General features: G+C 61.0%; 104 protein-coding genes (2 of these 104 only partly in view). 69 read left to right on the top strand and 35 right to left on the bottom strand.

Going from position 1 to position 115,343, the window contains the following annotated elements; all coding sequences use genetic code 11:
• The 3 genes from CLU93_RS18115 to CLU93_RS18125 form a co-directional block, all read left to right on the top strand.
• A protein-coding gene (locus CLU93_RS18115) for an error-prone DNA polymerase (protein WP_099762750.1) crosses the window boundary here: on the top strand, positions 1-510 show its 3' portion. Its footprint begins 2,622 nt before the window's first position; 510 of the gene's 3,132 nt are visible here — the last part of the coding sequence; its start codon lies off the left edge, out of view; it ends in the stop codon at positions 508-510.
• Between the two features lie 112 nt (positions 511-622).
• Positions 623-1,789, top strand: coding sequence for a hypothetical protein (locus CLU93_RS18120; protein ID WP_143451759.1), 1,167 nt, complete (start codon positions 623-625; stop codon positions 1,787-1,789).
• A gap of 58 nt (positions 1,790-1,847) precedes the next feature.
• The gene (locus tag CLU93_RS18125) at positions 1,848-2,330 is read left to right on the top strand and encodes a GNAT family N-acetyltransferase (protein WP_257225001.1); all 483 of its coding nucleotides are present in this window, start codon (positions 1,848-1,850) and stop codon (positions 2,328-2,330) included.
• Positions 2,331-2,401: 71 nt separating this feature from the next.
• Here the strand turns inward: CLU93_RS18125 and CLU93_RS18130 are convergent, their stop codons facing one another.
• The 3 genes from CLU93_RS18130 to CLU93_RS18140 all read right to left on the bottom strand — a co-directional run bounded on the left by CLU93_RS18130 (position 2,402) and on the right by CLU93_RS18140 (position 5,931).
• Positions 2,402-3,043 carry a GTPase domain-containing protein gene (locus CLU93_RS18130; RefSeq protein ID WP_099762752.1) on the bottom strand — a complete coding sequence of 214 codons (642 nt, stop codon included), beginning with the start codon at positions 3,041-3,043 and terminating at the stop codon, positions 2,402-2,404.
• A gap of 4 nt (positions 3,044-3,047) precedes the next feature.
• Positions 3,048-4,091 (bottom strand): GTPase family protein, encoded by a 1,044-nt coding sequence (locus CLU93_RS18135; RefSeq protein ID WP_099762753.1) that lies wholly within the window; start codon positions 4,089-4,091, stop codon positions 3,048-3,050.
• A 430-nt stretch (positions 4,092-4,521) separates the two neighbouring features.
• On the bottom strand, positions 4,522-5,931 hold the full coding sequence (locus tag CLU93_RS18140) for an FAD-binding oxidoreductase (protein ID WP_373629853.1): 1,410 nt from the start codon (positions 5,929-5,931) through the stop codon (positions 4,522-4,524).
• A 189-nt stretch (positions 5,932-6,120) separates the two neighbouring features.
• On the opposite strand from CLU93_RS18140, the gene CLU93_RS18145 reads away from it, so the two are divergent.
• The 5 genes from CLU93_RS18145 to CLU93_RS18165 all read left to right on the top strand — a co-directional run bounded on the left by CLU93_RS18145 (position 6,121) and on the right by CLU93_RS18165 (position 11,389).
• A complete protein-coding gene (locus tag CLU93_RS18145; RefSeq protein WP_099762754.1) occupies positions 6,121-7,038 on the top strand; it encodes a ChaN family lipoprotein in 918 nt (305 codons plus the stop codon).
• Between the two features lie 105 nt (positions 7,039-7,143).
• On the top strand, positions 7,144-7,890 hold the full coding sequence (gene exbB / locus CLU93_RS18150) for a tonB-system energizer ExbB (RefSeq protein WP_099762755.1): 747 nt from the start codon (positions 7,144-7,146) through the stop codon (positions 7,888-7,890).
• Between the two features lie 3 nt (positions 7,891-7,893).
• Entirely contained in the window at positions 7,894-8,322 is a 429-nt protein-coding gene (gene exbD, locus CLU93_RS18155; protein ID WP_099762756.1) for a TonB system transport protein ExbD, read from the top strand.
• Positions 8,319-9,098: an energy transducer TonB family protein gene (locus tag CLU93_RS18160; RefSeq protein WP_099762757.1), complete on the top strand. Its 780-nt coding sequence runs from the start codon at positions 8,319-8,321 to the stop codon at positions 9,096-9,098. Before exbD ends, CLU93_RS18160 begins: the two co-directional genes overlap by 4 nt.
• A 32-nt stretch (positions 9,099-9,130) precedes the next feature.
• Positions 9,131-11,389 (top strand): TonB-dependent receptor domain-containing protein, encoded by a 2,259-nt coding sequence (locus CLU93_RS18165; RefSeq protein WP_099762758.1) that lies wholly within the window; start codon positions 9,131-9,133, stop codon positions 11,387-11,389.
• 30 nt (positions 11,390-11,419) lie between these two features.
• Here the strand turns inward: CLU93_RS18165 and CLU93_RS18170 are convergent, their stop codons facing one another.
• Positions 11,420-11,827: a PRC-barrel domain-containing protein gene (locus CLU93_RS18170; protein WP_099420585.1), complete on the bottom strand. Its 408-nt coding sequence runs from the start codon at positions 11,825-11,827 to the stop codon at positions 11,420-11,422.
• A 246-nt stretch (positions 11,828-12,073) separates the two neighbouring features.
• Here CLU93_RS18170 and CLU93_RS18175 point away from each other — a divergent pair, with 246 nt between their 5' ends.
• The 3 genes from CLU93_RS18175 to ftsB all read left to right on the top strand — a co-directional run bounded on the left by CLU93_RS18175 (position 12,074) and on the right by ftsB (position 15,536).
• Positions 12,074-13,726 carry a CTP synthase gene (locus tag CLU93_RS18175; protein WP_099762759.1) on the top strand — a complete coding sequence of 551 codons (1,653 nt, stop codon included), beginning with the start codon at positions 12,074-12,076 and terminating at the stop codon, positions 13,724-13,726.
• Positions 13,727-13,867: 141 nt separating this feature from the next.
• Entirely contained in the window at positions 13,868-15,151 is a 1,284-nt protein-coding gene (gene eno / locus CLU93_RS18180) for a phosphopyruvate hydratase (RefSeq protein WP_010400536.1), read from the top strand.
• 61 nt (positions 15,152-15,212) lie between these two features.
• Positions 15,213-15,536, top strand: coding sequence for a cell division protein FtsB (ftsB, locus tag CLU93_RS18185; protein WP_099762760.1), 324 nt, complete (start codon positions 15,213-15,215; stop codon positions 15,534-15,536).
• Positions 15,537-15,877: 341 nt separating this feature from the next.
• Here ftsB and CLU93_RS18190 read toward each other — a convergent pair whose 3' ends face one another.
• From CLU93_RS18190 to CLU93_RS18210, 5 genes are all read right to left on the bottom strand, one after another.
• On the bottom strand, positions 15,878-16,159 hold the full coding sequence (locus CLU93_RS18190; RefSeq protein ID WP_099762761.1) for a hypothetical protein: 282 nt from the start codon (positions 16,157-16,159) through the stop codon (positions 15,878-15,880).
• Between the two features lie 152 nt (positions 16,160-16,311).
• On the bottom strand, positions 16,312-17,442 hold the full coding sequence (locus CLU93_RS18195) for a glycerophosphodiester phosphodiesterase (protein WP_099762762.1): 1,131 nt from the start codon (positions 17,440-17,442) through the stop codon (positions 16,312-16,314).
• Positions 17,442-19,844, bottom strand: coding sequence for a TonB-dependent receptor (locus CLU93_RS18200; RefSeq protein ID WP_257225002.1), 2,403 nt, complete (start codon positions 19,842-19,844; stop codon positions 17,442-17,444). The genes CLU93_RS18195 and CLU93_RS18200 overlap by 1 nt, the downstream gene beginning before the upstream one ends.
• A 151-nt stretch (positions 19,845-19,995) precedes the next feature.
• The gene (hslO, locus tag CLU93_RS18205; protein ID WP_099762763.1) at positions 19,996-20,976 is read right to left on the bottom strand and encodes an Hsp33 family molecular chaperone HslO; all 981 of its coding nucleotides are present in this window, start codon (positions 20,974-20,976) and stop codon (positions 19,996-19,998) included.
• Between the two features lie 4 nt (positions 20,977-20,980).
• On the bottom strand, positions 20,981-21,505 hold the full coding sequence (locus CLU93_RS18210; RefSeq protein WP_099762764.1) for a gamma carbonic anhydrase family protein: 525 nt from the start codon (positions 21,503-21,505) through the stop codon (positions 20,981-20,983).
• Positions 21,506-21,724: 219 nt separating this feature from the next.
• On the opposite strand from CLU93_RS18210, the gene CLU93_RS18215 reads away from it, so the two are divergent.
• The 8 genes from CLU93_RS18215 to bamC all read left to right on the top strand — a co-directional run bounded on the left by CLU93_RS18215 (position 21,725) and on the right by bamC (position 28,902).
• Positions 21,725-22,600 (top strand): alpha/beta fold hydrolase, encoded by an 876-nt coding sequence (locus CLU93_RS18215; protein ID WP_099762765.1) that lies wholly within the window; start codon positions 21,725-21,727, stop codon positions 22,598-22,600.
• A gap of 90 nt (positions 22,601-22,690) precedes the next feature.
• The gene (locus CLU93_RS18220) at positions 22,691-23,524 is read left to right on the top strand and encodes a 3',5'-nucleoside bisphosphate phosphatase (protein WP_099762766.1); all 834 of its coding nucleotides are present in this window, start codon (positions 22,691-22,693) and stop codon (positions 23,522-23,524) included.
• A 219-nt stretch (positions 23,525-23,743) separates the two neighbouring features.
• Positions 23,744-24,628: a protease HtpX gene (htpX, locus tag CLU93_RS18225; protein WP_099762767.1), complete on the top strand. Its 885-nt coding sequence runs from the start codon at positions 23,744-23,746 to the stop codon at positions 24,626-24,628.
• Positions 24,629-24,664: 36 nt separating this feature from the next.
• Entirely contained in the window at positions 24,665-25,288 is a 624-nt protein-coding gene (locus CLU93_RS18230; RefSeq protein ID WP_096237305.1) for an L-threonylcarbamoyladenylate synthase, read from the top strand.
• An 83-nt stretch (positions 25,289-25,371) separates the two neighbouring features.
• Entirely contained in the window at positions 25,372-26,049 is a 678-nt protein-coding gene (locus CLU93_RS18235; RefSeq protein WP_099762768.1) for a site-2 protease family protein, read from the top strand.
• A gap of 43 nt (positions 26,050-26,092) precedes the next feature.
• A complete protein-coding gene (locus CLU93_RS18240; RefSeq protein WP_099762769.1) occupies positions 26,093-26,665 on the top strand; it encodes a class I SAM-dependent methyltransferase in 573 nt (190 codons plus the stop codon).
• Between the two features lie 84 nt (positions 26,666-26,749).
• Positions 26,750-27,628, top strand: a complete 879-nt coding sequence (gene dapA, locus CLU93_RS18245) for a 4-hydroxy-tetrahydrodipicolinate synthase (RefSeq protein WP_099762770.1) — start codon at positions 26,750-26,752, stop codon at positions 27,626-27,628.
• Positions 27,629-27,708: 80 nt separating this feature from the next.
• Positions 27,709-28,902, top strand: coding sequence for an outer membrane protein assembly factor BamC (bamC, locus tag CLU93_RS18250; RefSeq protein WP_099762771.1), 1,194 nt, complete (start codon positions 27,709-27,711; stop codon positions 28,900-28,902).
• Positions 28,903-29,074: 172 nt separating this feature from the next.
• On the opposite strand, the gene CLU93_RS18255 is transcribed toward bamC, so the two are convergent.
• Together CLU93_RS18255 and CLU93_RS18260 are read right to left on the bottom strand one after the other, a co-directional pair.
• Positions 29,075-29,329 (bottom strand): hypothetical protein, encoded by a 255-nt coding sequence (locus CLU93_RS18255; protein ID WP_096237298.1) that lies wholly within the window; start codon positions 29,327-29,329, stop codon positions 29,075-29,077.
• A 353-nt stretch (positions 29,330-29,682) separates the two neighbouring features.
• Complete coding sequence (locus CLU93_RS18260; protein ID WP_099762772.1) at positions 29,683-30,804, bottom strand: cupin domain-containing protein; 1,122 nt, start codon at positions 30,802-30,804, stop codon at positions 29,683-29,685.
• 93 nt (positions 30,805-30,897) lie between these two features.
• On the opposite strand from CLU93_RS18260, the gene CLU93_RS18265 reads away from it, so the two are divergent.
• Positions 30,898-31,443: an FKBP-type peptidyl-prolyl cis-trans isomerase gene (locus tag CLU93_RS18265; RefSeq protein ID WP_099762773.1), complete on the top strand. Its 546-nt coding sequence runs from the start codon at positions 30,898-30,900 to the stop codon at positions 31,441-31,443.
• Between the two features lie 54 nt (positions 31,444-31,497).
• Here CLU93_RS18265 and CLU93_RS18270 read toward each other — a convergent pair whose 3' ends face one another.
• Positions 31,498-32,538 carry a hypothetical protein gene (locus CLU93_RS18270; RefSeq protein WP_257225003.1) on the bottom strand — a complete coding sequence of 347 codons (1,041 nt, stop codon included), beginning with the start codon at positions 32,536-32,538 and terminating at the stop codon, positions 31,498-31,500.
• Between the two features lie 14 nt (positions 32,539-32,552).
• Positions 32,553-35,183, bottom strand: coding sequence for a DNA mismatch repair protein MutS (gene mutS, locus CLU93_RS18275; protein WP_257225004.1), 2,631 nt, complete (start codon positions 35,181-35,183; stop codon positions 32,553-32,555).
• 256 nt (positions 35,184-35,439) lie between these two features.
• Here mutS and CLU93_RS18280 point away from each other — a divergent pair, with 256 nt between their 5' ends.
• The 4 genes from CLU93_RS18280 (at position 35,440) to CLU93_RS18290 (ending at position 38,521) form a co-directional block, all read left to right on the top strand.
• Positions 35,440-36,723 carry a tyrosine-type recombinase/integrase gene (locus CLU93_RS18280; protein WP_099762775.1) on the top strand — a complete coding sequence of 428 codons (1,284 nt, stop codon included), beginning with the start codon at positions 35,440-35,442 and terminating at the stop codon, positions 36,721-36,723.
• A gap of 102 nt (positions 36,724-36,825) precedes the next feature.
• Positions 36,826-37,482 (top strand): hypothetical protein, encoded by a 657-nt coding sequence (locus CLU93_RS18285; protein WP_143451760.1) that lies wholly within the window; start codon positions 36,826-36,828, stop codon positions 37,480-37,482.
• On the top strand, positions 37,482-37,886 hold the full coding sequence (locus CLU93_RS27890; RefSeq protein WP_143451761.1) for a hypothetical protein: 405 nt from the start codon (positions 37,482-37,484) through the stop codon (positions 37,884-37,886). Before CLU93_RS18285 ends, CLU93_RS27890 begins: the two co-directional genes overlap by 1 nt.
• Positions 37,887-37,900: 14 nt before the next feature.
• The gene (locus tag CLU93_RS18290) at positions 37,901-38,521 is read left to right on the top strand and encodes a Fic family protein (protein WP_099762777.1); all 621 of its coding nucleotides are present in this window, start codon (positions 37,901-37,903) and stop codon (positions 38,519-38,521) included.
• Here CLU93_RS18290 and CLU93_RS18295 read toward each other — a convergent pair.
• The 8 genes from CLU93_RS18295 to CLU93_RS18330 form a co-directional block, all read right to left on the bottom strand.
• Positions 38,511-38,750 (bottom strand): helix-turn-helix transcriptional regulator, encoded by a 240-nt coding sequence (locus CLU93_RS18295; protein WP_257225005.1) that lies wholly within the window; start codon positions 38,748-38,750, stop codon positions 38,511-38,513. The genes CLU93_RS18290 and CLU93_RS18295 overlap by 11 nt on opposite strands.
• 5 nt (positions 38,751-38,755) lie before the next feature.
• Positions 38,756-39,007 carry a hypothetical protein gene (locus CLU93_RS18300; RefSeq protein WP_143451762.1) on the bottom strand — a complete coding sequence of 84 codons (252 nt, stop codon included), beginning with the start codon at positions 39,005-39,007 and terminating at the stop codon, positions 38,756-38,758.
• Positions 39,004-41,199: a ParB/RepB/Spo0J family partition protein gene (locus CLU93_RS18305; RefSeq protein ID WP_180287877.1), complete on the bottom strand. Its 2,196-nt coding sequence runs from the start codon at positions 41,197-41,199 to the stop codon at positions 39,004-39,006. Before CLU93_RS18305 ends, CLU93_RS18300 begins: the two co-directional genes overlap by 4 nt.
• 34 nt (positions 41,200-41,233) lie before the next feature.
• Positions 41,234-41,437 (bottom strand): hypothetical protein, encoded by a 204-nt coding sequence (locus tag CLU93_RS18310; RefSeq protein ID WP_099762780.1) that lies wholly within the window; start codon positions 41,435-41,437, stop codon positions 41,234-41,236.
• A complete protein-coding gene (locus CLU93_RS18315; protein ID WP_099762781.1) occupies positions 41,434-41,766 on the bottom strand; it encodes a hypothetical protein in 333 nt (110 codons plus the stop codon). The genes CLU93_RS18310 and CLU93_RS18315 overlap by 4 nt, the downstream gene beginning before the upstream one ends.
• 152 nt (positions 41,767-41,918) lie before the next feature.
• A complete protein-coding gene (locus CLU93_RS18320) occupies positions 41,919-42,113 on the bottom strand; it encodes a hypothetical protein (RefSeq protein WP_099762782.1) in 195 nt (64 codons plus the stop codon).
• Positions 42,110-42,358, bottom strand: a complete 249-nt coding sequence (locus tag CLU93_RS18325; RefSeq protein WP_099762783.1) for a hypothetical protein — start codon at positions 42,356-42,358, stop codon at positions 42,110-42,112. Before CLU93_RS18325 ends, CLU93_RS18320 begins: the two co-directional genes overlap by 4 nt.
• A 174-nt stretch (positions 42,359-42,532) precedes the next feature.
• Positions 42,533-43,225 (bottom strand): XRE family transcriptional regulator, encoded by a 693-nt coding sequence (locus CLU93_RS18330; protein WP_099762784.1) that lies wholly within the window; start codon positions 43,223-43,225, stop codon positions 42,533-42,535.
• Positions 43,226-43,304: 79 nt separating this feature from the next.
• On the opposite strand from CLU93_RS18330, the gene CLU93_RS28625 reads away from it, so the two are divergent.
• From CLU93_RS28625 to CLU93_RS27895, 30 genes are all read left to right on the top strand, one after another.
• Entirely contained in the window at positions 43,305-43,595 is a 291-nt protein-coding gene (locus CLU93_RS28625; RefSeq protein WP_099762785.1) for a hypothetical protein, read from the top strand.
• Between the two features lie 74 nt (positions 43,596-43,669).
• Entirely contained in the window at positions 43,670-44,137 is a 468-nt protein-coding gene (locus CLU93_RS18340; protein WP_099762786.1) for a YmfL family putative regulatory protein, read from the top strand.
• Positions 44,134-44,559 carry a hypothetical protein gene (locus CLU93_RS18345; protein WP_099762787.1) on the top strand — a complete coding sequence of 142 codons (426 nt, stop codon included), beginning with the start codon at positions 44,134-44,136 and terminating at the stop codon, positions 44,557-44,559. The genes CLU93_RS18340 and CLU93_RS18345 overlap by 4 nt, the downstream gene beginning before the upstream one ends.
• Positions 44,556-47,090 (top strand): VapE domain-containing protein, encoded by a 2,535-nt coding sequence (locus CLU93_RS18350; RefSeq protein WP_099762788.1) that lies wholly within the window; start codon positions 44,556-44,558, stop codon positions 47,088-47,090. Before CLU93_RS18345 ends, CLU93_RS18350 begins: the two co-directional genes overlap by 4 nt.
• Positions 47,091-47,798: 708 nt before the next feature.
• Complete coding sequence (locus CLU93_RS18360) at positions 47,799-48,446, top strand: hypothetical protein (protein WP_099762790.1); 648 nt, start codon at positions 47,799-47,801, stop codon at positions 48,444-48,446.
• A gap of 457 nt (positions 48,447-48,903) precedes the next feature.
• Positions 48,904-49,143: an HNH endonuclease gene (locus CLU93_RS28630; protein ID WP_257225138.1), complete on the top strand. Its 240-nt coding sequence runs from the start codon at positions 48,904-48,906 to the stop codon at positions 49,141-49,143.
• Between the two features lie 121 nt (positions 49,144-49,264).
• On the top strand, positions 49,265-49,747 hold the full coding sequence (locus CLU93_RS28635) for a hypothetical protein (protein WP_099762791.1): 483 nt from the start codon (positions 49,265-49,267) through the stop codon (positions 49,745-49,747).
• A 44-nt stretch (positions 49,748-49,791) separates the two neighbouring features.
• Positions 49,792-51,456: a terminase large subunit gene (locus CLU93_RS18375; RefSeq protein ID WP_099762792.1), complete on the top strand. Its 1,665-nt coding sequence runs from the start codon at positions 49,792-49,794 to the stop codon at positions 51,454-51,456.
• Between the two features lie 4 nt (positions 51,457-51,460).
• Complete coding sequence (locus tag CLU93_RS18380) at positions 51,461-52,741, top strand: phage portal protein (RefSeq protein WP_180287879.1); 1,281 nt, start codon at positions 51,461-51,463, stop codon at positions 52,739-52,741.
• Positions 52,731-53,417: an HK97 family phage prohead protease gene (locus tag CLU93_RS18385; protein ID WP_099764460.1), complete on the top strand. Its 687-nt coding sequence runs from the start codon at positions 52,731-52,733 to the stop codon at positions 53,415-53,417. The genes CLU93_RS18380 and CLU93_RS18385 overlap by 11 nt, the downstream gene beginning before the upstream one ends.
• Before the next feature lie 7 nt (positions 53,418-53,424).
• Positions 53,425-54,693 (top strand): phage major capsid protein, encoded by a 1,269-nt coding sequence (locus CLU93_RS18390; RefSeq protein WP_099762794.1) that lies wholly within the window; start codon positions 53,425-53,427, stop codon positions 54,691-54,693.
• 60 nt (positions 54,694-54,753) lie between these two features.
• The gene (locus CLU93_RS18395) at positions 54,754-55,167 is read left to right on the top strand and encodes a hypothetical protein (protein WP_143451763.1); all 414 of its coding nucleotides are present in this window, start codon (positions 54,754-54,756) and stop codon (positions 55,165-55,167) included.
• 25 nt (positions 55,168-55,192) lie between these two features.
• On the top strand, positions 55,193-55,750 hold the full coding sequence (locus CLU93_RS18400; RefSeq protein ID WP_099762796.1) for a head-tail connector protein: 558 nt from the start codon (positions 55,193-55,195) through the stop codon (positions 55,748-55,750).
• Positions 55,747-56,088, top strand: a complete 342-nt coding sequence (locus CLU93_RS18405; protein WP_099762797.1) for a head-tail adaptor protein — start codon at positions 55,747-55,749, stop codon at positions 56,086-56,088. Before CLU93_RS18400 ends, CLU93_RS18405 begins: the two co-directional genes overlap by 4 nt.
• On the top strand, positions 56,085-56,576 hold the full coding sequence (locus tag CLU93_RS18410) for an HK97-gp10 family putative phage morphogenesis protein (protein ID WP_099762798.1): 492 nt from the start codon (positions 56,085-56,087) through the stop codon (positions 56,574-56,576). Before CLU93_RS18405 ends, CLU93_RS18410 begins: the two co-directional genes overlap by 4 nt.
• Positions 56,573-56,980, top strand: coding sequence for a hypothetical protein (locus tag CLU93_RS18415; protein ID WP_143451764.1), 408 nt, complete (start codon positions 56,573-56,575; stop codon positions 56,978-56,980). The genes CLU93_RS18410 and CLU93_RS18415 overlap by 4 nt, the downstream gene beginning before the upstream one ends.
• Positions 56,981-57,047: 67 nt before the next feature.
• Positions 57,048-57,524, top strand: coding sequence for a hypothetical protein (locus tag CLU93_RS18420; RefSeq protein ID WP_099762800.1), 477 nt, complete (start codon positions 57,048-57,050; stop codon positions 57,522-57,524).
• Between the two features lie 95 nt (positions 57,525-57,619).
• Positions 57,620-58,072, top strand: coding sequence for a hypothetical protein (locus CLU93_RS18425; protein ID WP_099762801.1), 453 nt, complete (start codon positions 57,620-57,622; stop codon positions 58,070-58,072).
• A gap of 107 nt (positions 58,073-58,179) precedes the next feature.
• Positions 58,180-58,482, top strand: a complete 303-nt coding sequence (locus CLU93_RS18430; protein WP_143451765.1) for a phage tail assembly chaperone — start codon at positions 58,180-58,182, stop codon at positions 58,480-58,482.
• A 78-nt stretch (positions 58,483-58,560) separates the two neighbouring features.
• A complete protein-coding gene (locus CLU93_RS18435) occupies positions 58,561-58,830 on the top strand; it encodes a hypothetical protein (protein ID WP_143451766.1) in 270 nt (89 codons plus the stop codon).
• A 77-nt stretch (positions 58,831-58,907) separates the two neighbouring features.
• Entirely contained in the window at positions 58,908-63,491 is a 4,584-nt protein-coding gene (locus CLU93_RS18440) for a hypothetical protein (protein ID WP_099762804.1), read from the top strand.
• Positions 63,488-64,957, top strand: a complete 1,470-nt coding sequence (locus CLU93_RS18445) for a hypothetical protein (protein ID WP_099762805.1) — start codon at positions 63,488-63,490, stop codon at positions 64,955-64,957. Before CLU93_RS18440 ends, CLU93_RS18445 begins: the two co-directional genes overlap by 4 nt.
• On the top strand, positions 64,954-67,974 hold the full coding sequence (locus tag CLU93_RS18450; RefSeq protein ID WP_099762806.1) for a hypothetical protein: 3,021 nt from the start codon (positions 64,954-64,956) through the stop codon (positions 67,972-67,974). Before CLU93_RS18445 ends, CLU93_RS18450 begins: the two co-directional genes overlap by 4 nt.
• Positions 67,971-68,546, top strand: a complete 576-nt coding sequence (locus CLU93_RS18455; RefSeq protein WP_099762807.1) for a DUF4376 domain-containing protein — start codon at positions 67,971-67,973, stop codon at positions 68,544-68,546. Before CLU93_RS18450 ends, CLU93_RS18455 begins: the two co-directional genes overlap by 4 nt.
• Positions 68,543-70,558 carry a phage head spike fiber domain-containing protein gene (locus CLU93_RS18460; protein ID WP_099762808.1) on the top strand — a complete coding sequence of 672 codons (2,016 nt, stop codon included), beginning with the start codon at positions 68,543-68,545 and terminating at the stop codon, positions 70,556-70,558. The genes CLU93_RS18455 and CLU93_RS18460 overlap by 4 nt, the downstream gene beginning before the upstream one ends.
• 171 nt (positions 70,559-70,729) lie before the next feature.
• Complete coding sequence (locus tag CLU93_RS18465) at positions 70,730-71,059, top strand: hypothetical protein (protein WP_227742029.1); 330 nt, start codon at positions 70,730-70,732, stop codon at positions 71,057-71,059.
• Positions 71,056-71,580 carry a glycoside hydrolase family 19 protein gene (locus CLU93_RS18470; protein ID WP_306594865.1) on the top strand — a complete coding sequence of 175 codons (525 nt, stop codon included), beginning with the start codon at positions 71,056-71,058 and terminating at the stop codon, positions 71,578-71,580. Before CLU93_RS18465 ends, CLU93_RS18470 begins: the two co-directional genes overlap by 4 nt.
• Positions 71,577-72,101, top strand: coding sequence for a hypothetical protein (locus CLU93_RS18475; RefSeq protein WP_099762809.1), 525 nt, complete (start codon positions 71,577-71,579; stop codon positions 72,099-72,101). Before CLU93_RS18470 ends, CLU93_RS18475 begins: the two co-directional genes overlap by 4 nt.
• A gap of 112 nt (positions 72,102-72,213) precedes the next feature.
• A complete protein-coding gene (locus CLU93_RS18480; protein ID WP_099762810.1) occupies positions 72,214-73,002 on the top strand; it encodes a DNA adenine methylase in 789 nt (262 codons plus the stop codon).
• A gap of 177 nt (positions 73,003-73,179) precedes the next feature.
• Positions 73,180-73,545: a hypothetical protein gene (locus tag CLU93_RS27895; RefSeq protein WP_143451767.1), complete on the top strand. Its 366-nt coding sequence runs from the start codon at positions 73,180-73,182 to the stop codon at positions 73,543-73,545.
• Between the two features lie 167 nt (positions 73,546-73,712).
• On the opposite strand, the gene CLU93_RS27900 is transcribed toward CLU93_RS27895, so the two are convergent.
• The 5 genes from CLU93_RS27900 to CLU93_RS18500 all read right to left on the bottom strand — a co-directional run bounded on the left by CLU93_RS27900 (position 73,713) and on the right by CLU93_RS18500 (position 79,412).
• On the bottom strand, positions 73,713-73,931 hold the full coding sequence (locus tag CLU93_RS27900; protein ID WP_143451768.1) for a hypothetical protein: 219 nt from the start codon (positions 73,929-73,931) through the stop codon (positions 73,713-73,715).
• Between the two features lie 244 nt (positions 73,932-74,175).
• Positions 74,176-74,457, bottom strand: coding sequence for a hypothetical protein (locus CLU93_RS18485; RefSeq protein ID WP_099762811.1), 282 nt, complete (start codon positions 74,455-74,457; stop codon positions 74,176-74,178).
• Between the two features lie 681 nt (positions 74,458-75,138).
• Positions 75,139-76,470, bottom strand: coding sequence for an IS4 family transposase (locus tag CLU93_RS18490; protein ID WP_099764462.1), 1,332 nt, complete (start codon positions 76,468-76,470; stop codon positions 75,139-75,141).
• Positions 76,471-76,617: 147 nt separating this feature from the next.
• On the bottom strand, positions 76,618-77,178 hold the full coding sequence (locus tag CLU93_RS18495; RefSeq protein ID WP_099762812.1) for a hypothetical protein: 561 nt from the start codon (positions 77,176-77,178) through the stop codon (positions 76,618-76,620).
• Positions 77,175-79,412 (bottom strand): serine/threonine-protein kinase, encoded by a 2,238-nt coding sequence (locus CLU93_RS18500; protein ID WP_099762813.1) that lies wholly within the window; start codon positions 79,410-79,412, stop codon positions 77,175-77,177. The genes CLU93_RS18495 and CLU93_RS18500 overlap by 4 nt, the downstream gene beginning before the upstream one ends.
• A gap of 292 nt (positions 79,413-79,704) precedes the next feature.
• Between CLU93_RS18500 and tssF the strand changes: the two genes are divergently transcribed.
• The 7 genes from tssF to CLU93_RS18535 all read left to right on the top strand — a co-directional run bounded on the left by tssF (position 79,705) and on the right by CLU93_RS18535 (position 90,594).
• Positions 79,705-81,567: a type VI secretion system baseplate subunit TssF gene (gene tssF, locus CLU93_RS18505; RefSeq protein WP_099764463.1), complete on the top strand. Its 1,863-nt coding sequence runs from the start codon at positions 79,705-79,707 to the stop codon at positions 81,565-81,567.
• Positions 81,528-82,556, top strand: a complete 1,029-nt coding sequence (gene tssG, locus CLU93_RS18510; RefSeq protein ID WP_180287880.1) for a type VI secretion system baseplate subunit TssG — start codon at positions 81,528-81,530, stop codon at positions 82,554-82,556. The genes tssF and tssG overlap by 40 nt, the downstream gene beginning before the upstream one ends.
• A gap of 47 nt (positions 82,557-82,603) precedes the next feature.
• Positions 82,604-85,348 (top strand): type VI secretion system Vgr family protein, encoded by a 2,745-nt coding sequence (locus tag CLU93_RS18515; protein ID WP_099762815.1) that lies wholly within the window; start codon positions 82,604-82,606, stop codon positions 85,346-85,348.
• Between the two features lie 24 nt (positions 85,349-85,372).
• The gene (locus CLU93_RS18520; RefSeq protein ID WP_099762816.1) at positions 85,373-87,619 is read left to right on the top strand and encodes a T6SS effector phospholipase Tle3 domain-containing protein; all 2,247 of its coding nucleotides are present in this window, start codon (positions 85,373-85,375) and stop codon (positions 87,617-87,619) included.
• A gap of 665 nt (positions 87,620-88,284) precedes the next feature.
• Positions 88,285-89,007, top strand: a complete 723-nt coding sequence (locus tag CLU93_RS18525) for a hypothetical protein (RefSeq protein WP_257225006.1) — start codon at positions 88,285-88,287, stop codon at positions 89,005-89,007.
• Complete coding sequence (locus CLU93_RS18530) at positions 89,004-90,302, top strand: hypothetical protein (protein ID WP_257225007.1); 1,299 nt, start codon at positions 89,004-89,006, stop codon at positions 90,300-90,302. Before CLU93_RS18525 ends, CLU93_RS18530 begins: the two co-directional genes overlap by 4 nt.
• Before the next feature lie 28 nt (positions 90,303-90,330).
• Entirely contained in the window at positions 90,331-90,594 is a 264-nt protein-coding gene (locus tag CLU93_RS18535; RefSeq protein WP_099379104.1) for a PAAR domain-containing protein, read from the top strand.
• Here CLU93_RS18535 and CLU93_RS18540 read toward each other — a convergent pair.
• From CLU93_RS18540 to CLU93_RS18570, 7 genes are all read right to left on the bottom strand, one after another.
• Complete coding sequence (locus CLU93_RS18540; protein WP_099762818.1) at positions 90,591-91,913, bottom strand: aspartate aminotransferase family protein; 1,323 nt, start codon at positions 91,911-91,913, stop codon at positions 90,591-90,593. The two genes, CLU93_RS18535 and CLU93_RS18540, sit on opposite strands and share 4 nt — an antisense overlap.
• An 81-nt stretch (positions 91,914-91,994) precedes the next feature.
• A complete protein-coding gene (locus CLU93_RS18545; RefSeq protein ID WP_099762819.1) occupies positions 91,995-92,882 on the bottom strand; it encodes a MurR/RpiR family transcriptional regulator in 888 nt (295 codons plus the stop codon).
• Between the two features lie 44 nt (positions 92,883-92,926).
• Positions 92,927-93,211 (bottom strand): hypothetical protein, encoded by a 285-nt coding sequence (locus CLU93_RS18550; protein WP_133250812.1) that lies wholly within the window; start codon positions 93,209-93,211, stop codon positions 92,927-92,929.
• Positions 93,212-93,517: 306 nt separating this feature from the next.
• Positions 93,518-96,193, bottom strand: coding sequence for a TonB-dependent receptor (locus CLU93_RS18555; protein ID WP_099762821.1), 2,676 nt, complete (start codon positions 96,191-96,193; stop codon positions 93,518-93,520).
• A 214-nt stretch (positions 96,194-96,407) separates the two neighbouring features.
• On the bottom strand, positions 96,408-99,551 hold the full coding sequence (locus tag CLU93_RS18560) for an EAL domain-containing protein (RefSeq protein WP_257225008.1): 3,144 nt from the start codon (positions 99,549-99,551) through the stop codon (positions 96,408-96,410).
• Positions 99,552-99,744: 193 nt separating this feature from the next.
• On the bottom strand, positions 99,745-102,315 hold the full coding sequence (cphA, locus tag CLU93_RS18565) for a cyanophycin synthetase (protein ID WP_099762823.1): 2,571 nt from the start codon (positions 102,313-102,315) through the stop codon (positions 99,745-99,747).
• A 79-nt stretch (positions 102,316-102,394) separates the two neighbouring features.
• Positions 102,395-104,572, bottom strand: a complete 2,178-nt coding sequence (locus CLU93_RS18570; protein ID WP_099762824.1) for a cyanophycin synthetase — start codon at positions 104,570-104,572, stop codon at positions 102,395-102,397.
• A 467-nt stretch (positions 104,573-105,039) separates the two neighbouring features.
• Between CLU93_RS18570 and CLU93_RS18575 the strand changes: the two genes are divergently transcribed.
• From CLU93_RS18575 to CLU93_RS18590, 4 genes are all read left to right on the top strand, one after another.
• The gene (locus CLU93_RS18575; RefSeq protein WP_257225009.1) at positions 105,040-107,322 is read left to right on the top strand and encodes a cyanophycin metabolism-associated ABC transporter; all 2,283 of its coding nucleotides are present in this window, start codon (positions 105,040-105,042) and stop codon (positions 107,320-107,322) included.
• A 2-nt stretch (positions 107,323-107,324) separates the two neighbouring features.
• Positions 107,325-107,795, top strand: a complete 471-nt coding sequence (locus tag CLU93_RS18580) for a cyanophycin metabolism-associated DUF1854 family protein (RefSeq protein WP_099762825.1) — start codon at positions 107,325-107,327, stop codon at positions 107,793-107,795.
• A 133-nt stretch (positions 107,796-107,928) separates the two neighbouring features.
• Entirely contained in the window at positions 107,929-108,405 is a 477-nt protein-coding gene (locus CLU93_RS18585; protein ID WP_257225010.1) for an MbcA/ParS/Xre antitoxin family protein, read from the top strand.
• Positions 108,402-108,872 (top strand): RES family NAD+ phosphorylase, encoded by a 471-nt coding sequence (locus CLU93_RS18590; protein WP_099762826.1) that lies wholly within the window; start codon positions 108,402-108,404, stop codon positions 108,870-108,872. Before CLU93_RS18585 ends, CLU93_RS18590 begins: the two co-directional genes overlap by 4 nt.
• A 7-nt stretch (positions 108,873-108,879) precedes the next feature.
• On the opposite strand, the gene CLU93_RS18595 is transcribed toward CLU93_RS18590, so the two are convergent.
• On the bottom strand, positions 108,880-110,394 hold the full coding sequence (locus CLU93_RS18595; protein WP_099762827.1) for an AMP nucleosidase: 1,515 nt from the start codon (positions 110,392-110,394) through the stop codon (positions 108,880-108,882).
• 123 nt (positions 110,395-110,517) lie between these two features.
• Between CLU93_RS18595 and CLU93_RS18600 the strand changes: the two genes are divergently transcribed.
• Genes CLU93_RS18600 through CLU93_RS18615 form a run of 4 tightly spaced genes read left to right on the top strand, consistent with a single transcriptional unit; the run spans position 110,518 to position 113,040 of the window.
• On the top strand, positions 110,518-111,117 hold the full coding sequence (locus CLU93_RS18600) for a TetR/AcrR family transcriptional regulator (RefSeq protein WP_099762828.1): 600 nt from the start codon (positions 110,518-110,520) through the stop codon (positions 111,115-111,117).
• A 14-nt stretch (positions 111,118-111,131) separates the two neighbouring features.
• Positions 111,132-111,935 (top strand): type I methionyl aminopeptidase, encoded by an 804-nt coding sequence (map, locus tag CLU93_RS18605; protein ID WP_071076071.1) that lies wholly within the window; start codon positions 111,132-111,134, stop codon positions 111,933-111,935.
• A 2-nt stretch (positions 111,936-111,937) separates the two neighbouring features.
• Positions 111,938-112,336, top strand: coding sequence for a hypothetical protein (locus tag CLU93_RS18610; protein WP_099762829.1), 399 nt, complete (start codon positions 111,938-111,940; stop codon positions 112,334-112,336).
• Between the two features lie 56 nt (positions 112,337-112,392).
• The gene (locus CLU93_RS18615) at positions 112,393-113,040 is read left to right on the top strand and encodes an FABP family protein (protein ID WP_099762830.1); all 648 of its coding nucleotides are present in this window, start codon (positions 112,393-112,395) and stop codon (positions 113,038-113,040) included.
• Here CLU93_RS18615 and CLU93_RS18620 read toward each other — a convergent pair.
• A protein-coding gene (locus CLU93_RS18620; protein WP_099762831.1) for a tetratricopeptide repeat protein crosses the window boundary here: on the bottom strand, positions 113,037-115,343 show its 3' portion. It continues 156 nt past the right edge of the window; the window shows 2,307 of its 2,463 coding nt (coding positions 157-2,463); the start codon falls outside the window, past its right edge — the gene reads right to left on this strand; the stop codon is at positions 113,037-113,039. The genes CLU93_RS18615 and CLU93_RS18620 overlap by 4 nt on opposite strands.

Here is a 115,343-nt window from a genome sequence, read left to right on the forward strand (position 1 = left end):
GCGCTATGGCAGGCGGCCGGCGCCGTGCCCGACAAGGATCTATTGCGCATCACCACGCAAGAGGAAGACTTGCCCGTGCTGGCCGCACCCACGGAAGGCGAGGGCATCGTCAGCGATTACCGTTCGCAAGGCCTGACCCTGGGCCGCCACCCGCTGGCGCTGCTGCGGGCACAGTTGCTGGAGGAGCGCTTTCTGCCCGCATCCGCGCTGGACAGCTACACGCATGGCCAGCTGGCGCGCGCCTGCGGCATCGTCACCGTGCGCCAGCGGCCGGGCACGGCCAAGGGCGTGATCTTCATGACACTGGAAGACGAGACGGGCACGGTCAACGTCATCGTCTGGCCGGACCTGGTGGAAAGCCAGCGGCGCGAAGTGCTGAGCGCGCCGCTGCTGGGCGTGTACGGCGTGTGGCAAAGGGAGGGTATCGTGCGCAACCTGGTGGCCAAGCGCCTGGTCGATATGTCGCATTTGCTGGGGCGCTTGCGGACCAGCAGCCGCGATTTTTGTTGAAACCTTGATGCTCGTGGAGTGTGAATAGATACAAGCTTGCATTTTGTTAAGGCTCGCTGCAAGCCGGTGATTAAGCTGGAGTCACCCATTCATCCACTTCCAGGAGCCGTGCATGCACGCCATTTCCCGCTACTGCCACCTTGTCCTGATCTGCCTTTCTTGCAATATGGCGCTTGCCGCCGCGCCCGATTTCACCAGCGCGGCAGGCATGGCGCGCAGCTGCGCCGGCAACTTGCAGGCGCAGCCGGCCGCCACGCCACAGGCGCAGCAAGCCTGGGTACTCTGCCGCGACATTGCCACCGCTAAACGATTGCTGCGCCTGGCCGACCATTATCGGCCGCAGCAGCAAGGACAATTATCGCTGCAGCAGCTGGATCAGGAAGGCTTGCGCGTCGCCTTTGCCGCCTTGCGCGATGAAGTGCGCACGACGCGGCGCGTGCTGGAGAAAATCGTGTTGCGTAGCAAGGACGACGGCTTGCTGCTGGTGCCCGCCACCTGGGGCAGCGACTTGAATGGCGACGGTACGCTGACGCCGGAAGAGCAGTATCTGTTTGCCATTCCCAAGCGGCCGGTGGCCGGCACGCCGGACGGGGAAGACAGCGGTGCGGACAGGCGAACGCAGCAATATTACCAGCGGCATTACCAGCTGGAAGCGCGCTTTCGCGTCGACCAGAGCGATGTGCAGTGGCTGCTCGGCTATCATTATTTTCTGGAAGCCTCCGCCGAGCTGAGTGCGGCATTCGACAACGGGCCCGGCACGCTGGCGTTGCGCGTGCGCGATCCAGCCGCATTGCGGCGCGCCCATGGTTTGCTGCTGGCGGGTGTGAACAGCAGCGAAAAACTGCGCCAACTGGTGCTGGCGGAAACGGATGACGAGGAAGAGTGGATTGCCCATCCGGGCCAACGCAGCAGTGTTTTCCCCGAAACCTTGAGCGAACGGGACTTCGATGCCTGGAAAACGCTGCTCGGGCATATTCTGCCGGTGCTGGAAGGCAAACAGCTGCTGGCCGCGCCTGCCAATGCCAGCCTGTTCGAATCGCTCTTCAGCAGCATTTGCGCGGACAAGCAAGGCTTGAATGTCGCCAGCCTGTTTCGCCGTCAGCGCAACGAAGTGCTGGTGCCGGAAAGCGGGCCGGTCAGGCTGGCCGGCTGTCAGCCCATCACGGCACGCCACCCCGTGTCGCCTTTGCTGCGCTACCTTTCAGGACCAGTGCAGAGAGGCATGGAGCATGCGCCCACAGGCATGGCCATGCTGCGTAAATTGTTTTGGGTAAATTGATCTGCTGAATGGAAGCGCTGAATTGCCGGGCAACGGCGGGATATGGCAAAATTACTGGATGAATCAACCCTTGCCCACCATCACCCTGCGTCCCGCCCTGGTCGCCGACGCGTCCGCCATCGTTGCGCTGATTGACGACCTGATGCCCTTTCTGACCCTGCACCCCGATGGCGCGGGGGCGGAAAAGTTCATCGAACATTGCCGCCAGCCGTCCATCGAAAACTATCTGTCGCTGCCCAATTACGCCTACCAGCTCGCGCATATCGACGGCGAACTGGCCGGCGTGGTGGCCATGCGCGACAACACGCATCTGTTCCATATGTTCGTGCCGCGCGCGCTGCACCGGCGCGGCATGGCGCGCCGTTTGTGGCAGGCAGCCCGCGATGCGTCGCTGGCCAGGGGCGGCGTGACGGCATTTACCGTCAACTCCTCGGCCTACGCCTTGCCCCTGTATGAAAGCCTGGGCTTTGTCGCCACGGGGCCGAAGGTGGAGACGGGCGGCATCGCGTTTGTGCCGATGCGCATGGAGTTGATGCCGTGATTACTATCTGAAAATTATCCTCGAATTTAAGATATTCTCTACAATTTTGAATGCTGGTTTGTTGTTATTTTCTAAATCATATTTCTCAGTGTTTTAATACCTTCTTCAGTTCGGCTACTGACAAAAATTAGTGATGTATTGGTCAACCCAGAAAAATGTTTGCACAAGTCATCTTGTACGAGTTGACGCTCTGCTAAATTGAGTGATTCAGCATAACTGCGGACGACCAATACGGAAGTTTTCGCAGCGATAATTTCATTGTAAATTTGGATGTCGGCGGCCCGAACTTTTCCGCGTAAAATTAGAAAGATTTTCTCGAAATTCGCAAACGGGAATGTATCGAGAAATGCCGACGTAGGATGGTGCAATGTGTCGTAGCCCGGCACATCGACCACGATGTGGCGACCCCACTTGCTGAGTAGATCTACGTCGGTACTTTCTGCCCAGTTTGTGGCATCGGTGTTTGTACCGATAACCGGCGCAGGTTTGGCAAATCCTTTTGAAAGTTTTTTTAGAATTGTCGATTTCCCTGCTCCAGGCTGACCCAACAGTGCAATCCGTCTTGGATTCGTCTCTGCGGTGCACTTTCGTAAGGCATGTAAATTTTTGACTAAAATACTTTCGGGTTTTTGAGGCGATGATGGCGTCTTTGATGTCGCGACATGTATAATTTTGCCAACACCTAGTAGTATCGGGACAGCAAGCCACCACATCGCCTTAGCTCTCCAGTTTCTTCTTTAAAATTGTTTCCGCAAGCGAATAACAATCATCCAAGTAGCTTTTGCCAACCGAATAAGTGATTGCGAAGCCGGCGCTGGCAGCAACTGCCTGCCCAATGAAAGGAACATACTTGGCAACACTCTTCAAGACTTGCCTTCCTAAGAACTGTTTCAGAAGAAGCATGACGCCTTCCTTGGCCGCATATCGGATAACATTATTCGCGAGTGTACTTACTGCAGGGATTGTTGATTCTTTCAAATTTCCGAGAAGTGAGTCATTTAGCCCGAAGCTCTCACGCAACTCTTTGAACAGTTTTACTAGTACTGAAAGATCCACAGCAATGTCAGCGCCAGGGATGGGATTGAGTCCATTGATGGCAGACGCTGCAGACGCAATAGCTACATACTTTTCGGCGACTTGCCGTTTTTCCTTTAGAAAATCCAAGCTGTATGCTTGAGCACCCCGGAGCCAACGTTCGCGTTTTGCATCATTCAGGTTTGCGATGATGTTGTCGTTCAACTCGGCAAGTCCATAGCCATTTCTGCAACTGGTAAAGACGACGTGAACCTTTTTTCCTATCTGTTTAAAGATATCTGCTTTCTTGCGAAGTACGAGTTCCTCTAGCGGCACATCGTCTTCCCAAAGTTCGTCATGTTTGTTTACTACGAAAATGCAGACTTTGCCCATTTCATCGAGCTCTCGGAACAACTCTGTATCTGCTTGGTGAAATTTCCCACTAGTAACACACAAGAATAGATCAAAAGTTTCGAGATGAAATTTCTCTTTGTACTCATCTTTTGGGAACTTTTTTGTGCCATATCCAGGCAAATCCACCAAGCGCAATCCGTTGTGTATATAGCTAGCTTCTTCTGTCGTTTTGTCGGTCTCCACACCAGCTTCGGCAACCTTTTTTCCGATAATCTTATTAATGAGAGAGGATTTTCCTGCACCTGGTTGTCCAAAAAGGGCAACAGATACGATTTCATTCTCTTCTTCTTTTAGTTTTTCTCGAATTGTGTCGGCGTCACTATTGATACGCATGGGTAAAGTATCCTTCTACGGTAGGGGGGCGCGATGCCTGTTAGTGATTTTCGTCTATAAATAATAACACTTGATGATCGAATGTGAAAGATTCAAAATTATTTCATTTGCAAGCCAATATTGATCTTGGCAGTTAAATTTTCGTCTCACGCCAAGGGGGGGGGATGTCACGATGTGTGGGCGCAGCATGTCAATCAATGGAGAATATGGATATGAGCCAACGAAAAAGTTAAAAAATCACCGCATACGCCGATTGCCGAGCGATCCGTTGGGCGGTACGGTTGTCGCTTTTTGTGCGGTAAGTAATGGTGGAATTCCAAGAATGGCTCGAAGACGTATTAACAATCCGTGAGAAGATGTAGGAAACATCAGTTGGTAGCAGTAATTGGGACGGGATCCTCGTACTGCAAGCGTATGATTTTTCTTGTCTTTACCACCTGACAATCTTCCCCGGATTCATGATGTTCTTCGGATCGAGCGCATGTTTCAGGGCGCGCATGGTGTCGATGGCGCCCTCGCCATGTTCTTCCACCAGGAAAGCCATCTTGTGCATGCCCACGCCATGTTCGCCCGTACAGGTGCCGTCCATGCCGATGGCGCGCGTGACCATGTCGCTGTTGACCTTTTCGGCGCGCGCGATGTCGGCGGGATCATCGGGATCGACCAGCATCTGCACGTGGAAGTTGCCGTCGCCCACGTGGCCGATGATGGCGTAGATCAGACCCTGCGCCTCGCAATCGGCCTTGGTGGCGAGGATGCATTCGGCCAGGCGCGAAATGGGCACGCAGCAGTCGGTGGAAATGGCGCGGCTGCCGGGGCGCATCTGCAGCAGGGCGAAATACGCGTTGTGGCGCGCGGCCCACAGGCGCGAGCGCTCTTCGGGGCGGCTGGCCCATTCGAAATCGCTGGCACCGTGCTCCGCCGTGATGGCTTGCACCAGCTGCGCCTGCTCGGCCACGCTGGCCGGCGTGCCGTGGAATTCAAACAGCAACAGCGGCTTTTGCGGCAGCGCCATCTTGTCATAGGCGTTGATGGCCTTGACGCCGTTTTCATCGAGAAACTCGACCCGTGCCACAGGAATACCCATCTGGATGGTCTGGATCACGGCACTGACGGCTTCGCCCGTGCCGGGGAACGAGCACACGGCGGCCGAGATCGCTTCCGGCAGCGGGTACAGTTTCACCGTCACTTCCGTGATGATGCCCAGGGTGCCCTCGCTACCGACAAATAAACGTGTCAGGTCGTAGCCGGCCGAGGATTTTTTCGCCCTGGTTCCCGTCTTGATGATGCGGCCATCGGCCGTTACCACCGTCAGGGCCAGCACGTTTTCGCGCATGGTGCCGTAGCGCACGGCATTCGTGCCCGAGGCGCGCGTGGCCGCCATGCCGCCCAGCGACGCATTGGCGCCCGGGTCGATGGGGAAGAACAGGCCCGTGTCGCGGATTTCCTCGTTCAGTTGCTTGCGCGTCACGCCCGCCTGCACGGTGGCCGTCAAGTCTTCAGCATGCACTGCTACCATCTGGTGCATTTGCGACAGATCAATCGTCACGCCACCATGCAGGGCCAGCACATGGCCTTCGAGCGACGTGCCGCTGCCATAAGCGATGACGGGCACATCGTGTGCGCTGCACAGCTTGACGGCGGCCGCCACTTCCTCGGTGGAATGGGCGAAGATGACGGCATCGGGCAGCATGGGCGGATAGCTCGACTCGTCGCGGCCATGGTGTGCGCGCATGGCTTGCGTCATGGAAAAGCGGTCGGCAAAGATCAGGGAAAGTACGGCAGCAAGAGAGTCTGGCAGCGGTTTTTTCAGTACCGCCAACTGGTCAGTTTGATTCACGCGAGTCCTCCGTTTTTTTTATTCTACTCCGCGCCCGGGGATTTCACTGAAGCAGCATATTGATTTCTTGCCAGTTGTAAAAAAATTCGCAGGGTTTGCCGCGCACTGGTTGTAAATGAGAATCATTTCTATTAGAATGCCCGCCAGTAGTTATTTTGCAATGCGCGCTCAGACCCGAAAGGCCCTGCCATGAAATTCCCCCTGTCCCTCGCCACCGTCCTGCCCGCCTGCGTGCTGGCGCTGAGCGCCTGCAGCAGCGTCGCACCAGTGACCGGCGCCACCGCCGTGACGCCTGCTTCCGCGCAAGACGTGCGCCAGCTGGGCGAGATCGTCGACCTGCGCAGCGGCCAGCGCCTGAGCGCCGAGCAATTGCTGGCCCAGCTGGCCGCCGCCCCGCGCGTGATCGTCGGCGAACAGCATGACCAGCTCAGCCATCACCAGATCGAGCAATGGCTGCTGCAGCAATTGCAGGGCCAGCGTCCGCAAGGCAGCGTGCTGCTGGAAATGCTGAATCCGGACCAGCAAGCCAAGGTGGACAAGGTCAAGCCGTGGCTGCAGACGGACCCCGTCGTGCGTCCCGAACACGTGGCCGAACTGCTGGCCTGGCAACCGAGCTGGAAGTGGGCGCAATATGGCGACCTGGTCATGACCGTGATGCGCGCGCCGTATCCCGTCTGGTCGGCCAATCTGGACCGCAGCGAAATCAAGCAACTGTTTATCGACAAGCCGGCCGTGCAGGGCAAGCATTCGAACCTGGCCAACGATGGCAAGGTGCATGACAAACTGAAAGACATCATCCGCGTCATGCACGACAACCAGATCGACGCGCCGCGTCTGGCCGCCATGCTGTCAGTGCAGCAGCAGCGCGACCGCCGCATGGCCGAGCGTCTGCTGGCCGCGCCCGCGCCGGCCGTGCTGATCGCCGGCGCTTACCATGCGTACAAGGACCTGGGCGTGCCGCTGCACGTGCAGGACTTGACGGGCGGCCCGGCGCCGCTGGTGCTGGTGCTGGCCCAGCAGGGCGCCACGGTGCTGGCGCCGCAGGCCGATTTCGTCTGGTTCACGCCGGCAGTAACAGCCGCAGCCGCCGTCGCCAGCGCCAAGTAATTCCTTGTACTGCCGCCGGGCGTTCAGCCCGGCACTCCCCCCCAGCAAGCTCCTCCATAGCAGCCAGGTAGTCCGTCCGATTTTTTCTTACCTGTTGAAGCTTCCATGCGTATTTCCTGTATCAAAGCCGCTGCCGGCGGCGTGTTTCTTTTCATCTTTCATTCCGGCGCACAAGCGTCCGCCTTGCCGCACGACATGTCGCCGCTGGGCATGTTTTTCGCCGCCGACCAGGTGGTGAAAAGCGTGCTCATCGGTTTGTTGGTCGCCGCGCTGGCCACCTGGGTGGTCTTGCTGGTGAAAGGCGCCAGCTTGCTGCAAGCGCGGCGCGCAGCGGCGCTGGCCGTCGCCATGCTGAAGACGGCGACCTCCTTGCCGGATGCGGCAGTCAAGAGCGGGGCATCGTTTCTGGCGCAACGGTTGCTCGATGATGTGCAGCAGGAACTGAGCTTGTCGCACGCGCATGCGACCGCGGCGGCGTTGAAAGAGCGGGCCGGTTTCCGTCAGGAACAGTTCATCGCACACCAGGTGCGCGCCATGACGCAAGGCATCGGTCTGCTGGCCAGCATCGGCGCCGTGGCGCCCTTCGTCGGCCTGTTCGGCACCGTGTGGGGCATCATGAACAGCTTTATCGGCATCGCCGTCAGCCAGAGCACGAACCTGGCCACCGTGGCGCCGGGCATCGCGGAAGCCTTGCTGGCCACCGCCCTGGGCCTGGTGGCGGCGATTCCCGCCGTCGTCATCTATAACGTCTTGAGTCGTGGCATCAACCAGTACAAGGCGCAGCTGCGCGCCGCTTCCGCGCAAGTGCTGCTGATGCTGAGCCGCGACCTCGACACGCGCCAGCAGGCCTGAGCCATGGCCAGCCTCTTTCCTTCCCCGGACGACGATACGGCCGACATGCCGGAACTCTGCGAGATCAATGTCACGCCCTTCATCGACGTGATGCTGGTGCTGTTGATCATTTTCATGGTGGTCTCGCCGCTGGCCACCGTCGACCTGAAAATCGACTTGCCGGCCGCCACGGCCAAGCCAGAGCCGCGTCCCGACAAGCCCCTGTTCGTTTCCCTGAAAGCCGATCACAGCCTGTATCTGGGCGAGGCGCCCGTCGCGCGCGCGCAACTGGGCCGCCTGCTCGATGCCGAAACGGGCGGCGACCGCCAGCGCACGCTGTTTTTCCAGGCCGACAAGCAAGCCGCGTATGAAGACGTGCTGGGCGTGATGGATGCACTGCGCCAGGCCGGCTACCTGAAAGTGGGCCTGGTAGGCCGGGAGGGGGGCGGGTGAATCCGCGTCCGATATTCAGTTGGGGCATCGCCACGTCGCTGGTGGTGACCGCCGCGCTGGCCCTGCTGTTGTGGGCGGCCTGGCGGCCCGTCAGCGTCGCGCCCGCCAATCCGGCCGCCAGCGTGATGCTGGTGTTTGCCGCGCAAGCGATGTCGCCGGAGACACAACAGGCGGCAGCAGCAGGGGCGCGCCAGTCGGCCGCCTCCAGCGCCGCCCGGCCACCGAAGAGCACGACCCGGCACGAGGCGCTGCCCGTGCTGGCGCGCGCCGCCGCGCCGCAGATCGTCGCGGCGGAAAAAGAGGCGAAGGCAGAAACCGCTCCGTCGCCAGATCCCGGCAAGGATGCCGCCAAGGAAGCGTCCTTGCCCGCGCAGGCCAGCAGCAGCGCCACGCCGGCGCCAAGCCCCGTACGCGGTCCGCAGGCGGCGCCGTTCGACAGCGACACGCCGCCCGCCAGCGCGGCGCCGGCCAGCTGGCAAAGCCGCGTGCTTGGTCATCTGGCCCATTTCAAGCGCTATCCCGGTGATGCGCGCCAGCGCAAGCGGGCCGGCGCCGCCTGGGTGCGCTTCCAGGTGGACAGCGACGGCAAGCTGCTGGCCAGCGAATTGATCACTTCATCGGGCACGGTGCTGCTCGACCGCGAAGCGCTGCAAGTGCTTGAGCGCGCGCAACCGTTGCCAGCGCCACCGGCCAGCGTATTGCGCCAGGGCACGGTGACGGTGACCTTGCCCGTGTCGTTCAAGCTCGATGCCGAGAGCGGCCACGGTGCCAGCTGAATTTTTTCAATCACATAACAAATCGAGGGTGTATGCATATCAAGACAATGACGCAGGCCGTGGGCGTTTGCCTGGCCTTGCTGGCGCAGCAGGGATGGGCGCAACAGGCACAAGACAGTGGCAAGGTGGAATTTTCGCCACTGAACGTATCGGGCGAGGCTGTTTCGGCCGAACAGCAGGCGCTGGAAAAACCGGGCGCCGTCAGCGCGCGCGGCGCGGACACGCGCTTGCAGCCGGTCGACCAGATCGTGCGCAGCATGCCGGGCACGTTTACCCAGATCGACCCGGCGCAGGGTGCCGTCAGCGTCAATATTCGCGGCTTGTCGGGTCTGGGGCGCGTGAACATGATGGTCGATGGCGTAAGCCAGAATTACTATGGCAGCGCGCCCTCGTCCGTGTCGCACGGCGGCGTGCCCAGCAGCCAGTTCGGCGCCCTGATCGACCCGAATTTCATCATCGGCGTGGATGTGTCGCGCGGCAATGTCGTCGGCGGTGACGGAGTCAATGCGCTGGCCGGCAGCAGCAACTTTCGCACCATCGGCGTCGATGATGTCGTCTTCGCCGGTGAAAAAACCGGGGCGCGCACGAAGATGTCGACAGGAAATAATGGCGTGGGGCGCAGCGCCATGCTGGCCGTGGCCATGAAAAACCCGGCCTTCGATGGCGGCAGCGTGGGCTTCATGGCCGCCACCAGCGCGAGTGTGATCGGCAACAACTACAAGAATGCCAAGGGCGTCAACAGCGAGGAATTCGGTTTCGGCTACAACCGCTATTACAAGCAAAAGCCCAAGTCGCAACTGCTCAAGCTGGACCTCAAATTGAGCGACTTCCACGCGCTGGAACTGTCGGCGCGCGACTACCGCAGCACCTTTACGCGCCGCGACATCCACAGCGATGACTACTACGTCAAATATCACTACACGCCGTTTTCGGAGTTAATCGACCTCAATGTGGTGGCCAGCAGCAGCCGTGGCAACCAGAAATACATGCCCGAGGCGCTGACCAATTTTATCAACACGAATGCGGCCAACCGCGCCGACGCTGTCGATATCAATAACACCAGCAGCTTCAAGCTGGCCGGTGGCGATGCGCTGGTGACCGTTGGCGGCAAGCTGATGCACAATAAGTACAGCAAGCACGTGGAAAGCCTGGTCGATGACCCGGACAACCCGGACGCGAACCAGCAATCGATTGAAAACAATACGTTCGGGCCCGAGGGCGTGCAAAAGATCAGCAGCCTGTATGCGGGCTTGCAGTACAACCGTGGCATTGTGCAGGTCAATGCAGGCCTCAACACCACGCACTTTGATTTGACCGGCTACAAGCCCGCTTGCGACGAGCGGGTGAAATGCTTCCCGCAAGGGGCGAGCAATATCGCTCTCAAGGAGCATGGCGTCAATCCATCGCTGCTCGTGTCCGCGCAAGTGACGCCATGGTTCCAGCCGTTTGCCAGCGCCGAGCGCACCATGCGCGGGCCGAATCCGCAGGAAGTATTCTTTTCCAACGATGGCGGCGCTTCGATGAACCCCTTCCTGAAAGGGGAGAAGGCGACGACTTACCAGTTGGGCTTCAATTCCAGCCTGCATGGCTTGCTGAGCAAGAATGATGTGCTGAACTTCAAGGCCCTGTATTTCAAGAGCAAGATCGACGGCTATATCACCAGCCAGTCCTTCCTTGTGTGCGACAGCGGCCGCAAGTGCAATATCGCGGAAGTGCTGGCCAATGACTGGCAGAATGTGGATGAATACGTGACCAACATGTATATCTACATCAACTCGGCCACGCCCGTGTATTCGCGCGGCTGGGAACTGGAAGCGCAATATCAGCTGGGGCCGGCGTATGCGCGCCTGTCGTACACGCGCGAAACGACGCGCCAGCCCACCTCGATCGCCAGCGCCTGGTTCGGCGCGGCCGACATCAGCGAGCTGCCCAGCGTGTACTACAACCTCGACGTGGGCACGCGCCTGCTGGACAATAAACTGGAAGTGGGCGCCATCCTCAAGCACACGGGCTCGAACCGCCGCCTGTCGCCCGACAATGAAGCCGATGAAGCGACGGGCGAAGTGCTCAAGGCCGACAATCCGAAGATTCCGGCCGTGATCGACCTGTATGCGAGTTACCAGGTGTCGAAAAACCTGTTCCTGCGCCTGTCGGTGCAGAACGCCATGAACAAGGATTTCTCGGAAGCGCTGAACCGGCTGAACTCGATGCCGTCGCAGTCGCAGGACAACACGCCGCTGAGCACGGCGCGGGGCAGGACGTATGTGGCGGGGCTGGAGTACCGGTTTTAAGGTAGTCCCCAGCCCTGCGCTATGGCTTGATTAATACTCGCGTGGTGTCGTTCCATAATAGCTGTGAATGGAATTTGCCCACGTGGTATCGGCCATGTTCGGCCAGTTGTCCGTATCGAAGCCGGGTGCGTTTTCGATGCGTTCCTTGTCGACGTTGAGCGTGAAGCGCTTGTTGACGGTGTCGAGCAGCAGCGCTTCCCAGGGCACGGCGAACAGCTTTTCGCCGATGGTGAAGACACCGCCGTGCGACATGACGGCGTAGGCGATCTTGCCGCTACGCATGTCGATCATGATTTCCTTGATTTCGCCCAGGTGTTCATCCTTGGCGTTGTGCACATGGTCGCCGATCAGGGTGTCGGCACCCATCAGTTCAGGGCCGGGACCTTTGTGGCCGCGGTTGACATACATGCCGTAGGCGTCGCGTTCTTCGTAGCTCATGATGGACCTCCGTTGAAAAATCCCAGTCTGCCGCCAGGGCGCGGCAGGGTCTGTTCGCTCGCCCACACAAAGTATGGAATTGAAAATATATTAATTATTACTATTGAGTAATTTTGTTGTGCGTAGACCGCAGGAGCGGGGGTGATCGTCGACATTTGGCGCAAATTTCCACGTGTGGAGAGCGCCGCAGGCGGGCTTTAGTGTATAATTTCAATTTCCCGCACGTGCCGTTCGGCACCATCTGCAATGACCAAATTTGTCTTCGTCACTGGTGGCGTTGTGTCTTCCCTTGGAAAAGGGATTGCCGCCGCCTCCCTCGCCGCGATCCTCGAATCGCGCGGCCTTAAAGTCACCATGCTCAAGCTCGACCCGTATATCAACGTCGATCCTGGCACGATGAGCCCTATGCAACACGGTGAAGTATTCGTCACCGATGACGGGGCCGAAACCGACCTCGACCTCGGTCACTACGAGCGCTTCATCTCCACCCGCATGAAAAAGGTGAATAACTTCACCACTGGCCAGATCTATGAATCGGTGATCCGCAAGGAACGCCGGGGCGAATATCTGGGCAAGACCGTGCAGGTGATTCCGCATATCACCAATGAAATCCAGGATTACATCCGCCGTGGCGCCGAAGGCTACGACGTGGCCCTGTGCGAAATCGGCGGCACCGTCGGCGATATCGAATCGTTGCCCTTCCTGGAAGCGGCACGCCAGCTGAGCCTGCGCGCCGGCCGCAAGAACACGGCCTTCGTCCACCTGACCCTGGTGCCTTACATCGCCTCGGCCGGTGAACTGAAGACCAAGCCGACGCAGCACTCGGTGCAAAAACTGCGCGAAATCGGCATCATGCCGAACGCGCTGCTGTGCCGCGCCGACCGCGCCATCCCGGAAGACGAGCGCGCGAAAATCTCGCTGTTCTCGAATATCGAAGAGCATGCCGTCATTTCCGTGTGGGACGTCGACACCATCTACAAAGTGCCGCAAATGCTGCACGACCAGGGCCTCGACAAGATCATCTGCGAAGCGCTGGACCTCGATCCGGCACCGGCCGACCTGTCGATCTGGAGCAAGCTGATCTACACGATGGAGCACCCGAAGGCGGAAGTGACCGTCGGCATGGTCGGCAAGTATGTCGAGCTGACCGAGTCGTACAAGTCGCTGATCGAAGCGTTGCGCCACGCCGGCATCCACACGGAAAGCCGCGTCAACATCGAGTACATCGATTCGGAAGAAATCGAAACGACCGGTTGCGAGAACCTGGCCAAGTACGATGCCATCCTGGTGCCGGGCGGCTTCGGCAAGCGCGGCGTGGAAGGCAAGATCAAGGCGGCCCAGTTCGCCCGTGAACACAAGATCCCTTACCTGGGCATCTGCCTGGGCATGCAAGTGGCCCTGATCGAATACGCGCGCAACAAGGCAGGCATGCCGAACGCGAATTCGACCGAGTTCGACCTTGATACGGATCAACCTGTCGTAGCACTGATCAATGAGTGGCAAAACCACGATGGTAAAGTCGAGTTGCGCGATGAAAACTCGGACCTGGGCGGTACCATGCGCCTGGGCGCGCAGACCTGCGCCGTCAATCCGGGCACCCTGGCTGCCGAGATCTACGGCAGCGTGGTGACCGAGCGTCACCGTCATCGCTACGAAGCCAACAATCATTACCTGGCCCGTGTCGAAGCGGCTGGCATGATCGTCTCGGCCCGCACGCCGAGCGAAGATTTGTGCGAAATCATGGAATTGCCACGCACGGGTGAAAATTCCCACCCATGGTATATGGGCGTGCAATACCATCCCGAGTTCAAGTCGACGCCACGCACTGGCCATCCGTTGTTTACCTCGTTCATCAAGGCAGCGCTGGCGCACAAAGAAGCCAACGCCGCTGCGCAATAACGCGGTCGATTGCGACAGTATTACCCGTAAGACAGCTCCCGGCCAGATGGTTCCCGCCGGGAGTTTCTTTGCCCCCTTTGTGCAATTGCGCATCAGAACGCAGTGTGCAGCCCCCTGTTACGCTTAACTTTGGAGAATGACATGAGTGCTATTGTTGATATTATCGGTCGCGAAATCCTGGACTCGCGCGGTAACCCGACCGTCGAATGCGATGTGTTGCTGGAATCGGGCGTGATGGGCCGTGCGGCCGTACCGTCGGGTGCCTCGACCGGTTCGCGCGAAGCCGTGGAATTGCGCGATGGCGACGCCAAGCGCTACTTCGGCAAGGGCGTGCTGCAAGCATGCGAAAACATTAACACCGAAATCTCCGAAGCCATCATGGGCCTGGACGCCAATGAACAGGCTTTCCTGGACCGTACCCTGATCGACCTGGACGGCACGGAAAACAAATCGCGCCTGGGCGCCAACGCCATCCTGGCCGTTTCCATGGCCGTGGCCAAGGCTGCCGCCGAAGAAGCGGGCTTGCCGCTGTACCGCTATTTCGGCGGTTCGGGCGCCATGCAGATGCCGGTGCCGATGATGAACGTCATCAACGGCGGCGCGCACGCCGACAACAACCTGGACATCCAGGAATTCATGATCATTCCCGTGGGCGCCCCGTCGTTCAAGGAAGCCGTCCGCTACGGCGCGGAAGTGTTCCACACGCTGAAAAAGATCCTGCACAAGAAGGGTCTGAACACCAACGTGGGCGACGAAGGCGGTTTCGCGCCATCGCTGGCCAACCATGAAGAAGCCATCAAGCTGATCATCCAGGCCATCGAAGAAGCGGGCTACGAGCCAGGCACGCAGATCGCCATCGGCCTCGATTGCGCCGCGTCCGAGTTCTACAAGAACGGCAAGTACGAAATGGCAGGCGAAGGCCTGAGCCTGACGGCCACCGAGTTCACCAACCTGCTGGCAACCTGGTGCGACAAGTACCCGATCATCTCGATCGAAGACGCGATGCACGAAGGCGACTGGGACGGCTGGGCGATCCTGACGGCGGAACTGGGCAAGAAAGTGCAACTGGTCGGCGACGATCTGTATGTCACCAACACCAAGATCCTGAAAGAAGGCATCTCGAAAGGCATCGCCAACTCGATCCTGATCAAGATCAACCAGATCGGCACCCTGACGGAAACCTTCGCCGCCATCGAAATGGCCAAGCGCGCCGGCTACACGGCCGTCATTTCGCACCGCTCGGGCGAAACGGAAGACTCGACCATCGCCGATATCGCCGTTGCTACCAACGCCCTGCAGATCAAGACCGGCTCGATGTCGCGTTCGGACCGCATGGCCAAGTACAACCAGCTGCTGCGTATCGAGGAAGACCTGGGCGACATCGCCAGCTACCCTGGCCGCGATGCGTTCTATAATCTGAAGTAAGCTGATGTAAAACCCACTGGCCGGCCGGAGAGATCCGGCCGGTTTGTTAACTGAATGCCCCATGCGCCTGATTACGCTCGCCCTGGCAGCCCTGCTGCTGCTGATCCAATTTCCCCTCTGGCTGGGTAAAGGCGGCTGGCTGCGTGTTGCCGACATGGAAGCCCAAGTGGCGCTGGCCAACAAGAAGAACATGGAATTGAAGGCGAGAAACGCCAAGCTCGAATCCGAAGTGCGCGACCTGAAAGATGGTACTGGCGCCGTCGAGGAGCGTGCCCGCTATGAGCTGGGCATGGTCAAACAGAATGAGATTTTCGTGCAGATCGTGCGCAAGGGACAAACCCCGCCACTGCTGGAAACACCGGTGGACGCTACTGCGCCACATTAAGATAGTACGACTTCCCGCTTGCCAGCCTGGACCGATTGCCAGGCTGACCTGTCACATTGCTACCCTGTATTTGCTACCCTGTACTTGCTACTCTGCACTGCTGCACACGATTGCCTTGCTGCTTGCTGCTTGCTGATCAGAAACGGGCTTTGCCGGTCGAGATCAGGTAAAAATGGATGCTGGTAACCACGATGGCCACGCTCACCAGTACGGTTTCGAGAAATATCATATAAAAATCCTTTCAGTGTTTGGTTGGCTTAAAAAACGTCCAGGGCCAGGCGCCAAGCCGAAGACAGTACGAACGTACGGCGAGGCGCAGGCAACGCCGCCCTGGGCGTTTTTTATCCGCGCGACGCCAGGAAGCGCAGTTCCGAGGCCAGATTCGGCATCAGGTGCTCGTAACGGGCCGCTTCCGAGTTCAGCAGGGCGATATCGCGCTTGCTTGGGCGCACATAGCGCTGTTCTTCGGCGCTGCTGGTGCTGGTGGCGATGACTTCCTTCTGTGCCAGTTCGCTGTACGGCTTGGAAGCGAGCAGGGCGCCCAGGAAGGCGCGCGTGGCGCGGCCCAGGTTGCTGAAGTAGTTGTCGTTGTCGTTGCTGTAGGTGTTGGTAAAAGTGGACATATGCCCTCCATGAATGGTCTGTTGTTGCATTGCACAATAATGGAGTTTGCGATATGCGTCCAATTTCAAATTCCAATTTCAGAAATTCAAGAAACGCATAATAAGGGCGTAGCTGCCGGCCACGCCCTGAAATTAAAATTGTTACGAAATGTTTATCCGGCGGCGATGCGTCCCAGGCCCGGATCGTCGCTGAAAAAACCGTCCAGTCCCGTTGCGATGTAGCGCCGCATTTCCGCCACGGATCCCGCTTCGTTGCGCGCGTTCTCACCATTGCCATCACGGAAGTCGGCCGCCAGGAAACGGTTTTCCGGGCGGAAGGTCCACGTGTGCAACAGCAAGCCCGCCTGGTGCGCATCGTCGACAATGGAGGTGGGCTTGGCCAGGCGCTGATCGGCGCCCAGCGCGATGATTGCTCGCGTGGGCGGCGCCACCACGTCCGCGTAGGCGGCGATGTCGCGCAAGCCGGCCGGTGTGGTCATTTGTCCAAACGTTAACTTTCCACCCGCCTTGACGACATCCATGGGGCGCACCTCGCCGCCCACCACCAGCTGCATCAGGCGCACGTTGGCGCGCCGTCCCAGCTTCTCGCGCAAGTACTTCAGATTGGCCACTTCGAAGGACTGGATTTCGATCGGCGCGCGGCGCGTGTATTCGTGCGCCAGCATGGTCGACAGGAAACGGTCTTCCAGCGCCAGGCCCGCATCGCGGAAATACGTCGAGCTTTTCAGCTCGGGCACTAGGCCGATGATGCGCCCGCTGGCGGCTGATTGCGCTGCAACAAAATCGATGATTTCTTCCCAGGTGGGGATCTGGAATTGGCCATCGTACAAGGTGTTGCCGGTGCGCACTTTCGGCAGCCGTTCGATGGCGCGCAGGGTTTTCAATTCCGCCAGGGTGAAGTCGTCGACGAACCAGCCTTCGTGCCATTCGCCGTCGACCAGCTTCTTGCCGCGCCGGCTGGCAAATTCAGGCCGGCGGGCCACGTCGGTGGTGTCGATCAGATTGCTTTCATGGCGCGCCACGAGGATGCCGTCGCGCGTGGCGACCAGGTCCGGCTCGACGTAATCGGCGCCGTCAAGGATGGCCTTGGCATACGACGCCAGCGTATGCTCGGGGCGCAGGGCGCTGGCGCCCCGGTGGGCGAACACCAGCGGACGCGCCGGTTTTGCTTCCAGCAGGCCGGCGGCAAAGCCGGGCGCGGCGACCAGGGCCAGGCCGCCGACGGCCGCCTGCACGAAGCTACGGCGCGAAAAGTGCCGTTGCGGGAGGATAGGCGTGCGCATCAGAAGTCCGCCGTCAGGGTCAAAAAGCCCTGGCGCGGGGCGATCGGGAAGGTGTTGTACGTCTTGTCGGCCGCGCCCACCACCACGTTCAGCGAACCTTCGCGGTTGGCCAGGTTGCTGACGTTCACGCGCCAGCGCGGGTTTTTCAGCCAGCTGGCCATGGCTGGCAGCTTGCCCGACACGCCCAGACCCATCAGGAAATAGCTGGGCACGGACAAATCGTTGGTGTACGTCGCGTAGCGCTTGCCCACATAGTCACCCGTCAGTTGCACTTCGATATCGCCAAACGTAGCCGAAGCCACGAACTTGTTCAGCCATTCCGGCGAGCCCGGCACGTTCTTGCCGGCTGTCAATACCAGCGCGGCGCCATTGTTGTAGTTGTCCGCGTATTGCGAGCGGTTGTACGACAGGGCATTGTAGAACGAGAAATTGTTGCCAAAGTGCACGGTGCCGGCGATGTCGATGCCGTCCGTGCGCACGCTGCCCACGTTGGCCAGCACGGGGTTGCCGCCAATGATGGAGGAAATCACGGGCGTGGGGCTGATCTGCAGCAAACGGTTGCTGAAATCGACGTGGTACACATTGACCTGGCCATCGATGGACGTGATGGCGCCCAGGTTCAGGGCATGGCTGCCGCGCACGCCTACTTCATAGGTGAGGGCCGTTTCCGGCTTGGCGTCGCGCTTGAACAGGTCGAACGCGGCCTGGCTCGACAAGCTCCATGGCGAGGCGCCTCCGCCGCCATAGGTGACGAACTGACGCATGTTTTTCTGGATATTGAAGTACAGCTGGTCTTGCGGCGTGAAGTCCCAGCGCGCGCCCACTTGCGGCAGGAACCATTTTTTCGTGTTGATGGTGCCGACCGGCAAGGCCGTCGAACCGCCCGAGATGGCGCCCAGGGCCGGTTGCACGGGGAATTGGCCGTCGGCAAACTGCAGGCTGGACTTGAAGCCCGCCTGCAGGGCGATATCGGGGCGGATGCGCCATTCATCCTGCAAGTGCAGCTGCACCACCTTGTTGTCGATCTCGCTGCCGTACTGCGTGATCAGAGGATTGCTGGGGCGGTCATACGGCGAGGTCGGGTTGTTGACGTCCAGCGCATACCAGCGGCGGTAGGCGGACGAGCGGTTCTGTTCCAGCCACAGGCCCGCTTCCAGCTGATGATTGCCGATTTCCTTGCGCAGGGTGGAAAGGAAGCCACCGCGCTTGATGTCGTATTCCGTGGTGCGCACGGCGTAGCCCGAGTTGCCGAACACCTGTTTCAGGTTCTGTTTCGGGTAGTACACGCTGAACAGGCCCGGCAAGCCGGCCACGCCGATGGGACCGGCGACCACGCCCGCGCCGTCATCCTTGTGGTAATACACCTGGTTAGACCACGTCATGCCTTCGGACAAGTTGGCGTCGAACTTGGCGTAGGCCAGGTAATCGGTGCGCTGCGCATCGCTGTAGTAATTGCGGTAATTGTTGCCGTCAGCAGCCGGCGTGGCGCCCGTCGGCGACAGGTAATTCAGGGCCGCCTTGAAGTCCGGGTACAGGAAGGGGCGCGTGTACGGCGCGCTCGTCTCGCCTTTCACGTGCACGGTGCTGTCTTCGTTCGGCTCGATCTTGTCCGAGTAATTGAAGAACAGGGTCAGCTTGCCCGCCTCGCTGCGGTTGACGTATTTGGCATTGAACTGGTCGCCGCCCTGGCGCGCATCGAAGTCCCAGGCGCGCGCTTCGTGGTGCAGGATGGAAAAGTAGGCGCTGCTGCCGTCGCCGAAGGCGCCCGTGTCGTAGCGGGCAAACGTGCGGGAGGTGCGGTGGCTGCCCACCGTTTGCTGCACGCTGGCGCCTTGCGTGGCCAGCGGGTCGCTGGAATAGGTTTCGATGGTGCCGCCCAGGTTGCTGGTCGAGGCCGTCGCCAGGTCGCCCGCCCCCGACGACAGCACGACGCTGCGCACGTTTTCGCTGATCACGGCGCGCTGCGGCGACAGGCCGTTGTAGTTGCCGTACTGCTGGTCACCCAGCGGCACGCCATCCATGGTGTAGCCGAGTTGCTGGCCGGAAAAGCCATGTACGAACAGCGACAGGTTTTGCTCGTTGTTGCCCCATGGATCGGCCGTCTGGAAGCTGACGCCAGGCAAGGTTTGCAAGGCTTTCAGGGGATTCGTGCCGGGCAGGATTTTCTGGATTTCATTCTTGCTCAGGGCGACCGAAGAACGCGTCTTGCGCGAGGAAATCTCCACCGTGGTCATCGGTGCGTTGTCATCAACGGGCGCTGCCATCTCGGTGGTGGCGGACGCCACGGCGGCGGCGACGGCCGTTTGCGCCAGCGCCGGCAGGGAGAGGCCCGCAGCGCAAGCGCCCAGCAAAACATGGAAGGAATGACGGCGCAGGGCCAGCGTCAAGTGGGTGGTCATCATCAGCCTGTGGAAAGTGGGAAGTAATACAAGCTGCGCAGCGTAACGGCGGCGCGTGACGGGCTGATGACGGACTGATGACGGAACGATGACAGTGGAAACAATTGCGCCGCCTGAGGGGCGGCGCGGCAGATTCATTGCGACACTGTAATGCTTAGTTGATGCTGGCGGCTGGCGGAATCAAGACTTCGGCTGGCGCATCCGTGATGAACAGCTGCGCGCAATCGACTTTGTCGAATTCATAGTGCTGGCCGCAGAAATCGCAGTTCACGCCCACTTTCCCCACTTCGTCCAGAGTGCCGTTGACTTCTTCCTCGCCCAGCATCTTGAGCATATTGCCCACTTTTTCGCGCGTGCAGCTGCAATGGAAGCTTGGGTGCAGCGGGTCGAAGACGCGGATGGTTTCTTCCCAGAACAAGCGCTGCATCAGGGTCTCGATGTCGGTGGCGAGGATTTCTTCCTCTTTCAGGGTCGACGCCAGCATCACGGCGCGGTGCCATGTGTCCAGTGCAACTTCTTCCGAGACGGGTGTCGCTTCGGCCTTGCCGCCATGGTGGGGCAGCTTTTGCAGCAGCAGGCCGCGCGAGACGCTGTCGTCCGTGGCCAGCCACAGACGCGTATCGAGCTGTTCCGAGCGCAACATGTAGTTTTCGATCACGGTCGCCATGTCGTCGCCGTCCAGCGGCACGATGCCCTGGTACGGTTGCTGGCCCGGCACCTTGTCGGCCGGGTCCAGGGTGATGATGAAGCGGCCCTTGCCCGTGGCGTTGAGCAATTGCGGTACGCTGGCGACGTCGGGGATGGTGGCGTCCGGGTCCAGCTTGGCCGTGGCGCGCAAGCGCAGGTCGGAATCGCACTCGACGACCATCAGGCGCACGGGACCGTCACCGTGGATTTGCATGATGATGGAGCCGTTGAATTTCAGGTTGGCCGACAGCAGGGCGGCGGCAGCCACCATTTCGCCCAGCACTTTTTTCACGGCCGTCGGATAGGCGTGGCGCGATACCACTTCCTGCCAGGTGTGGGAAACGTCGATGAACTGGCCGCGCACGGCAGCATTGTCGAAAATAAATTTTTGCAGGGTATCCTGGCCGCTAACGGCTGCGCTGACTGCGCCGGTGGTTTCAGTCGTCATTCTCTTATCCAATCTTCTTGAGTTGCGTATTAAATAGCTGGCCGCGTTGCACATAGTTCACGGCGTTGCCTTGTAGCTTGGTGATATCGTCTGCCGTCAAGGGCCGCACGGCTTTTGCCGGCGAGCCGATGATCAGCATATTGTCGGGAAATTCCTTGCCTTCCGTGACCAGGGCGCCCGCGCCGACCAGGCACCCTTTGCCGATCTTCGCGCCGTTCAGGATCACGGCCTGGATGCCGATCAGGGCGCCATCGCCAATCGTGCACCCATGCAACATGGCCTGGTGGCCGATGGTCACGTTCTGGCCGATGTCCAGCGGGTAGCCCGGGTCCGTGTGCAGTACGGCGCCTTCCTGCACATTGCTGTTGGCGCCCACGGTGATGCGTTCATTGTCGCCGCGAATCGTCGCGCCGAACCATACGGACGTGTTCGCTTCCAGGGTCACCTTGCCGATCACGTTGGCCGTGTCGGCAACAAAAGCGGAAGCGTCAATCTGTGGCGCATCGGCGCCCAATTGGTAGAGTGTCATCGTTAGCCTGTGGCGGTGGTGGAAGCGCCGGGCTGGGCCGGACGCTGAAGTTTTACTGTGTTGTGTACGCTATTTTACGCTGTTGCAGGACAAGTCCTGGCGCCCGGCGCTAATCCGGTATAATAATCGAACGGTCGTACTTTTATGCGCACCCTATCTACAGACACAGCATGTGGCGCCATCCGCGCCACTTTCAAGGCAGGCAATCAGATGAAACCCATGAAACTTTCCCGTTCCGAATTCATCAACATCCGCGGCGCCCGCACCCATGTGCGCCACTGGGGCCGCGAAGGCGCGCCCATCCTGTTCATGGTGCACGGCTGGATGGACGTGGCCGCCTCGTTCCAGTTCGTCGTTGACGAATTGCAAGGCGACTGGCACGTGATCGCACCCGACTGGCGCGGCTTTGGCCTGAGCGATTACACGCAATCGGACACTTACTGGTTCCCCGACTACCTGGCCGACCTGGACGCCATGCTGCTGCACTATGCGCCGGATGCCCCCGTCAATCTGCTCGGCCACAGCATGGGCGCCAACGTGGCCGGCCTGTACGCGGGCGTGCGGCCCGAGCGCATCAGCCGTTTCATCAACCTGGAAGGCTTCGGCATGATGGCGAGCAAGCCGGAGCAGGCGCCGGGCCGCTACGCCAAGTGGCTAGCTGAATTGCGCGAGCCGCCCGCGATGCGCAGCTATCCGAGCCAGCAGGCCGTGGCCGAGCGCCTGCAAAAGACCAATCCGCGCCTGCCCGACGCGCGCGCCGCCTTCCTGGCCGAGCACTGGTCGGCGCAGAACGAGGCGGGCGAGTGGGACATCCTGGGCGACCCGCAGCACAAGCGTGTCAATCCCATCCTGTACCAGGTGGAAGAAGTGATGGCGTGCTGGCGCCGCATCACGGCACCCGTGCTGTGGGTGGAAGCCGATGATACGAATATGTGGCAATGGATGGGGCCGAAGGAAGAGGCGCGCATTGAAATCGACCGGCGTTTGGCCTGCATCAAGGATGTGCGCTGCGAGATGATGGCCGACGCGGGCCACATGCTGCACCATGACCAGCCGGCGGAGCTGGCGCGCCTGGTGGAAGCCTTTTTGGCCTGATGTGTGTCGGGAACGCCGCAGCACGATTTGGCAAGCAGCGTACAATGAAAACTTCTTCCATGCTGAGCCCGTGCAGGGTATTGTTTTCACATGCTTAAAGTCGACCTGCATTGTCATTCGAATATCTCCGACGGCGTGCTGTCTCCCGCCGCCGTGGCTGCGTACGCGCGCAACGCCGGCGTCGATGTATGGGCGCTGACGGACCACGATGAAGTGTCCGGCGTCGCCGCCGCGCGCACGGCCGCGCTGGACCTGGGCATGCGTTTCGTGGCCGGCGTGGAAATTTCCATCACCTGGGCCGGCCAGACCGTGCACATCGTGGGCTTGCAAGTCGATGAAAACAATCCGGGCCTGGTGCAGGGCTTGCACCAGACACGCTCCGGGCGCGACGCGCGCGGCCGCGAAATCGCCCGCCAGCTGGACCTGGCCGGCATTCCCGACGCCTATGAAGGGGCTTTGAAATTTGTCGGCAACCCGGATCTGATGTCGCGCACGCACTTTGCCCGCTACATCGTGGAAACGGGGAAATGCGCGAACATCCCTGACGTGTTCAAGAAATACCTGTCGGAAGGCAAGCCGGGCTACGTCGAGCACCGCTGGGCCACCCTGGCCGAGGCCGTGGGCTGGATACGCGGCGCGGGCGGCGTGGCCGTCATCGCCCATCCGGGCCGCTACCGCTTCAGCGACATGGCGCAAGGCGTGCTGTTCGATGAATTCAAGCAACTCGGCGGCGTGGCCATCGAAGTCGTCACGGGCAGCCACAGTCCGGACCAGTATCCGGAATACGCGCAGCTGGCCAACGCCTACGGCTTCCTCGCCTCGCGCGGCACGGATTTCCATGCGCCGGGCGAGTCGCGCGTGGATTTTGCCAAGCTGCCGCCGCTGCCCACCAACGTCACGCCCATCTGGCACGACTGGTTTTAGCTGACAGCCAGGCAAATCTGCTGCGCGGCGCGCTTTGCGGCCGGCGATGCTCACCGTACTTCAGTACGGTTGCGCTTCTCGGCCACAAATCACTGCCGCTCGCGACGATTTTCCTGGCTGCCGATGCGCCGCCGTGTTGCCAGAGCTGCTTGAAATCTGCGTTAGCGTACATATCTTTTTGTTATTCTTGTTATACATAGTCATCTGGAGCCATCGCCCATGAAACGTATTGTCCTTTTTATTGCCACCAACCTGGCCGTGATGCTGGTGCTGTCGCTCGTCCTCAGCTTGTTGGGCGTGGGCAATCCGGCGCGGGGCAGCACCCTGAACCTGGGCAGCCTGCTGGTGTTTTCGCTGGTGGTGGGTTTTACAGGGTCGATCTTTTCCCTGTTGATCAGCAAACCGATGGCCAAGTGGAGCACGGGCGCGCGCGTCATCGACAACCCCACCTCGTCGACCGAGTTGTGGCTGGTCAATACCGTGCGCGCCTTGTCCGAGCGGGCCGGCATCGGCATGCCGGAGGTGGCCGTGTACGAAGGCGACGCGAATGCGTTTGCCACGGGCGCCTTCAAAAATTCGGCGCTGGTGGCCGTCTCGACCGGCTTGCTGCAGAGCATGAACCGCGATGAAGTCGAAGCCGTGCTGGGCCACGAGATCGCCCACGTCGCCAATGGCGACATGGTGACCTTGACCCTGATCCAGGGCGTGGTGAATACCTTTGTCGTCTTCATGGCCCGCGTGGTGGGTTTCTTTGTCGACAATGTGCTGCTGAAAAATAACAACCGCGAAGGCGGCGGACGCGGCATCGGTTACTTTGTGACCGTGATGGTGTGCGAAGTCATCTTCGGCTTGCTCGCTTCCATCATCGTGGCCTGGTTCTCGCGCCAGCGCGAATTTCGCGCCGATGCCGGTTCGGCCAAGCTGCTGGGCAGCCCCACGCCGATGATGCATGCGCTGGCCCGCCTGGGCGGCGTGCCGCCGGGCGAACTGCCCCAATCGATGCAGGCGCTGGGCGTCAGCGGCGGCAATGGCGGCTGGGGCGCGCTGTTCGCCACCCATCCACCGATCGAGCAACGCATCGCTGCCCTGCGCGGCGTGCAATAATGATAACTAATGCCAATAACTAAGAATACGTAGACCATGAGTCAATTTTTCCAGATTCACCCCGAGAATCCGCAATTGCGCCTGATCAAGCAGGCGGCGCAGATCATCCAGTCCGGCGGCGTGGTGGCCTTGCCCACCGATTCCTGCTACGCGCTGGTGTGCCAGCTCGACGACAAGGGCGCCGTCGAGCGCCTGCGCCGCATCCGTGGCGTGGATGAAAAGCATCATCTGACCCTGCTGTGCCGCGACTTGAGCGAACTGGGCTTGTATGCCCGCGTGGACAACCGCCAGTTCCGCCTGCTCAAGGCGGGCACGCCGGGCGCCTATACCTTCATCCTGGAGGCGACCAAGGAAGTGCCGCGCCGCCTCAGCCATCCTTCGCGCAAGACCATCGGCCTGCGCGTGCCGCAGCACCGCATCGTGCAAAGCCTGCTGGAAGAACTGGGCCAGCCCCTGCTGGGTGCGACCCTGACCCTGCCTGGCGACGAAGACAGCCTGACGGATGCCGACACGATCCGCGAACGGCTGGAAAAGCTGGTCGACCTGATCATCGATGGCGGCGTTTGCGCACATGGCCCCAGCACCGTGATCGACCTGACGGGAGCGGAGCCGGAAGTGGTGCGCGTGGGACGCGGCGACCCGGCCGTGCTGGGTTTGTAGTCGCTGGCGCAGGGCGCGGGATTTACCTATCTTTAATGGCAACATAAGAAAGTGCCTGGGACGCCTCTGGTAGAATCGCGGTCATGAGCGATTTCAATACGATAGTCCAGACCATTGCGGTGTACCTGGTGCCGGTGCTGTTTGCCATTTCCCTGCACGAGGCGGCGCACGGCTACGCCGCCCGCTATTTCGGCGACCCCACGGCCTCGAACGAGGGCAGGCTGAGCCTCAATCCCATTCGGCATATCGATCCTTTCGGCACGATATTGCTGCCCTTGATACTGTATTTCACGATCCAGGTACCGTTTGGCTATGCCAAGCCGGTACCCGTCGATTTCAGCCGCCTGCGCAATCCGAAGAAGCAGATGGCGTGGGTGGCGTTTGCCGGTCCTGGCGCCAATTTCGTCATGGGCTTTGGCTGGATGATCGCCTTTGTCGTCCTGAGTGTCCTGCCGCCGACGGAAATGGGCATGTTTTTCCGCAAGATGGCCGGCGCCGGCGTCAGCGTGAATGCGGCCATGTTTGTCTTTAACCTGATTCCCGTGCCACCGCTCGATGGCGGGCGCATCATGACGGGTTTGTTGCCGATGCAACTGGCACGCCCTTACGCCAGCATCGAGCGCTACAGCCTGTATGTCTTCGGCGCCCTGGTGCTGCTGATGTACACGGGTATCTTGAACCGCGCCCTGCTGGCGGCGATCGAATTTGTCATTGGCATTTTTGTCACCCTGGTCACGCCCCTGACGGCTGTCTTGACTTGATGCCGCGCAAGCTGATGCACGCAATTAACTGATGGAAGTACCGATGCAAGTAACTGAACCAACAATAGAAACTGAAGCGATTTCGGGCTGGCTGCGCCGCTGGGCGCCCCTGATCCCGGGCGGCGAAGTGCTGGACCTGGCCTGTGGTGCCGGCCGCCATGCGCGCCACCTGGTCAGCCTGGGCCACCCCGTGATCGCGCTCGACCACGACCCGGAAATGCTGGAAAAGGCGGCCGGCACGGGCATCACCACCTCGCTGGTGGACCTGGAGGCGCCCGGTGCCGTATGGCCGTTCGCGCCCGGCCGCTTTGCCGGCATCGTCGTCACCAATTATCTGCACCGGCCCTTGCTCGAAGCAATGGTGGCCAGCCTGGCGCCCGATGGCGTGTTGCTGTATGAAACCTTTGCCGAGGGTAACGAGCAGTTCGGCAAGCCGTCGAATCCGAAATTCCTGCTGAAGGAAGGCGAACTGCTGACCTGGGCGGTGCAGCACGGCTTGCGTGTGGTAGCGTACGAGGATGGGCGCGTGGAACAGCCAAAAGCTGCTCTAGTGCAACGAATTTGTGCCGTCCGGCCGGATTTTCCACGGTTGGCAGCCTTGCTGCCGACGTTTTGAGCGGCCATACTATGTCAGAATGCACCACAGGCGCGGGCTATCCGCTACAATCGTTGTTTTATTTATCGGCGCTATAAACTTACTATGATCAAGGGCAGCATTGTAGCAATCGTCACCCCGATGCACGCTGACGGCAGTCTGGACTTTCCAGGTCTGCGCAAGCTGATCGACTGGCATATCGCCGAGGGTACGGACAGCATCGTCATCGTTGGCACCACGGGCGAATCGGCAACAGTGAGCGTGGAAGAACACTGCGAACTGATCAAGTTGACCGTCGAGCACACCAAGGGACGCATTCCTATCATCGCCGGCGCCGGTGGCAACTCCACGGCCGAGGCCATCAAACTGACGCGCTATGCGAAAGAAGCGGGCGCCGATGCTGTCTTGCAAGTGGTGCCGTACTACAACCGTCCTACCCAGGAAGGCATGTACCAGCACTTCAAGGCCATCGCCGAAGCCGTCGACATTCCCGTAATCCTGTACAACGTGCCTGGCCGCACCGTTGCCGACATGAGCAACGAAACCATCGTGCGCCTGTCCGCCATCCCGAATATTGTCGGTGTGAAAGATGCGACTGGCAATATCGGCCGTGGCATCGACCTGCTGCGCCTGGTGCCAGCCGACTTCGCCGTGTACTCGGGCGATGATCCGACGGCCATGGCGCTGATGTTCTGCGGTGGCCACGGCAACATCTCCGTGACGGCCAACGTGGCGCCGCGCGCCATGCACGAACTGTGCGTCGCAGCCATGGCGGGCGAGCGTGCCACGGCGATCGCCATCAATAACAAAGTTTTCCCCCTGCACCAGAAATTGTTTGTCGAGCCCAACCCGGTGCCCGTCAAATGGGCGCTGGCCGAAATGGGCATGATGCCAGCCGGCATACGCTTGCCACTGGTGCCGCTGGCTGAAAATTGCCATGCCACCGTGCGCGATGCCTTGCGCGACGCTGGCATCCTGTCTTAAGCCGAACTTCAAGCCCGGGCTTGACCAGTCCGGACCTTCCCTGATTCCAGCTGCTACTTAGCTTCTTATCCAGTTACGACATGACTAATTGCAAGAAAACCAAACCGGCGCCTGCCACCATCGCCGTCCGCGGCATCGTCATCGGCGCCGTCGCAGCCAGCCTCGCGGGCTGTGGCATGATCAGTTCGGTAGTCGGCGGCGACAAGGTCGACTACAAGTCGGTCAAGAAAGCCAGCACCCTGGACGTGCCGCCTGACCTGACGCAATTGCAGCAGGATAACCGCTACTCCCTGCCGGACGCGAAGAATGGCGTGGCCACGGCTTCCGGCTACAACGCGCAGCGCAACGCCACGGCCGGTACGCCCGTCATCGTGGGCGCCGATGGCGTGGTGGGCGTCGTGCCTGTCACGGCCGGTGGCGTGAAGGTCGAGCGCGCGGGCAACCAGCGCTGGCTGGTCGTCAAGCAGTCGCCTGAAGTGCTGTGGCCGCAGCTCAAGCAATTCTGGGAAGATTCGGGCTTTACCGTCGCCATCGACCAGCCGACGGCTGGCATCATGGAAACCGAATGGAACGAAAACCGCGCCAAGCTGCCGCAGGACTTTATCCGCAACACCATCGGCAAGGCCTTCGATTCGATGTACTCGACGGGCGAGAAAGACAAGTTCCGCACCCGCGTGGAACGCCTGGCCGACGGTTCGACGGAGATCTACATCAGCCACCGTGGCGTGGAAGAGGTCGTTACGGGCCGCGACAAGGAAACCACTACCTGGACCGCGCGTCCCAACGATCCGGGCCTGGAAGCGCAATTCCTGGCCAAGCTGATGACGCGCCTGGGCGCGGCCAGCGACGATGCGCAGGCGAAGACGGCCGTCGACGCCGCCATCGTGCAGCCGCTGCACGCCAAGCTGGTGGGCCAAGCCGCCACGCCGGCGCGCGCCATCGAAGTCGATGAAGGTTTCGACCGCGCCTGGCGCCGTGTCGGCCTGGCCCTGGACCGCGTCGGCTTCACGGTCGAAGACCGCGACCGCACGCAAGGCACGTATTTCGTGCGTTACGTCGATCCGGATGTCGTCAAGAAAGATGGTTTCTTCTCGAAACTGTTCAGCTGGGGCTCGTCGTCCGACAAGGACAAGGAAGCGCAGCGCTACCGCGTCCTGGTCAAGGCCGGCAATGGCGCGACCAGCCTGGTCAGCATCCTCAGCAACGAAGGCCAGCCAGATACCTCGCCAGTGGCAGAGAAGATCCTGGGCCTGTTGAACGAGCAGTTGAAATAAGTGGTGTGGCAGCGGCAGGTTTGAAAACCTGCTGCGCATAAAAAAGGCTGGCCCGGTGCAAATCGGGTCAGCCTTTTTTATTGCCTGCGTCCCGCGTTATATCTTGCGGACAAAACGCCGGACGCAAAAAAGCCGGCCCGAAGGCCGGCTTTCTCTAGTGCAAGGTGCTAAATTACTTAGCAGCCGATGCAGCAGCCGAAGCAGCCGAAGCAGCGTCGGTAGCGGCCGAAGCGGCAGCCGAAGCAGCAGCAGCAGCGTCGGTAGCGGCCGAAGCAGCAGCGTCAGCAGCAGCAGCTGGAGCAGCTTCAACTACTGGTGCTGCTGCTGGGGTTTCAACTACTGGTGCTGGTGCAGGAGCTTCTTCTTTTTTGCTGCAAGCAGCCAGAGCAACAACCATCAGGGAGGCGATCAGCAGGGATTTTTTCATTTGTTTTCCTTAATTATTTCAAAAAATAAATCAATATTGTTGCGATGAATAATTACCGGTAATTATCGCTCGTTAGGTCGTCTTCGAAGGCTTTTCGTACCAGGTGGTGCCTGCCAGACAACGGAAACTTCCTAACCGAATATTATAGCGATTTTTGGTGCGTCGCAATAGGAGCAAGAGGCAAATTCGCAACTATTTTGTGATATCGCAATATTTGCCGAAGCAAATTGCAAGCAAGTGTAAGCGATTTGCGAAAGCACGACAAAACGATATAAAAATAATATGTTTCATTGCGCTGGCGCAGAGGCTGTCTTTTCACCTGCTGTCATACCACTTTGCTACGCCGCACCCATTCAAGCCAGTTCGATCCAGCCATCCTGATACCAGGTATATAAGGCATCCATCACGTCATCGGAAGCCTGGGCCACGGCAGCGCCATCGAGCGCGCGTTCGTTGGCCAGGGTTTCCAGGGCCGTTTTATCGGCCTTGCCAATGGCAAACGATTCGCCATTGATGAAGACATTCTTGCCACGATACAGCATCAGCGTCTTGCGCGACAACACGACGCCCTTTTTCTGTGCGGCGTCCGCGAAGCGGCCCACCGTCAGCGGCTTGGACAGCGGCGTGAAAAACACATTGTGTTTCGGTTCCGACAGGTGTTCGCCCAGGAAAATGGTCACGTCTTCTTCCGTGAAGCGCACCTTGTTGATTTCTTCCGTGATGGTGCTGAGCATTTCACGGGGGATTTCCGCCGGCTTGCCCGAGGCTTTCAAGTCGGGATCGCTGTAGATGCCCGGCAAGTCAATCGAGTCGGCCATGAATTGCAGGAAAGCTTCGCCCAGTTCCTGGAACGTGGGTGAGCGGAAGCCGATCGAATACGTCTGGCAATCGCCGATGGCCACGCCGTCGTGCGCGTAGTGGGGTGGCAGGTACAGCATGTCGCCCGGTTCCAGCGTGAATTCTTCGTTGGGCGTGAAGTTGCTGAGGATTTTCAGCGGCAAGCCGTCGATCAGGCTCAGGTCCTTCTGCGCGCCGATGCGCCAGTGGCGCTTGCCCTGGCCTTGCAGCAGGAACACGTCGTAGGAATCGAAATGCGGGCCCACGCCGCCGCCATCGGTGGCGAAGCTGACCATCAGGTCGTCCAGACGCGCGTCCGGCAGGAAACGGAACTGGCGCAGCAGGGCGTCGGCCTTGGCGCTGTGCAGATTGGCGCCCTGCACCAGCAGGGTCCATTCCTTCTGTTTCAGCGAGGGCAGGCTGGTCAACGGACCTTGCTGCATGTTCCAGTGGCCATCCACATGGCTGACCAGGCGCGATTCGACGTGGTCGAGGGTGGCCAGCTCGGCCAGGGCCTTGATATCGAACAGGGCCTTGAAGCCAGGCACGGCTTGACGGATCAACAAGGGCTTTTTATGCCAGTAGTCGCGCAGGAATTGCGCCGGCGTGATATCGCCGAGGAGAGTTAATTTTTTCATGCGCCCATTATAACAACCGGAAATGCAGGAATGCGCCTGTCGTTGGCGGCGTGAAGGTATAATTTGCCAGCTTATACAATGAAAGGAAGCATAATGAAGATTGCCAAAAATACGGTCGTGACTGTCAACTACAAACTGTCAGACGCGCAAGACAATCTGATCGAAGACGGCCGTCAGCCGATGGTCTACCTGCACGGTGATTATGAAAACACCCTGCCGAAGATCGAAGAAGAGCTCGATGGCAAGGAAGTTGGCTATTCCAACACGATCCAGATCGAACCGGATGATGCTTTCGGTGAATACGATCCAGCCCTGGTGAAGGTCGAGCCGCGCAATCGCCTGCCTGAGCCGCTGGAAGTGGGCATGCAGTTCGAAGGCATGCCGGAAAGCGATTCGCCGGACGAAGAAGCGATGATCTTCACGGTGACCGATATCGCTGACGACAAAGTCGTGCTGGACGGCAACCATCCACTGGCCGGCATCGCGCTGCGCTTCTCGCTGACCGTCGCTGACGTGCGCGAAGCCACCGACGAAGAAATCGCCCATGGCCACGTGCATGGCGCACACGGCCATGACCATGGCGATGAAGATGATGAAGGCGACGAGGGCGATCACTTCCGCACTCATCCAATTCATTAATACTGCTTGTTCCAGGCCGGCGCTATGCCGGCCTGTTCGTTTGTGCCTCTGTTATTAACGCCGTAGCGTTGACGCCTTGGCCCGTGCCTGCGCCGATGGGCGGGTAGCGCGTTGACGCACCTCAAAGAATGGTGTCTTGCCCGGCCGTACGGCGATGGCGGACCAGTCGTTGTCGATGCTGACGTGGCCCAGGTTGCCTTTCCAGCTGATTTTCGGCCCGCCAGCCCTGGCCGCGGCCTTTTTACTCTTGCCCTCCTTGCCGTCCTTGCCGTCCGCATCGCCAGCGCGCTGCGTATCGACCAGTAACACTTTGCCGCTGAATTTCTTTGCCAGGGTACGGATCTGCTTGCGCGGTCCGGCAAAGCCATCCTGTTTCGAACTGAAGCTGGGCAGCAGCGAATTGTCGTCTTCGTCCAGTACGCCCACATCGCCATCGGAAAACAGCACGATGCCGTCGAGTTTCTTGCGCTGCGCCATGGCGAACAGGCGCTGCAGCCAGGAGCGGTTGGCCACCAGGCGGTCTTCGAATTCGCTGTTGCGTCCCGCTTCTGGCAGGAAATGGTTGTTATTCGCGGGCAGGTTGACGGTGGCAAACAGCACGCCGCCGTATTCCCAGTGGGCGTTTTCCGCATAGCTGCGGAACTTCGCCGTCGATGACAGCCGCGACAGGGTCAGCTTGCGCTGGCCCAGGCTCTGGTCGTCGGCAAAATACACGTCGCGCAAGCGGTTCAGGCGCTCGATGGCGTTGACCCTGCCGCGCGAATTGCGGCAGTTGGCCCAGTCGCTGGCCGACAGCGAGACGATCAGCGGCGGCCCGCTGGCGTCCAGCACGTCCTTGCGCTGGCTGTACAGCTTGTCGCTGCAGGACTCGCTGGCGGCCTTGATGCCGGTAGCCACCACGAACGAGGCATTGAAGGCGCTCGTTTCCGCGATGGCCTTTTTTAACGGGCCATCGTCCGGTCCGGCGTTGAAGGAGTGGCCCAGCACGGCAAACTCGAAGCCGGCCTGGTCGCTTGGGGCGGCCAGCGCCGCTTGCCATGGCAGGCTGGCGGCCAGCAAGCCGGCAGCCAGCAGGCGCAGGCGTAGGCTAGCCATGCTGCGCCGTATGGTCATGCGGCGGCCAGCCGTTTCAACTGATACAACTGTTCCAGCGCGTCGCGCGGCGTGAGCGCGTCGGGATCGAGGTCGGCGATGGCGTCGAGCAAGGCTTGCTGCGCCGCGTTCAGCGCGGCCAGCGGCGCTGCTTCCTCTTCTTCCTCTTGCGCATACGGATCGGCGGAGGGCAGCGCGAACAGGTCGCGCTGCGGCGTGGCGTCCAGCGCCTGCGCTTCCAGGCGCGCCAGGTGCTTGCGCGCCGCCTTGATCACCGGTTGCGGCACGCCGGCCAGTTGCGCCACCTGCAAGCCATAGCTTTGCGAGGCGGGACCGGCTTGCACGGCGTGCAGGAAGACGATGCTGTCCTTGTGTTCGACGGCGGACAGATGCACGTTGGCGGCGCTCGGGTGGCTGTCCGGCAGTTGCGTCAGCTCAAAGTAGTGCGTGGCGAACAAGGTGAAGCTGCGGCTGCTGTCGATCAGATGGCGCGCGATGGCCCACGCCAGGGCCAGGCCGTCGAAGGTCGAGGTGCCGCGGCCCACTTCATCCATCAGCACCAGCGAATGCTCGGTGGCGCCGTTCAAAATCGCCGCCGATTCCGTCATTTCCACCATGAAGGTCGAGCGTCCGCCCGCCAGGTCGTCGGTGGCGCCGATGCGCGTGAAGATGCGGTCGATGGGGCCGATGGTGGCGGACGCGGCCGGCACATAGCTGCCCACGTAAGCCAGCAGGGTGATGAGCGCCACCTGGCGCATGAAGGTCGATTTACCGCCCATGTTCGGGCCGGTAATCAAGAGCAGCCGGCGCTCGTTGACGAGGCGGCAATCGTTGGCGATGAAGCGTTCGATCTGCTTTTCCACCACCGGGTGGCGGCCTTCGATGATGTTGATGCACGGCTCGTCGACCAGTTGCGGCGCGGCCCAGTTGTGCTGCTGCGCGTGTTCCGTCAGCGCATTCAGGGTGTCGAGCTGGGCCAGGCCCTGCGAAATCGTCTGCAGGGTGCCGATGTGCGGCGCCAGTTCGGCCAGCAGCAGGTCGTACAGCATCTTTTCGCGCACCAGGGCCTTGTCTTGCGCCGACAGGGCCTTGTCTTCGAACACTTTCAGTTCGGGCGTGATGTAGCGCTCGGCGTTTTTCAGGGTCTGGCGGCGGCGGTAGTCGTCCGGCACCTTGTCCGTCTGGCCGTGCGTGACTTCAATGTAGAAGCCGTGCACCTTGTTGTATTCGACGCGCAGGTTGGCGATGCCCGTGCGTGCGCGTTCGCGCGTTTCCAGGTCGAGCAGGAACTGGCCCGCGTTTTCCGACAGCGCGCGCAGTTCATCGAGTTCGGCGTCGAAGCCGGTGGCAAACACGCCGCCGTCGCGCACCATGGCGGCCGGTTCCTGCGCCACGGCGCGCACCAGCAAGTCCAGGCAGGCGGTTGGTGTCGCCAGGGCCGCGTGGATGGCGGCCAGCAAACCGCTTTCGCCGCCCTGGCCGCATTGTTCACCCCTATAACAACGCACAACATCGCCGCGCAGGGCCGGCAGTTGCAGCAAGCCGTCGCGCAGGGCGGCCAGGTCGCGCGGACGCGCCGACAGCAGGGCGATGCGCGTGGTAATGCGTTCGATGTCGGGCACTTGCGCCAGCGTGGCGGCCAATGGCCCCGCCGCCTCGCTTTGCGCCAGCGCGGCGATGGCTTCATGGCGCGCGCGCGCCACGTTCTGGTCGCGCCGCGCATGGTGCAGCCAATGGCGCAGCATGCGCGAACCCATGGCCGTGCGGCAATGGTCGAGCAGGGAGAACAGCGTAGGCGACTCCTGGCCGCGGATAGTTTCCGTCAACTCCAGGTTGCGCCGCGTGGCCGCGTCCAGGCCGATGAATTCGCTTTCCGTTTCCGTCGTCAGGGAGCGCACGTGCTGCAAGCCGCGTCCCTGCGTCGATTGCGCATAGCGCAGCAGTGCGCCGGCCGCGCCGAACGCGGCGCCGAGACCATCGGCGCCAAAGCCCGTCAGGGTCGCCACGCCCAGCTGGTCGAGCAGGGCCTTGTGGCCACCCACCACGTCGAAATGCCAGTCCGGCACGCGGTTGATGTGCGTGCCCGCATACTCGTCGAACAGGTTGCCATTGTCGCCGCTCAAGATTTCGGCCGGCACGATGCGCTCCAGCTCCTGCTGCAATCGCGCCGCCACAGTGCCGCTGTCGCCGGAAAACTCCATCAGTTTCAAGGCACCGCTGGCCAGCGACAGCCAGGCCAGGCCCGTCGTGACCGTCTTGCGCTGCGTGATGCTGCACATGGCCAGCAGCGGACGCTCGGCCTTCTCGGGCAGCAAGTCTGCATCCGTCAGGGTGCCCGGAGTGACCACGCGCATGACCTTGCGCTCGACAGGCCCCTTACTGGTGGCCGGGTCGCCGATCTGCTCGCAAATGGCCACCGACTCGCCCAGCTTGACCAGCTTGGCCAGGTAGCCGTCGAGCGAATGAAACGGCACGCCGCACATTTTAATGGGGTTGCCACTGGCTACGCCGCGCGCCGTCAGGGTAATGCCCAGCAGGCGCGAGGCTTTTTCCGCATCCTCAAAAAACAGCTCGTAGAAATCGCCCATGCGGTAGAAGACCAACATCGTCGGATGGTTTTCCTTGATGCCTAAATATTGCTGCATCATGGGTGTGAGTTTGCTTTTCTGGATTTTTGCAAGCTCTTGATTTGACTGCATATTCATCTATAAGTCTTTGATTTGTTTCGTTGTTCTTGCGAATTCGTTTTCACTCTATTGCATCAATACACATCACCGCATATCATCACACTTCATGTTTTGGCGTAGCTAAATTGCTGACTTTGCAGAAGCTACGCCAAAAAAACGACATTGGGTTCGTGTGCTGGGTAAAAGCTACGCCGGACCTACGCTTATTGAGGTGAGTATGCAATTCGATGCAAGAGCGGCAAAGCTGCTCGCGGCTGGCCAACACTTTACCATTTCCGACTGCCCAGGGCTGCGACTTGAGGCTACAAAGTCGAAGAGATCGTGGATATATCGCTATAAAAGCCCGCTTGATGGACGCATGCGACAAACCAAGATTGGCGAGTGGCCTGCGATCTCGCTAGCGGCCGCGACGGTAGAGTGGGAGCGCCTGCGTGGTGCCCGCAGCGCAGGCGTCGACTTGGCCGTCGATAAACGCGAGGTGCGCGAACAGTCGCGCAAAGCCACAGAGGCAGAGCGTGAGCGTAAGGCGAAAGCGTTGCTGACGGTCCGACGTGTAGCGGATATGTACGTGGCTGGGCACCTATCGCGCAATCGTGGCGAAAAAGGAGTGAAGGAAGTGGCGCGGATGTTTGACACGATGCTGGGCGAATTTGGCGATATGCCCGCTGCAGAGGTTTCTCGCTCCAATGCCTTCGACCTGATCGAGAGCTTTGCACATATTCCCGTTCAGGCAGCCAAGCTCCGAGCGGAGCTGGGGGCGGCCTGGGATTATGTCCATGATGCAGGGCGCCTGCCCGATACTGTGCCGAACTGGTGGCGCCTGATCATGCGTGGCAAGCTGCGAAGCAAGGGGAGGGTGGTGCAGGGTGTCCAGGCCGGGCCAGTCAAGCGTGTGTTGAGCGCCGAAGAGCTTGCCACCTTGATCAAGTGGCTGCCAAATTTTTCGAAGGCGGTGTGTGATGCATTGACACTGTACTTGTGGACTTGCACGCGCGGCTCGGAAATTATGGCCATGGAAGTGACTGAAATCAGCGAAGAGGCTGACGGACTCTGGTGGACGATTCCAAAGGCGAAGACAAAGAATTCATGGCGGGAGCATGCTACAGATCTGCGCGTTCCGCTTGTCGGCCGGGCGGAGGTTGTGGTGCGACGTCGCATGGGGACCGTAAAAGGGAAGTACCTTTTTGAGTCGTACGGAAAGGTGGGTTACATGGAGCAAAAATCGGTGGGTTGTGCGGTTTGGTTTCATATGCCGTACAGCGAAACGAAGCCAGACGACCTTCGGCCGCGTCTACCTGTAACGAACTGGGCGCCTCACGATTTGCGCCGCAGCTGCCGAACACAGTTGGCAATATTGGGCTGTTCGGATGAGATTGCAGAGGCGGTGCTGGGGCATATGAAAAAAGGTATAGCTGGTGTGTACAACCGTCATACATATGATCGGGAGCGTCGTGAGTGGCTATCAAGATTGGACAAATACTTGGAGGAAAACTGTCGATGAAGGGGGTGGTTTTTACCTAGTGATTAGGCATATTGAGAAGGCTAAAGTTAGTGTGATACTATCGCCGCATAGGAAATACCTTGAAAACAACACAAATTTGATATGTCAAAACCGAAAGTTTCGTCTCGTCAGGTTGCAAAGCAGCCTGCTTCAACCCTTCTAAAGAGCATCATGTCGAGCCAGGAGCGCTCCGAAGGCCACCCGATTCCCATCCAGACTCTAGGTGTTACCGAGTCGGGCGACACGAAATATAGCATTGATGTTGCTAGTGCTCCAATGCCTCAGCGGCGCTACGCGGCTGAGATGTGCTCGATGACTTTTAACGATTTTGACGCAAAAATTGTTTTTGCTCAGAGTTGCTTGGTTCCCGATGGGTTAGATTCAGCGTTGGTGATCAGAATGAGTCCGCAGGCTTTGATTGAATTGGCAGAATCATTTGCTGGTTTTTCTGAGAAGATTGCACTATTAAAAACTCAGTTGGGTTTTAAAGAAGACCCTCTGGTTGTCATAGACAAACGGCCTCACAATATGGCAACTGCGGTGGCGAATATTTGTTCGGTTGCAATCGCGGGTCACGAGTCGTGCCTGGATTTTTATCATGCATCGGCTTTTGCGATGGGGAAGTCGCGCACTAATTCTTCATTGGATATTGAGCCTGTTGTACGCGTTGATATGCGAACATCTCAATTCGCAAGTTTGGTAGATAAGGTTAATGAAGTAGCTATGACTCTAAATGATTTAAAAAAAGGGGGGAAATAATGGACGGATTTGATGATTTTCGCGTAAGTGCATGGCTGCGTGAAGGGTTAATGATGCGCGTGGAGAATGCAATTCATACTATCGAAAGATCTATATTGAAAGCCGGTGCCGTGGTAATGGTTGCTGTCGCTTGTTCCGTGCCGACTATTTCGATAGCAAGTGATGCTGCTACTTCTTTGCATAACGAGATGAATGTATTTCATTTTGCTGCTAGTGATGAGATAATTAAAGTCAAGCAAATGTCTGATAATTTGCGGAATAGATTGGATAATTTTGATAGGAATTTTGAAGCTCCTATATCAGATTCTAAAAGAGATTTGGCTAAACGTGCTGTAGCTGCTATGGCGGCGCGTACGGCTAATGGTAGCTCGGAATGGGCTTCACGACTTGTAATACAAGCTTAATTATAAATTACTAGATGGCAGCTAAACTTCCTTCGTGGGAATATGAGGAACATCCGCACGGACATAAAGTCGAAGAACGTTGCTCTGCCTTGTTAGTGTCGATGCACAAAGATATTTCAAAGTTCGAGCGCTTCGGTGTTCGAACTTTGAGGGGGCATAGGTATGTTTTCCGGGGTGTAACTCCCAAGGATTATCACTATTTTGCTGGGAATTATCGCGGTACTCGTCACGCCCTGAGGGAATACAACGTAGTTGCGGGAGGAGATAAGCGAACCGGTTTTCCCGCACTGGTTGTGCCCTTCTATATGGAAACGTTCGATGCCTTACTTACTGAGGCACTCAAGAAATTTGATGATCGAATGGCGCAAGGCTTGGAGCCACTTGAAGATTTTTTAGTGGTTTACGTTTCCATTTTGGCTGACTTTCTTGTCTGGTTCCTCGGTATACATCCATATGTTAATGGAAACGGGCATATGTCTCGTTTGCTTATTTGGGCGCTCTTGGGAAAAATTGGTGCATGGCCAGTATCATGGTCTGTACATGCGCGTCCGAATTATGTAGATGCAATAGTTGAGTATAGAAATGGCAATAAAGATCCTCTTGAAGAATTTATTCTAAAGAGTATTATTGCTTAGTACCCTCATCATATTTTTTTCGCCCGCAGTTGGTCGGTGGAGGTAAATCCGAAACCGGCCTTTCTTCTGCCCACTCCTCAACTTCGCGCAACAACCATGCGACACGGTTGGCCGAGAGCTGGCGTGGTTTCGGGAACACACCTTCTCTTACCATCCGCTGGATTGTCGCGGTGGCCAGCGTCACCAAGCTGGCCACGCTGGGTAGATCAACGTAAATCGGTTTCATCATGCTTCTCATTGATAGGGGTACCACCAGTACAGGCTGAACAGGGCGCTGGCCAGCGACGCGAACGCGACGGCGATATGCAGGCGGTAGGGCATCGGCTCGGCGCGGCCCTGGCGCCGTTTTGACGGTTTGCCGAGCGAGGCATTGACGGCCGCCATGTGCGCTGCGATGGCTTTGTCTTCGCGTTGCTCGGCTTGGTCGGCGAGGTGCTGCTCCAGGCTGCGCATGAGGCGACGATATCCGAAGGGCAGTATCTTCATTGCGCACCAGCCTTTCCGGCTTCGTCTGCCCCAGATTTGGGCCATGGCCATGGCTTCGGCGCTACGGCTGCTTTTGGCTTGCGTGCGCGGGGTGCCGGCGTGACTGATTGCGGTGCTGGCTCGGCTGGCGTGGGTGCTGCAGACTCTTCAGCGGCCGCGATGACCGCATTCAGGCCGATGTCCTCGGCGAGCATTTCCGCGTCTTCTTCGTCTTCGCCGCTGGCTGCGTCTTCGTTCCCTGGTAAATGCGTCGCCATGCTTGAGGCGTTGGTGCTGAGCTTGACGAATCCGTCGCCGCTGTATTGGTGGCCAGTTTCAAGCGCCCATTGTTCAATCGGGGCGATGAACAACGGACGGCTCTCCAGCGCAAACTCGGTAAGCTCGTTGATGCGGTCAGGAAAAACCTTCAAGAATGCGGGAACCTGCTCTGGCGCCAGCTGTTCGATATTTTCCAGTGCTGCCTTGTTGGCCTTTTCTGCCTTCTTGGCTGCTGCCTCGTCCTTTTTTACGGCCGCATACTTGGCCGCATCTGCCCTGGTCTTGGCCTTGGCTTTTGCCGCTGCGTTGATTTGAGCCTTGATCGAGTAGGCGTCAACCTTGACCCGTTTGGCGGCCGCCAACAGCGCGTGTGGGTCATCCTTGCTGGAGCTGCTGTAGGTGTAGATGTGCAACTCATGCGACAGCGCACAGTCGCGGATGAATTGGTTTAATTGCGCTGGGGAGAGCGCAGCAATCGCTGCACGTAGTTTGCCGGCGCGGTCCGGATAGCCGAGCGTTTCTTCTTCGGTCCAGCCGTACAGATCCATGACCATCTTTTTTTGAATCGTTCCGCCGCCCAGCTGGTTGAACATGAGGCCAGCGACCAGCAGCAAGTCTTCGTACACCAGGTTCATCATCAGCGACGCGTGATGCACTTGCGTGAAGAGGGTGTGACGGTACTCGCGTTCGAGCTTGGCCTTGGCTTCCTGCTCTTTCTCGCGCGCGCGGCTATCTTCTGATTCTCGGCCGGTCTCCACATTGATTTTGACGCCAAGCTCTTTCAGTAGCGGAGCGATATCGGCGACCTTGACGACTTCGATGATTTCGTTTTTGTGCGGGTTGTCCAGCAACTTGGGTACAGGTGCGTCTGCGCCGAGAATTTCACGATACGTACGATGCTCGGGATCAGCATAGTTCGGACGGTCCAGATCGACGTAGCCACCGCCCAGTTGTGAGTAGCTGTTCGGCATCAATTTCTTGGCTTCGGCGCCACTGATGATCGTCTGGCCCTGGCTGGCAGCGACTTCCTTGATGCGGATAACGTGCGCTTCCGTTTTCGATTTAAAGCAGATGGGGTCAGTGCAGACGTCTGCACTGACATCTGCAAACACCTCGGGCTGGTTGCCTGTCCGTTTTGGGCATGCCGTGCATGACCCGGCTTCTTGGAGCAGCGAGTCGTCAGCCGTTTTGAAATCGACCTTCTTCAAATCGAGCATGTAGTTGCGCTCGATATGCGAGGCCGCCTGGCGCGTTGAATATGGGTTCCATTCTTGTGTGATTTCACCAACACACTGCTCTTGCAAATGTTTGACAGGGATGCGCGCCACCAGGAGGGCAGTCGACTTGGTCAGCTTGCCGTCGTAGAACGCCTTGCGCGGAGCTGGCTCCAGCGCGCACAACTTCAAGCTGGCGTAGATGTACGCTTTGCTCTTGCCAGTCTTTTCTGCCATTACGTCAGCCGAGTAGCCGTTTTCGCGCATCAGCACTTCAAACCCTTCGGCCTCTTCGAGCGGATGCAGGTCCTGGCGCTGCAGGTTCTCGATGACCTGGATCTCCAGAGCCTCAGCGTCGCTCAGGTTGCGCATGATCGCCGGCACGGTGGTTTTACCGGCCAGCTTGGATGCGCGGAAGCGGCGTTCGCCGGCGACAACTTCAAAGAAGGTAACGCCGGCGTCGACATGGGTCGGCCGCAGCAGGATCGGCTGGGCGACGCCATGCTTGGTGATGCTGGCGGCCAGGTCGGCCAGCGCCGCGTCATCGAAGATCTTGCGCGGGTTGGTTCTGGAAGCGGTGATGCACTCCATCGGCACGTCGCCGAACGATGGCTTGTCGTCGCCGGCGGTGCTGTCGATCACGGTGGGCTTGACGGCCGGCTTCTTTTTGATGCTGCTGGCGGGGGCGCTTGCCAGCGTTGGGATTACGAGGTCGCTCATGTGCGGCTCCTGGTGGTGGGCGGGTATGGCCCGGTTAGCGTTTGATGAAATCGAATGGGGCGCTGTTGCCGATCGGGAGCAGTTCATTGCCCTCGGCCAGCTGCGCGGCCAGGGCGGTTTTCGCCTGGCGTGGTGTCATGGGTTTTCCGTCCGGGTGCGCGAATCCGCGCAGTTCGTGCAGCGGCCTGGCCAGCACGCTGCGGACGTCGATTGCCAGGTGGACGAACGGGGTGGTCATTTGACGGTCCCAGGGGTGTGGTAGGCGAGCTTGAAGCTGATGCCCTTGGGCAGCGTCACGCTCACGCACCAGGCGGTAAATCCGGCGCGGGGCTGCTGCTGTGGGCGGACTGGCTCGGTGACGTGGTAGCCACGGTGACGCATGGCCTCGAACACCTGCAGGATGGACAGGCGGCCATCGGCGCCAGTGACTTCCTTGGCAGCGCAGCCGGTGTTGCGCGTAAAACGGGCCAGCTGGGCGGCGTCGTTCGCGCTGGCCAGCGTGTCATGCAGGCTTTGCGACGATGGCAGCGGTGCTTTGGCCGGCTTGCGGGTAGCGGTCGAGGGCATGGCTACGGCCTCCTACAGTGGATGCGCGGTCACGCCGCACGGTTCGCCGCACTGGGCGTCGACGGCGTCCTCACACGCACCTGCGGCCGTGCTGGCCAGCGCGTAGTAGTGCGTTACGCCGAGCGAGGTTTTGACGGTGACGCGGAAGGCGCTCACTTGACGGCCTCTTTTTTCGGGATGGTCAGCAGGGCGAACACGCGGTTCGACAGCGCCATGTCGTCGCGCTGCAGCACGCCGGACAGAGCGGCGATGAAGGTCTCGGCGCACATGGCGCGATCAAGCGGGTGTTTGTGGGTGGCGACATCGATGCATTGCTCGATGCGGCCCAGGAGGGTGGTGGTGCTCATGCGACTTGCTCCGCTTCCCATGCGCGTGCCAGGATCAAGCGGCCTTCGTCTTCGCCGGCGAAGAAGGCATCGGCTTCGGCGGTGCCCGGCTCAAATGGAAGGGCTATGGGGGTGCCTTCGATACGCTGAGCCAGGAAGGTGCGCACGCCGACGCAGTACGCAGAGCTGCGTGGTTGGCGTGGCCGGTTGAAGGCGGCGGCCATCAGGCCGTCGACGGTGAGAGTGGTGTTTGCGGGGGGGGCCATCGTCTTTGCTCCATCGTTGTGGTTGCTAACATGATGAAGTTTAGGCATACCTAAAGAAACAGTCAAGATAATATTTTCGGTATGCCTAAATTTTGATGGTGGTGTTGCTGTGATACTTTCGACAAGGCGAAAAAAAACCCCGGCATGCGGGGTGGATTGCTTTAGGTGATTGGGTTAAAAGTGGTCGCCTTCTCTACGTACCACCCTGCCAATAATGATGCACTCGTTGCCTCGACAATTCCTACGATAAAACTTTCGTTGATCGGAGTTGTCAGACATCAGCCACCATTGGCCGGCGTCACGCGAGAGCCGTTTTACAACAGCTTCCCCACCGTAGTTGACTGCGAACACGCCATTGTCTGTCAGCTTCTTGTCGGCAAGATTTATAACTATCGTATCGCCTTCATAGAAAGTAGGTTCCATGCTTTCGCCCTTTACCTTGACTGCCAGAAGGCTCTCAGGGTCAAAGCCCTTGCGGTGTACCCATGATTTAGATAGCCCCAGAGTCCCGCCGTCGGTGTTGTCAGGCTCTGTTTGAAAGCCTGTTACTCCGGCTTGTAGCCGCAATTGCACTAATTTAACGCGGTAAAGCGCCTCCTCGTCATCTTCGATAAGTGAGATGGGAACGGCTCCCGGCAAAAGCTTCCGAGCGTCCTCTATCGTTTTGTCGGTTCCGTGAAGCAGCCAATCCGGCGGCACCTCCAGCACTTGACAAACCTTTACCAGGTTGTTGCCTTCGATCATTTTTGTATCGCCATTTTCCCAGTCGGTAACTGTCGGCGCGGATACCCCCACCAGCTTCGCAAAAGCTGATTTTTTGATGTTTTTGGCCTCGCGGGCCTGCGTAAGTCTTTTATGCCAATCCATTAGGTAATCCTAACAATTTCTGCATAAGGGATGCCTAAATTATTCTTGCTTATTTCTTTAGGCTTGCCTAAAATAAGGCATGACTAATGAACTTACAGCCGACGAAATCATTGACGCGCTTGGCGGCACGTCAGAAACCGCACGGATTTGCCAAGTTAAAGACCCGTCCGTATCTGAATGGCGCCGCAACGGCATCCCGCGTGCACGTCTTATGTTCTTGAAACTGGCGCGGCCAGAAGTCTTTAGTTCAGAAGGGCGGCTCGACCCTGGGTCCGGTCGTGCAGGACGTCAGCTACCTTCGTCAACAAACATTCTCGATACCGTACCGGAGCATTCCGTTGTGGGTGTCGATCCGCGAAGCCGGGCATGAGCAGGACAAATTTTCATGTCGCAAGCGTAGCTTGACCGCGTGATGAGAACAACCACCAAGAAGAAGGATATGTTGTGAAAATCAAAAAATCGTACCTTGCCATGATCAGAGCATTTCCTGGAGGTTGGGACGCAATCGCGGCCGCCCTGGGTATGAGCCGCAACGGACTGGAAAACCGCGTCTACGAACGCAAAGGCCAGGGCGTGACGGTCGACACGGCCTTGCAGCTGCAGGCTTTCTCCGGCACTACGCTGTTCGCTGAGGCTGTGGCCGCATCGAGCGGTGGCGCCTTCGTAAAACTACCGGAAGACATTTGCGACGGCAACGAGGCGCTGGCTAAAAAGTTCCGCGACATTTATGTCCGCCTGGGCGTCTTCGCTTCTCACTTTGAAGAGGCGACGGCAGACGAAGTGATCGATCCACGCGAGCGGGCCTGCCTTGATGCTGATATCGACGGCCTGCAGCGTGGATTGTCCGAGCTAATGGCGTTGACCATTCGCGTGTATTGTCTGCCTGATGCTGGCCAGGACGGTGCGGCATGAGCGTCTATCGTGTCCCACGCGCCGGCACGCGCCCCGATATCGCTGTGCGCAAACTGCTCCTGTTGGGCGGCCGCGCCGATTTGAACGACTGGATGAGCGCCATCGGCTGGAGCGGCACCATCACCTCGTTCGAGCGCGACATCGTCAACTCGCTGACGCGTTGCCATGTGGTACGCATTGAGACCGGTCAGTACGCCGTCACGCAGCGCGGCCGCGACTATGCCGGCCCCGTAGTTGGCGCCGCGACGTCGACGGCCGGGCAGGTTGCAGGGCCGCGCCACGTGCCATCCAAGGCGCCATTGTCCGCTCGGCATATGGCACGCGCAGGCCTGGTGCGCGAAGGCGCGCTGGAGTATGCGCAGATCCCGTCCCGCTACGGTAGTCAGCGCGTTGCGCACAAGGCGAAGGTGCGTACCGCGTGACTCTCGACGATTTTGCCGCAGTCAATAGCGCGGCCATCCTTTCCATTGAATCGCTGCTGAGCTCCTGGTTCCCGAACGGCGTGCGTGAAGGTATCGAGTTCTGTATTGGTTCTTCCTCCGGCGAAGCCGGCAAATCAATGCGGATACGGCTCGAAGGCGATAAAGCCGGCGTATGGGCTGATTTTTCCGACGACGGCGTAGCCGGCGCTGATCTCATTTCCCTCTATGCGCAGATCCACAGCGTCAAGCAGGGCAAAGCGTGCGCCGACCTGGCCGCGCAGCTCGGCATCACGCTGACGCCGTCCGATTTTTCCCCTCCTGGCGCAACGCGCCCTATCGTTTCGGCCAAGCCGAAAAACACCCCCAGTCGCGCGCCCGCGCAAGCGGACAAAGGGGTACAGGCAGTTTCCGTTGCTAAAAAGAAGACGCCTTGGGAACCCATTCTGCCGGTTCCAGCCGATGCCGGGCCGTATCCAAAGGCGCATGTGGTGCGAGGCCGGCCAGATGCGTCGTGGGAATACCGCGACCAGGCCGGTGCGCTGCTGGGCGTGCTGTATCGATTCACCACGTCGGACGGCGAGGGCAAGGAGGTGTTGCCATGCGTGTTCGCGCAGCATCCTCAATCGAAGCGGCGCGAGTGGCGATGGATGGTTTTCCCGGCGCCGCGGCCGCTGTACTTGCGCGGTGCATTGCGGCCGGATTTGCCGGTGCTGGTGGTTGAGGGCGAAAAATGCACCGATGCCGCCCACGTCCTGCTTGGCGCCGACATGGATGTAGTGTCCTGGTCTGGTGGCGGCAAAGCATACGACAAGAGCGACTGGACGCCGCTGGCCGGCCGCACGGTCATCTTGTGGCCTGATACCGATGCCAAGCGGTACAAGGACAATCACGCGACGAAGGCTGGCGAGATCATGCCAGAGCATGAGCAGCCCGGCATGGCAGCGATGACCAAGCTGGCCAAGCTGTTGCGCGCGCTGGGCTGTACCGTATATATCATCGATATTCCGGCTCCTGGCGAAGTCAAGGACGGCTGGGATATCGCTGACTTGGTGGCGGCCGGCGCCGGCGTCGACGAGGTGATGTCCTGGGTGACGAAGCTGCGCGTCGAAGAAGTCGAGCCAGAGCATGTGGCCGAGCCGGTCGCGGCGCCGGCCAGGGCGGAGGACGATGTGCCTGATTGGGTCGACGAGCAAATGGATTCCGTGCCGGCCGACGGATCGACCCCTTTGCCAGCTGGCGCGGGCATGACGCCTAAGCAGCTACGGTCGCAGTTGATCCAGACGGCGAACGGTGGCGTCAAGGGATGCCGCGAGAACGTGTACATGGTCATGCAGGGCGATCCGCGCCTGATCGGCCTGGTGGGCCTGGATCTGTTTTCCGGCCTGCAGGTGAAGCGGCGGCCAACGCCATGGCGCAGCGAACCGGGCGAATGGACTGAGGGCGACGATTTCCACCTCGGCGTGTACCTGTCGCAGCACCATAGCCTGCTGCTGGCGGCCATCGGCGACATCGAGCGCGGTGTCGCCCAGGCCGCGCGCGAGCATGCGTTCAACCCTGTCACCGACTACATGGACCGCTGCGGCGCCATGTGGGATGGCGTGCCGCGCGTGGCTTCGGCCTTGTCGCAATACTGGGGCTGCGTCGACAGCGAATACCTGCGCCTGGTGGCTACCATGTTTTTTGTCGGCGTGGTGGTGCGTGCGTATCGCCCAGGGGTGAAGCACGACCATGCGCCCGTTTTCGAGGGCGGCCAGGGCGAGGGCAAGTCGACCGCGCTGAAGGTGTTGGGCGGCGACTGGTTTGCCGACACGCCTTTCCGCATGGGCGAAAAGGACGGCTACCTGTCGATCCAGGGCGTGCTGCTGTACGAGGTGGCCGAGCTGGAGCAGTTCAACAGGTCAGAGGTCACCGCCATCAAGGCGTTCATGTCGTCGACCGTCGACAGGTTCCGCGAGCCGTATGGCCGCCGCATGAAGAACATGCCGCGCCGCTGCGCCTTTGCGGCGACGACCAACGAGGGCGAGTATTTCAAGGACACGACCGGCAACCGGCGCTTCTGGCCAGTGGCCACCGGCCGCATTGACATGGAAGCGTTGATGGAGGCCCGCGACCAGTTGTTCGGCGAGGCGGTGGCGATGATGAACGCCGGCGTGCTGTGGTATCCGACGCGCGACCAGCAGGACCGCCTGATCTCACCTGAGCAGGAGAACCGCGAGATACCAGACCCGTGGCATGGCCATATCTATCGCTACTTGGAAGGCCTTGATGCCGAGGGCATACCAAAGCTGAATGGCCGTATTGATCGCGTGACCGTGCTGGACTTGCTGACGCGCGGGCTGCACTTCGAGATATCGAAGCTGGGGCCGGCCAAGCTGGAGACCATGCGTATTGGCGCGATCATGCGCAAGCTGGGGTGGAAGAAGGACAGGGAAACGTCAGGGGCGCGTGAGCGCTTCTATTCGCGGCCTGTGGCGTCGGTAGCGGCATCGACAGAGGCAGCACAGGAGGACGCTGATGCGCTTCCTATCTAACGTCATGGGCGATGTAGCAGCAATCGTCTGCCAGGGATCGTGGGCGCCGTGTGCGCAGGCGGAAAAGGCGGAATTGCAGGCGGCACGTTCGGATATTTCGGCCTGGCTGGACCATCCGTCCAACCTCGCTAATTTAAGGTTGGACGGCTGGAACCCGCACAGAATGCGGCCCCGCCAACCTCCCAACCTCGCCAACCCGGACGCGCAAGCGCACACGCGCACGTACGCACGTATACGCGTGCGTGTGTGGCCATTTTCCATAAACCCCTTTCCAGTCAAACCTAGAAATAGGTTGGGTAGGTTGGGAGGTTGGCAAAGCAAGCAAGCATGCGGGTTTCAGCCGTCCAACCTTTTGGCCAACCTTTTGCAGGTCGGACGAAATAACGGGAGAGTCTCATGAGCAACGGAAACATGAGGGAACAGATGCCGACCGTCGCGGCCTGGATCGATGGTTTGCGTGATGCCTTCGGTAAGGACTACATCGACAGGCAGATACGGCGGGGACTGAAGGGGGATGGTGTGTTCCACGCAGTGGAGCGCGGGCACGAGATAGGCCGACCGCCAGTGCGAGGGGTTCGGATCGGCAAGGACGGCCGGGGCAATAGGGTCATCCTGGATGAGTGTGACGCGGCGCCAGGGGAATACGAATCACGGAGTGGGCAAGTGGCATGGCAGGCAGCATTGGACAACGAGAAAAGGGGCTAGGCGATGGAAGTGAAAGCGGAAGAGGCGGTATTTGAAAACGTGGGCCAGGCGGTGCATGTGTCGTTCCTGATCATGGCCCAGGAGGCAAAGCAGGATGCGCCGTTGCGGGCGGCACTCATCAAGGCGATGGAGTCGGTGCAGTTGAGCGGACGTCAGCGTTGCTGGCTGGAGCAGCTGCGCGGCGCGTCGTCGGGAACAATTAACTTCGGCGGGCTGGATGGCAACGAGGTGCGCGCCCAGTGTGCCATGGTGCTGCAGGCGGTAAAACATCGGCTGCCGAAGACAGAAATGTGGGTGTTGCAAGCGAAGTACGGGCAGACGGATTTCGAGGATGTTGATGGTCGTCGCCGCTTTGCTTTCTCGGTTGAGCGCATCGAGGCCATCAAGGGATTGGCGGATTGGTTCCGGCCAATGTTTCCTGGGCTGAACCCGCATGCAGTCGACTGCATGCTGGGGCGATTGTTCGCCAACCATAAGCAGCTGGATATCACGGTGCGCGACCTGGCCAAGTCATTTGGTGCAAGCCACATGACTTATCAGCGGGCATCGACGAAGATGCAGGGGCATGTGCGGGAGCTTGAGGAGATGGCATTGAACCGCCTCGCTCCAAGCTTTGTTGCTGATGGCGTGGTTGAGGAGTTTTTGCAATAGCTTGACGCGGCTGTTACAGCGGGTGTATATTTCGGTCATTCTCGCAGCACTAACGCCTAAAGCCCGCACAAGCGGGCTTTTTTGCGTTTAACGAGACGATTTCTCAACAGCGAAAGAGGTGATCTATCTCGATCCGCTCCATAGCGGGGGATACATTCGTTTCTGGTGCTTGCCCACTTCGGTGGGCTTTTTTATTTGTGTTGATGATATTGCGCAGCAGCGCGCGTATCAACCACTACCCACGGCCATTCCTTGTGGGGTGTTTTGTGCAGACGTCTGCACATCGTTGCTCTACCTGGTGAGTCCCATGCCTACAGCCGCCCCACGCCCTTGCACGTTCCCCGCTTGCCGCGCCCTGGTCAACGATGGCAGCGGGCGCTGTGCCGCGCATCCGAAGCCTGTATGGGGAAAGCGCCCAGATGCGACCAAGCGCATCACCGGGCGACGCCTGCAGGCGATGCGAGCTGAGCTGTTCACCGCCAATCCACTGTGCGCCGAATGCGAGCGGCAAGGGTTGGCCCGGCCGGCAGTGCAGCGCGACCACATCGTGCCGCTGGAAGAGGGCGGCGCCGATGACCCGAGCAACGTCCAGGGACTGTGCCTGGACTGCCACGACGCGAAAAGCAAAACCGAGGCCGCACGAGGCCGCGCGCGGGCAAGGCCAGCCCCATCGAGGGGCCGACCCCGACCGAAATGAGGCCGGGGCGGGTCGAAACTAAAACCGAAAAATCCAGGAAACCGACTGGTTACCCAGACTTTTATGGAAATCGAAAACTACCCCTGGGGGGTTTCGGCCACTGATCATGCAGGAGAAACCCATGGACAAAAATCCAAACTTCAAAACCGGCTTGCCCGCTGTCGGCGCCGGCCACGTCACCAGTGGTGGTGACACAAGCTCACCGCTGCCGCCGCCGGTCGTGGACCTGAGTGGTGAAGAACTGCAGGTCTACGAATACCTGTGCGAATCGCTGCGGCAGGCAGGCATTGAACACCTGACCGCCGGCATGCCGATCGCAGTCATTGTCAGAACATTCTGCGACTGGATCAAGGCGTCGAAGATGTGCGCCGCGCAAGGCCGTACGCAAGTTTCAAAAACCGGATGGGTTACGCCGTTGCCCTGGGCCGATGATGAGAAGCGGCTCAAAATGGAGTTGGGCCAATGGCTACCAAAAGCGTGTTTGACAATCCCGTCGCTGGCGAGGGTAAGGAAGGACACGGGCGAGAAGGCCGGTCAGGACGATCTGTTCGGCGATCTCGTCGCCCACGCCACCAGCTCACCAGGAAGAAGGTCGATCAATTAACGCCGTCGCATCCTGAGGAGTGGGACACGGGCTACGGCCTGCCTGTGTTGCGCGGCGAAATCGTGGTCGGCCGTTTGGTGTACCTGGCAGTCAAGCGGCATTACGACGACCTGCTTAAAGCCGGCGCGCGCGGCCTGGTGTTCGTGCCGGCGCATGGCTGGCACATCATCGAGTACATCGAGAAATTCTTTGTCCACATCAAGGGCCCGCTGGCGGGCAAGCCCATTTACCTGGACCCATGGCAGAAGTTCTGGACCGCCGTTTTATACGGCTGGCGCAGGCAAGTTGATGGTGCGCGCCGCTTCAATCGCGGCTATGAAGAGGTGGCCAGGAAGAATGGTAAGTCCACTTGGAAGGGGCCGCAGGGCAGCTATCTGTTCAGCATGGATGGCGAGGTCGGCGCTGAAGTCTACGCGGTGGCCACCACCAGGGCGCAGGCAATGACTGTTTTCAGGCCAGCATTTGACAACATCAAGCGCTGGGTGCGCCGCTCCAAGGGGGCTGCCAAGTCGTTCAAGGTGTTTGGCGGGTTGAACCAGGAAAAGGTGGAGCTGGATAGTTCGGTGGGTCTATCGGTGTTCGCACCGCTGCCGGCGAATGCCGAGAACCTGGATGGTTTGAACCCGTCAGCGATTCTGTTCGACGAGCTGCACGCGCAGCGCAACCGCGATGTTTGGGACGTCATGGAGTCGGCGTTGGGCGCCCGGTTGCAGCCGCTGCTGTCGGCGATCACAACGGCTGGCTTCATCCTGGACGGGATCTGTACCGAGGTGCGGGCCTACCTGATATCGGTACTCGAAGGCAAGCGTGTTGACGATGCGTTTTTCGGCTACGTCTACACGCTCGACGATGATGACGACCCCTTCGATGAGCGCAATTGGATCAAGGCCAACCCCGGCCTGGGCAGGTCGAAGACGCTGGAGTACATGCGCGGCATGGCGCGGAAGGCTGCCGCACTGCCGGGCGCCCGCGCCAACTTCAAGACGAAGGACTTGAACATCTGGTGCAACAGCGCTGATGGCTGGTTTGATATCAGCGTATGGGACAAGGGCAAGTCCAAGTTCGACCCTGCGATGTTGCGGGGTCGGCGCTGTTTTGGCGGTCTTGACCTGGCCAGCACTCGCGATTTGACATGCTACTCGCTGGTGTTTCCGCCAGACGAAGAGGGCGGCGAGTGGTACGTGCTGCTCTGGTTCTGGTGCCCTCAGGCGAAGATCGACTTCGAGGAACACGACGATGCCGCGCCCTACAAGGCCTGGGCAGAGGCTGGCTGGATCAATGGCACCGAAGGCAACGTCACCGACTACAAGCCGGTGCGCGAGCGCATCCTGGCGTCGCGCAAAGAGTATGACGTGGTCGAAATCGGCTTTGATCGGTGGAACGCGCTGCAGCTGGCGAACGACCTAATCGACGAAGGCGTGCCGCTGGTGGAGGTGCCGCAGAACACTGGTGGCATGCATCCTGGCAGCAAGCGCCTGGAGGAGCTGGTCTACGGGCTGGTATTCAAGCATGGCGGTAATCCCGTCTTACGCTGGTGCGCAGCAAATACCGCGCTTCTTTTCGATTCAAATGGCAATTTCCGCCCCGACAAAAAGAAGTCGAACGCCAATGGGCGCATCGATGGAATTGTCGCGACTGTGATGGCGCTGACCCGGGCAACCTCGCATGAGGAGCAGGGCAGTCTTGACGAGTACTTATCTAACCGGTGACCACATGAAGTTATTCAAAAAGGTGATGGCCTTTGCGCGGAAATCGTTCTCGATCTTCGATGTAAAGGGCTATCGCGAGGCAGGTGGTCGCGACCCGGAATCGGGGCATGTGGTCAATCAAAAGACGGCAATGCAGATGGCCACGGTGTGGGCATGCGTGCGCTTGATCTCGGAAACCATCTCCACGTTGCCGCTGATGGTCTACCAGCGCAACGGCGAGTCGCGGCAGGTAGCGCGCGCGCATCCGCTGTACACGATCCTCCATGATTCGCCGAACGCGGATATGACTGCGGTTGAATTCTGGGAGGCGATCATCGCGCAGCTTTGCCTGTGGGGCAATGCGTATTGCCTGAAGACATACGCTGGACTGAAGCTTATTGCGCTGGACCCGCTGCGGCCGGATCTGATGCGCGTGCGCCGTGAGCGTGATGGCAGCGTGACCTACGTGTACTCCGATCCGCTCGGCCTGAAGGAGTACACCGACGCCGAAGTGTGGCACGTGAAGGGCTTCGGCACGGACGGGTTGTGCGGTCTTTCGCCGATTGCTTATGCGCGGCGCAGCTTCGGCGCAGCGATGGCGGCCGACAGGGCCAGCGCGAAGATGTTCGCAAACGGGATGCGCCCGACAGCGGTACTGTCCATGAAGGGCTTTTTGAACAAAGAGCAGCGCGGCTTGATGAAAGAAAAGCTGATGGATAGCTTGTTCGGCAGCGCCGAAACGGGCGGTCGCATGATGCTGCTGGAAGGCGACACCACTTATGTCCCGCTCAGTATCAACCCCATGGATGCACAAATGCTGGAGACGCGGACCTTCAACATCGAAGAGATGTGCCGTTGGTTTGGCGTGCCGCCGTCAATGATCGGCCACGGCACGGCGGTCTCGAACTGGGGCACTGGCCGTGAACAGATCATGCTCGGCTTCCTCACTTTCGCGCTGCGCCCCTACCTGACCCGTATTGAGCAGGGCATCAAAAAAGGGTTGCTGTCGCCAGCAGAACGCCTGACCTATTTCGCCGAGTTCAGCCTCGAAGGCCTGCTGCGTGCAGATGCTGCGGCACGTAGCGCCTTCTACGCATCTGGTGGGCAGAACGGCTGGCTGACGCGTAACGAGATACGCGCTTTTGAGAACCTCCCACCAATGCCGGGCGGCGATGAGCTGACAGTTCAGAGCAACCTGATACCGCTGACCCTCCTCGGCAAAATTACCAGCTCGGCCCAGGCTGCCAAATCAGCGATCTTGACCTGGCTCGGCATCGATACTTCAAAGGATGATGATGAAACATAGAAGCGGCGCAACACTGCAGCACAAGCAGTTTGCCTTCAAGGCGGATGCTGTCAATGAGGACGGTACCTTCAGCGGCTACGGTTCGGTCTTCGGCAACGTGGACAGCTATCGTGAGATCGTTGCCCCTGGCGCCTTTGCCGAAAGCTTGGAGGCGATCAAGGCCAGCGGCGACCCACTACCGGCGCTGTGGCAGCACCAGTCCAGCCAGCCGATCGGTGGCTATGATGTGCTGGCAGAGGACGCCCACGGATTGAAGGTCGAAGGCTTCCTGCTCAAGGATCATATCGTCAAGGCGGCCGAGGCCTACCAGCTGATGAAGCGGCGCATCGTCAAGGGCCTGTCGATCGGCTACTACGTGCTGGAAGACAGCTGGAACGAAAAGGACCGCATCCGCACGCTGACCAAGCTGGATCTGCAAGAGATCAGCATCGTCACCTTCCCGGCCAATGCCGAGGCGCAGATCGACAGCGTCAAGTCGATGGGTCACATCATCAAGGCGGGCAGACTGCCCAGCCTTCCAGAATTTGAAGACTACCTGCGCGAGGCAGGGTTTTCGAAAAGTCAGGCAACGGTCATCGCTGGCCGTGGCTTGAAAGAACTGCTTTCCCGGGGTGAGCCCGGTGGCGAAAACAGCGAGCTTCTTTCCGCGCTGCGGAATTTTACCCTCACCCAATAAGGAAATTATGAAGAACCAACTCAAAGCATTTGTCCTGAGCGTGATTGCCCGCCTTTACGCGATGGGCATGGCGCACATGTTCCGCAATGGCATGATCTTGTGCGCCGATGATCCCGAAACCATCATCAAAGAACTGAAGCGCATCGGTGACCAAGTCAAGGAGGTCGGCGAAAAGGCGCTAGACGAAGCGAAAAAGGCCGGCGATATGTCCGCGAAGACCAAGCTAACGGTTGACGAATTGCTGGTAAAGCAGGGCGAGTTGCAGGCCCAGCTAATGGACGTGCAACAGAAGCAAGCGCGCTTGCCTGGCGGCGGTGATACCAGTGGCGCGAAAAGTGTCGGCGAGCTGTTGACCGAATCGAAGGAGTACGCGGCATACCTGGAACAAAGCGCCGGCCAAAAGGGAAGCCGTTTCACAATGCCTGTAAAGGCCATCACCAGTTTGTCCAATAGCGCCGGCGCCGGCGTCGCGCCTGACCGTCTGGCGGGCGTGCAAACTCTGCCGCAGCGCCGCCTGACTGTGCGCGACCTGATTTCGCCAGGCCGTACCGGGAGCAACTTGGTACAGTACTTGCAAGAAACGGGCTTCACGAATAACGCGGCTACTACTGCTGAAGGCGCGCGCAAGCCGCAGTCCGACATTGCCTTTGCACTGAAACAGGCGACGGTCGTCAAGATTCCGCACTTTATCAAGGCGTCCACTGAAATTTTGTCCGACTTTCCGCAGCTGCAATCAATTGTTGACGTAAAACTGCGTTACGGTTTGGGCCTGGTCGAAGAGGCGCAATTGCTCAAGGGCAGCGGCGTAGGCAATAATCTCCATGGCATCAACACGCAGGCCACGGCGTATGCCGCGCCTCTTGTGATCGCCAACGCCACTCGCATTGATGTATTGCGCCTTGCGTTGCTGCAGGCTGAGCTGGCGGAATATCCCTCGACCGGCATCGTTCTGAACCCTATCGACTGGGCGGCTATCGAATTGTTGAAAAACGATATCGGCAGCTACATTTTTGCCAATCCGCAATCGATGGCACTGCCGGCGCTTTGGGGCCGTCCAGTTGTGCCGACGCAGGCCATGACGTTTGATCAGTTCCTGGTCGGCGCCTTCCAGTTGGGCGCGCAGGTTTTCGATCGTGAGCAGGCGCAAGTCACGGTGGCTACGGAGAATGAAGACGACTTCGTCAACAACCTAGTCACCATCCTCGCGGAAGAGCGTCTGGCATTGGCGGTCTACCGCCCAGAAGCGTTCGTCAAGGGCGACATGACTCCAGGGTAATTTACTTTTGCAATGAGCGGCCGCCGAGCAATCGCCGGCCTCTTTTATTTGGAGAACAAGATGATGATCGATGTCGTAGCAACCAGTGATTTTATCCACGGCAAGCTTGAAATGACAAAGCGCGGCGAGGCGAGCTTGACCGAGCAACTGGCCAATGACCTGCATGCGGCTGGCTTGGTCGTGTTGGCAAGCGATGCCAGCGAAAACAAGGCGGCGCCTGCGGTCGCCAACAAGATGGAGCCACCGGCGCGCAATAAGGGCGGAAAGTCGAGCAAGGCCCAGTCGGGTGCGACTGAGGCTGGTGCACATATTGGTGCGAGTGCAGACGTCTGCACAGAAAAGCCTGGCGTTCTTGTGGAAGGCGCTCTGCAGGATTTGACTGCGCCACAGGCACCAGCTGATACGGTGTCTCTCGTAGACAGCGGAGGTAGTGCCGGGCAGGCCGTCCCGGCTGCTGACGTCGCGGCTGCCTGATGTGCTCATAGCCAGGCATTCTGCTATGAGCCAAATATGCATCATCCCTCCAGCCATCCTCGCAGTGACGCTGGAGCAGGCCAAGTTAAATCTGCGTGTAGATGGCGAGTACCTTGATCCCCTGATCGAAATCTGGCTGCAAGGCATCATCGCCGAACTGGAGCACGAAATTGGCCAGTGCCTGATGCCGCAGACTTGGGAGGTGACGTTAGATGGATTTGGCGACACCATCGGTTTGCCGCACCCGGTCATCAGTATCGAATCTGTATCCTACCTTGACGCCAAAGGGCTGCGCAAAGAACTCAGCCCTACTGCCTGGAGATTGAGTCGCGGCCGGTATAAAACTGCATTGGCGCCAGCTGCTGGTGCCAGCTGGCCGGTTACCTCCCGTTCTAGTGAGGCAGTAATCATCAGGCTTATCTGTGGTCACGGCGAAAGTGCAGAAAGCACGCCGGCCAATATCCGCCTCTACATACTGGCAAAGTTGGTCGAGCAGTTCGACCCAGTGACGCGCACGGAACGGGACACGGTTCAGTCGACATACATTGAGCGTCTACTGGATGCCTGCAGGACCCATTCATGAGTGCGCTCAAGTATGAGGGCCGGATAAGAATCGAGCGGCCCGGCGCTGCTGTAGACCCTGATTACGGAACGAAACTGCCAAGCTCATGGCTGCCGGTGGTAGAGGTTTGGGCGGAGATCGTCGACGTCATGCCCAGCAAGTCTGAGGCTGTGAATAACGGCTTGCGATTGGCTGCCAATTCGGCGCGTGTCCGTATTCGCTACCGGCCCGAGATAACGAGTGTGATGCGCATTGTCGAGCTGACAGGGGCGAAACGTATCTTGCAGATCATCGCCGGCCCTGCGGTTATCACGGGGCGCACCGAGCTGGAATTTATGGTTGAGGGGTTTTCATCATGAGCGTTGACGATCTGGCTATTTCCGGCGGCAAGAAGCTGGACGACTTGTTGAAGACCTTGCCGGGCAAGCTGCAGAAGAACATCATGCGGTCGGCTATACGTGCAGGGGTCGTCGTCTATCGAGACAAGGTGAAGGAACTCGTGCCTGTTCACATGGGCGAGCTCAAAAAAAGTATTCGGATTTCCACTAAGCTAAAAGGCGGCGTTGTTACCGCCTCATTGAAGGTGGGTAGCCGTAAGGCGTGGTATGCCAAGCTGGTCGAATTCGGAACCCGTCCGCATAAGATCACGCCGAAAGATGCGCGCGCATTGGAGATCGGTGGTGCTGTTGTCGAATCCGTCGACCATCCTGGAGCTCAAGCCCATCCATATATGAGGCCGGCGGCAGATGCTGGACATACAGCGGCGCTTGCAGCGGTGGTCGACCAACTACGTAAGCGACTGACACTCGCGGGCCTGGACGCTTCACCGCCACCGGAGGAGCCATGAGTGCTGTGAAAGTAATGCGGGCCTTGCTGCAGGCTAATTCCGCGGTGGTTGCGTTGGTGCCTCTTGAGCGTGTGGATGCAGGTACCGTACCTCAAGAAAGCGAGTTGCCCGCTATCGGCATCAGGGAAATCGGGCGCAACGAATTTGCGACGGTAGCCCGCGCCGAAAAGCGCGTCTTGGTACGTTCGCGTGTGCAGGTGACGGTATATGCGAAAAGCTACCCTGAACAAAAAGCGGTATTGCTTGCTGCGAAACTTGGTCCTGGCGTGCATACCGGCGTGGTTGCTGGTGTGACAGTGCGCAGTGTGGTGAGGGGTGAGGTCGGCCCTGATCTTAGCGAAGAGGATGCCGGAATTTTTGAACAATCCCGCGACTTCATTGTGTCGTATATCGAACCGACCTGATTCAATTTTTTATTCACAACCCGCCCACCCGCACACGCCGGTGGGCATTTTTTTTGAAGGTACAGATATGGCTGATGATTTTGATCCAGATTTCCAAACTAATTCCGGCAGCGAGCTGTATGTCGCCGCCGGCCGGCCAACTACAAATACTGCTGCAGCGTTTGCCGCATTGACCTGGGTGCTGGTTGGTGCCGTCAGTTCCATGGGCGACGTGGTCGGCGAAAGCTCGGGTACGGCCACGGTCGATGATATCGGCCGCGCCCTCAAGCTGGTAAAAAAAGGCGCAGGCACGCGTTCTACTGCGGAATTCCAGACGGCCCTGATCGAGGACGACCCAGGTCAAAAAATGATCCGTACCTTTGCGAGCGCGAGCAATCACTCGATCAATTCGTACAAGGTGGTGCGTCAGGATCTTTCCGAGCGCTGCTTCACCGCCCAGGCAATGTCGCCGACCGAAACCGCCGCCGGTATTGACGATGCAGTGTTGTTCGGCTTTTCGCTGCTGCGCCAAAGCGACACTATCCGTGTGCCTTCGCCGGCTTAACGCCGATCTGATACGGCTGCAAGGTTCTCCCATCGCCGCTTGCTTTGCATCGCCTGTACGGGCGGAGCTTCTATTTTTCATGAAAGGTAATTCCCATGACATTCAATATCAAAAAACTCGCCATCGCTGCAACCGGCACCATGCCCGTGCGTGACGCGACTGGCGAAGCCCAGTTCGACGAACAGGGCAATGCGCTGAGCATCACGTTCCACAGCCCCGGTACGAAGAAACACCAGGCTGCCAAGCATGCGGCTGAAGAGCGCAATAACACCCGCGTCTTCGGTCGCATGCAGGGCAAGTCCGAGGCCAAGCAGTCGGCCGACGACAAGCTGCAAGAACGCGCCACCTTTCTGTCCGCAATCACCGTTTCGTTCAATAACTTCGGCAATGACGAACTGAGCGGCCACCAGTTGTTCATGAAAACCTACTCCGACCTGGAACTGGGTCACATTACCGACGACGCCGAAAAATTCAACGGTGACCGGGGAAACTTCAAAAAGAGCTCGGAGACGAGCTCGCCATCTTCGTCCGTCATGCTGCCTGGCTAAACGCAGTGCCGGAGGTGCCTGATCGGGCGCCTGGCAAACCTGCGGCGAAGACTCCGCTGCCAGTGTCGCGCCGAGACGCTTTCCAGAAGCGGGGCGCCGAAGTTCAAATGCCCCCGATTGAATGGGGTGGTTACATCCTGGGCTATCTCTTTGAGGTAGGACCAACGATGGCCAGCGGTATGGGTGGCGGCCCGTTGACGTTTTCTGAAATTGAGGCGTGGCAGCGGACAGTGGGTATCTGTCTTTCGCCCTTTGAGGCGCAGTTGTTGCGGCGCCTCTCGATGGAATACTTCGGTGAATCGCATGCCGCAACGAAATTTGATTGCCCGGCGCCTTACGGTGTGTCACTGCAATTAGTCAAATCCACGCAAAAAGAGATCAACAGAAAGTTGGATCAGTTCTTTGGATAAGTTCGGTGCTGTAGTATTGCCGTTTTAAAATTAGGAGGGCATATGCAGATATGCAGGGAATGCGGCACCGTCGGGCGCGTGAAAAAAATCACGCCTGGTTCAATTTTTATTGAGTTGGTACTTTGGTGCTGCTTTATTGTGCCGGGCCTGATTTATTCGTTCTGGCGCTTATCTAAGCGCCATGAGGTCTGCGCGGCTTGCGGCGGACAAAGCATGATTCCGCTTGATACGCCTGTTGGTGCCAAGTTGGCCGCAGATTCTGGTTATCAGGCCCCGCCAGCATATAAGGGTTCGCCGGCAGCGGAGCAATTCGGCAGGAAAATAGGGCGCATGTTCGCCAAGAAGTAGATATTGAAACGGCCCTGATTGCAGGGCTTTTTTTATTTTAGTGCAGCCACCTTCGGGTGGTTTTTTTATGGGTATATATGTCGACGATCATCAGTGATATGGAGATCCGCCTGCGCGCGGATATCGCGCGCCTGCAGTCCGATATGGACGCGGCCCGCCGCACTGTCGGCAGCGCGATGGATAACATCGGTGCGAAGGTAAAAAGCGTCATGTCGATGTTTGCAGGTCTGGCCGCTGGCATGTCGGTCTTCGCGATGGCATCCTTCATCAAGGGGACCCTTGATGTTGTCGATAGTCTGACCGACCTGAGTACCAGGACGGCTATCAGCGTGGAGGACCTTGCTGGCCTCAGCTACGGTGCCAAGTTGTCGGGCACTGAATTGGAGGCTGCTGCAGCTTCGATCTCGAAACTGTCCGTCAACATGGGTAAGGATGCGGAGCGATATGCCAAGCTGGGCATCACGGCGCAGGAGCCATTGGAAGCTTTCAAACAGTTTGCCGACATCTTCAAATCCATTCAAGACCCGCAGGCACGTGCAGCATTCGGTGCCGAGGCGTTGGGTAAGTCATGGCAGGAGGCTGCGGTCTTGCTGAACGAGGGTTCCTCAGGCATTACTGACTTAGTCGCGCGTGGCCAGGAACTGTCGGGTATCACCACTCAAAATTCTGCAGACGCGGCGGCGTTCAATGACGCGCTCGACGAACTGGGCGCCGTTGCCCAAGGTGTCGGTGTCAAGATCGCTGTGGACTTGCTGCCTGTGCTCAAGATACTCACTGACGAGGCGTTGAATTCGTCGAAAGCTGCCGATGCTGCCGACACCTCTTTCAAACCACTCACCGAGACGTTCAAGGCCATTGTGGTCTTTGGTGGCAATGTTTTTTATGTGCTGAAAACCATCGGCGAAGAGATTGGTGGCATTGCCGCGCAGATCGTTGTCGCCTCTGGTGCAGTGGCCAATTTGCTGAAACTTGATTTTAAAGCCGCAGCTCGTGACTTCAAGATCGCTTTCGGAGAAGGCGGGATGGGCGACAAGATGAAGGCGGACGCGGAGATGTCGCGCCAGGCCATCGATGAGTGGTCTGAGCGGGTGATCAATGCAGGCAATGAAACGAAAGAGGCACTGCTGGGGGTCGAGTTCCCCGACCCGTTCGGCATCGACAGCAGTATCGCAGCAGAAAATGCCGCGCGCGCCGATGCCTTTGTTAAGTACGCCGAGCAGCAAGCTGCCTCCAAGAAATTGGCCGACGTGGCAGCCGCTGCTGCGAAGAAAGAACAGGAGGTATATCGAAACCTGTTGACGACCTTGGCTGAACGTATCGCGGCGGGGAAAGCGGAATTGGCTGCTGGACGCGAATTGACCGAGGCCGAGAAAGCCACCATTAAGCTCGATAGCGAGCTGGCTAGTGGCAAGATTAAATTGAGCCTTGGTCATCTGGAGCATGTGCGCACGCTGATGGTCGAGGCTAACGCCATGGACAAATCGGCTGCATCTGCGAAGAAAGTGCGCGAGGCTATTCAGGCGCTGACGGACGAGCGGAATTCGGCCTATATCAGCCTGGCCTCCGAGGTTAAGGCCGACGAGGACGCGGTGAAAAACTTCGGTTTGACCAAGGAACAGATCGAGGCGCTGACGCTGGCTCGCATGGAAGACCGCTTGGCGCGGCGCGGGCCCCAGGATCTGGACCTGGATGAGGCCGAAGTTAACCACCTGACGCGCATGATCGCACTGCAAAAGGAAAAGGCATCCACGGCCGCAACCTTGGGCGCACTCGATGCCGGGACTGATGTGACGAAGGCCAAGGAGCTGCTCGACATCTTGACTGCTGTCGATAATGCTGCCAAGGACGCGGCATCTGGCATGGCGGCCAGCTTCGGCGCCGTCGGCTCGGCCATTGGCGGTTTGACCAGCGCATTGAGCGGATTCTCGCGCGACCAGGCCGTCATTGCCGCACAGCTGGCGGCCACCATGAAAGACGCCGGCGGCGATCCAGGCAAGATAGCCAAGGCGCAGGCCGTTGCTGCGCAGCAGGGCGCACAGGCGCAGGTACGGTCGTATGGCGACATGGCCAAGGCAGCCAAGGGCTTCTTCAAGGAGAACAGCACCGGTTACAAGGTGATGGAAACTGCAGAAAAAGCTTTCCGCGCCTACGAAATGGCGATGGCGATTGAGTCGATGGTGAAGAAGCTGTTTGCCGTCGAGGTTGTGACGACTGCAACACTGGGGGCGGAAGCTGCCAAAGCGGTGGCCGTCCAGGCCGGCACAGCAACGCAACTTGCAGCTGACACAGTGAAAGGCACATCCGCTGCAGCCGTGGCGGTCGCTACGCAAGCGCAGGGCGATCCTTACAGCGCTTGGATTCGCATGGCCGCGATGGCTGCCGCGATGGCCGCCTTGGGTTTTGCAGTATCTGGCGGCGGTGGATCGGACACGACTGCCAAGGACCGCCAGGCCGCAACCGGTACCGGATCCATCCTGGGAGACTCGTCCGCGAAATCGGAATCGATCGCACACAGCCTGGCCATCATGGAGAAAAACTCCGGCCTGGGCCTGGCTTACTCTGCGTCGATGGCCAGCTCATTGCGCCAAGTCGTAGAAGGTATTGGCGGTCTCGGTGGCCTGCTGGTGCGTGATTCCGGAGTGACCGGCAATATGGCTGCTGATACAAAAGGGGCCGCCGCGTCGTTTGGCGCGTCCACCCTTGGTGTTGCACTGACGGGCGGGGTTATCGGCTTGGTACTGGATAAATTGACCGGCGGATTTGTTGGAAAAATCACCGGTGGCGTCCTGGGTTCCATATTTGGAGGTAAAACGACCACGCTTGATACGGGCGTCATGTTAAACAAGGCATCGCTGACCAGTATTCAGATGGGTGGCGTGTCCGCCAGCCAATACACCGACACGAAAACGTCGGGCGGCTGGTTCTCTCGCGATAAGAACCGCACTGCGCTGAGCAGCCTGGGTGGCGAGGCGAACGACCAGTTCACCAAAATCATCCTGGGCCTGCGCGACACGATTCAATCAAGCGCCACGGCGCTGGGCATGGGTGGCGCCGCTTTTACCGCACAGCTGAATACATTCGTGGTCGACCTGGGCAAGATCAGCCTGAAGAATTTGAAGGGCGATGAACTGCAGAAGGCCTTGGAAACGGCGTTTTCAAAGCTGGGCGACGACATGGCCAAGTTCGGCGTGGGCGGCCTGGAGCAGTACCAGGCTGTGGGCGAGGGTTACCTGGAAACGCTGGCGCGCGTGGCCAACGACTACATGCAGGTGTCCGACGTGCTGGCCGTGCTGGGCAAGTCCTTCAATACGACCGGCCTGGGCGCAGTGGCGCTGAGCGAAAGCCTGATCACTGCGGCCGGCGGTCTGGAGGCGCTGACCAGCGGCACCAGCTACTTTGTCGAAAACTTCCTGACCGAAGCCGAGCGCATGGCGCCGATCACCAAGTCGGTGAACGATGCCATGGGCAAGCTGGGCAAATCGGGTGTGACCACGGTCGACCAGTTCAAGGCCCTGGTGCTGGCGCAGGACCTGAACACGACCGCTGGCCAGGCGATGTATGCGCAGCTGATCGCCATCGCTGAGCCGTTCAAGAAAGCAGCTGACTACGCGGCTGAGCTGGCGGCTGCCACCGGCGACCTCGCAGCAGTGAACAAGACTGCCAGCGAAATCGCCAGCGAGCGCAAGGACTTGCTGCAGCAGTTGAACGAGCTGACGAAAACCGAAACGGCGTTGCTGGCCATCCAGCGCGCTGGCATCGCCGACGTCAATAAGGCGCTGTTCGACCAGGTGCAGGCGGCCAAGGCAGTAGTTTCTGCCAAGGACGTACTGGGCAAGGCCTACGACAGAGAGGCGGCAGCGGCCCAGACGGCGCTGGATAAATCGAAATCGTGGGTGGCCACGCTCAACGGCCTGAACGCCAGCATGGCCCTGGGCAACCAGTCCATCCTGACGCCGGAGCAGAAATATGCCGAGGCGCGCGCCCAGTTCGAGAAAACCCTGGCGGCAGCGAATGCTGGCGATACGGCGGCACAGTCCGGCCTATCGGCTGCCGAGCAGGCGTTCCTGACTGCGTCCCAGGTGGTCAACGCTTCGGACGCCCGCTACGCGGCAGATTACGCCCGCGTGCTGGCGGCCAATGACGAGGCGTTGAAATGGGCCTCGGCGCAGGTCGACGTGCAGCAGGCCAGCCTGGATGCCCTCAAGGCCCAGGTGTCGGGCCTGATCACCATCAACGACAGCGTGCTGACGGTGGCGCAAGCCATCGCCAACCTGCAGGCGGCGATGGGCACGGCGACCGGCATGGGCGTGAAGTTCGACGGCTCCCATGCCGGCGGCCTGGCCAGCGTGCCGTTTGATGGCTACGCGGCCGAGCTTCACCGCGGTGAAGTGGTGGTGGATGCGCAAGCTGCCTCTGCCATGCGCCGCTACTTCGGCGGCGCACCGAGCCAGGGCGGCGGCAACACCGACGCCCTGGTGGCTGAGATCAAGGGCCTGCGGGAAGAGGTCAAAGGGCTGCGCGCCGATCAAGACAAGCAGACCGGCGCCTTGATCCGAGGCACCGTCGAATCGAACGACAAGGCTGCCAAGACGGTCGTGGCAGGCGTCGAAAAATCAACCAAGTCCTCAGCGTGGGCGAAACAAGTGGAGTACTCGAAATGACCGATGCGCAATTTTTAGAATGGCTGCAGGACGATACAGCTCATCGTACGGCCCTGGTCGAGGTACAGGTGAACGTGGCAGGCGAGGAGGTGACGCGGTACATTGCCTCCCGTTCGTATGTCACCGGTCCGCTGGAAGTACCGCCCAACACGGCGTATCTGGCGCTGGTCACGAACGGCCTGGCCCTCACGGAACAGATCAGTCTGACGAGCGAGGCGGGGCTGTCGGGCGGCGATATCGAGCTGGCCAATACGGACGGTTCGCTTGACAGCTGGCTGGCAGACGTCTGGCGCAATCAGCCGATCAAGGTCTGGTTCGGTGACGTGCGCTGGGCGCGCGGAGAATTCCAACTACGCTTCGACGGCCTGGTCGCCGATGTCAGCAGTGCCGGCCCTGAATCGATCAACCTGGCGGTACGCGACAAGATGGGGCGCCTGGACACGCCGATCACCGAGGCCAAGCTGGGCGGCACCACGCCCAACAAGGACGTGACCTTGCCGGTACCGTTTGGCGAGTGTCACAACGTCACGCCCTTGCTGACGAACCCGGCCACGCTGGAATACGGCTTTCTCGGCGCTGTCGAGTCGAGCTTCGAGGTGCGCACCAATGGCAAGCCGATTGCCGTGGCCTTGAACGACCAGGCCGGGCGCTTCAACCTGACCACGCCACCCTATTCGGCAGCGATCACGGTCAGCGTCCAGGGCGACAAGGGCGGAGGCTACGTGCCGCGCATCGCGCCGCTGGTGCAGCGCATTGCCACCGCCTACGGCAAGGCAGCTGACCGCTTCACGCTGGCCGACCTGGACCTGGCCAACCTGGCAGCGTTCGATGCTGCCCACCAGCAGCCGGTGGGTTTGTATGTGGCGGATAGGATGAACCAGGCCCAGGCCATCCAGCAGCTGGCGGCGAGCGTCGGCGCGCAGGCGGTCATGTCGAGCATCGGCCAGCTGCGCCTGGTGCAGATCGCGCTGCCGGCGGCTGGCGTGCCGGTGGACATTGGCGCCGCGCAGATGATCCAGGGCTCGCTGCGCCAAGTGCAGCGCTTGCCGGTGGTGGCGGCCGTGAAAATCGCCTACGACCGGAACTACACGCTGCAGCCCAGCCTGAACACCAGTATTCCGGCCGAGCATGCCGATATGTACGCGACGGAATGGCTGACGGTCACGGCGGTCGACGAGGCGGTGCGCACGCGTTACCGCCTGACCGATGACCCTCCGCAGATCGAGACCTGCCTCAAGCAAGAGTCGGATGCGGCGGTGGAAGCGGCCCGGCGCCTGGCGCTGAACAAGGTGCAACGCACCATTTACGAATTTGAAGGAATGCCCGAGATGATGGTGCTGGAACTGGGACAATCTGTCGTGCTGCGCGACCGTCGCTACGGCCTGCAGAATGGTGTGGCAGGCGTGGTCGTGCTGCTTTCGCGCCGGTGGCTCGATTGCCGTGTGACGGTGGGAGTGCTGGTATGAGCGCCATCGTAGGGACGCGTGACAAGCGCCTGCAGGCGTCGGCGGAGCGTTTCAGCACCACCGCCGACGGCAAGGCCATCCTGATGTCCGGCGCCACGCCCGTGTTTCGCGTCGATAGCAGCGGCGCCGGGTCGCCCGCTTCGATTGCCATCACGGCCAAGCCCTTGAACGTGGTGGGCGATATCGTATTCTCGGTGTCTGCCGGCACGACGCTGGTAATTGATGGCAACGTGGCCACGGTCAACTTTGAGGGCATGACGACCGATACGGTCACGGTGCAGGCGCGTATTCGTGAATTCGGCGTCGACTATATTGCCAATTACATCATCAGTAAGGTATTCGATGGCGTGGCGGGCGACACCGGCCTGGCCGGGATCAATACGGCGCAAGCCTTCGCTTACAAGCGGGCGGCGGCCGTGCCCACCGATTCCCCGGGCGACGTGGTCTACACCTTTGCCAGCGCGGCCATCACCGCGCCCGCCGGCAACGACCTGGCGAATGGCTGGTCGAAGAATATCCCGGCCGGCACGGCGCCGCTGTACGTGCGCGTAGCGGGCGCCAGCTCGCGCAACGCCACGGACAACATCGCTGCCAACGAGTGGGCAGCGGCCGTGCTGCTGGCCAGGGATGGCGCAGCGGGTGCCGATGGCGCACCTGGCGCGGCCGGTGTGGCCGGCGCCGACGGCATGAACACAGCGCAGGCCTTCGCCTACAAGCGCGCGGCCGTCGCGCCCGTCGACTCGCCCGGCGACGTGGTCTACACCTTTGCCACTGCGGCCATCAGCACGCCAGCCGGCAACGGCCTGGCCAACGGCTGGAGCAAGACCATCCCGGCCGGCACGGCGCCGCTGTATGTGCGCGTGGCGGCGGCCAGCTCGCGCAGCGCCACCGATGCCATCGCCGGCAACGAATGGACGGCGGCCGTGCTGCTGGCCCAGGACGGCACGGCTGGCCAGAACGGCCTGAACGTGGCGCCGGTGCGCATCTACCAGCGAGCCGTCGCCAATGTCGCGCCGGCGTTGCCGAGCGCGGCATGCACGTTCACCTTCGCCACAGGCGTGTTGACGGGCCTGAACAACGGCTGGTCGACGCAGGTGCCCACGGCCGGCGGTGCCTACTTGTTCACTTCGGGCGCCACGGCCGCGTCGACTGCCGCCACCGACGATATCCCGGCCGTGGAATGGGCGGCGGCCGCGCGCATGGCGGCCGACGGCGCCAACGGCAGCAATGGCGCGAACGGCGTGGATGGCCTGAACGTGGCGCCGGTGCGCATCTACCAGCGCGGCGCGACCAATATCGCACCGGCGCTGCCGAGTACTGCATGCACGTTCACGTTTGCCACGGGTGCGCTGACGGGCTTAAACAACGGCTGGTCGACGCAGGTGCCGACGGCGGGCGGCGCCTATCTGTTCACCTCCGGCGCCACGGCCGCCTCGCGCGGCGCCACCGATGACATCCCGGCCAGTGAATGGTCAGCGGCGGCGCGCCTGGCAGCCGATGGCGTGACGACCTACACCTGGGTGAAGTATGGCAATACCGCTGCAGGCGGCGGATTCTCCGATTCGCCCGTGGGCATGACTTACATCGGCCTGGCCTATAACAAGGCCACATTGGTAGAGAGTGACAACCCGGCAGATTATGCTTGGTCTCTGATCAAGGGCGGCGACGGAGCGAAGGGCGAAGCCGGAGCGGATGGCAAGACGACCTACACCTGGATCAAGTATGCGGACAATGCCGATGGCACCGGTCTGTACGACTCGCCGCGCGACAGCACCCTGTACCTGGGCCTGGCCGTCAACAAGCTCAGTGCCGCCCCCAGCACCAACAAGGCGGACTACGCCTGGGCGAAGTTTCGCGGCGGCCAAGGCGTAGCAGGTCCATCCGGCCAGCGCGGCACCGTGACGGTGACGGCGCCCGGCTATTCGACCTGGTCGGATGCCTCGGCCGTGTATGAGTTGGGCCATGCCGGCTACGGCGCGCCGATCAACCGCGACATGGTGACGCTGTACGATGCCACGTATGCGGTGACGAAGTTCTATGTAGATGGCGAGTGGCTGGCTGCCGACACCGTCTTGAATGGCGGTTTGCTGGTCAACGGCACGGTGGCAGCAAAGGCGTTGGCGGTCGACGAGCTATCCGCTATTACCAGCATTCTGGGAAAGGTGAAAGCAGGCGATATCTCCGCCTCCACCATCCATGGCGGCCCTGGTTATCCGACCCCCGCCTATGCCTGGCCGATGGGCGCCGGCGGTGGCAAGGGCTTCCATTTGAGCGAAAAAGGCATCCTGTTCGGCGACTATAACGGTGGCGTGCCTGGTGCACAGTATTTTTCGGCGGGTGCGAATGGCCAAATAGACGCTCCAGGCCTGTCGATTAAAGATGGGAATGCTATTTTTTCGGGCCGCCTATCAGCGGCCAGTGGCTCATTTAGTGGAACCCTGACAGGTCGTAACGTCACGGCCGAGAATCTGGCCACGGACATGGCTCTTATCGGCACCGTGATCCGCTCGCGGACGTACAACCCGGGCAGCTACGGCTGGATGATCAACGCTGACGGGACTGCTGAGTTTAGTGTTTTGTCGATTACTGGCCGGCCGACCGGGCCGGTTTATGGCTACAGCTGGATGGAAGCTACGTCCGTTACGTTGGCCACGCTGGGCAGCGCTACGGGCATCGCTGCGGCCCACAAGGTAATTCTGCGCGCGGAGGGGGATATGTCGTCTGCTGCAGCGGCGGGCTCCATTATAACGATCACCCTGTATCGAGGCACTGCGGCCGGGGCTGAAACGACGTTCATGTTCACTCGGACTGTTCGAGCATCAACTACTGGTGGCGGTGTGTGGACCGATGAGGTGCTGTACTTTTCCGAGACATTCGAAGTTGCCGTGGCCACGGATGCTGGACGCACAGGCTCCGGCGTATTTTTCAAGGCGATCGCTACCCGTGCCGGTAGTAGCACCAGTGGCACGAATGCGTCCATCACCCTTTCAACCAATATCAAGAATCCAACAGTATGAGCATCTTTTACGCCTACCTCGACACTGCCGGGTACGTCCGTCAGTGGGCGCCAGGGCCGAACCCGCCAGCGGTGATGGGCCTGACGCTGCACGCCCTCCTGCCTGGCGAACGTATGTCCGAGTATTTGCGAATGGTCGATGGCGCACTGGTGTCGTATCCGCCTGAGGTGCTGCTGGCCGACGTGCAGGCAGGCGCCATCGCGGATGCCAATGCCAAACGCGACAGGCGCCTCGCAGGGTTCGACCGCTTCTCTTACGGCGGCGTGCTGTACGACGGTGACTTGCGCGCCGAAGCGGCCATCAAGCTGGCAGCACGCAGTGCAGCATTGGGACTGTTGCCAGATGGCGCTGCGTGGCGTGTGTTCGATAATACGGATTTACTGCTGACGGCGCCGCAGGTGATCGAATTGGAGGCGGCAATGATCGAGGCGAAAGCTCGATTTGTGGCGCACCATCATGCTCGCTGCCGTGAGCTCAAGGCAGCTATTGTGGCTGCTACGTCGGCAGCCGATGTGCGCATGGTGGTTGCAGCGGATTCTCAACTACCAGACCTCACTGAAGGTACTGTATGACCAATCTCCGCATCATCTACGACAACGCGGCCGACCGTGCTGCGCTGACGGCCAGCACCACGGCCGGCACGCTGGGCGTGGCCAACCTGCAAAACAACCGCAAGGGCCGTCCCTGGCGCGCCACCGGTACCACGGCGCGCCTGGGCGCCACTTGGGCCGTGCCCGAGCGCATCGGTGGGGTGTTCCTACCGTTCTGCAACCTGTCGCCGACTGCGTCGATGCGCGTGCGCGTGTCGAATGAATCGGCGGCAACGAACCTGAACACCTATTCATCCGATTTTTGGGCACCAGGCTACAGCAGGCCTGGGCCGACTGTCGTGTTGCCCAATACGGATGTGGCGCCGGATGGCTCCTTGACCATGAGCACCTTGAAATCGACTCCGGGCGTGACATCGTATAGCCAGAAAGTTATCGCGGGCGCGACTTTTACCAATTATGTCGTGTCGCTCTTCATCAAGGCCGGCAGCGCGACAGGATCTCGTTTCAGCATTTACGACCCGGCGATTTCCCTGAACACTGCGTCAGCGATCATTGACTGGGCGAACGGTGTGCCGGCCATTCGAAATGGCGGCGCTGGATGGGTGATGGCGCCGACGTTGTCGGCAACCTCCGTTCCTGGCGTATATCGGCTGGCTGGCGTGGTGAACAGCCGCGAATTTGCGGGATTGGCGGTCTTGAATTACCCGGATTTGTCCAACGGCGGCTTGAGCACCAAATACTGGGGATTGAGCGTGGTGGAGGGGGCGGCGTTGAGCAGTTATTACCCCTCGCTGGATACCTTCACGTCGCGTGCCTCCATCGGTACTTTCTTTGGTAGCAATGGCCTGCTGCAAACGGCGGCAGCGAACGTGGCCAGGATGCAGTACAACCCAGCAAATCTGTCTGCTCCACCGAAGTTGCTGCTGGAGCCGGCCGCGACGAACCTTGCCCTGCAGTCTGGCAATATCGCCAGCGCGAACTGGAACATGCGCTGGGGTGGTGCGGCTACCGTGGCGGCCGATCCCGCCGTGCTTGCGCCAGACGGCACGCCGGCATACAAGGTCAGCCCGACTTCCGGCGGCTCCGGCATTGGCCAAGGCATTTCCCTGACAGCTGGCGTCACCTACACGTTCAGCATGTGGGTCGCCGCTGGAACGTCGCCGCGCAGCTTGGGGGTTTGGCCCGCTTCCGGTTCCGTATTGGCGTTCTCGACAATTCCTGCCAATTCGCCGATGGCGCGTTACAGCGTCACGTACACGGCCGCCACCACCGCAGTGCATTATTTTGGGCTGCAGGGCATCTTCGTCGGCGATTCTTTATGGTGCGCCTGCGGGCAGGTCCAGGTAGGGCTGTATGCGGATTCATATATTCCGACCACGACCGCCGCCGTGACGCGCGCAGCCGACGTCGCCCCCTCCGCGCCAGGCGTGCGTCCGGCCGGCTACATCGACGCCTGGCAGAGCTACAGCTACGACAGCGGCATGCTGCCGGCATGTCCGGCCGCCGCAGCATCGGTCGACGGTTTCACGCCCCTGCAGGCGGCCAGCGCTTACAGCAATGGTGGTGGCGCCTATGCGCGTCACTGGCTGTCGGCGCAGATGCCGGCGCTGGGCCTGGCGATTGACATCAAGGACCCGGCCAATCTGCAAGGTTATGTCGAGGCCTGTCGCCTGGTGACGGGTGCTTACTGGTCGCCCACCAATAACCCGGACTATGGCGCGTCCGTGACGCCCATGGACGCAAGCACGCATACCCGCACCGGCGCTGGCGATTTGTGGACCGACGCCGGCCCGCGTTCGCGCAAGATGCCCCTGCAGCTGAGCACACTGCCGGCGGCCGACCGCACGGCGCTGTTCGGCATCGTGCGTCGCAATGGCATGTCCGGAGCCATGCTGGTCAGCCTGTTTCCTGAATCGGCCGACCTGGAGCTGGAACGTGACCACACCATCTTCGGCAAGCTGTCGTCGGTCTCGGCGATGAGCATTCCGTACTACGAGAATTACTCGATGCCGCTGGAGATCGAGGAGCTTTAACCGCTGTACCGCTTGCATCACCACAAACCCGCTTCGGCGGGTTTTTTCATTTCCATCACCTGAAAGGCATTCATGGCCATCGAAACGACCGCCGCTGGCGGCGCACTGATTAAAATTTTTGGCATCCCGGTCCTAGCCGGCGCTGCCGCAACCTCACTGGGATTCATGTTTATGTGGCCAAAAACCGCCAAGGAAGCGGGCGTGCGCTTCTTCGTTACCATTCTCTTTTCCGCCCTGATGGGCCCGGCCCTGGTCGTGGTCGTGCGCAACTGGATGCCGGGCCTGTTCGACAGCGCGCGCGCCGTCGCCGTGCTGTACGGCAGCGACCCGGCCCTGGGCTTCCTGTTCATTGCTGCGCCGCTGATGGTGGCTGCCGGCTTGCCCGCCTGGTGGGTACTGGGCGCCACGGTGCGCTGGTTCGACAAGCGCCGCGACAAGGATATCGGCGAGCTGGCGCGCGATGCGGCCGCCGTCGTCAAGGACGTGCGGGGTGGCCTGTGAGCGCCGTCACGCTGGCTCAACTGCTGGCCATCATGCCGCTGGCCCGCTCGCGTGCGGCCGCCTTCCTGGCGCCGTTGAACGCAGCCATGCTGGAATTCGGTATCACCACGCCAGCGCGCGCCGCCTCCTTCCTGTCCCAGGTGGGCCACGAGTCGGGCCAACTGCTGTATGTGCGTGAGCTGGCCAGCGGCCAAGCCTACGAAGGCCGCGCCGACCTGGGCAATGTGCGCCCAGGCGACGGCGCGCGCTTCCGTGGGCGCGGCCTGCTGCAGGTGACCGGCCGCACCAACTACGGCGCCTGCGGCAAGGCGCTGGGCCTCGACCTGCTGGTTAAGCCCGAGTTGCTGGAGCAGATCGTCAACGCCTGCCGCTCGGCGGGCTGGTTCTGGCAGACCAAGGGGCTGAACGCCCTGGCCGATGCCGGCGACCAGGTGAAGGTGACTCGACGCATCAATGGCGGCACGAATGGCCTGGCCGAGCGCCTGGCGCTGTTTGAGGTGGCGCAGCGGGTGCTCGCGTGAGTGCGCTGGCCAAGTTCGCCAGCAAGGTGCCGAGCTGGCTGTACGCCACCGTGCTGCTGTACGTGCTGGCCAGCGCCGGCATGCTGTACCAGCGCCTGCTCGGCAACGCCCAAGGGCGGGCGGAAGTGCAGGGGCTGTGGGATGCCGACAAGAATACCCGCGCGGCAGCGGAAGCGAAGGCGGTGGCGCAGCGCGCCGTCGATAACCTGGCGCAAGCCAAACAACAGGCCGCCACCGTGCTGGCCATCAAGAAAGTCTACGATGACGAAATCAACCATGTTCGCGCTCGTCTTGCTGCTGCTGAGCGCATGCGCAAGCCCGCCTTCTGTGCAAGTGGTGGACCTGCCGCCCCGGCCGGTGGCAGTGGCGCCGAAGGAGGCTCTGCAGCCGATCCCGCCAGCGGGCTACTTCCTGACGCGGTGGCGCGAGATATTCAAGCCCTGATCCTGCAGACGGAGGAAGTGGCTGCGACGGGACGGGCGTGCCAGAGTTTCGTGCGAGGAAATGGCATGGCGCCATAGAGGGGATGGCTGATTGTTGCTGCGCTAACAGCAGCAATCAGCCGGTGCCTGGTGAGTAGGCTTGGATTGCCTCATGCGAGGAATTCGACTTTACCACTAGGAGGTACACATTTTGGCATTACCTATCATCCCCTGGATCGGCGGCAAACGACGCCTGGCCGACCGCATCATCCCGCAATTTCCGCCACACACTTGCTACGTCGAGGTTTTCGCTGGCGGCGCCGCGCTGTACTTCATGCGGCCGCCGGCCGAGGTCGAGGTGCTCAACGACGTCAACGGCGAGCTGATCAACCTGTATCGCGTCGTGAAGTGCCACCTGGAGGAATTCGTGCGCCAGTTCAAGTGGGCGCTATCGAGCCGCGAGGTGTTCAAGTGGCTGCAGGAGACGCCACCGCATACCTTGACGGACCTGCAGCGCGCGGCGCGCTTCTTCTACCTGCAGCAGCATGCCTTCGGCGGCAAGGTCGACGGCCAGACGTGGGGCACGGCCACGACCGCACCGCCGCTTAACCTGCTGCGCATCGAGGAGAACTTGTCGGCCGCGCACCTGCGCCTGTCCGGCGCCTACATCGAAAATCTGGACTGGTACAAGTGCATGGAGCGATATGACCGGCCGCACACACTGTTTTACCTGGACCCGCCGTACTGGGAGACAGCCGGTTATGGCGTGGAGTTTGAATTCTCTCAGTACGAGAAGATGGCCGAGCTGATGGCCAGGCTGAAGGGCAAGGCCATCTTGAGCTTGAATGACCACCCTGACATCGGGCGCGTGTTCGCACGGTTCCAGATGGATACGACTGGCATCCAGTACAACGTGGGTGGCGGTGGCAAGGCAGTCGAGCGGAAGGAACTGATTATTTACAGCTGGGATAAGGAGGCCGAACCAGCGGGCTTGTTCTAAGCCTAAACGGCCAGGTGTGCAGACGTCTGCACGCTTGGCCGATGTTTACTTTACAGCGTTTAAAGTTTGGATATACTGTATGCATATACAGTATATTGGAGTGTCGCCGTGCTTGTAATAGCAGCAAAATTGTATTCCGATCAAGGTGTGCCCTTGCCTCGGCACAGGGAAATTACCTTGCGCTATACGGGCATAGGTGTGTTTTCGATGAGTGAGGGCTATGAAAAAGACTTCCGGCGAACAGTGCGTGTGGCGAATTTGACGCCAATCGATGGCGGGAGAGACTTCGTACTTCCGCCATTGTATGACGCCGCCATTGTATGGGTGGGGGATGGGCAATTGCGGGTGCGTGGATTTGAAATTAATCCTATGACCATGGCTCATGTGGCAATGGTTTGGGGCGCGGAGATTCTGGCAGATCAGCGGCCTGGACGCGTGCTGGTGCCATTTGATGGAGATGCTGCGACTGCAGTGATCACCTCTCAAGCGGATCTGGAAAAAGCGGCCGCCGCCCGAACTGGCCCTCCGCAGTGGAAGCGCTGAAATTTGATTGCGTTGGAAAATAAGAAAAACCGTTGGAAAATGTAAAAAAGGGTTACATGCCGAAGCATGTAACCCTTTGATTTTCATACGCATTCTGTGGGGTGGCTGATGGGGCTCGAACCCACGACAACAGGAATCACAATCCTAACCGGAAAAGATGAGATTGATTAAAGCGCGATAGTTATATGGGAGCCGCCAATTATTGCGATTGCCTTCAGTGTATCGGGCGAGTATCCGCCTGCATGGACGGTAATATGGGCACCATTTGCTTGTACGGTGTCGACAATGTATCTTATGGTATCAGGGGAATATTTTGCATCTCCTGTAATAATCATATCGACACCTAGATTTGCAATGGCTTTAGCTGTATCAGGTGAAACTGCCATGTAACTCTCCTGTTGTTAAGCGGCTTGAGATATCTTGCTGAGTCACTATTTGCAACAATCCTATTGCTGCACATTAGTACTAATTTTTTTGCTATCTCCACTGCGGTTTCATTGTGGCAGACCTGCAACTAGCGAATGTTTTTGTCAACAACCATCCTTGCCGGTCCGAAAATATTCAGTTTGTTGGCAAGTTTAGTGATTGCTTCATGCCTAGGGCCGTGAAAGGGGAGATCCTCGATGCCGACTAGATAATCGCAAGACCTTCCCAGCTGCGCTTGACTGCCTCAGATACAAATACCGCCCAATTTCTCTTTGTGTGAGTCGCGGCAGCTTTTGCAGCCAATATCACTTGCTCAATTGTAGCGGTGCCTTCGAAATTGTATTCGCCAGGAGACATTTTATAACGTATACCATTATCGCCAACGATGATATCAGTGAAACCCATTGCCCCCATTTTTTCGTGCAGCACCGTGTAGTCGGCAGCGCTAGCGCCGTGTAATTCGACCCGAGTTGTAAAATATGCCATTTCATTTCCCTTTAGTAAGCAATCGTCAATTTTTGCATTTTTACTAAGTGGATGCAATATTTAATGACATGGATGGTATGGTGGGTTCCTTGAGGCTAGGCGTCACTTTTGGCGTAACTTCTAATAATCTGTGCTGGTTCTCATAGGTAAAAGTACTGCTGCATCATCGGTGTGAGCTTTTCAGCCGAATTTTTCTTTGCCGCGGCGGCGTTGATTTCTTTTGGGACGGTGGTCATGTGTTCTTTGTCGTTGGTCCGGCGGCAGGAAAACGCGTGCCTGCCGGGCTGTGGGTGGTGCTGTGTGCGTTCAAGGCCGCGCTGTCAGGCGATGCTTGAGTCCAAGGCCGTCATTTTACCGCTTTCGGCAGGCGGGGCGGCGTATTGCGTGCGGATGTGAAAAAGCCGCGCCGGTGGAGGTTGGCGCGGCCTGAGTGTCGCAGCGTCAGGCGATGGCGATTAGATGGCTATGGATCTGCCGATGGACTTTTCAGGCAGCAGTCTGTCAGAAATTTCTTCGATTTCGTTACAGCTTAATTATTGCTTAGTTGCCATCTCACGATGATGGCTTGCGAAATTGAAAGCCGAATTATTCATAAGGTAACTTTTGCTGCATGCCACGAGTTAAGCCGCCTCCTGCGTTTCCCGCATCACATCCTGCACAATTGGCCTTAGCCCCACCCCTTTAAAGGTGTACATTGACAGCCCCGTCTTTTAATACCCGTGCCGTTGATACGTGGCGTCTGGCAACAGCACCGGCCACGTAGCCTTTTTTCGCTGTTTTTTTCGGGCCGCGAGGGTGTTTGCGCAGCGTTTTTGGTTTGGCGTAAGCGGCAATCTGAAGCAGTAATTTGCTCAGCTCTGATGCACACATGGCGTCGTAGCGCCGCCATGCTTTGGTTGGCACAGCCATCACCATGCCGGCATAGTGCGCTCGTACCTCCACGGCCACATAAAACGGCGATAGCTCAATGCCGCTGGCAACCAAGTCATGCGCGGTGCTTACCGCGCGCTGCAAGACAGTCAGCACGTTATAGGCCAGGATCGCGGTGCCGAACGCGAACAGGGCTGCGCGCGGGTGTCCGAGAGTCTTGACTTCACTGTGCAAGACCGATTCGAGCCGCTGGAACATTGTCTCGATCCGCCAGCGCTTGCTGTATAGGCGAGCAATGGCACGTGCGCTGAAATGCTCTTTTGGTAGATTCGTCAGTAATCGGAGCATCATTTCGCCATCGTCAGTGGGCTTGTAAAGTTGCAGTTCAATACGACGTAATGCTACCTTCTGTCCTGTAGCTCCAGGGATGGCAACGCACTGTTCAAAGACGGCGCCGGTCGCGATTCTCCCTCGATATGTCAGCTCGTCGAGCGGTGCCGGATTGGGCGTACGACCGTGCTCACGCACGATGAAGGCACACCCACGGCGATCCCATTCGGACAGGATCATGCGCGTGCTGAAGTTGCGATCAGCAATCCACAGGTCGCCCGGATGCGAACGCTCTAGTAGCGGCGGCATCACGGCGCGTTCCTGCGAGTGTGCATCTTCGCAAGGCTCCATATCGACGACCAGGCCCGAATCAGGGTCATACACCACAAGGGACTGGCCAGGCAATGCGGCGCCGCGAAAGGCGCGTAAAGGCTTCAACCGCTTTTCGCTTGCAGGCAAATGGTTACCGTCCACGATTCGGGTGCGGTAACCCGGAACCAGCGGTGCATTCCCCTGCAAAAATGGCGTGATCACATCTCCAAGGCGCTCGACGCTGCCGGTGACCAGAGCCCGTACCAGGTTCGGCTCGGTATGCTTGACCTTGTCATATAAAGCTTGCACCGAAACAGGCAAATCAGGGTAAGCCTGCGCTGCAGCGTGAAGCGATGGCCGCAGCCCAACTGCGACCACGGACATCAGTTCGACTGTCGTCGAGAACAGTAGCTCCCTCTGGTATTGGGCGCCACGTTCACGCTCGAAAAGTGCATCGACCCAAGCAGGGTCGAGGGCACGTTGCAGCGCCAGCCTTGCCATTACAGTCAGCGGGCTGATTTTTGCGCAGTGCGATACCACAGCATTCATCATCATGGCAGTTTCCTCCTGTCCCAGTTAGATGATGTTTGCGACAAAGAGTGCAGGTTTTATCTCATCTGTGACGACGCACCTTTAAAGGGGTAGGCCTTAGCCCCAATCGGAGTCTCCACCAACGGAAGCTTCTGGATCGAACGAGAATACCCGTAGCTCTGGCAGTGCCTGTTCGCCACGCAGGATACGCACGGTCAGCACGAACGATAGTTCCCAGCGGCCTTTCGTATGCCCGACGTCCAGCGTGTGCTTCCATTCTTGGCGAATGCGGCGTAAGTCTGGCAGTTTGGGATCTTCTGGCAGCAGGTGGGACTCAAAGTCCAGTTGTACTGGATAAGTGGCGCCGACTGCTTGCAGGAAGGGGGACGGCGGCGAGTAGCGGGTTGGCACATTCGGACCGATTTGGGTCAGCTGAGGCACGCTGATGAGACAGCAGTCGACGATCTGGAACGAGGTAAAACCACTCTTTTTTGAGCCGCAGCAGTTGACTTCAAGGTAGACATGCTGGCCTTGATGGAAGTGCACGCCTCCCATGTATTCGCCGTGACGAGGGTCTGCGCTGCCGTCGCACGAAGTAAAGGCATAATCAAGTTGGCTGGTGGTTTGATCCGCATCAAAATGGACAGATAACTTCATCCAGGGTTCTTCGTATGTCATTTTTTCTTTGCTCTTTCTATATTGATAAGTAACTGTTGATAGCGAGCATCTCGCCTTAGTGCCAACAGATCGGGGGACGATTCGATCAGGTTGAGAGGGTAGCCGCGCTTGAGAGCTTGTGCCAATGCAGCAAGTGCCTCGTCGCGTGAGCTTATCAGTTCATATGTGAGTGCTGCCCTGAAGTGAACGTCTGGCAAGTCTGCCAGTGACACGGCTTGCTTCACGTGCGTTAGTGCCTCCTGTTTTGCTCCAACATAGGCAGAGTACAGAGCCATGCGTGAATTGAAGGAGGCATCGTTTGGCAGTCGTAGCAGTAAGGGTTTGAGCAAATTAATTGCCCTTCTGTACGAATCGACGGAAGAGTCATTTTGAGCCGGTACCCATCGTTGCGCATCGGCCAAGTTGGCCCATAAGATATAGTTTCCTGGATTACCTTTTTTCTCTGATACGGCATTTTCAAATGCCTGTACTGCACCCAGGTAGTCGCCTTTGTTAAACAAAGTATTTCCCAAATTAGTGTAGAGCTCCCAGTTCGGGCGCATTTGCAGTCCTTGTTGTAGAACTTGCAATGCTTCATCAATGCGATTCTGGCGTACCAGCACAGCGTTTAGCTGCGCGTACGCGCTGGTTGATTGCGGGTCTATTGATATGCTTTTCCGAAATAATTTTTCAGCACTATCATAATTGCCAAGTTTGTAATGCATAGTTCCCAGTAAGGATGTGAAAAGACGTTCCTGTGGAAATTTCTCAATGGCTTTTTCCAGTAAGTCTTTGGCCATGTCAAACTTTTGCGCATGCATAAGCAGGCGTGCTTTGCCATAGAGACCCAGCAGATTATGGGGATCCAGGTTGAGCGCGGCGTTGGCCTCTCCCATTGCTTCCGAACGCTTACCTCTGAATTCCAAAACCCAGGCCTGTGCTACCCGTGAAAGGGCTACTTGGTTGTCCGCAGTTAATGCTTGTTCTGCAGTGACAGCGGCACGTTGCAACCACGTTTCATCGCGACCGTTGCTGATATACCGTAAACTGTAGGCAAGTGACAGTCCTGCATTTGCCACTGCGCTCGTCGGATTATGCTTGAGCACCGTACTAAAATGCTCGATGGCCTGCGCCTGGCTCGTATCGCGATCAAACACCCGCAACGCCTCCATCCCCGCCGCCATGCTGGCCATTTCCGAATACGGCACAGGCGCCTTTTCGCCCGTGATGAACGATTTGACGACAGGCACCATATTCGGCAACTGCCATCCCGCCAGCACCGCCAGCAGCGCGACGCCCGCGCCCCATTTCAGGGTGCGCTTGCGTGGCAGGGGAAGGCGGATGGAAACGGCGGCGGGCGGTTCTTCTTCCGTAGTCTTGTTCTCAGCCAGGGGCGTGGCCAAGGTGAGCGGTTCGCCGCGCTGCGCCCCTAGCGCCTCGCGCACGTCACGCATGGTGCGTGGCCGTTCGGCCGGGTCGTGCGCCGTCATCGCGCGCACGAGGGCGTTGATGGTGGGCGGCACCGTTTCGGGCAGGTCCGGCCAGGCTTCCGTCGCCTGCATGTGGGCGGCGGCAAGGGCCAGGCCGTGCAGGTGGGCGAAGTGGCGCTGGCCGGCCAGCATTTCGTACAGCATGGCGCCCAGCGCGTAGACGTCGCCGCGCGTGTCGGGCAGGCGGCCCATCAGGCGCTCGGGCGCCATGTAGGCGATGGTGCCCTGCAAGTCGCACAGGGTGGTCGTTTGCGTCGCTTGCGGGTCGATGTGGCGCGCCAGACCGAAGTCGAGGATGCGCACCTTGCCATCTGCTTCCAGCATCAGGTTCGACGGTTTCAGGTCGCCATGCACGAGGTCCATCGCGTGCGCTTCGTCCATGGCGTCGGCGATCTGGTAGGCGATGTCGAGTGCCGCCTGCAGGTCAGCCTTGCCGCTGTGCATGAATTGCCCCAGCGTCTGGCCTTCGACCAGTTCCATGACGATGGACTGGCCCGTGCCCTGGCCCTCGATGGCGAAGATGCGCACGAAGGCGGCATGGCGCAGCGAGGCGGCCAGGCGCGCTTCATTGATGAGTTTTTCCGGATGCAGCACGTCGGCTTGCGGTTTCAGCCGCTTCAGAGCCACGCTTCGGCACAGCTTGGCATCCCAGGCTTCGAATACATGGCCGAAACCGCCTTCGCCCAGCAAGCGGCGCACTTCATAGTGCCCGCTGATCGTGTCGTCTTGCAGTGGGGTCTGACGCAGGGAGTCGAGCAGTTCCATATACCTTGGCTTCAGAGTGCATCAGCGTGGACGGCAAACATCGAAAAGGGTCAATGCGATGCTTGAGTGCCCAAGATGATTGATTTTGAGTAACTCCCTGATTTAAAACGATTGTTTCGAATAAGTCAATTAATATTGGCAAAGAGTGAACGAAAATTGCTGTGCCAGCGCCGGGATGGCATTCCTTGTGATGCATGCAATCTTGTTCAAACTCAATTTTCCTATTCCCCGCTTCCTCAATAATGCAGACGAGGCTGTACCGGCATGTGCCGATCAGGCGATGGAGGCTGGCATGGATGAGTTGCTGCAGTATTACGAGCGCGAACTGGGCACCTTGCATGCGCACAATCAGGCGTTTGCCCGGCGCTATCCGGCCATCGCTGGCGCGTTGGGCATCGTGGGCAGTGACCTGGGCACCACCGACGATCCGCACCTGGCGCGCATGCTGCAGGCATTTGCCATGTTCAATGCGCGCACGGCCAAGCGCCTGGCCGATGGCTTCGGCAGCTTCAGTGAAACCTTGCTGGAAGTCAATTTCCCCCATTATTTGCGCCCGTTTCCTGCCTGCGCCATTGCCCGCATCGATAACGACCTTGCGGCAGTGAGCGAGCTGGCCGTGATCCCGCGCGGCACGCTCATGCATGCAGCGGAGCATCAGGGTGTTGCCTGCAAGTTCACCACCGCCTACGATGTCGCCGTGGCGCCGCTGCGCCTGTCCGAGGTGCGCTTCCAGTCCATCGTGGCGGCGCCGCCCGCAGTGCGCATGCCACCGGATCTGGGGGCGGCGATCAGCATCACGCTCGAAGCGACGGGTGCCACGTCCACGCTGGACGGGCTGCCGCTGCCGGCGCTGCGCCTGTTCCTCGACGGCGAGCCTTCCTTTTGCGCCACCTTGCGCGACAGCCTGTTCCTGCGTGCGCGTTGTGCCTATGTGGAAGTCGATGGCGTATGGCATGCGCTGGACGCAGTGCCCTTGCATCCGGTCGGCTTTGCCGCCGAGGATGCCTTGATGCCGGCCATGGCCGCCTCGCATCCCGCTTACCGCCTGCTGGGCGAATGGTTTGCCTTTCCGGATAAATTCAATTTCGTCGACCTGGACCTGGCTGCGCTATGCGCGCAGTTGCCGCCGGGCTGCCGGCGCTGCACCGTGCACCTGCTGCTGGCCGACGTGCAGGCCGATGCGGATATCGCGCGCATCTTGCGGCCCCTGTCCGCCAGGCATCTGGTGACGGGATGCACGCCCGTCGTCAACCTGTTTCGCCAGGCGGCCAATCCCATTCGCCTGACGCACGCGAGCGCCGAGCATGTGCTGCTGCCATCGGTGCGGCAGGCGCATTGCTACGATATTTACAGCGTCGATAGCGTGCAGGTGCTCAGTGAAACGCAGAGCGGTGGCGCACTCGATGCGTTTCACCCGTTCTATTCGATGCGCCATGGCGAAGCGGGCGGGCGCCAAGGGCGCTACTGGGTGACGCGGCGCGACGAAGACATGGCGCTGAGCAATCCCGGCTACGACATGCGCATCGCCTTTGTCGACGGCGCCATGCAGCCGCTGCACGGCGCCATGCAGCCGCTGCACGACGCCACGCAAACGGTGTCCATCGTGCTGACCTGCAGCAACCGCGATTTGCCAAGCCGCCTGATGTTCGGCAATGCCGCGGGCGACCTGCACCATGATGGCGTGGCCAGCGCCTTGCCGGTGCGCCTGCTGCGCAAACCCGGCGCGCCGTGCCGCTTCCCTGCGGGTGCGGCGTCGCACTGGCGGTTGATCGCGCAATTGTCCCTGAACCATCAGTCGCTGAATGAACAGGGCTTGCCGCTCTTTAAGCAAATACTCGAGTTGTACAACTTGCCCGGTTCGGCCAGCGCCGCGCGCCAGATCGCGGGCTTGACGGGACTGCGCCAGCGCGCCGCCAGTACCTGGCTGCAGGACGAGGCGGGCGGCAGCCTCGTCTTCGGCATCGACGTACTTCTGTCCGTCGACGAAGAAGCCTTTGTCGGCAGCGGCTTGCATGCCTTTGCCCAGGTGATCGAACGCTTTCTCGGGCTGTATGTGCACCTGGCCTCATTTACCCGCCTGATCGTCTTGTCGCAGAAGACTGGAAAGGAGTTGCTGTGCTGCCTGCCACGCAATGGAAACCAGACGCTGGTGTAGTCGCGCGCCTGCTGGCCGATCCGTCCGGCACCGGCTTCTTTCAGGCGGTGCGCCTGCTGTCTGCCTGGCTGATGCAGCAGGGCATTTCGCAGGAGCAGGTGTTTGAGGATTACCTGCGCCTGCATGGCAGCGCATCGCTGTCGTTTGCACCGGGCGAAATCGAACAGCTGTGGCTGGAGCAGGATGCAGATGGCGAGACGCAGGTGCATGTGCAGGCGGCCATGCTGGGTTTTTTAGGCGTGCATGGCAACTTGCCGCTGCATTACACGGAAACGCTCGCCCGCCACGAGCGGCAGACGGGCGATGGTGGTCCCCGTGCCTGGCTCGACACGCTCTCGCACCGCGCGCTGATCCTGTTCTATCAGGCCTGGGCCCGCTACCGCATCGAATGCCAGCAGGATGCCGACGGCGGCGATTTCCTGCCCTTGCAACTGGCGCTGGCGGGCGCCTGGCCTGCCGAGGTGGCCAAGCTGACGGATGGCTTGCCAGCGCATGTGCTGGCCCATTACGCGGCCTTGCTGCGGCACCGGCCCGTGGCGGCCGACGTGATGCAGGCGCTGCTGGCCGAGTATTTCGGCGTACCCGTGCGCATACAGCGTTTTGTGGGCGCCTGGTTCCGGCGCGCGCCGCAGGAGCGCACTTTGCTGGCCACCGCGCATGCCGGGCTGGGGCAAGGCGCCATGCTGGGCGAGCGCTGCCGGCGCGCCGACTTGCGCGTGCGCCTGGTGCTTGGGCCGCTGGCGCGCCATGTCTATGAGGATTTCTTGCCTGGACGCCCCGGTGCGCTGGCCCTGCGTCAGATGCTGGGCCTGTTTGGCTTGCCTGGCATGAGTTTTGAAATACGCCTGGTGCTGCGCCGGGAAGATGTGCGCACCTGCGTGCTGGGCATGGGCGCCTGCCTGGCGGAGGATGCCTTTTTGGCCGACAAGTTGCCGGCCCGTGAGCGTGACGACATGCATTACGACATTCGATTCGATGGTTCCGCCTGAGACCGCCTTATTGATGGACCCCGCTGACTGTTGGAAGGAAGAAAACCATGGAAGACTACACGCAATGGCTGGCCGTGGACAAGGCCTTGACTGCAGGCAATCGCGCCTTGCGGCTGCGCCTCGCTTACCCGGAAGGCATCAATGAGGATGTCTTGCTGCCGCAGCGCATCAGCGGCAGCGAGGCCATCTGCGGCGGGATTGAGTACCGCATCCTGTGCGTGGCCACCGAGGCGCAGCTGCCGCTGAAACAGTTCATCGCCGTGCCAGCCGAATTGCAGATCGTCACCGACTGCGGGCAGCTGCGCAGGGTCTGCGGCATCGTCGCCGAAGCGAGTGCGGGGCAAAGCGATGGTGGCCTGGCGACCTATCAACTGGTGCTGCGCGATGGTCTGGCCTTGATGGAAAAACGCATCAATACGCGGGTGTTTCGCAACAAGCACGAATTGCAGATCGTGCAGCTCCTGTTTGAGGAGTGGCGGCAGGGCAATAGCGTGCTCGCCGCCAGCCTGGATCTCGCCATCGATGCGGCGCTGGCGGCGCGCAGCCTGCCCGTGCGCGAATTCACGATGCAGCACAATGAATCCGATGCCGCCTTTATCCGCCGCCTGCTCAGGCGCCGCGGCATCGCCTGGTGTTTCCAGGCGGGAGCGCCCGCCAGCGCGCACGCCGCCCACGTGCCCGTGCATACCCTGCTGTTGTTCGACGACCCCAGCCGCCTGGGGCAAAACGCGGCCGGCACGGTGCGCTATCACCGCGATGACGCCACCGAAGAGCGCGACACGGTCACGGCCTGGAATGCCTTGCGTCGCTTGCAGCCCGGAAAGTCGGAGCGCTACAGCTGGGATGACGGCCACCCGCACAGCCCGCAATTCATGCGCACCCAAGCGGGCAGCAAGGCGGACCAGGGCGGTAACGGCAATCGCCTGGCGGCCAGCCTGGACGACTACATCGTGGAAATGCCGCTGGCCGGCGCCAGCAACGACGACCATCGCCAGCTGGGGCAGTTGGCGATGGCGCGCCACGACTTGGAGACCAAGTGTTTTCAGGGCGAAAGCTGCGTGCGCGATTTCTGTGTGGGTCAATGGTTCAGTCTGCAAGGACATGCGGAGATCGACACGCACCCGGCGGCCGAGCGCCAGTTCGTGCTCACGGCTGTGAGCGTGTTGGCCAGCAACAACTTGCCGAAAGGTCTGGATGCGCGCATAGAGCGTTTGTTCGCGCACAGCGGCTGGCAGGCGGACGCGGGCCTGGCGCAGGTTGCCGCTGCCGAGCCCGCGTCGATCTTGCGCTATCGCAATCGTTTTACCTGCGTGCGGCGCGGCGTCGACATCGTGCCCGGCTTCGACCCGCGCAGCGACTTGCCGGTGGTGCGCCTGCAAAGCGCGCTGGTCGTCGGCCCTGCCGGCGAGGAAGTGCATTGCGATGCGCTGGGGCGCGTCAATGTGCGTTTTGTTGCGACGCGCGCGCAAGATCACGCGCATGCCAACGGCTCCGGCGCTTCCGATACGGAGCGCGATTCGGCCTGGGTGCGCGTGGCATCGAGCTGGACCGGCAATGGCCCGGGCAGCGGCAAACAATGTGGCACCTTGAGCTTGCCACGCATCGGCGCGGAAGTGCTGATCGATTTTCTTGGCGGCGACCCGGACCGGCCCATCATCGTCGGCCAGCTGTACAACGCCGTGGGTGCGCCGCCGGGCCTGAGCAGCCGTGGCGCCTTGCCGGGCAACCGTTATCTGTCCGGCATGCGCAGCCGCGAAGTGCGCGGTGGGCGCGGCAACCAGCTGTGCTTTGACGACACGCCGTCGCAGATCAGCGCGCAACTGGCCAGCGACCAGGCGGTCACGCAATTGAACCTCGGCTATCTGACCGAACCGCGCAGCGACGGCGCAGGGCGGCAGCGCGGCGACGGCTTTGAATTGCGCAGCGACGCCAGCGGCAGCGTGCGCACGGCCCGTTCGCTGCTGATTTCGGCCTGGAAACAGCTGGGCGCCAGCGGCAAGCAACTCGATGGCAGCGAGCATGCCGCCGTGATGAAAGAATGCCTGGAATTGTTTAGCTCCCTGGGCGAATTTGCCGCCCAGCATCAGGCGCTGGCGCTGGACGCGGCCGGCAGCAAGGCGCTGGGGGCCGCGATTGCCGCCGACCAGGCCGTCGTCAGCATCACGGCGCCCGAGGGCCTGGCGCTGAGTACCCCCCAAACCATCAGCGGCAACGCGGGCGCGAATATCGACCTGGTGGCCCAGCAGCATCTGCAACTGAGCGCGGCCCAGCGCTGCAACGTCAACGCGGGCAAGGGCATTTCCCTGTTCGCGCACCAGGACGGCATCGTGCAGGTGGCCCATTTTGGCAAGTTCTTGCTGCAAAGCCAGCACGATCTTCTGCAGGCGGACGCCGCCAAGGAAATCCGCCTGACAGCCGGCACGCGGCTGGTCGGCGTGGCGCAGGACGAAATCACCTTCATGACGGCGGGCGGCGCCTACCTGAAACTGTCGGGCGGCGCGGTGGAACTGGGCGGACCCGGCGCGCTGACGGTGAAGACCGATGGCCACCACTGGAACGGTCCGGCCAGCATGAAAGGCGAGCTGCCCAACTTCGGCGAAGGCGAACTGGGCCGCGTGCCGCGCTTGCTGCGTCCCACCGATGGCTTGCCCGTCGAAGGCGTGGAAGTGCACATCGAGCGCGAAGGCGACAGTCCCTTGACGGGCGTCAGCGGCGCCGACGGGCGCGGGCCGAAGGTGGCGACCGATCACCTGCAGCGGCTGAAGGGATTTTTCTTCCGCCGCCGTTCCTGAACCCCCGTCACTGGAGAGCACACCATGCTGTTCGACCCCCATCCACCGCTGTGCGACGACCCTGAAATCGATATCCTCGGCCAGTTTTCCTGCAACGCCAATTTCCAGAGCAGCGACCGGGACACGCTGCAGCAGTTGCCGCTGCCCGGCATCGTGATCTTCGTGCACGGCGTCAATTCCGATGGCGAGTGGTACGCGGCAGCCGAAGAGGGACTGTGCAAGGGCCTGAACGAGCGCCTCAAGCGTTCCTGCCATCACCTGCAGCATCGTGGCGTGGAGGGCGGCGAACTGACGGCGGTCAATTATGGCGCCGAGATCACGGCCGAAGGCTTTCTTCATCCGGAAATGTCGGCCGATACCTTGATCCGCGATGCCGGCACTTTTTCTCCCGTGATCCGCTTTCGCTGGGGCTACAAGGCTTCGGGCGAGGAACTGCAGAAATACGGCAAGGGCATCTACCTGAACGAAGATAATTACTGGGGCGGCGGCCCATTTGCCAATGGCTGCAGTGCACTGGCCGACTTGTGGAAGGACGGGCTGAGCGAGGGTTTATTCTTGTGGAACACCATCCAGCACATGAATCCCTTCCCGGAACGGCAAGTGTACAGCTGCCCGCCGCGAGCGTATTTCGTACTGGCCGCCTATCGCCTGGCCAGGCTGGTCGAAGCCATCCGCCAGCAGCAGGCCGACGTGCCCGTCACCATCGTGTGCCACAGCCAGGGCACGATGGTGGCGATGGCGGCCGCTTTTCTCGGCGCCCGCCTGCCCAACGCCGATGGCGTTCCCTGCGTGGCCGACAACTATGTGATTTGTAATTCGCCGTACAGCCTGGCGAAAAGCAATAGCGCCGAGAACTGGGTGGCCGGCAATCTGCGTGCGGCGGACGGCAGCACGGGCAGGCTGACGGTGCAGGCGCGCATCGCCACCTTGAAAAACTTCTTTGCCCTCATCGGCCAGCGCGCCAGCCTGGGCGAGGCGCAGACAGACGAGGAAATCGACCGCTGCATGGCCAACGTGCAGCACGGTTTTTCCGCCGCCAAAGATCGTGAACAATACGGGATTGCCGGCGCCGCCCGGGGCGGCAAGAAATCATCGTATGGCAGGGTGACCATCTATTGCAATCCGCACGACATGGTGGTGTCGTCCATCGCCATCGAGGGCATCGGCTGGCGCGGCCTGTCGGGTTCGCCGGCCAAGGACAGCAAGGACGGCGGCGAACTGGCGGCCACCGAGGCCGCAGGCGTGTGCGTGCAGCGCGTGTTTGCCCAGGGGTTTGAGGTGGGCAAGCAGGGCAGCTATCACTACTGGAGCGATCACTGGCGCAAGCCTGCGCCGGGCGGCAAGGACTTCTGGTTTCCGGCGCAGAAATATGCGTCGTATTCCATCAAGCAAGGCGTCGAGGCCAGCGAGGGCGCCTTTTCCACCATCCTGACGGTTGGGTTTGCGCCCTTGTTTATCGTGTTAACGGGCCTGGCCCGCAGCCCTTGCAATGCCTCGCCCCACAAAGACTGGAAAATCGAACTGAACGCACCCGACCTGCTGCCGCCCTTCAAGCCGCAGTCCTTGCGCTTTGGCCAGACAAGGGAGGAATTCGATGAAGGTTACGAGCCGCTTGGCGAATCGCGCCAGGCGGGCAAGCAGCGCGCTGCCGGCGACGATTACCTTGCCGATCATGAGATTCCGCCCGGCGGCCTGCAGGGGCAGGCGGCGAAAAGCGAAGCCAAACGCATGGACAGCGCCAGGGGCACGGCCGATGACGAGGCGCGCCTGCGATTCGAGCAGCGCGCGGTGATACGCGCGCAAGCCGTACGCGAAGGGAAAAGTCCCGCAGGTCAAAAAGTCCAGCAGGAAATGCCCAACGCCACGCCCGACGCCGAATACCAAGCATGGCGCAGCACGCGGATAGAGGAAATGATGTCCCGCCAGGCGGGCGCCTACGCCACCGACCATTCCACCATCCTGACCAACCCCATGCACGCAGAGCGGGCGCTCGCGTATGACGTGGCGGTGGGCGTGTGCCGCATCAAGCCTGACCAGCTGCGCAAGTTGAGGGTGGCGGCGGATTGGCGGTTGTTGGATGGGCTCGATAAGGACAATCCTGCAAAAGCTTTTAAAGAGTACTTTGCCGCCGCGACTATTCATGAAGTCAGCACATCAGTATGGATACACCACGACGATTGCGAAGCTAGTTTGCCTGTTTCAATAGTTGATAAACGTGAAAATTCTGCATCGAGCTCTCGGCCTAATTCGGGGGAGCTTGCCCATGGCTAATTTTTTGCTGAAATGGAAGTGATCCTTTTCTTATGTGGAGAATCTAAATGTTAAAGTCAATTTTTTTATACTCTATTTTTGTTTTGTTCGCAGCAATGTTTCTAACGGCTTGCACTCGCTTGCGCTCACCACCAGCATTACCTATAAAAGCCCTCGTAACAACACCGGCTGCTAAGGGACCATTTATGGCTCAAGTTGTTGGCTTGCAATGGCTTAATCCTTTGCAGCGTAGAGATTATCCAACGCAATGGCAATTGCTTTGGACCTTGGGCTTGGTGCAGCCAAATCCTGCCGACGATATGGTCCGAGAGAACCCCAAAAAATACTCTAAGTTGCAGAGTATTGCTTCTGTAGCCATAGGAAATGATGGTTCAGAAACACTTGATGGTTATTATGAAAAGTATGTCGAGAAGATGTTTGACTTAATGCACAGCGTGTATTACGCCGACCCTGAGTATTTCTACAACGTCCACTCAGCTGAAAACAGATCACGTTGGCGCGAACTGGCCGGTATCCATATTGAATGTGCCTTGCCAGAGGGAAAGCTCGATCCTGTGGAGTCTGCTACGTTTTTACAAAATTATGTCCGCCGTACCTTCACCATCGGCAACCCAAATTTTCCTACCCTCTGGACCCGCTCCACCCCACCCGACGTCCGCGTCACCATGGGCGGTCCCAACGCCGGTTTTACGTCGCTTTCCGCCGCGCTCGACTATCTGCAAAGCCATCCCAAGGAAACCGTCTGGGTCATGAACTGGGATGCGCCCAGCCGGCCACTGGACCGGCAGATCAACGAGAACCTGGTGCTGCTGGTGCTGGCTGGTCCCGACTACAAGACGGAGCGCGCGCCGCTGGCGTGGCTAGGGTATCCAAGCACGAAACAGGTGGCGGATTTTGAAGTCAAAAAGGGCGAACCGCCGCGCCTGGTGCAGGCGTGGACGGCGGCCATCGAAGAGGCTGCGGCCAAGGCCAATCAAGCCGAGACCGGGATCGGCTATCTGATCCACGACGCGGGTAATACACACCAGGATTCGTCCGCACGGCTCGGTGCGCTGGCGCAGACGCTCACCTTGCAATTGCCGGAATTCGATTTTCTGAAGCAAAGCTTCAATCTGACGGCCGTGCTGGGCGAGACGGGCGCGGGCACGGCCCTGACGAACGTGGCGCTGGGCATCGCCTACGCGCATCACTTCGGCAAACCCGTGCTGGTGGCCGGCACCAGCGACCTGTCCGCCCCCGTGGCGCTGGTGGTGGCGCCGCCGGCCGTGGTGCGGCCGATCCGGCCCGACAAACCTTGGTTCCGCGCGCGCAGCGGCAACCATGCGTATCTGCCCTGGTGGGGCTTGCGCCACGATGCACGCGAGTATTACCAGGGGTTTTCGCAATGAGGGCGCTGATCGCGGTTCTCATGTCGATGTTGCTTGGCGCGTGCGCGACGCCGCCATTGCCGGAGGCAACGGTGCCACGCAGCGGTCCGTTTATGGCGCAGGTGGTGGGATTGCAATGGCTGAATCCTTTGCAACGTCGGGATTACCCCACGCAATGGCAATTGCTGTGGACCTTGGGGCTGGTGCAGCCGAATCCAGGCGATGAGATGGTCAGGGAAAGGCCTGAAAAATACTCCAAACTGCAAAGCATTGCGTCTATTGCGGTTGGAAATGATGGTTCTGAAACTTTCGATGGATACCATGAAAAATATATTAATGAATTAATGAACTTGTACCATGATGTGTATTACTCTGATCCAGAATATTTCTACAATGTTCATTCAGCCGAGGACAAATCACGCTGGCGAGAGTTGGCTGGTATCCATATCGAATATGCCCTGCCAGAAGGTAAGCTCGATCCGGTAGAAACGATAGCATTTGTGCGCAAAAGAGTTGCAAGGACTTTTAGCATCGGCAACATCCACTCTCCCACCCTCTGGACCCGCTCCACCCCACCTGACGTTCGCCTCACCATGGGCGGCCCCAACGCCGGTTTTACTTCACTTTCCGCCGCGCTCGACTATCTGCAAAGCCATCCCAAGGAAACCGTCTGGGTCATGAACTGGGATGCGCCCAGCCGGCCTCTGGACCGGCAGATCAACGAGAACCTGGTGCTGCTGGTGCTGGCCGGCCCCGACTACAAGACGGAGCGGGCGCCGCTGGCGTGGCTAGGGTATCCGAGTACCAAACAGGCGGCGGATTTTGAAGTCAAAAAGGGCGAACCGCCGCGCCTGGTGCAGGCGTGGACGGCGGCCATCGAGGACGCGGCAGCGAAGGCGAACAGGCGCGATAGCGAGATCGGCTATCTGATCCACGACGCCGGCAATACGCACCAGGATTCGTCCGCACGGCTCGGCGCGCTGGCGCAGACGCTCACCGTGCAATTGCCGGAATTCGATTTCCTCAAACAAAGCTTCAATTTGACCGCCGTGCTGGGCGAGACGGGCGCGGGTACCGCCCTGACGAACGTGGCGCTGGGCATCGCTCACGCGCACCATTTCGGTAAACCCGTGCTGGTGGCCGGCACCAGCGACCTGTCCGCCCCCGTGGCGCTGGTGGTGGCGCCGCCCGCCGTGGTGCGGCCGATCCAGCCCGGCAAGCCATGGTTCCGCGCGCGCAGCGGCAACCATGCGTATCTGCCCTGGTGGGGCTTGCGCCACGATGCGCGCGAGTATTACCAGGGCTTTTCGCAATGAGGCGTTTTACCTATTCAAGGAGAAGAGCATGCGTGGCGTGATCCGTTTGAACGACCCCACCAGCCATGGCGGCAAGGTGGTGGGGGCTGCGCCGAACAGTACGGTGCTGGGTGTAGCCGTGGCGCGCAAGGGCGACCCTTGCGTGTGTCCGATCAAGGGGCACGTGCGCTGCGTGATCGCCGAGGGCGATCCGCAGGTGCTGATCGATGGCGTGCCCGTGGCCTTTGATGGTCACAAGACCAGCTGCGGCGCCAGCCTGATGTCCACCGTGGGCAACAGCGGGCGCGGTTAGACGACGCTGGCGTCGATGGCCGTGCCCAGCTTGTCGACGAGCTCATCGACGTGGCTGGCGTCGATGATGTAGGGCGGCGCCAGCAGGATGTGGTCGCCGCGCAGGCCGTCGATGGTGCCGCCCATGGGGTAGCACATCAGCCCGCCCTGCATGGCGTGCGCCTTGATGCGCGCGTGCAGGCGGCGGGCCGGGTCGAACGGCCGCTTGCTGGCGCGCTCCTGCACCAGTTCCAGGCCCAGGAACAGGCCGCGGCCACGGATGTCGCCCACGTGCGCATGGCCATCAAAACGCGCATGCAGCCGCTCTTTCAGCAAGCCGCCCATGGCGCGCACGTTGGCCAATAAATCGCGTTCCTCGATCTGCCGCTGCACGGCCAGGGCGGCGGCGCAGGCTGTGGCGTGGCCGATATACGTGTGGCCATGCTGGAAGAAGCCCGTGCCGGCGCGGATGGTCTCGCGGATGTCCTTCGATACCATCACGGCGCCGATGGGCTGGTAGCCGGCGCCCAGGCCCTTGGCGATGCAGATCAGGTCGGCGGTGATGGCTTCCTGCTCGCAGGCGAACAGGCTGCCCGTGCGGCCTATGCCGCACATGACTTCGTCGAGAATCAACAGGATGCCGTGGCGCTGGCAGATGGCGCGCATGCGCGCAAAATAGCCGGCGACGGCGGGCAGGGCGCCGGCCGTGGCGCCGACGACGGGTTCGGCGATGAAGGCCATGACGTTGTCCGCGCCCAGCTCGGCGATATTGTCTTCCAGCTCCTGGCCCAGGCGCGCCACGTAGTCGGCATCCGTTTCATGCGCGTGCTGGTCGCGCCAGGCGTAGCAGGGCGATACGTGGGTCACGCCGATCAGCAGCGGCTCGAACTGCTGGCGGCGCCAGGCGTTGCCACCGGTGGCCAGCGCGCCCAGGGTGTTGCCGTGGTAGCTCTGGCGGCGCGCGATAACGTGGCGGCGCTGCGGCTGGCCCCGCTCGACGAAATACTGGCGCGCCATTTTCAACGCGCTTTCCACGGCTTCCGAGCCACCCGAGACGAAATACACGCTGTCGATGCCGGCAGGTGCCCGGGCGACGAGGAAATCGGCCAGCTGCTCCATCGGCTCGCTAGTAAAGAAGGAGCTGTGCGCATACGCCATGCTGGCAATCTGTTGCTGCACGGCGGCGATGACGGCCGCATCCGCATGGCCGAGGCACGAGACGGCTGCGCCGCCGCAGGCGTCCAGGTAGCGTTTACCGTTTGCATCGATCAGGTAAGGGCCATCGCCGCCCGTGGCGACAGGGTAAGTGGCGGTCAGGCTGCGGTGGAAGACATGGCTCATGGCATCGCTTTCTTGTCGGCAAGGGAGATGGCCGAGTATAGGATGCGCCGCCCTGTAATGCAACGATTGATGTATTTATTTTTAATTTACATCATTTGATGTTTTTGCGTACGCGCCCAGCGCCCGCAATTGTTTTTCCGCCGCGCCGATGGCCGTGACGGCATCCGGCCCCGCGCGCGCCACCAGCAATTCCACCAGGCTTTCCACGGCCGCGACGCCGGCCACGATGGAGGGGAAGAACGAGGGGCTGTCGACGGCGATGACGATGCTGGCGTCGGCCTGCAGGGCCAGCGGCGACATGGCGCTGTCGCTGATGGCGACCACCAGGCAGCCGGCCTGGCGCGCCGCCTGCGTCACCAGCAGCGCTTCGCTCGAATACGGCGCGAAGCTGACGACGACGACGGCTTCGTTCGCCTGCAGGGCGCGCAAATCCATCTCCAGCGTGCCGCCCTGGCCGCTCAGCAACTGCACGCTGGGGCGCAGCAGCCGGTACAGGTAGTGCAGGGTGTAGGCGATCGGGTGGGCGGCGCGAAAGCCCGCCACGTGCACGCGGGGCGCCGCCTGCAGCAGGCTGGCGGCCGCATCCAGGGCGGCGTGGTTGGCGCTTTCCGTGGCGGCCAGGTTGCGCTGCTGCACCGTGAACATTTCGGTGACCAGATTGCCTTCCTTGCCAGCCAGCGCGTTGGCTTTTTCAGCATACCCGGCCGGCCCCGCGCGCAGGCGCTCGACGAAGATGGCTTTGAGTTCCGGCCAGCCGGCAAAGCCCAGTTGCTGCGCCAGGCGCACCAGGGCGGCCGACTGCACCTGGGCGCGCGCGGCGATGCTGCGCATCGACGACACGGCCACTTCGTCAGGGTGGTCGGCCAGGTAGCGGGCGCCGGCCTGGAATTGCGGGCTCAGTTCCGCATGGCGCGCCTTGATCAGGTCCATCAGTGCCGCATAGGAATCGTGGGGTGTCGCTGCCTGCATCGCCGTGCCTCATTGGATAGGTTGCGGCGATGGTACAGGATTCGTCAGCGCGCCGGTAGCGGCAAGCCTTGCGCCAGCGCGGCCGTGCGCGGACGCAGGCGGGCAAACAGGTGCGGCCCGGCTGCTTTGCGGCGCGGACCCGTCGTCAGCACGCGCAAGGCGGTGGGCAGCGGCACGTCGTGGCAATGCAAAAACAGGGCGGCGGCGCCCGTGCCGGCCATTTCCTGCAAGGCCAGCGCATGTTCGACCAGCGCCGCCGTGCGCATGTCGAGCCGCACCGGGATGTCGGGTTGAAATAACTGTGCATCGACGTGCCGTGCATCGCGCATGCTGTCCCCGCCGGGTTCGCTAGTCAAGCTGCCAGCATAAAAGCGCCCCGGTGGCGGTACCTTGCGCCAGATCAATTCCAATGTCGGATAGATTCCTCAATGCAAAAAAAACGCCAACCGTTGCCGGCTGGCGCTGAAAACCCTCGCAAGGAAGAAAAAAAATTATGAATTTCAACGACGTTTCGACGCCTGACCAAACCATCGCGAGCGGCAGTGATTTGTGGCCGAGAAGCGCAGCGGCACTTTAGTGCCGTGAGCATCGCCGGCCGCAAAGCGCGCCGCGCAGCCGGTTTGGTCAGGTGTCCACTAGTAGCTCCAGCGGAGGGACAAGCCGACAACCTTGTCATAGCGCCGCACATCGCGCACATAGTCCGGCGTGTCGTGGTAGTCGCGGTAGGTCGAGTCGAGCAGGTTGTTCGCGTCCAGCGTCAGCGTGGTGTGCGGGTTGAGCTTGTACGACACCGACGCGTCCAGGGTTTTCGTCGGCGCCACGGTCAGGTGGATGCCCTTGCCGCGGTAGTTGTAGTCGTCCACATATTTGTCGCGCCAGCTGTAGGCCAGCCGCGCCGACCATGGTCCCTGTTCGTACAGGCCGACGATGTTGGCCGACCATTTCGACATGCCCGTGAACGGATGTGCGCTGCCATTCAATTCTTCCAGTTCGCCCGTCATGTAGGTGGCGTTGGCTTGCAGGCCCAGGCCGCTCATCCAGCCTGGCAGTTTGTCGTAGAACTGCTGGTAGGCCATTTCCATGCCTTGCAGATGGCCCTTCGACGTGTTGCGCGGGCGCGTGATGTCATACTCGATGCCGCCATACGTTTCCTTGGCCGAGCCGGACAGGATGTAATTCTTGAAGTTGTGGCGGAACACGGTGGCCGTGACGGAGCCCGTCTGCGCGAAATACCATTCCAGCGCCGCATCGAGGTTCTTGCCTTCCACGGGTTTCAGGTCGGGGTTGCCGCCACTGCCCGTGGGGCGCACCATTTCCAGGCTCTGGCCCAGGGTCACGCCGGGATTGAAGTCGGCGAAGTTCGGGCGCTGTACGGCCTTGCCGGCCGTCAGGCGGGCGATCAGGTCCTGGCGCAGCATGGCTTTCAGGGTCAGGCTGGGCAGCACGTCCGTGTCCGACGTTTTCACGCGCACGGGCGTGATGATGCCGTTTTGCGAGGAATTGCCTTGCAAGTCCTGCTTGGTCTGCACCACGCGCACGCCCAGGGTGCCATCGACCGGCACTTGTGCCAGGTCAAAGCCGATGCGCGCCTTGCCGTACACGGCATTGGTTTTTTCCACGTCCATGTAGTGGCTCATCGGATCGTCGGGGCTGCGTTCGCTGCTACCCGTAAACAGCTGGCGCAGCACGCCCGTGTTGTTGAGCATGAAGTCGCGGCATGGCGTGAGCCAGCTTTGCAGGCCGAAGTTGCCCGTGTTCTCGTGCGAGGTACAGGCCAGGCCGGGAATCGCGTCCGCGTACATGGTCGACGTCAGGCCGCCCTGGCCATTTTTTTCGCGGATCGATTCGGCCTTGCGCTTGGCCATGCGCACGCCGCCCGAAAATTCGCGGAAGAAGCCCGTGCTGTCCATATCGTAAGTGACGTCGGCGCGCCAGTCGGTCGAGCTGCCTTCGTCGTGGCTGTGGTTATCGTAGAAGCCGAGCAGCGTGTAGTTCTTCGGATCCAGCATGTTGTAGCCGGGGTAGCTGATCTGCGCGCCGCCGTTGACGTTCGTGCTGCCGATGATGCTGGTCGGATGCGCGAGGAAGTCGAGGATGGGAAATTCGCGCTCGAAGTTGCTCACCGTGCGCGCCAGCTCCGTGGTGGCGCGCAGCTGCGGCGTGATGTCCCAGCGCGCGCCGATGGCGCCTTGCGAACCGATCGAGCGGTCGCGCCGCGCCTGGGTCGAACCGAGCGTGAACGGCGACCACGGGCCGTCGATCTTGCCCACCGTGGCCGCCTGAGTGGTGCCGGGGATCAGCGTGATGTCCGGGTTCTGGCCCCACGGCAGCGAACCGACGAAGAACTGGCTGTCGAACGCATGCTTGATCAGGGTCGACATGCCTTCCGCATACACTTCCACCTGCGAGTTCGGGCGCCACTGGAAGGCGGCGTTCGCCGCATAGCGCTTGCGGTCGCCCACGGTCGGAATCATGCCGACCGAATCGGGCCCCGTGATATTGCCCGCTTCGGGGCGCTTCACCGGTTCGGCGTTCCAGATCGTCTCGTCATAGTATTTGCTGCGCTGGTAGGACAGGCCGAGCAGGGCGCCGAATTCGCCGTATGGGGTTTTCCAGCGGTTCGAGACCATGCCGCTGACGTTCGGGTCCGTCGAGCCGGACTTGTCGCGGTGTTCGGCGCGCACGTTGCCCGACGCCGTAAAGCCCTTGAAGTCGAACGGGCGGTTGGTGCGCACGTCGATTACGCCGGCCGTGCCGCCTTCGACCATGTCGGCGCCCTGTGATTTATACACGTCCACGCGCTGCAGCATGGCCGTCGGAATGTCGGCCAGGTACAGGCTGCGGCCCACGGAGGTGAACATTTCGCGGCCGTTGAGCAAGGTCACCACGCCGGGCAAGCCGCGGATGACGACGGTACCGGCCTCGCCGCCTTCGCGGCGCACCTGCACGCCCGTCACGCGGCCGAGGATTTCGGCCACGTTCTTGTCGGGGAATTTGCCGATTTCATCGGCGACGATGGAGTCGACCACCTGGTCGTTGTTCTTCTTGATCGTCTGCGCGCTCTGTGCCGCCCTGCGCACGCCCGTGACGGCGACGACAGCGATGCCGCTGTCGGCTGGCGCCGCCACCGGCGCTGCTTCTGCCACTTCTGCCACTTCTACCGCCGGTGTTTCCACGGCGGGCGCCTGCTGCGCCCAGACGGAAGCGCCGCTCAGCAGGCCCGCGCCGGCCAGCGCTGCCACCGTGGCCTTCAAGGTCAACCGTGTGTTTTGCCTGGGCGTGCGGGTGCCCGTTGCCATCCATTGCTTCATCTTGTCTCCACCTGTATTGTAGTTATGTTGAGAATGCCGCGGCAGTCGCCGCCAGAGCTGGAACTTGCTCAGGAAGCATGGTAGGGGGGATGACTTTGCCCCACAAATGACTTCTTTTGCGATGTCAATACCGATTCCGGTATCCCTGCAGCATTCATGCGCCCTGGCGGCGCACTGCGCGTTGTCGAATCCGGCGCGTGCCGCAGCGGAGGTGTCAGGCGGCGCAGCGCGCGTCGCTGTGCGCCAGCCAGGCCATGAAGTGCGCCTGCGGCATGGGGCGGGCAAAGTAATACCCTTGCAATTCATCGCAGCCGGCGTGGCGCAGCACGTCGGCATCGGCTGCGCTTTCCACACCTTCGGCGGTGACCGTCAAGCCCAGGGTATGGCCCAGGCCGATGATGGTTTTCGTCACGGCCAGGTTTTGCGGCGAACCGTGGATGTCCTGCACGAAGCTCATGTCGATTTTCAGCTTGTCGAGCGGGAAGCGGCACAGGTAGTTCAGGCTCGAATAGCCGGTGCCGAAATCGTCGATCGACAGTGCAAACCCCAGCGCCTTGATGGCGTGCAGGGTGGCGATGGTGTCGTCCACGTTGTCCATCAGGATCGATTCGGTCAGTTCGAATTCGATCTGTCCTGGCGTGACGGGAAACTCGCGCAGCACCTCGCGCAAGGTCGCCACCAGGGTGCCGCTTTTCAACTGGATGGCCGACAGGTTGATCGACACGGCGATGTCGCCCGTGCCCGCCTCGCGCCAGGCCAGCTGCTGGCGGCACGCTTCGCGGATGACCCATGCGCCGATGGAGACGATCAGGCCCGATTCCTCGGCGGCGGGAATGAAGCTGTCCGGCGCGATCAAGCCGTGCTGCGGGTGCTGCCAGCGGATCAGGCTTTCCACGCCATTCAGGCGGCTGCTCTGCGCATCGATGCGCGGCTGGTAGTACAGCACCAGTTCCTGCCGCTCGATGGCGTGGCGCAGGTCGCTTTCCAGGTGCAGTTGCTGCAACTGCTGCTCCTGCATCTGCGGCGTGAACATGCGCGCATGGTCGCGCCCCCCGCTCTTGGCCTGGTACATGGCCGCATCGGCGTGGCGCATCAGGGTATCCATGTCGTCGCCGTGGTCCGGATAGATGGCCACGCCCACGCTGCACGAGACATACAGCGCGCTGCCTTCCACCTGGTGCGGCTGGCGCATGGCCGGTATCAATCGCGTGTCGAGCAGCGCGCCGATGGCCTCTGCGTCGCCGATACCGTTGAGGATGATGACGAATTCATCGCCGCCCAGGCGGCTGACGGTGTCGCCTTCGCGCACCAGCTGCAGCAGGCGGGCCGATACCGATTGCAGCAGCGCGTCGCCCACATGGTGGCCCAGCGCGTCGTTGACGTGCTTGAAGCGGTCCAGGTCGACGAACAGCACACCGACTTTTTCGCCGCTGCGGCGCGCCTGCGCGATGGCGGCCGCCAGGCGCAGTTTCGACACGTGGCGGTTCGCCAGGCCCGTCAGCGCGTCGTGGTGGGCCATGTGCTCGATCTGCCGCTCGCTGGCCTTGCGTTCGCTGATGTCGAGCGAGCTGGCGATGAAATGCGTGGTGACGCCATCGAGGTCGCGCACGGCGTTCATCACCAGCCAGGCGGGATAGCTTTCCAGCGACTTGCGCTGCACAGAGATTTCCCCCTGCCAGTAGCCGCGCCGCGCCAGGGTCTGGCGCAAGCTGTCGAGCTGCTCGGGACTGTTGTCCGGCGACAGCAGGAAGGCCGGGCGCTTGCCGATCAGCTCCACCATGTCGTACAGCGAATGGCGGCGGAATGCCTGGTTGACGGTAATGATGCGCATGTCGGCATCCATCACGATCAGGCTTTCGGCCGATGCCTCGAAGACCTTGGCCCACAGTTCCAGGCGCGACTCCATCAGCTTCATTTTGTTGATCGGCGTGAAGGTCGACAGCACCGCGCGCTGGCCCTGGTAGTCGATCAGGCGCGCGGAAATCAAGGCCCAGGTGGGCGTGCCGCCGCCGCTCCAGCACACCTCGAATTCATCGACGGCGCCCAGGTCGCTCAAGCGCTGGAAGAAGCGCGAACGGGCTTGCGGACTCATGCCGCCCACCCACGGGTCCAGCTCCAGGCTGCCTTGCCACGCGTGCGCGGCCTGGTTCGCGTGCAGCACCTGGTGATGCGGGATCGAGGTGACCATCAGCGGGATGGGAATGGCGTCGACCAGCTGGCGCTGCGCATCGGCCGCGCTGGCGCGCGCCACCAGGTCTTGCTGCGCCATGCGCTGGAAGTCGAGCTGCTGCAGCATGGTATTGAAGGCGCTGACCAGGCGCCCCGTTTCATCTTCGCTGTCCCAGATGGCGCGCAGGCTATGGTCGCCCGTTTCGCGCACTTCCTGCGCCACGCGCGCCAGGCGGCGGATGGGCAGGGCGATCTGCCGCGCGACGAAAAACACCAGGCCCAGTATCATCAGCAGCAGCAGCACGGCCGTGCCCAGGTGCAGCCACATGCGCGTGAAAAAGCCGTCCACGCGCAGCTGGATCAGGCGGTGCAATTCGCCCTCCGCCGCGCGCCAGGCACGCTGCAGGGCCGCGACGGCCGCCGCATCGTGCCGCAGCAGTGCTGCGTTGCCATCGGCATGGGCCGGCGAGCCGGCCAGCGCCTGGGTGCTGGCGCGAAACTGCGCCACGGCTTGCTGCAGGGCCGCGCGCGAACCGTCCAGGTGGCGGCGCAGCAGCGGCGTGCTGGCCGCGAACGCCTCCGTGTAGTCGCTGCCGATACCGCCCATGGTGGCGTCCATGCGCCCTTCGAGGATCAGGAACTGCGTCTGCAGGCGCTGGCGCTGCGCGCCTTCGGCTGTCGCCAGTTGCAGGGCCAGGGCGTGCGTGCTGTTGATCACTTCCAGCAGTTCCGGAAAGCGCAGGATCACCAGCGACATCGTGTAATAGCTGTCCAGGTCCGGGTCGAGAATCAGGTTCGACTGGTTGCCCACGCGCGTGAGCAGTGCGCGTCCGGCCACAAAGGCGGCCGAGGGCGCCATGCCGTCATGCGCCGCTGGCGTGCCGCCGGCCTGGCGCAGCAGGGTGGCGAATTGCCCGCTCAATTGCGCGCTGCGCATACCCGCGCCGAACTGGCGCTCGGCTTGCTCGATGGCGGCCGCTTGCGCGTCCGCTTGCGCCGTGCTGCGCGTCAGTGGCAGCAGCGCATCGCGGATGGCGGCGATGTAGTCGTTGCCCGCCATCTCCTTGCGCGAGAAATCGATGGCGATGTATTTTTCGTTGATGAGAATACCGGAAATGAAGATGACGGCGGACAGGTCGAGCAAATAGATCAGCGCCAGTTTGCGCCCCACCGTCAATTTCCCGATCATGCGCGAGATTCTGCCCACCATGCGTGCCCCACCTTCTCGTCAGCTCATTTATGTTTTCTTGTGAGCAATTTTCATGCCTGAATTTACAAGCTTGCAAGGGGGCTTTTGCACCATGCCGGTGCGCGCAGGGAGGCGGAGCGCGCCAATAAAAAGGGCGGCCCGCAGGCCGCCCTCGTGTGCAGTGATGTGGTGCTTAGGCTTCGGCGACGCGCTTGGCGATGTGCGCCAGCGCTTCTTCCACCTGGTCGATCAGGATCAGGCACAGATCGCCTTCATTCAAACGCGCCAGGGCCTTGTCGATGGCGACGAATTCGCCGTTGATTTCATCGATATGGCTGGTGCGCTTGGCGCCGTTCAAGCCCTGGCGCAGCAGCGCCACGACTTCGCCGTCGGCGCGGCCGCGCTGGCATTGATCCTGGTACAGCAGCACGTCGTCGAAGGCGGCGCCGAGGATTTCCGTCTGCTGGCGGATGTCTTCGTCGCGGCGGTCGCCGGCGCCGCTGATGACCACCGAACGGCGCTTGGCCGGCATGCTTTCCACGGCTTGCACCAGCGCCAGGATGGCGTCCGGATTGTGGCCATAGTCAGCGATCAGGGTGGCTCCACGATAATCGAACACATTGAAGCGGCCGGGCGCATTGTCGGCTTCATTGGCGAAGGTTTTCAGGCCCAGCGCGATGGTTTTCCAGTCCAGGCCCACGGCCCAGGCGGCGGCCAGCGAAGCCATGACGTTGTCGACCTGGAAGCCGATGGCGCCATTGCGCGTGATCGGCACTTGCGACAGGGCGATTTCGTGGCGTTCCTTGCCCTGTGCGGCGACCAGCATGCCATCTTCCACGTACACCACGCGGTTGCCCTGCGCGCGGTGCGTGGCCATCACGGGATGCGTCTTGTCGGCGGCGAAGAAGGTCACCGTGCCGCTGCAATTCTTGGCCATGCGCGCCACGGCAGGGTCGGTGGCGTTCAGCACGGCCACGCCGCTGTCGGCCACGTTCTGCACGATCACTCTTTTGAGTACCGCGAGGTCTTCCACGGTGGTGATGTAGTTCAGTCCCAGGTGATCGCCGGCGCCGATGTTGGTGACCACAGCGACCTGGCAACGGTCGAAGGCCAGGCCTTCGCGCAGCATGCCGCCGCGCGCCGTTTCGAACACGGCGGCGTCCACGTCCGGGTGCAGCAGCACGTTGCGTGCGCTGCGCGGACCGCTGCAGTCGCCGCTGTCGATCTGGCGTCCTTCGATGTACACGCCATCGGTGTTGGTCATGCCCGTGCGCAGGCCCGAGGTGGTGAGCAGGTGGGCGATCAGGCGCACGGTGGTGGTCTTGCCGTTGGTGCCGGTGACGGCAACGACGGGGATGCGGCCATCGTCGCCCTCGGCGAACATGGCGGCGATGATGGCTTCGCCCACGGGGCGCGGCTTGCCGAACGACGGCGCCAGGTGCATGCGCAGGCCCGGTGCGGCGTTCACTTCGACGATGCCGGCGTTCTGCTCTTCCAGCGGTTTCAGAATGCTTTCGGAGACCACGTCCACGCCGCAGATATCCAGGCCCACCATGTGCGCGGCGGCGACGGCGCGCGCCGCCACTTCCGGGTGCACGTCGACGGTGACATCGGTGGCCGAGCCGCCCGTCGACAGGTTGGCGTTATTGCGTAAAACTACGCGCTGGCCCACGGGCGGCACGGATTCGGCCACATAGCCTTGCTTGGCCAGGCTGGCCAGGGCGATGTCGTCGAAGCGGATTTTTGTCAGCGAGGTGGCGTGGCCGCTGCCGCGGCGCGGGTCCAGGTTGACCTGGTCGACCAGTTCGCGCACCGTGTGCTGGCCGTCGCCCACCACTTGCGGCGGGTCGCGGCGGGCCGCTGCCACCATCTTGTTGCCGATGACGAGCAAGCGGAAATCGTGGCCCGGCAGATAGCGTTCGACGAGGATATCGTCGCGAAATTCCTGCGCCGCGAGGAAGGCGGCCGTCAGCTGTTCGCGCGTGGTGACATTGACGGTGACGCCCTTGCCCTGGTTGCCATCCTTTGGTTTCACGACGACGGGCAGGCCGATCTCGCAGGCGGCGGCCCAGGCGTCGTCCGCATCGATGGCGACACGGCCGTGCGGCACCGGCACGCCGGCCGAATCGAGCAGCTTCTTGGTCAGTTCCTTGTCTTGCGCGATGGCTTCGGCAATCGCGCTGGTGCCGTCCATTTCGGCGGCCTGGATCTTGCGTTGCTTGCTGCCCCAGCCGAACGTCACCAGGCTGCCTTCGGTCAGGCGGCGGAACGGGATGTTGCGCGCCACTGCGGCGTTGACGATGGCGCCCGTCGAAGGGCCCAGGCGCACGTCTTCATCGAGTTCCTGCAATTGGTGCAGGGCGCCGGCCAGGTCGAATGGCGCATCGTCGAGCGCGGCGCGGCACAGCTGCTGCGCCAGTTCCAGGGCCAGGCGGCCGACGGCTTCTTCCGAGTATTCGACGACGACCTGGAAGATGCCCGTTTCCAGGGTCGGCGTGGTGCGGCTGAAGGTGACGGGGCAGCCGGCTTGCGCCTGCAGGCCCAGCGCCGCCAGTTCCAGCACCTGCGCCATCGGCGCGGCGTTGTAATTGCCCAGCGGTTGCAGCGGGCTCAGTTGCGGAAAGAGGGCGCGCAGGCGGGCTTCGAAGCCGGGCAACTGGGCGATGTCGAGTTCCTGCGTGGTGCAGGAAACAATGGCTTCCACGGCGGTGTCGTGGCTCCAGAGATTAGGGCCCCGCAAGGCCCGTACGCGAGATACTTCCATAATTAAACCGTAATCCTGTTGTGTTCTTGTGGGCCCGGCCGTCCTGGCCGGGCTTGAGTGCTGCTTTGCCTGTTGCCGATCAATTCCCGATGCAGCCGGGTGCGGCGTCAAACGTGCGCAAACCCGCGCAGATCAGATCGACAGGCAGGTGCATGGCCCAGGCGGCGGCCGCGACGGCCAGCACGCTGTCGACGTTGCCGGCCGTGGCCGGCTTCAGCAGATCCAGGCACAGCAAGACCGTTTCGATGCCGCCTTCGGCCAGCACGATGTGGTTGCCGCGCACGAACACGGCGCGCTGGCCGGCGGCCAGTTGCGCCGCGATGGCCGGCAAGCTGCCATCCTGCGCATACAGGGTCACCGTGCCATCGCACAGTTCGGCCAGCTCCAGCACGTGGGCGTTGGCGGCGTTCAGCACGGCCACGCCCGTCGGCACCACCACGTCGACCTGGCTGCGCACGGCCTTGTACAGGCCAGCATCGTCGAGCACGTCGAAATCCTTGACGCTATCGAGACTGCCCATGTCGGTGACGATGCCGATCTGGCACTTGTCATAGGCCAGGCCTTCGGCCAGGATCATGCGCGGATTGCTCTCGAACAGGGCCGTCTGCACGGTGCGGTTGAGCAGCAGGCGCTGGCCCGCGTCCCAGTTCACGCAATCGCTGCTGACGACACGACGCTGGTCCAGGTACATGCCTTCGCTGCAGACGGCGCCCGTGTGCAGGCCCGACAGATTGAGCAGTTTGCACAGCATGCGCACGATCAGGCTGGCGCCGCGCGTGCCCGTCACGCCGATCAGCGGAATGCGGCCCGTTTCCTCGGGCGCGAACAGGTGGTCGACGATGGCCGCGCCGACAGGGCGGCTCTGGCCCACGCCCGGCTTGATGTGCGCCAGCAGGCCGGGGCTGGCATTGACTTCGATGATGGCGCCGCGCTGCTCTGCCAAAGGACGCGTGATGTCGGTGGTGACCAGGTCGATGCCGGCGATATCGAGGCCGACGACGCGCGCGGCGAGCAGGGCCGCATGCACGACGGACGGATGCACGTCGTCCGTGACGTCGATGGCCACGTTGCCGTTCGGCTGGATCAGCACTTTTTGGCCCGCCTGCGGCACGGACAGGGCGGTCATGCCCTGGCGCTGCAGTTCCAGCACGATTTCGCCCGATTCGTGCGGCTTGACGGTGCCCAATGGAAAATCTTCGCCTTCGCCGCGGCGCGGATCGGTATTGATCTGCGTGTTGACCAGTTCCAGCACGCTCGAGACGCCGTCGCCGTCGACCCACAACGATTCACCCTTGGCGGCCGCGATCAGCTTGTTGCCGACGACGAGCAGACGGTGTTCGTCGCCCGTGATGAAGCTTTCCACCAGCACGGCCGAGCTGTCGCCCTTGCGCGCGGCCAGCTCATAGGCGGCCTTGACGTCGCTTTCCGTCATCAGGTTCAGCGACACGCCGCGGCCATGGTTGCCGTCATACGGTTTCACCACGACGGGCACGCCGATGTCTTGCGCTTCTTCCCAGGCCGCCTCGGCGCTGCGCACCAGGCTGCCTTCAGGGACGCGTACGCCGCATGATTTGAGCAGGAATTTGGTCAGGTCCTTGTCGCTGGCGATGCCTTCGGCAATCGCGCTGGTGCGGTCCGTTTCGGCCGTCCAGATGCGGCGCTGCGCGGCGCCATGGCCCAGTTGCACCAGGTTGCCGTCGTTCAGGCGCAGCGAAGGGATGCCGCGCTCGGTGGCCGCATCGACGATGCTGGCCGTGCTCGGGCCCAGGCAGCGCGCATCGACCATGTCGCGCAGGGGCGCCAGGGCCGCTTCCAGGTCGTAAGCTTCATCGTTGATGGCGGCCATCAGCAGTTCGCGCGCGGCGGCCAGGGCGGCGCGGCCCACGTGCTCTTCACGCGTGCGGAAAGCCATCTTGTAGACGCCGCGCTGGCTGGTCGAGCGCGTCTGGCCGAAGCCCGTGCGCATGCCTGCCAGGTTTTGCAATTCCAGCACCACGTGTTCGAGGATGTGCGCCGACCAGGTGCCTTCGCGCAGGCGCTCGAAAAAGCCGCCCCGTTCGCCCACGCCGCAGCGGTGTTCGATCATGCCGGGCAGCCACGCCACCAGACGCTCGTACAGGCCGGGCAGGGTATTGGATGGATAGTCTTCCAGTTCGCCGATGTCGACCCAGGCTTCAATCACTGGGCGATACGTCCAGATGTTGGGGCCGCGCAAGTGGGTGACGCGGGCAAATTCGATGTTCTTCTTCTTGATCATGTAAGTGGTTTCTTGATAACAAGCCAGGCGTCTGGGCGCCAGATACTTTATGGTGGCTCTACAGAGTCTTTTCAGGCTCGTGCTTGGTTCTTTATCCCGGGTATGCGCAGTGTGCCACTTTTAGCGGTCCCTTGTCGCGTTTGCTTCTCGTATTCTGCTGCTGTTGTCATTCTAATTGTTACTAATTGTTGCTGTACTTGTTATAAAGATACCGACTCCGGGCCAAGCTGGAGCATTTGCGCAACAGCGCGCTGTTGTATACTTGCCGCTGGTCGATGGCCGCTCATTTTTTTGCGCCGTTTTGCCATCATTCCTTACCGGCAGGCATCCATTCGATACAATACAGGAAATTGCCACTGGTGCATCTACCTCGCCATCGCGCAGTACACAAACATTGATCGGGCGTCTGCCCCATCCCCCAAATCCCGCCCTGAAGGGCTTGGCCTCGAGCCGGAGTATGCTTTACGATGACAACTGAAACGAGTGTTCCTGCAACAACTATTCCCCTCACCTCGCTGCCGGCGCCGGTAGCAGAAGCCTGGCTGGCGGAGGTGGAGAGCAACCTTTCTCCAGGGGAGAACGTTTTAAGTAGCGTTGAGGTTGACCTCGATGCGCGATTACGTTTCACAAAAGGCATAATTGTTGTCACCGAGAAGCGTTTGCTGGCCCGTTCACCGGGCGATAGCGACTGGAAAAGCTGGTCTTTTCGTCCTGGATTGCGCCTGACGCACCATGACCACGCCGGTGTCGGCCACCTGGAACTGTTCGATGACCACGGCCGCCTGGCGGCGTGGCGCTTCACTTTGGGGCAGAACCTGCATGCGATCCGCGTGCTGGAACAGTTCGTCGAGCGCCTCGACAGCCACCTGACGGGCCAGCCCGTGCTGCAAGCGGAGCAGGAAGTGTGTCCGAGTTGCAAGGCGCCGCTGGAGCCGGAGCAGGAAGAGTGCCCGATCTGCGCCAAGGTGCTGTACACGCCGCCGTCCACCTGGACCCTGTTCCGCCTGTGGCGCTTCGCCCACCCTTACCGTGGCCAGCTGGCGCTGGGTTTCATGCTGATGCTGCTGAGCACCGCCGCGCACATGATTCCACCCTACCTGACGGCGCCGCTGATGGACAATGTGCTGATCCCGTATCAGAACGGCAAGCACATCGACCCATGGCTGGTGGTGTACTACATGAGCGGCTTGCTCGGTTCGGCCCTGCTGGCCTGGTTGCTGGGCTGGGGCAAGACGTATGTGCTGGCCCTGGTGTCCGAACGCATGGGTGCCGATTTGCGCTCGGCCACGTATGAACACCTGATGAAACTGTCGCTGGAATTTTTCGGCGGCAAGCGCACGGGCGACCTGATGTCGCGCATCGGCAGCGGCAGCGACCGCATCTGCGTCTTCCTCTCGCTGCATTTGCTCGATTTCGCTTCCGACGTGCTGATGATCATCATGACGGGCGTCATTCTGTGGTCGATGAACCCGTGGCTGGCCATCATGACCCTGGCGCCCTTGCCGTTCATCGCCTGGATGATCCACCTGGTGCGCGACCGCCTGCGCACGGGCTTTGAAAAGATCGACCGCGTGTGGAGCGAAGTGACCAACGTGCTGGCCGATACCATCCCCGGCATTCGTGTAGTCAAAGCGTTTGCGCAGGAAAAACGCGAAGCGGCACGCTTCCGCGACGCCAACGCGCACAACCTGGCCGTCAACGACAAGTTGAACAAGGTCTGGTCGCTGTTCTCGCCCACCGTCTCGTTCCTGACGGAGATGGGTTTGCTGGTCATCTGGTGTTTCGGCATCTGGCAGCTGTCGCGCGGCGAAATCACCGTCGGCGTGCTGACCGCCTTCATCGCCTACAGCACGCGCTTCTACGGCCGCCTCGACTCGATGAGCCGCATCGTTTCCGTGACGCAGAAATCGGCGTCCGCCGCCAAGCGCATCTTCGACATCCTCGACCACGTGTCGAGCGTGCCGGAACCGGCGCAACCCGTGAAGCTGGAGAAGATCGAAGGCAGGATCGATTTGCGCGAAGTCGGTTTCCGCTATGGCAACCGCGCCGTCAATCGGGGCATCACCCTGAACATCAAGGCCGGCGAGATGATCGGCCTGGTGGGCCACAGCGGTTCGGGCAAGAGTACGCTGGTCAACCTGATCTGCCGCTTCTATGACGTGTCGGAAGGGGCGATTTTGCTCGATGGCGTCGATATCCGCTCGTTCGCCGTGTCCGACTACCGCCGCAATATCGGCCTGGTGCTGCAGGAGCCGTTCCTGTTCTTCGGCACCATCGCGGAAAATATCGCCTACGGCAAGCCGCACGCGTCGCGCCAGGACATCATCGCCGCCGCGCGCGCCGCGCATGCCCACGAATTCATCCTGCGCCTGCCGCAAGGCTACGATTCGATGGTGGGCGAGCGTGGCCAGGGCTTGTCCGGCGGCGAACGCCAGCGCATCTCGATCGCCCGCGCCCTGCTGATCGACCCGCGCATCCTGATCATGGATGAAGCGACATCGTCGGTCGATTCGGAAACGGAAAAAGAAATTCAGAAGGCGCTCGACAACCTGGTGCAAGGCCGCACGACGATCGCCATCGCGCACAGGCTGTCGACCCTGCACCGGGCCGATCGCCTGGTGGTGCTGGATCGCGGCCAGGTCGTCGAAGTGGGCAGTCACGATGAACTGATGGCGAAAGAGGGCGCCTATTTCCGCCTCTACGAAGCACAGGCGCGCAACAACGAACTCGCCCTGGATGACAAGGAATAAGCATGGCCAGTACAACTTTTACATTAAGCCGCGACACCTTCGGCAAGCTGGTCATGACGGCCGAAGACGGCCAGGTTTTTGACGGCGTGGCGCCCGTGCGCGCCTTCCCCATCCAGTCGCCCGACGAAGGCATTTCACTGGTGCTGGGCAATGGCAAGGAAGTGGCGTGGATCGAGCGCCTCGACGCCTTGCCGGAGCCGGCGCGCAACCTGCTGCAGGAAGAACTGGAAGGGCGCGAATTCATGCCCGAGATCGCGCGCGTGAAAAGCGTTTCCAGCTTCGCCACGCCGTGCACCTGGCATGTCGATACGGATCGGGGCGAGACGCAATTCGTGCTGAAGGGCGAGGAAGACATCCGCCGCATCGGCGCCACGTCGCTGCTGATCGCCGACAACCACGGCATTCACTTTTTGATACGCGACATGTTCAATATCGACAAGACGACGCGCAAGATTTTGGATCGCTTCCTGTAAGAAGCGCCCTGAATGCGGTGCAGTGCCGCCGCTCATGCCGTTCAGCTTGCGCTGGGCGGCATTTTTTTTGACCGTGTGCTTTCCTTGTGGGTTGCCTCATTTGAGCTATACTGGCGTCTTAAAGGAGATGATTATGCAACGGCACATTGATGCTCCCGTCCCGGCTCAGCAAGCGAGGGCCCTGTACGAAGGCATGTCGCTGTACGGCTTTGATACTGATGCGCGCATTGCGCTGATACGGCGGGGCATTCCAGCTTCGACGATCAGTCGCTTGTCCGCGCGCATGGGCATGAGCAAGGAATTCCTGTTGTCCAGCCTGGGGTTGTCGCGCGCCACCATCAGCCGCAAGGAAAAAGACGCCAGCTTGCTGTCGAAGGATGAATCGGAGCGCGTACTGGGTGTTGAAACCCTGATCGGCATGGTGCAGGCGATGGTCGAACAATCGGGCGATCCCGCCGGCTTTGACGCTGCGCGCTGGGTCTCCGATTGGCTGAGCAAGCCGCTGCCTGCGCTGGCGGGAGCGACGCCGGCCAGCTACATGGATACCTTCGAGGGGCAAAAACTGGTGGCGGAATTGCTGTCCATGACGCAGAGCGGAGCCTATGCATGAACGTGCTCTGGCGTATTGCCGTCGAGACGCCAGCCTATCCCGCCAGTGACCTGAGCGGCACCGGCGCGAGGATCACGGGCGGCCGCTGGAACAGCAAGGGCGCGCCCGTCGTGTATTGCTCAACGAGTATCGCCCTGGCCACCCTGGAAACCGTCCATTACCTGCGGGGCGGCGGCCTGCCGTTCAACCGTTACCTGGTGCGTATCGCCATTCCCGATGGCGTATGGAACGCGCGCCAGGTACTCGATCCATTTCCCGGCGGCTGGGACGCCATACCGGCCGGCTTGTCGGGCAAGCGGGCTGGCGATGGCTGGATCGCAGCGGGAAAATCCGCCTTGCTGCTGGTGCCTTCCGTGATCGTGCCCGACGAATACAATGTCTTGCTCAACCCCCGCCATGCCGATGCCGCAGCGGTCACCGCCAGCACCGTCCGGCGGTGGAGCTACGACCCCCGCTTTTTCCCTTGATGCACGCTTACTGAAACGCCACTTCCGCAAAGCTGCGCAATTTGCGGCTGTGCAGCCGGTCCACGCCCTGGCGGCGCAGCAGTTCCACGGCGCGGATGCCGATGCGCAAATGCTGGTCGACCCGCTCGCGGTAGAAGTGGTTGGCCATGCCGGGCAGCTTGATTTCGCCGTGCAGCGGCTTGTCGCTGACGCACAGCAGGGTGCCGTACGGGACGCGGAAGCGGAAACCGTTGGCGGCAATGGTGGCGCTTTCCATGTCCAGCGCGATGGCGCGGCTCTGGCTGAAACGGCGCTCCGGCGTGCGCTGCGGCAGCAGTTCCCAGTTGCGGTTGTCCGTGCTGGCCACCGTCCCCGTGCGCATGATGTGTTTTAAATCATGCCCCGTCAGCTGGGTGATTTCCGCCACCGCCGTTTGCAGCGCCTGCTGGATTTCCGCCAGCGGCGGGATCGGCACCCACAGCGGCAAGTCTTCGTCGAGCACATGGTCTTCGCGCACATACGCATGCGCCAGCACGTAGTCGCCCAGGCTTTGCGTGGTGCGCAAGCCGGCGCAATGGCCGAGCATCAGCCAGGCGTGCGGGCGCAGCACGGCGATATGGTCGGTGATGGTCTTGGCATTGGCCGGTCCCACGCCGATATTGACCATGGTGATGCCGCTGCCATCGGCGCGCAACAGGTGGTAGGCGGGCATCTGCGGCAGGCGCGGCGGCGCGGCGCCCAGCGCATCGTCGCTTTCCACGGTCTGTCCCACGCGGCGCGTGACCACGTTGCCCGGTTCGACAAAGGCGATGTAGCCGTCGTCGTCCGACGGTGCTTGCGCATCGGGCGCGCGCTCCATCATGGCGTGCCCCAGGCGGATGAATTCGTCGATGTAGAACTGGTAATTGGTAAACAGGACGAAGTTCTGGAAATGCTGCGGCGAGGTGCCGCTGTAATGGCGCAGGCGCTGCAGCGAGTAATCGACGCGCGGCCCCGTGAACAGGGCCAGCGGCTGCGCTTCGCCATGCGCCGGTTCGTGCGTGCCGTTGGCGATGCCGTCGTCCATGGCCGACAGGTCGGGCAGGTCGAACAGGTCGCGCATGGCCAGGCGGCGGCCCGCATCCATATTGCCTTCGATATGGTCATGCTCGGCGAACGAAAAATGCACGGGGATGGGCTGGGCGCTGACGCCCACTTCCAGGTGGACATTCTGGCCGCTGTTATGGTTTTTCAGCAGCAGGGTGAACTGGTCGAGGTAATAGTCGCCGAACAGATCGGGGCGCGTCAGGGTGGTTTCAAACACGCCGGGACCGGCGACAAAGCCGTAGGCCAGCGGCGAGTCGGCGCGCGCCACGGTGTCAGTCTGGATGCGCACGAAGGGGTAGCAGGCGCGTACGCGCTCGTGCATGTCTTCGCCGGCGACAAAGCGCTGCAGCGCATCGCGCAGGTGTTCGATGCTGCTGCGGTAAATGGCTTGCACTTGTTCCAACGCCAGGCGTGGATCGTCGAAGCGGGAGGAGGCGATGAAGGGGGGCGTAAGCAAGCGGATTCTCCTTGTAGCGGTTCGTGCATACCATTGTAAGGCAGCGGGGCATCTCGCGTTGAACGCGTTGATTGCCTTTCTGGGCCGCTTGACGAATTCAAATAGAATCTGTATTCTATTTGAATGGTCAGACTCGCAAAATTCAACGAAAACAACTTCATCGACAGCGCGATTGCCGTCGCCGCCCAGTGCGGCGTGGGTGCCGTGTCGATGGCCGCCATCGCCGTCAAGGCCGGTGCGCCCATCGGTTCCGTGTATCACCGCTTCGACTCGCGCAACGCCATCCTGGCGCGCGCCTGGCTGCGCGTGAAGAGCGACTTCCGCGAGGAAGTGGCCAGCCGCTGGCTCGGCGGCGATACCTGGGCCGGCGTGCACGGCTTGCTGGACTGGTGCCGGCGCAAGCCCGTGTATGCGCGCTTCCTGCTGCAATGCGCGGACAGCCCCGATTTCAGCAGTGGCCTCAGCGAGGACTTGCTGGCCGCCGTCGAAGAAGAGCAGGCGGCGCTCGACGCCTGTTTTGTGCGCTGCGCCGAAGCCATGCCAGCCACCACGGAACTGGACCTCGATCACATGCTGCTCAAATTCGTGCTGATCGACGCCCCCGTGGCCGTCGTCAAGCCCTACCTGACCCAGGAGCGACCGATACCGGCCAGTGTCGACGCCATGCTGCGCGCCTCGCACGACGCCGTGCGCGGCTGGGCCTTACATGCCACATCACATTAACCAAGAAGACATCCATGCGCTATTCCACCCAGCTTGAACACGGCAAGAAAATCCCCCTGCACGACGAAGAAGGTTTCATCGGCATGCGCGCGGCCGGCCGCATCGCCGCCGACACGCTCGACTACATCGCGCCGTTCGTCAAACCCGGCGTCTCGACGGCCAAACTCGACGCCCTGTGCGAAGAATTCATGCGCGCCGCCGGCGCCATCCCCGGCACCATCGATTACCACGGCTACAAGCACGCCAGCTGCATCTCCGTCAATCACGTGGTCACGCACGGCATCCCGTCGGAAACGAAAATTCTGAAAGTGGGCGACATCCTGAACATCGACGTGACGCCGAAGTTCCAGGGCTGGTTCGGCGACACCAGCCGCACCTTCAAGGTGGGCGCCGTATCCATCCTGGCCAATCGCCTCGTCAACACGGCGTATGACGCCATGATGGCCGGCATCCACACGGTGCGCCCGGGCGCCACCCTGGGCGACGTGGGAGCAGCCATCGAAGCGGTGGCCAAGGCGCAGGGTTTTTCTTCCGTGCGCGACTTCTGCGGCCATGGCGTGGGCCAGGTCTTCCACGACACGCCGCAAGTGCTGCATTACGGCCGCGCGGGCACGGGCATCGTGCTCGAACCGGGCATGATTTTCACGATCGAGCCGATGCTCAACGTGGGCAGCTACCAGGTCAAGGTCTTGCCCGACAAATGGACGACGGTGACGAAAGACCGTTCGCTGTCGGCGCAGTTCGAGCACTCGCTGGCCGTGACGGAAACGGGCTTTGAAATCTTCACCCTGACCGGTTCGACCGATCCCCTGGTCTGACGATGGATAGCGCCAGCCTGACGCAGCGCCTGCTGGAGCGGCACCGGCACGACGCCGAAGACGCGCTGCAGCAGGTGGCGCTGGCCGTCTTGCAGCAGGAAGGCATCCGCAGCGACAGCGTGCTGCGCCTGGAGCGCATCGCGGCCCTGGCGCCGCCCGTCGCTGGCGTGGTGATGCTGGCCGAGTGGCTGGCCTATGTGGACTGGGAAGGCTTCGACAGCGCGCTGTACGCGAACATGGGGGCGGTGGCGGGGCTGATCGCCGATGACTTGCTGCTGCCCGAGGTGGCGGCTAATTTGCTGCAGGCGCGCGACGCGGCTGTGTTCGAGGCGCAGCGCCCCGCGCTGGCGACAGCAGCCTTGCTGTTCATCGAGTTCCACATCGCGCTCTTTCCCGGATAGCGGCGTGGGTCTTACAATGGCGGCAAGCACTGTTGCCCCATTTTGAAGACTTCCGCATGAGCGATTTTCCCGAAGATATCTACACCGAGCCGTCTGCCGACGTGCATACCCTGAACAACCTGGGCCCCTTGACCGGCATGGCCGGCATCTGGACGGGCACGCGCGGCCTGGACGTCAAGCCGAAAGCCGACGGTCCGCGCAAGCAGGCGTTCGTCGAGCGCATCGAACTGCAGCCGATCGACCCCGTCACCAATGGCCCGCAATTGTTCTACGGCTTGCGCTACTACATCCACATCACCAAGCCGGATCAGGTCAAAACGTATCATGAGCAGGTCGGTTACTGGCTGTGGGAGCCGGCCACGGGCGCCGTGATCCAGACCCTGGCCATCCCGCGCGGCCAGATCGCCATGGCGTCCGGCACGACGACGTTTGATGCCACCAGTTTCGAACTGGTGGCCAGGCGCGATTCGACGGCCTACGGCATCTGCTCGAACCCCTTCCTCGAACACGCGTTCACCACCGTCGAATACCGGATCAAGGTCGACATCCACGCCGATGGCACCTGGGGCTACGATGAAGACACGGTCATGCTCATTCGCGGCAAGGACGAGCCGTTCCACCACACGGACCGCAACCTGCTGACAAAAGTCGCCGAGCCGACGCCGAACCCGATGGCCTTGCAGGCGCTGGCAGCCGCCGCTTAAGGCTGTCCCTGGGCTACCGCCTTGATGGCGCGCTCTTCGCCCATGGCGGCGGCGATCTTCCAGCGTTGCATGGCGCTGGCGCGGTCGGGGCGTTTCAAGCCCGCGCCTTCCCAATCCATCAAGCCAAGATTGTAGATATCGCCCGCGCTGCCCTTGTCGGCGGCCTGGGTGAACCATTTGCGCGCTTCCGTGTGGTTGACGGGGATCTGGTAGCCGCGCACGTGGTACAGGCCCAGCAAGTGCATGGCTTGCGCATTGCCCTTGTTGGCGGCCTGTTTCAGCAAGTCGAGTCCGCGCGCCATGTTGCGCGGTTCTTGCCAGCCTTCGGCCAGCATCACGCCCTTCGCCGTCAGCGCATAGCTGTCGTTTTTCAGCAAGCCCTTGCCGACCAGGGGCTTGGCGGCGACCTGGCGCGCTTCGCGCTGCTGCGCCGTTGGCGCGGTGGCGGGGCCGGGCTTGCCTTCGCCCATCAGCAGCATCCAGCCATACAGGCCATACGCGCCCGCGTCGCCCTTGCCGACCAGGCTTTCCAGCATGGCCAGCGCCTGCACCTTGTCGCCATTTTCGTACAGCTTGACGGCCCTGGCGCTGCTCGCGTCCGGCGGTACGACGGCCGGTGCATGCGGCGCGACGGGCGCCGAGGCCATGGCCGTTTGCGGCGGTGCAGACACCGGGCGCACGCGCACGGGCAAGCCATAGCTGGCGGCCAGTACGGCCAGGCTGGCCGGGGCGAGGATCAGCACGTGCGCCAGCTGGTTGCGGCGGCCCTTGCCGGCGATGCGCATGGCGCGTTCGGCCTGCTGCTCGCCGCCCAGCGCCTCGCTCAGCACAGCCTTGACCTTGCGGTTGAACAGCCAGTAGCCGGCGCCCGTGACGAGCAGGCCGGCGACGGCGGCGGCCCCGCGTCCGGCAAAGAACCAGGTGGCGATGGCGGCGGCCAGCGCGGCCAGCGCGCTTTTCCACCAGAATTGCTTGGCCAAGCGCGTGTAGACCTGACGCAAGGCACCGAGCACGCAGGTGCGCACATTCTGCGCATATTCGGCGGAGACGACATCGACGTGCGCGTGGTCAGCGTCGCCGCTGAGGACAGACTCGATCACGTCCGCATTAAGTTCCGAGGCGGCCACGTCGCGCAGCGGCGTCAACAAGCCCTGCACGTGGGCCGAGAACAGGCCATCGTCGGCGCTGCCGGCCAGCGCGTCGCTGAGCGCCTTGAGGTCGCCGCGCAGCAGCTTTTCCACGATGTCGTCGAGGGTCAGCCAGCGCAAGTCGGTGCCGTACGCCACCAGGTGGTGCTTTTCCGCATTGCACGAGGCGTCCAGGCGCACGATGCGCAGCTTGCCGCCATACAGGGCGTCGACTTCCTGCGGCTGGTCTTCATTGTAAATGCTCACTTTCGCCAGGGCCAGGCTGCTGGCAATGGCCGCCAGTGAGTGCACGCTCTCCTTGTCGCGGATGCGGCGTGCGTCGTCGGGCGCCTGCTTGGGCAGGCTGACGCTGTAGCCGGGCGCGACGTGCACGTCGACCCAGGCCGCCTTGCCCACCTTGCCGGAGCCGTCGCACGGGTTGCAGCGCAAGTCGCCCACGCCGCTGCAGGTACGGCAGGTGACACTGCCGCTGGCGCGGCAAGTGCCGCAATTGATGTTGCCGGAACCGTGGCAGCTGTTGCACGTGACCTTGCCGTAGCTGCAATGGTAGCAATTGCGATGCTCGGTGCGGTATTGCGTGCGCGTTTCGCTGTGGTAGCTGGTGTGCGAGCTGCCGTTGCTGTAGGTGGTCGTGGGCACTTGCACCGTGACGTAATCGGTGACTTGCTCGGCGACCGAGCCGCTGCCGCTGCAATACGAGCACGACACCTTGCCGCTGCCGTAGCAGCCATACGCGTCACAGCTGACGGTGCGCCCGCCGTGGCAGCTCCAGCACGTTTCCGTGGTCAAGCCGTGGCAGGTGTGGCAGCTGATGCGGCCTTTGCCGGAGCAGTTGTTGCAGGTGTCCAGGTGCCAGTACTTGACGGCGTGCGGCAGGTAGACGCCCGCCTCGATGCCATTGTAGGCCTGGCCCGCCTGGCGCAAGGCATTGTCGAGCTTTGCCGCCGCGCGGCGCAGCCGCTCCTTCTCCTGCGCGTGAGCGAGCGCTCCCACCTCATGCGAGCCACAGCGGCAGTCATTGCCCGATGGCGTGAAGTAGCCATTGATGACGCGCTGCTCGAAGCGCGCTTCGAGCGCGTAATTGGCTTGCAGGGAAAAATCCTGCAGCACGTCTTCCTCGCCCAGCGGCGTGATGTCCTGCGGCTCGAAACGCGT

It is taken from the genome of Janthinobacterium sp. 35 (assembly GCF_002754575.1).
Classification (GTDB): domain Bacteria; phylum Pseudomonadota; class Gammaproteobacteria; order Burkholderiales; family Burkholderiaceae_D; genus Janthinobacterium; species Janthinobacterium tructae.

Coding starts and splice junctions, on each gene's coding strand:
- mutS (WP_257225004.1), bottom strand. CDS start 35,183: ATGATGCAGCAATATTTAGGCATCAAGGAAAACCATCCGACGATGTTG.
- dapA (WP_099762770.1), top strand. CDS start 26,750: ATGATCAAGGGCAGCATTGTAGCAATCGTCACCCCGATGCACGCTGAC.
- CLU93_RS18270 (WP_257225003.1), bottom strand. CDS start 32,538: ATGGCTAGCCTACGCCTGCGCCTGCTGGCTGCCGGCTTGCTGGCCGCC.
- CLU93_RS18305 (WP_180287877.1), bottom strand. CDS start 41,199: ATGAGCGACCTCGTAATCCCAACGCTGGCAAGCGCCCCCGCCAGCAGC.
- exbD (WP_099762756.1), top strand. CDS start 7,894: ATGGCCAGCCTCTTTCCTTCCCCGGACGACGATACGGCCGACATGCCG.
- CLU93_RS18300 (WP_143451762.1), bottom strand. CDS start 39,007: ATGAAGATACTGCCCTTCGGATATCGTCGCCTCATGCGCAGCCTGGAG.
- CLU93_RS18530 (WP_257225007.1), top strand. CDS start 89,004: ATGAGGGCGCTGATCGCGGTTCTCATGTCGATGTTGCTTGGCGCGTGC.
- CLU93_RS18345 (WP_099762787.1), top strand. CDS start 44,134: ATGAGCGTCTATCGTGTCCCACGCGCCGGCACGCGCCCCGATATCGCT.
- CLU93_RS18310 (WP_099762780.1), bottom strand. CDS start 41,437: ATGACCACCCCGTTCGTCCACCTGGCAATCGACGTCCGCAGCGTGCTG.
- CLU93_RS18200 (WP_257225002.1), bottom strand. CDS start 19,844: ATGATGACCACCCACTTGACGCTGGCCCTGCGCCGTCATTCCTTCCAT.
- CLU93_RS18535 (WP_099379104.1), top strand. CDS start 90,331: ATGCGTGGCGTGATCCGTTTGAACGACCCCACCAGCCATGGCGGCAAG.
- CLU93_RS18460 (WP_099762808.1), top strand. CDS start 68,543: ATGACCAATCTCCGCATCATCTACGACAACGCGGCCGACCGTGCTGCG.
- CLU93_RS18490 (WP_099764462.1), bottom strand. CDS start 76,470: ATGGCAAGGCTGGCGCTGCAACGTGCCCTCGACCCTGCTTGGGTCGAT.
- CLU93_RS18525 (WP_257225006.1), top strand. CDS start 88,285: ATGGGCGGTCCCAACGCCGGTTTTACGTCGCTTTCCGCCGCGCTCGAC.
- CLU93_RS18255 (WP_096237298.1), bottom strand. CDS start 29,329: ATGAAAAAATCCCTGCTGATCGCCTCCCTGATGGTTGTTGCTCTGGCT.
- CLU93_RS18330 (WP_099762784.1), bottom strand. CDS start 43,225: ATGGATTGGCATAAAAGACTTACGCAGGCCCGCGAGGCCAAAAACATC.
- CLU93_RS18545 (WP_099762819.1), bottom strand. CDS start 92,882: ATGCAGGCAGCGACACCCCACGATTCCTATGCGGCACTGATGGACCTG.
- CLU93_RS18135 (WP_099762753.1), bottom strand. CDS start 4,091: ATGCGTATCAATAGTGACGCCGACACAATTCGAGAAAAACTAAAAGAA.
- CLU93_RS18360 (WP_099762790.1), top strand. CDS start 47,799: ATGGAAGTGAAAGCGGAAGAGGCGGTATTTGAAAACGTGGGCCAGGCG.
- CLU93_RS18260 (WP_099762772.1), bottom strand. CDS start 30,804: ATGAAAAAATTAACTCTCCTCGGCGATATCACGCCGGCGCAATTCCTG.
- tssF (WP_099764463.1), top strand. CDS start 79,705: ATGGATGAGTTGCTGCAGTATTACGAGCGCGAACTGGGCACCTTGCAT.
- CLU93_RS18215 (WP_099762765.1), top strand. CDS start 21,725: ATGAAACTTTCCCGTTCCGAATTCATCAACATCCGCGGCGCCCGCACC.
- CLU93_RS18385 (WP_099764460.1), top strand. CDS start 52,731: ATGAAACATAGAAGCGGCGCAACACTGCAGCACAAGCAGTTTGCCTTC.
- eno (WP_010400536.1), top strand. CDS start 13,868: ATGAGTGCTATTGTTGATATTATCGGTCGCGAAATCCTGGACTCGCGC.
- CLU93_RS18465 (WP_227742029.1), top strand. CDS start 70,730: ATGTGGCCAAAAACCGCCAAGGAAGCGGGCGTGCGCTTCTTCGTTACC.
- CLU93_RS18615 (WP_099762830.1), top strand. CDS start 112,393: ATGAGCGATTTTCCCGAAGATATCTACACCGAGCCGTCTGCCGACGTG.
- CLU93_RS28635 (WP_099762791.1), top strand. CDS start 49,265: ATGGACAAAAATCCAAACTTCAAAACCGGCTTGCCCGCTGTCGGCGCC.
- CLU93_RS18590 (WP_099762826.1), top strand. CDS start 108,402: ATGAACGTGCTCTGGCGTATTGCCGTCGAGACGCCAGCCTATCCCGCC.
- CLU93_RS18265 (WP_099762773.1), top strand. CDS start 30,898: ATGAAGATTGCCAAAAATACGGTCGTGACTGTCAACTACAAACTGTCA.
- CLU93_RS18145 (WP_099762754.1), top strand. CDS start 6,121: ATGAAATTCCCCCTGTCCCTCGCCACCGTCCTGCCCGCCTGCGTGCTG.
- CLU93_RS18495 (WP_099762812.1), bottom strand. CDS start 77,178: ATGACATACGAAGAACCCTGGATGAAGTTATCTGTCCATTTTGATGCG.
- CLU93_RS18445 (WP_099762805.1), top strand. CDS start 63,488: ATGACCGATGCGCAATTTTTAGAATGGCTGCAGGACGATACAGCTCAT.
- CLU93_RS18190 (WP_099762761.1), bottom strand. CDS start 16,159: ATGTCCACTTTTACCAACACCTACAGCAACGACAACGACAACTACTTC.
- CLU93_RS18175 (WP_099762759.1), top strand. CDS start 12,074: ATGACCAAATTTGTCTTCGTCACTGGTGGCGTTGTGTCTTCCCTTGGA.
- CLU93_RS18125 (WP_257225001.1), top strand. CDS start 1,848: ATGAATCAACCCTTGCCCACCATCACCCTGCGTCCCGCCCTGGTCGCC.
- CLU93_RS18285 (WP_143451760.1), top strand. CDS start 36,826: ATGTCAAAACCGAAAGTTTCGTCTCGTCAGGTTGCAAAGCAGCCTGCT.
- CLU93_RS18220 (WP_099762766.1), top strand. CDS start 22,691: ATGCTTAAAGTCGACCTGCATTGTCATTCGAATATCTCCGACGGCGTG.
- CLU93_RS18400 (WP_099762796.1), top strand. CDS start 55,193: ATGAGCCAAATATGCATCATCCCTCCAGCCATCCTCGCAGTGACGCTG.
- CLU93_RS18290 (WP_099762777.1), top strand. CDS start 37,901: ATGGCAGCTAAACTTCCTTCGTGGGAATATGAGGAACATCCGCACGGA.
- CLU93_RS18230 (WP_096237305.1), top strand. CDS start 24,665: ATGAGTCAATTTTTCCAGATTCACCCCGAGAATCCGCAATTGCGCCTG.
- CLU93_RS27900 (WP_143451768.1), bottom strand. CDS start 73,931: ATGGCAGTTTCACCTGATACAGCTAAAGCCATTGCAAATCTAGGTGTC.
- CLU93_RS18515 (WP_099762815.1), top strand. CDS start 82,604: ATGGAAGACTACACGCAATGGCTGGCCGTGGACAAGGCCTTGACTGCA.
- CLU93_RS18610 (WP_099762829.1), top strand. CDS start 111,938: ATGGATAGCGCCAGCCTGACGCAGCGCCTGCTGGAGCGGCACCGGCAC.
- CLU93_RS18210 (WP_099762764.1), bottom strand. CDS start 21,505: ATGACACTCTACCAATTGGGCGCCGATGCGCCACAGATTGACGCTTCC.
- htpX (WP_099762767.1), top strand. CDS start 23,744: ATGAAACGTATTGTCCTTTTTATTGCCACCAACCTGGCCGTGATGCTG.
- CLU93_RS18170 (WP_099420585.1), bottom strand. CDS start 11,827: ATGAGCTACGAAGAACGCGACGCCTACGGCATGTATGTCAACCGCGGC.
- CLU93_RS18540 (WP_099762818.1), bottom strand. CDS start 91,913: ATGAGCCATGTCTTCCACCGCAGCCTGACCGCCACTTACCCTGTCGCC.
- CLU93_RS27890 (WP_143451761.1), top strand. CDS start 37,482: ATGGACGGATTTGATGATTTTCGCGTAAGTGCATGGCTGCGTGAAGGG.
- ftsB (WP_099762760.1), top strand. CDS start 15,213: ATGCGCCTGATTACGCTCGCCCTGGCAGCCCTGCTGCTGCTGATCCAA.
- CLU93_RS18315 (WP_099762781.1), bottom strand. CDS start 41,766: ATGCCCTCGACCGCTACCCGCAAGCCGGCCAAAGCACCGCTGCCATCG.
- CLU93_RS28630 (WP_257225138.1), top strand. CDS start 48,904: ATGCGAGCTGAGCTGTTCACCGCCAATCCACTGTGCGCCGAATGCGAG.
- CLU93_RS18575 (WP_257225009.1), top strand. CDS start 105,040: ATGACAACTGAAACGAGTGTTCCTGCAACAACTATTCCCCTCACCTCG.
- map (WP_071076071.1), top strand. CDS start 111,132: ATGCGCTATTCCACCCAGCTTGAACACGGCAAGAAAATCCCCCTGCAC.
- CLU93_RS18570 (WP_099762824.1), bottom strand. CDS start 104,572: ATGATCAAGAAGAAGAACATCGAATTTGCCCGCGTCACCCACTTGCGC.
- CLU93_RS18485 (WP_099762811.1), bottom strand. CDS start 74,457: ATGGCATATTTTACAACTCGGGTCGAATTACACGGCGCTAGCGCTGCC.
- bamC (WP_099762771.1), top strand. CDS start 27,709: ATGACTAATTGCAAGAAAACCAAACCGGCGCCTGCCACCATCGCCGTC.
- CLU93_RS18425 (WP_099762801.1), top strand. CDS start 57,620: ATGACATTCAATATCAAAAAACTCGCCATCGCTGCAACCGGCACCATG.
- CLU93_RS18130 (WP_099762752.1), bottom strand. CDS start 3,043: ATGTGGTGGCTTGCTGTCCCGATACTACTAGGTGTTGGCAAAATTATA.
- CLU93_RS18295 (WP_257225005.1), bottom strand. CDS start 38,750: ATGATGAAACCGATTTACGTTGATCTACCCAGCGTGGCCAGCTTGGTG.
- CLU93_RS18325 (WP_099762783.1), bottom strand. CDS start 42,358: ATGGCCCCCCCCGCAAACACCACTCTCACCGTCGACGGCCTGATGGCC.
- CLU93_RS18395 (WP_143451763.1), top strand. CDS start 54,754: ATGATGATCGATGTCGTAGCAACCAGTGATTTTATCCACGGCAAGCTT.
- CLU93_RS18195 (WP_099762762.1), bottom strand. CDS start 17,442: ATGCGCACGCCTATCCTCCCGCAACGGCACTTTTCGCGCCGTAGCTTC.
- CLU93_RS18390 (WP_099762794.1), top strand. CDS start 53,425: ATGAAGAACCAACTCAAAGCATTTGTCCTGAGCGTGATTGCCCGCCTT.
- CLU93_RS18280 (WP_099762775.1), top strand. CDS start 35,440: ATGCAATTCGATGCAAGAGCGGCAAAGCTGCTCGCGGCTGGCCAACAC.
- CLU93_RS18585 (WP_257225010.1), top strand. CDS start 107,929: ATGCAACGGCACATTGATGCTCCCGTCCCGGCTCAGCAAGCGAGGGCC.
- CLU93_RS18560 (WP_257225008.1), bottom strand. CDS start 99,551: ATGATCGGGAAATTGACGGTGGGGCGCAAACTGGCGCTGATCTATTTG.
- cphA (WP_099762823.1), bottom strand. CDS start 102,315: ATGGAAGTATCTCGCGTACGGGCCTTGCGGGGCCCTAATCTCTGGAGC.
- CLU93_RS18380 (WP_180287879.1), top strand. CDS start 51,461: ATGAAGTTATTCAAAAAGGTGATGGCCTTTGCGCGGAAATCGTTCTCG.
- CLU93_RS18430 (WP_143451765.1), top strand. CDS start 58,180: ATGCCCCCGATTGAATGGGGTGGTTACATCCTGGGCTATCTCTTTGAG.
- exbB (WP_099762755.1), top strand. CDS start 7,144: ATGCGTATTTCCTGTATCAAAGCCGCTGCCGGCGGCGTGTTTCTTTTC.
- CLU93_RS18520 (WP_099762816.1), top strand. CDS start 85,373: ATGCTGTTCGACCCCCATCCACCGCTGTGCGACGACCCTGAAATCGAT.
- CLU93_RS18580 (WP_099762825.1), top strand. CDS start 107,325: ATGGCCAGTACAACTTTTACATTAAGCCGCGACACCTTCGGCAAGCTG.
- CLU93_RS18500 (WP_099762813.1), bottom strand. CDS start 79,412: ATGGAACTGCTCGACTCCCTGCGTCAGACCCCACTGCAAGACGACACG.
- CLU93_RS28625 (WP_099762785.1), top strand. CDS start 43,305: ATGACTAATGAACTTACAGCCGACGAAATCATTGACGCGCTTGGCGGC.
- CLU93_RS18405 (WP_099762797.1), top strand. CDS start 55,747: ATGAGTGCGCTCAAGTATGAGGGCCGGATAAGAATCGAGCGGCCCGGC.
- CLU93_RS18410 (WP_099762798.1), top strand. CDS start 56,085: ATGAGCGTTGACGATCTGGCTATTTCCGGCGGCAAGAAGCTGGACGAC.
- CLU93_RS18120 (WP_143451759.1), top strand. CDS start 623: ATGCACGCCATTTCCCGCTACTGCCACCTTGTCCTGATCTGCCTTTCT.
- hslO (WP_099762763.1), bottom strand. CDS start 20,976: ATGACGACTGAAACCACCGGCGCAGTCAGCGCAGCCGTTAGCGGCCAG.
- CLU93_RS18165 (WP_099762758.1), top strand. CDS start 9,131: ATGCATATCAAGACAATGACGCAGGCCGTGGGCGTTTGCCTGGCCTTG.
- CLU93_RS18455 (WP_099762807.1), top strand. CDS start 67,971: ATGAGCATCTTTTACGCCTACCTCGACACTGCCGGGTACGTCCGTCAG.
- CLU93_RS18450 (WP_099762806.1), top strand. CDS start 64,954: ATGAGCGCCATCGTAGGGACGCGTGACAAGCGCCTGCAGGCGTCGGCG.
- CLU93_RS18320 (WP_099762782.1), bottom strand. CDS start 42,113: ATGAGCACCACCACCCTCCTGGGCCGCATCGAGCAATGCATCGATGTC.
- CLU93_RS18550 (WP_133250812.1), bottom strand. CDS start 93,211: ATGCGCGATGCACGGCACGTCGATGCACAGTTATTTCAACCCGACATC.
- CLU93_RS18440 (WP_099762804.1), top strand. CDS start 58,908: ATGTCGACGATCATCAGTGATATGGAGATCCGCCTGCGCGCGGATATC.
- CLU93_RS18240 (WP_099762769.1), top strand. CDS start 26,093: ATGCAAGTAACTGAACCAACAATAGAAACTGAAGCGATTTCGGGCTGG.
- CLU93_RS18420 (WP_099762800.1), top strand. CDS start 57,048: ATGGCTGATGATTTTGATCCAGATTTCCAAACTAATTCCGGCAGCGAG.
- CLU93_RS18235 (WP_099762768.1), top strand. CDS start 25,372: ATGAGCGATTTCAATACGATAGTCCAGACCATTGCGGTGTACCTGGTG.
- CLU93_RS18600 (WP_099762828.1), top strand. CDS start 110,518: ATGGTCAGACTCGCAAAATTCAACGAAAACAACTTCATCGACAGCGCG.
- CLU93_RS18415 (WP_143451764.1), top strand. CDS start 56,573: ATGAGTGCTGTGAAAGTAATGCGGGCCTTGCTGCAGGCTAATTCCGCG.
- CLU93_RS18555 (WP_099762821.1), bottom strand. CDS start 96,193: ATGAAGCAATGGATGGCAACGGGCACCCGCACGCCCAGGCAAAACACA.